The following is a 115,343-nucleotide window of genomic DNA, read 5'->3' on the forward strand; positions in this document are numbered from 1 at the left end:
CCAATTATATTTGTCTTTACAATGGCATTTGAAACAACACATTTTTCGATTAAGAAATAGAAAAATTCACCAGTAAAGAAAATAAGCTTTCTTTTTAAATCTTTTGTAAACCCCCTAAGCTGGCAAACACAATCAATTCTCATACTTTTAATCGGCGCAATCAGCATTAAATCCAATAAGTAAAGCTGTTGAAATTAATTATTTGGACAGATTATATTATCTTTGCACCCGAATAAACTTTATTGAGATTAAGATGAATGCGTTAGAACTTAGTGAACAAGAAATCATTAGAAGGAATTCCCTTAAAGAAATGCAGTCTATGGGTATCAACCCGTTTCCTGCGGCACAATATCATGTAAACAGCTTTTCTTCAGATATTCTGAAAGATTTCGATCCTGAAAAGAAGAACCTTCAAGAGGTTTGTATAGCAGGTAGAATCATGAGCAGAAGAATTATGGGTAAAGCTTCCTTTCTTGAACTTCAGGATTCGAAGGGAAGAATACAGGTTTACATTACAAGAGATGATATCTGCCCGGGCGAGGATAAAACCCTTTACAACACAGTATTCAAAAAACTGACTGACATTGGTGATTTTATTGGAATTAAGGGTTACGTATTTGTTACTCAGGTAGGTGAAACTTCGGTTCATGCAACCGAAATGACAATTCTTTCAAAATCTATTCGTCCGCTTCCTATTGTTAAGGAAAAAGATGGAAAAGTTTACGATGCTTTCAGCGATCCTGAAATGCGTTACCGTCAGCGGTATGTTGATTTGGTAGTAAACCCGGCTGTTAAAGATGTTTTCCTGAAAAGAACGAAAATCATCAACTCGATGCGCGAACTTTTCAACAGCAAGGATTATTTAGAGGTGGAAACACCAATCTTACAGGCTATTCCCGGTGGTGCTTCTGCCCGTCCGTTCGAAACACATCACAATGCATTGGATATTCCTCTTTACATGCGTATTGCCAACGAACTTTATCTGAAAAGATTGATCGTTGGGGGATTCGACGGAGTTTATGAGTTTGCGAAAGATTTTCGTAACGAAGGAATGGATCGTACTCACAATCCGGAATTTACAGTAATGGAAATCTATGTTGCCTATAAGGATTACAACTGGATGATGGACTTTACTGAAGAAATGATTGAAAAAATTGCGATGGATCTTCATGGCAAAACCAAATTGACTGTTGGCGATAAGGAGATTGATTTCAAGCGTCCTTTCAAACGTATTTCAATGATTGATTCCATTCTTGAGTTTACAGGAATTGACATCAATGGAATGGATGATATACAACTTCGCGAGGTTTGTAAAAAACTGAATATCGAAGTGGATGAAACCATGGGAAAAGGAAAATTAATCGATGAAATTTTTGGTGAGAAATGCGAAGGAAATTACATTCAGCCAACTTTCATTACCGATTATCCTGTTGAAATGTCTCCTCTTTGTAAAAAACACAGAGACAATCCGGAATTAACCGAGCGTTTCGAGTTAATGGTGAATGGAAAAGAGCTTTGTAATGCTTATTCGGAGTTAAATGATCCTATTGATCAGTTGGAGCGTTTTCAGGAACAAAACAAATTAAGTGAAAAGGGTGATGATGAAGCCATGTTTATTGATATGGACTTTGTTCGTGCTCTTGAATATGGTATGCCTCCTACATCTGGAATGGGAATTGGTATTGATCGGTTAACCATGTTGATGACCAACTCACAATCAATTCAGGATGTATTGTTCTTCCCGCAGATGAGACCTGAGAAGAAAGCTGCAGTTGACAGTGATGACAAATTTGTTGCATTAGGGATTGCTCCTGAATGGATGCCAATAATTCGTAAAGCAGGATTCCAAACTGTCAGCGCTTTAAAGGAAGAGAAGTCAACAAAACTTCATCAGGATATTTGTGGCTGGAATAAAAAGCTAAAAATGGGATTAAAAAACCCAAGTCAGGAAGAAGTAGCAGAGTGGTTGTCTTAATTCCTGCTTTAAAATATTTTCATATCGGAGGTCGGGAATTTCTCCCTTCCTCCGATATTTAGTAAATTAGAGATCTGATCGTTACAGAAATAATTCTCTAACAACAGCAGACTTATCAATAAATTCATGAACAAATCATCAAAAATTGCCATAATTGGTGGTGGTAGCTGGGCTACAGCTATTGCTAAAATCTTTATGGAAAATGTAGCAGAAATTAACTGGTACATGCGCAATCCGGATACCATTGACCAATTTAAGGAATTAGGTCATAACCCACGCTACATTACCGGTGCGGAATTTGACATCGACAAAATCAATTTTTCGCATAATATTGACGAAATCGTAACAAATTCTGACATCATTGTTTTTGCGATACCATCCGCATTCTTGAAGAATGCACTTAAAAATCTTACGGTTAGCCTTGAAGATAAATTTGTTGTATCAGCAATTAAAGGTATTGTTCCCGATGAAAATATGATTATTGGTGAATTCTTTAATGAAAAATACAATGTGCCAATTGACAACATCGGTATAATTTCCGGACCATGCCATGCGGAAGAAGTTGCATTGGAACGATTATCATATTTAACGATTGCCTCTCAGAATACAAAAAAAGCAAGAGTTTTGGCTCTAAAAATGGAATGTGCATACATTAAAACAACCATTTCCGATGATATATACGGAACTGAATATTCTGCTGTTCTAAAAAATGTTATTGCCATCGCTTCAGGTATTTGTCACGGACTTCGTTATGGCGATAATTTTCAAGCCGTGCTGATATCAAACGCAATTCAGGAAATTAAACGATTTGTAGATACGGTTCATCCCATCACAAGAGATATTAAAAGTTCAGCTTATTTAGGCGATTTATTGGTTACCTGTTATTCTCAATTTAGTAGAAACAGAACTTTTGGAACCATGATTGGGAAAGGATATTCTGTAAAATTTGCTCAGTTAGAGATGCATATGATTGCCGAAGGATATTATGCGGTTAGTTGTATCAAAGAAATTAATGATAAATACAAGGTTCACATGCCAATTACCATGGCTGTTTATAATATTCTGTACGAAAAAATATCTCCTGCTATGGAAATCAAATTATTAACAGAAGATTTACGTTAAAGTTATTTTTCAATTGTAAATTTGTACTTTGAAAAACTTTTCATTTTACAAAAGTAAAAGTATCGCATTGCATGAATGCAGAATAGGAGTGATTGCAAAAGCATTCATCAATTATTTTAGTTTGAAATACATTTAATTAATTATACACATTAAACCCATTTCTGTCTTTCGCTCTGAGGGGGTATCGGTTCTGACAGATCTGGATTTTACAACTTAATTTGAAAATAATGGAACACATCAAGTTGAGCTTTGAAAAATCTTTAAACTTCGTAAGTAAGGAAGAGATTTTCAAATTTAAAGAAGAGAGTCAAAAACATTTAACTGCTCTTCAAAAAGGAACCGGTAAGGGAAATGACTATGTTGGATGGGTAGATTTACCTTCTCAGATTACTGAAGAAGAGCTAAATGATATCGAAGCAACCGCTTTATCTTTGAAAGATAAAGTAGAAGTATTGGTAGTTATTGGTATTGGAGGATCGTACCTGGGTGCAAAAGCTGTTAACGATGCTTTGGCTCATAGTTTCGATCAACTGAATATCGGTAACGAAAATCCGCTTGTATTGTATGCCGGACAAAATATCAGCGAGGACTATCTGTTCGAGTTAATGGACATTTTAAAAGACCTTGAATTTGGTATTTGTGTAATATCTAAATCGGGAACAACTACCGAACCTGCTATTGCCTTTCGTTTGTTAAAAGAACTTTTGGAAGAAAATGTTGGCAAAGAAGAATCTCGTGAAAGAATTATCGCTATTACAGATGCATCAAAAGGAGCTCTTAGAACTCTTGCTGTTCAGGAAGGCTACAAAACATTTGTAATTCCTGATGATGTTGGTGGTCGTTTTTCGGTTTTAACTCCTGTTGGATTGCTTCCTATTGCGGTTGCAGGTCACGACATCAAGGAATTGGTAAAAGGCGCTAAATCGATGCAGGAATATTCAATAGCAACGGCATTCGAAGAAAATCCTGCTTTGCTATACGCAGCGGCCAGAAATGCTCTCTACGCAAAAGGCAAAGGAATTGAAATTTTAGCCAATTACAATCCAAAACTGCACAATGTAGCCGAATGGTGGAAGCAACTTTACGGTGAAAGTGAAGGAAAAGAAAACAAAGGTATCTTCCCTGCAAGTGTTGATTTCACAAGTGATTTACACTCAATGGGACAATACATTCAGGAAGGACAACGTAATATTTTCGAAACTGTTATTTCAATTGCTAAACCCAACCATACTGTAATTATTCCTGAAGATAAAGACAATCTTGACGGTTTGAACTTTTTGGCTGGAAGACGCATTGACGCGGTGAATAAAATGGCAGAATTAGGCACCCAATTGGCTCATGTTGATGGCGGTGTTCCAAATCTAAGAATTGAAATGCCTCAGTTGAATGAATTCTACTTAGGTGAATTGCTTTATTTCTTTGAAATTGCCTGTGGTGTAAGCGGTTATATTTTGGATGTAAACCCATTTGACCAACCCGGTGTTGAAGCATACAAAAGCAACATGTTTGCTTTGCTTGAAAAACCAGGTTTCGAGGAAGAAACTAAAAAAATCAAAGAGAAATTGTAGTCTCAATTTCAATACTATTAAAAAAAGATCAGCTTTAGAGTTGATCTTTTTTTATTTCCTCACTTTGCAGCTCTTCTGCTAAACTCTTTTTTGTATTCCTTCGAATCCGTATTTTTTTCCCCGCAAACTGCCCCAAAAAGAAAGCACTCACCATAATTGGATAGGTGTATAACTGAAAGCCCAAACCAAACAAATGCCGAAACAGGATTACAAATGGAATGGGTGCATGAATACAGACAAACCACATTACTGAGAATTTTTTAAATCCTTGCCTGATAAATCCAAATGGGACATTCAAAATAAAAGTTGAGAGAGCTGCAAAAAGTAAATTTAGTTCCATGCAAACGAATATAATTATAATATCTAATAAAACGGGGCGTAATCTCCTTAATAAAAACAAACTTATTTATTTACATTTGCCACAATTAAAAATGCCCTGAACGATGCAGTACTCATCTAAACTGAAAGGAAGCTTGTTGGCTCTATTGGCAACCATCAGTTTTTCGAACATATATATTTTCAGCAAACTGGCGATGAAAGATGTCAATCTTGCCTCTTTTGGACTGTTGTGGTTTGCCTTTGCCCTGCTGTACAATTATCTGTACTATTATTTTTTTACTGACAGAAAAAAAATAAACTCATTATCAAAAAAATCAAAATTTATTTTAATTCTAATCGGATGTTCTGAGGTAATATCAATGTCTGCATTCTTTCTCTCAATAAAACTGACTGAAAATCCTGCAATAGTCTCATTCCTTGCAAATACCAGCCCTATATTTGTAATTTTCATTGGATTTGTTTTTCTGAAAATAAGATACAATTTCATAGCTGTAATCGGAATTGTAGTTACTCTTAGCGGCGTTGTTCTAATCAATTATAACAACACTGTTTCTGATTTGGGAAGTTTTGTAACACCGGCAAGTATTGCAGCGCTTGTTTTTGCACTATTTTACGGAGTAAGCCTGGTGCTTGCCCGATCTGAGATTAAAACAATTCCTTCTACGATGATTACGGTTTGCCGATCATCGTTTCTGTTTCTGGGATTTGCATTGTATAACCTCTTCATCTTCGAAGTGCCGCACTACACGACTGACTCACTGCTTTACATCAGTATCGGATCCATTTTTGGGCCGTTTTTGGGTGTAACCCTTACGTTCGCCTCCTTAAAATTTATCGATGCGTCAATCACTACCTTAATTTGTACATCAAGAAGTTTCTTTATTGTTATAGGAGCCTTTCTTTTTATGGATCTCTTGCCTGACAACTATCAATTATTAGGTGGGATTTTTATCATTTTGGGAATTGTACTAATCACGATTGGTGATATCCGACAGAAATCGACTTAATTCAGAACCCTTTTTACCTCGGTTAAAAAATCATCTTTAGTAATTGGCATTGTAATATAACCATGGCATCCGGCTTCAATACAACGCTCTTCTTCCCCTTTTATAGTATAAGCTGTCTGAGCAATCACTTTTGTATCCTGATTTCCGTTTTTTATTAAAGCCAAACAATCTTTCGTCGATTTACTATAAATGTTCATATCAAGAATAAGCAAATCAGGCGTTAATTCATTCAACATGTTTATCATGATATTCTCATTTGAAGCATGAGAAATAGTAACATCTTCACCATCAAATAATTTTTGCAAATAAAGAAATGAGTTATAATCTTCCTCTGCAATTAATACCGATTTTCGGCCAATAGACTCCGCCCGCATCACAACTTGTGAATCATCAGCACCAATCGTTTCATTTTTAGAATAAGGTAGTGTAAAATAAAAAGTACTGCCTTTTCCAACTACCGATTCGAACCTGATTTCACCTCCCAGAAGCTCAACAAGTCCTTTTGAAATGCTTAAACCTAATCCTGTTCCATCAGTAAACTGCTCTTCATCTCCTTGTCTGAAACGTTCAAAAATGATATCATGTCTGTTTTTAGGTATTCCGCAGCCTTCATCTTTCACATATACTTCAATTACTGTCTGCGACAAATATTCTTTAAAATTATACCCAACTTCCACCTTACCCACTTCTGAAAATTTGATTGCATTATTAAGCAAATTATCCAGAATTTGATGAAACCGATTAGAATCTGTAAAAACAGAAAGTCTTTCATACTCTTCCGGCAAATTCAAAACCAACTCGATATTGGGTTTGCTTTCTAATAACACTCCCCTTTTAACCACCTCTATACCACTTACAAATAATTCGTGCAAATTGGTTTCCATTCTATGTACCGCCACCTGATCCAATTCCAATTTAGAGATATCAACAATATCATCAATAAGCTGCAACAGTCTATTCCCTGAATTTTGAATAATATTTATATACTGGGATTTTTCAGCATCATCCAATTCTGAATCAACAAGCAATTCTGAAAATCCCATAATTGCATTCATTGGAGTACGTATCTCATGACTCATATTAGCAAGAAAAATCGATTTCAACTTATCACTTTCCTCAGCCTTTTCTTTCGCCTTTAACAGCTCTCTTTCAGCCAGCTTTATATCCGTAATATCTCTTGAAACACCTAGTACTCCAATTAGCTTTCCTTCTACATCGTGCATTGGAGTTTTAATCGTCTCAGTTAAAAGTCTGTTTCCACTGGTAGCTGAAACAGCCCAATTGGTAAAGCGAACGCTTTTCGCACTATTTAAAACCTCCAAATCTTTTTCCCAGTAAAAATCAGCAATCTCCCGCGGATAAAAATCATAATCTGATTTGCCAATAAGAGCATTTCCCTTTAACCCATTAAATTTTTCGAAGTTCCTATTGCAAGACAGATATATTCCCTTTGGATCTTTTAACCAAATCATTTCAGGAACAGTTTCTATCAGTATTTTTAAATGAGCTCTTTCATTTTCAACCAACGCCATGGCATTCTTACGCAAAGAAATATCACGAACCATAGCCCAAAATCCTTTGGGCTTACCTTTTTCGTCCTTCAACAAATAGATACGCAGTTCAACAGGAATCAAACTTCCACCTTTTCTTATACACTCCTTTTCATATACTCTGGAACTTCCGGATACGAGAACCTCTTCTTCCATTATCTTCTGCTCAAATTCAAGCCACTTTAAAGGGGTTAAATCATGACAATTCATATGCAGCAACTCGTCAGAGGAGTAACCAAGCATTTCTTTGAATGCTGTGTTAAATTCGATCACATTGGCATCCATATCCAAAACAACAAATGCATCGTTCATGCTTTCATACAAACGCGAATACTTTTCCTTTGTTCTGCTTAACGCGATTTTATTAGCCCTGTTTTGTAATTGTCGGTTCATGAATAATCCCAGCAACATATTGCCCAGTGGATAAATAGTTAGCAAGGGCCAGGAAATTTGCAGCAAAGTTGGCATCGTTTTTTCTGAAGGCAAAAATACAGAGCAACTAATCATCGCCAAATGAACGGCGACTCCTAAAAGTAAATATTTCAACCAATAAGATTTAACACCTATTTTAGTCCATATTTGTTTCCATAAAATACCTATCACACCAGAACTGATTATAACAGCAATTCCCATAAACATTCCTTCCCCACCTAAAATAAACCGATAGGTGCCTGTAATTAGAATTGCAATAATGGTAGGAATTACGCCAAAAAATAACCCGGAAATGGAAAGAATAACCGAACGCGTATCAAAAACGACTCCAGTTGCCATTTCCCAGGAAGAAAGCATAAGAACAACACCAATAGCACCTACAATTCCACCTGCTAATAATTGCTCCCATATGGATTTAAGACCAGTTCTTCTCACCCACAAATAATCATACAACATGCTAAACGACAGCAATATTGCAGTATTCTGTATTAAACTTAGAAACATGGAATTATTCATAAATAAAGTAGTAGTAATTTCCTATTGTGGTTATACTCTAAATAAGAGTGTTTTATCTCTTATTTACAAAAAATGTATACTTCATTTTCTAAATAAAGTTTTGTTTTCATTCATGTTTTATAATAAAAAAAAGAGCAGATTAAATCTACTCTTTTACAATAAAAAATAAAATTACTTCACTATTTAAGCCATTTCCTTATTCAAATGATGCTTTTCAGTAAACTGATTTATTACATGAGATAATTTTGGATACCCAATCTCTTCCAAATCATAATAAACCCGCGTTGTAGGTTTTTTAATATTGATAATCCGGTTTAAATCTATTGGAGTACCAATAATAACAGAGTCGCAATCGCTGCTGTTAATGGTAGTTTCCAAATCCTTAAGCTGTTGATCGGAATAGCCCATCGCAGGTAAAATATTACCAATGTTTGGATAAATTTCGTAGGTTTCTTTCAACTTGCCTGCAAGAAAAGGTCGGGCATCAATCTCTTCGGCAGCGCCAAATTTACGTGCAGCAATTGTGCCTGCGCCAATCTTCATTTCACCATGAGTTAAAGTCGGTCCGTCTTCTACTATTAAAACACGTTTGCCACGAATCAACTCAGGATGATCAACGGTGATTGGTGAAGCTCCATCAATTACAATGGCGTTTGGATTTGCCGATGCAATATTTTCGCGGACTGTTTGAATTCCTTCCGGAGCGGCTGAATCCATTTTATTAATAACAACAACATCAGCCAACCGAAGATTAACTTCTCCCGGATAGTAATTCATTTCGGCTCCCGGACGATGAGGATCCGCAACTGTAATTGTTAAATCTGGTTTGTAAAAAGAGAAATCATTATTACCTCCATCCCACAAAATAACATCACATCCATCCGGATCTTCCTCTGCCGCACGAACAATCGCCTCATAATCAACTCCGGCGTAAATTATATTTCCACGAGTAACATGTGGTTCATATTCTTCCATTTCCTCAACAGTACAATTGTGTTTTTTCAAGTCATCAACTGTTGCAAAACGTTGTACTTTTTGAGCAACCAAATCCCCATAAGGCATTGGGTGACGTATTGCAATCACCTTTAATCCTTTATTCATTAATTCTTCAATAACCTTTCTGGACGTCTGTGATTTACCACAACCGGTTCTTGTTGCAACCACAGCTATAACAGGCTTATGACTTTTTATCATAGTATCCCCAGGTCCCAATAACTTAAAGTTAGATCCTGCCGCATTAACAACCGCACTAACGTTCATTACTTTTTTATACGGAACATCCGAATAAGAAAAGACACAATCATCTACACAATGTTCTTTAATCAATTTAACCAAATCCTCTTCTGCATAAATTGGAATTCCCTCCGGATACAATTCTCCGGCCAATTCGGCAGGATATTTTCTTCCATCAATATCAGGAATTTGAGCTGCAGTAAATGCAACTACATTGTACTCCGAGTTGTCTCTAAAGTAAGTGTTGAAATTGTGAAAATCACGACCTGCAGCACCAATAATAATGACATTCTTTTTAGCCATAACTTCTGTTTCTTAAGTTAAAATTAATATTAGGTATGAATACTTAAAATTAAAACTTTAAAGGATTTTTTCTAATTTTAACGACTTTAAGTTATAGATTTTGAGCCTGTTGCTTAACACGAGCAAAAAAATTGACTTTGTCACAAAACTGTCATAACTTATTTAGTTTTTCCGTTGTTATAAAACTTTTAAACTTCCATATTGTCAATACCCAAACACTTTCCCTTAAAAAAAGAAAATACAAAATTGAATCGAAATTATTATTTATTGCTTATTTTCGGGAAACAAGACTGATGAAACATGAATTTTTTAGCACACCAATACCTTTCAGGTGATTCGGAAAAAGTGAAGATTGGGAACTTTATTGGTGATTACATTAAGGGTAATAAATACAAGGATTATCATCCCGAAATTCAAAAAGGCATTCTCCTGCATCGAAATATTGATCACTTCACTGATCATCATCCAATTGTTTTACAAAGTTCAAACAGACTTAAAAATGGATATAAAAGATACTCAGGAGTTATTGTCGATATGATATATGACCATTTTTTAGCAAAAAAATGGAATAAATATCATACTCAGCCCATTTCAAGCTTTGTCAGCAAATCACATGAAATATTAGTGAAGAACTATTTGATTCTTCCTCAGAAAGTAAAACTGTTTCTTCCCTTCTTAATTCAAAGCAGAAGATTAGAAAGCTATTCAACAATTGACGGTTTACAAACTGCATTAAAAATCATGTCACGCAGAACCAGTTTGCCCGATCAGACCGATTATGCAATAAAAACACTCCTCGATCAATATGATGATATTGAAACTGAATTTGACTGCTTCATGAGTGCTCTCATTAGCTATGTCAGCAATGAACATCAAATTATCGTAGCAACTCCATACGATTGGCATCTAAACGAAGAAAAACGAATAACAAAATTGTAAACGCCCACAAGGAAGATCCACCATAACTAAAAAACGGCAAAGGAATTCCTATAACCGGAGCAAGGCCAATTGTCATACCAACATTTATTGCCATATGAAAAAACAATATACAAGCTACTCCATATCCATATATCCGACTAAAAGGAGATCGTTGCCTTTCGGACAAAAACAACAAACGGATTATTAATATCAGTAAAAGGAATAAAACTGCAGCAGAACCAATAAATCCCCATTCTTCGCCTACTGTACAGAAAATAAAATCGGTACTTTGTTCGGGAACAAATTTAAATTTCGTTTGTGTTCCATTCAAAAATCCTTTTCCTGAAAATCCTCCGGATCCAATTGCAATTTTTGATTGAGCCACATTATATCCTGCACCGGAAGGATCTGACTCAATTCCCAACAAGTCGTTTATGCGTTCCTGCTGATGAGATTCCAAAACATTTTCAAACAAATAACTCACCGAAAATGTGAGAAACAAGCTGCCAACAGCAATCAACAAAACCCAAACGACATTCTTAAGTCGTTCTCTATAAATATAATATAAGAAGGGTACAATATTTAAACTTACTGATAGTACTAATATCATATAGGTGGAAACATCCAATTGCAAAGCTTTAACTACACCCCAAACCAAACCAAAACCGATAAATAATGCTGACAGACCAATTATTATTTGTTTGAACCGAAGCCCCATAAACTTCAGACATACAAAAGAAAATCCTAAAATCATCAGAAGCACATATAACTTGGCTAAAAGAAGTGTTACTATAAATAATACGGCAGATAAAAAACCAACAAATAAAACAACACCTGAAAGTCCTTCCCTGTATAACACCAATATGAAAACCACATATACCAAAGCCGATCCGGCGTCTCGCTGCAGAATTATTAAAACAGCCGGAGTAAATAAAATAACTCCTGCTACAACCAAAGACTTAAATTTGTGTATTTTAAAATTAAACTGGCTTATGTATCGTGAAATGGCCAGACAAGTTGCAAATTTTGCAAACTCTGCAGGTTGTAAACGAATTCCGCCAATCTCAAACCATGATCGGGCACCGTTGACTTCCCTTCCAAATATTAGTACGGCAACAAGTAGGAAAATCATGACCAGATAGGTGGGATAAGCGAATGCGGAGAAAAATTTACCTTCTATAATCAGAATAACCATCGCAAGGAAGAAAGCTGCCCCTATCCACATTAATTGTTTTCCATATCTCTGACTAATATCAAAAATACTTTGATGTTCTTCGTTGTATACTGCGGCGTAAATATTTATCCATCCAAGAAAAACAAGCAGAACATATATAAAAATTGTCCACCAATCCAGATTCTTTATTAAACTTACCTTTCTTGTCATCCCAACGTTAATATTTATTCAACAACTCCTGTACTGGGTGTTGCTGCCTGATTAATTAAATCAGCATCAAGCATCCTCTTTTCCAGCCATTTTTTGTTTTCAGAAATCTCCCCTTTTAGATATTTCTCGATCATTAAACCTGAAATTGGGGCTGCATATCTACTTCCCCACACTCCATTTTCAACATAAACAACAATAGCAATCTTCGGATTTTCTCTTGGTGCAAATGCAACAAAAACAGAATGATCTGCTTCGTCAGAATTCTGAACTGTTCCTGTTTTACCACACACACGAATATCTTTAATCGCTGCCAATGCTCCGGTACTTCCCTCACCTCCTGTAACTACCATTTCCATACCATCAATTACAGGTGTAAAATTAGAAGAGTCTACACTGGTATAATGTTTTTCCAGATACTTTTTCCCAAAAGCCCCATCCTCACCAACAGCCTTTACGATATGAGGAATATAATAATAGCCTCTATTGGCAATTGCAGCTACCATATTTGCCATCTGCATTGGTGTTATCTGCAGTTCACCCTGTCCTATAGCCAGGGAAATTGCATTTAAGGCTCTCCAATTCTTACGATACTTATTCTGATAATATTCATTTGTGGGAATAGAACCTGTTTTTTCATTCGGTAAATCAATGCCAAGTTCACTTCCGAAACCAAAAGAAGTGACATCCTTTCTCCATGCAGTATACCCGTCCTGAACAGAACCAAACTTAGGACTTTCCAAAATGTAACGAAATACATTTGCAAAATAAGCATTACAGGATTGCTGAATTGCATGACGCAAATCCAAAGGAGATGCATGAGAATGACATCCCATCGTAAAATTACCAACATGATAACCGCTGTGACATTCAAATCTTGCAGCAGGGCTAATTACGTTTTCCTGAAGAGCCACCAATGCATTTACCAATTTAAATATTGACCCTGGAGGATACAACGCTTGCATTGTTCGGTCAAACAAAGGCTTCAATGAGTCATTTTGAACCATCATCTGATAATTCTTATTCATTGCACGCCCAACAAACATTTCAGGATCATATCCCGGACTGGATACTTTTGCTAAAATTTCACCAGTATGGGGTTCAATCGCAACAATTCCGCCTTTTTTATTTTGCATCAACAACTCACCGTATTGCTGTAAATCTATATCTAAACTCGTGTGCAAATTTTTACCTGAAACTGCTTTTTCATCGAATTTCCCATTCCGAAATGATCCTTTTATTCGATTAAAAACGTCAACCCAATAAATCTTTACTCCCTTTTCGCCGCGAAGCTCTTTTTCATATGTTCTTTCTATACCACTTTTCCCAATATAGTCTCCTTGTCTAAAATACGGATCACTTTTAATCTCCTGGTTGGTTACTTCTCTAAGATATCCTAATGCATGAGCTGCACTTTTTAATGGATATTTCCGCAATGTTCTCGTCTGAACAAAGAAACCGGGAAATTTATATAACTTCTCCTGCAAAACAGCATATCTTTCAGACGACAACTGTTTTAAAAAAATAGATGCCTTTCGATAAGAATAATGCTTTGCCTTAGCAATCCCTTCAATTAATTCTAATTTTTCAATTCCCAATAGTTGGCAAAAATCTGTCGTGTCAAAAACTTCCAATTGTCTGGGAATCAACATCAGATCGTAAGCGGCCTGATTGTACACCAACAATCTTCCATTCCTATCATAAATCAATCCCCTTGCCGGATATTGTGTTACCTGCCTTTGAGAATTATTCTCAGCAGATAATTTATAGGTGTCATCAATTATTTGAAGGTTAAATAAACGGATAATGAAAATTAGAACAACCAGAATGAATATTCCGCCAATAATGTATTTTCGGTTTGAGAAATTATTCATTTTATATTATTAATTGATCTATTTTTTAAACAGTAAGAATTGAGATGTAATGAGTAAGCTTAAAGTAAAGAATGTACTAAGAATGATCCTGGTTATGGTTTCACTTAGATTGGAAAAAGAAAATACTTCTATAAAAAACAAAAAGCTATGATGAGCAATGACTAATATCAAGCAATACTTAAAGAACCATCCAAATCCATAATGAAGAATACTCGGCGTTGTTCCTTGTTCATAACCATCTCTTACAGACAAATAATTTAATATGTATGGACGCAAGTACGCCATAAAGACACTGGCGGATGCGTGCATACCAAGAGTATTGGAAAAAACATCAACACTTAATCCCAAAAAAAACGACAAAACCAACAAAAGCCAGTTTGGAGTCTCAAATGGAAGTAATAAGATGAATAAGATATACATATAAGGATTTAAAAAACCACTTATTTGAATATTATTTAATATGGCAACCTGAATAAATACAAGAACCACAAATCTTATTATGTTTTTTACGATTTGATTCATTCGACCACCTCCTTTTCAAGTTCCAAGCGTTCAGTTTTCATCAAATCACCAATAACTTTCACGTATGACAAACTTTTAAAATCATTGGAAAAGGCGATTACCAATTCATGAAAATTACCTCCTGAGCTTGGCAAAATTTCCTGTACTGTACCCAGCAATATTCCCTCTGGAAAAATTGATGAATAACCACTGGTAACAATTGTATCTCCTGTCTGAATTAATACATGTATCGGAACTTCATACAAACGCGCTGATTTATAATCCCTTCCATCCCAGGAAAGGGAACCAAAATAATTGTTCTTCTTAATTTTAGCCGAAACACTTATTCGGCTATTCAATAAAGAAATTACGGTTGAAAAATTATTTGAAACACTTTTTACAACACCAACAACACCATGATCTGTAACTACAGCCATCTCTGGCTGAATGCCATTTAACCTGCCTTTATTCAAAGTAATATAATTCAGTTGTTTATTAACAGAATTATTAATGATTTTGGCGGTTCGATAAAGGTATTGCTGTTGATATAAGGAATCATTATAGAGAACAGACGAATCGACTGACATCTTGTATGATTCAGCCAGAATATTTTTCAATCGGGTATTTTCTTTATTTAATTCTTCGTTTGTTTCAGCCAAAGCCAAATAATCGGTTGTTGATGAAACTTTTTCATAAAGACTTCCGGTAAGGGCGTTACTCGAATTCAGGTACTCTGTCTTTTGATAGTTATTGTAACTGACTAACAATAACATGCAAAAAATTTCAATTACAACAAAAATGATCGTAAAATGAAATCTTACGATAAAATGTAATAAATTCTTCATTCAAAAAATCAAATCCCTGTTAAACCAAAATAAGTTTCGTTCCTGATTATCTCATCAGAAACGAAAACTTATCTACATTTTTTAATGCAATTCCAGTACCACGTGCAACTGCCCTTAATGGATCTTCCGCAATGTGAAATGGAATATTTATTTTATCTGTTAATCGCTTATCTAATCCACGAAGCAATGCACCACCACCGGCAAGGTAAATTCCTCTATTTACAATATCAGCGTATAATTCCGGAGGTGTTTGCTCCAATGCACTTAAAATTGCGATTTCAATTTTCGAGATTGATTTCTCCAGACAATGAGCAATTTCCTGATAAGATACAGGCACTTCAATTGGAAGTGCTGTCATCTGATTTGGTCCTTGCACCCGGAAATCATTTGGTGGCTCTTCCAACTCAGACAATGCAGATCCAACCTGAATTTTTATTTCCTCAGCAGTTCTTTCACCAATTTTTATATTGTGCTGATGACGCATATACTCCTGTATATCAGAAGTCAAATCATCACCTGCAATACGAATCGATTTATTCGTTACAATTCCACCCAATGAGATCACTGCAATTTCAGTTGTTCCTCCTCCTATATCTACTACCATATTTCCTTCAGGCGCTTCAACATCAATACCGATACCGATAGCTGCCGCCATTGGCTCATAAATCATGTATACATCACGTCCTCCGGCATGCTCAGAAGAATCACGTACCGCTCTCATTTCAACTTCCGTACTTCCCGAAGGAATACAAATCACCATGCGTAATGATGGTGGAAACAGACGAGGTTTTTTGTTGATCATTTTGATCATCCCGCGAATCATTTGCTCTGCAGCATTAAAGTCAGCAATTACGCCATCTCTAAGCGGACGAATCGTTTTTAGGTTTCCGTGGGTTTTGCCCTGCATCTGGCGAGCCTTTTCGCCAATCGCAACCATTTTTTCGGTGCGACGATCAATAGCTACAATTGATGGTTCATCAACTACAATCTTATCATTACAGATAATAATCGTATTTGCTGTCCCTAAGTCAATCGCGATCTCCTGAGTTAAAAATGAAAAAAATCCCATATGGTAGTATAAATCTCTGTTATCTTATTTTAATGCTTAAAATGTCTCATTCCTGTAAATACCATAGCAATTCCAAATTTGTTAGCTGCCTCAATAGAATCCTTATCTCTTATCGAACCTCCTGGTTGAATAATTGCAGTAATTCCTGCAGCGTGAGCGGCTTCTACGCAATCTGAGAATGGGAAAAATGCATCAGAAGCTAAAACACTTCCTGCAATTCGATCCGCCCCCTGACGAATGGCATTCTCCAAGGCCCAAATACGACTTACCTGTCCCGGGCCAACACCACATGTAGTTTTATTTTTTGCTATGGCAATTCCATTTGATTTTGCATGTTTCACCGTTTTCCATGCAAACATCAAATCCTCCATTTCACTTTCCGATGGCTCTCTTTCGGTAACTACTTCTAATTTTTCACCAATTAATTCCTTATCCATTTCCTGAATTAAGAAACCTCCTAAAACAGTTTTCCCTTTAAATGAGGAATAATCTGATTTTAAAATTTCCGGCAATTCCAATAATCTTAAATTCTTCTTCGCTGTTAATACTTCCAAAGCTTCTTTACTAAATGATGGAGCAACAATTACTTCCAGAAAAATCCCACTCATAATTTCTGCCGTTGCCTTATCAATTTCACGATTTGAAGCCACTATTCCACCAAAAATTGAAACCGGATCAGCATCATAAGCTTTCTGAAAAGCTTCTGAAATTGTTTTGGCACTACCAATTCCACATGGATTAGCATGCTTAGCTGCAACAATTGTAGGCTCTTCAAATTCTTTTAAGGTTTCCAAAGCTCCATCTGTATCTCCAATATTGTTGTAAGATAGTTCTTTACCATGGATTTTCTTAGCTGCAGTTAAAGTTCCTTCAGTTTCCTGAATTTGACTGTAAAAAGTTGCATTCTGATGAGGGTTCTCTCCATAACGAAGATCTTGCTTCTTTTCGTATGTAATCGTTAATGTTTTAGGAGATGTAATTTTCAGTCTTTTATTAAAATACCCTGAAATTAAGGCATCGTAATGAGCAGTATGTTCAAAAACCTTTGCTGTTAAATATTCTTTTGTTTCAAGACTTGTATCGTTGTCTGATTTTAATTCTTCAATTACTTTTGAATAATCCTCAGGATCGGTAATAACAGTAACAAATTTGTAATTCTTTGCTGCCGCTCTCAACATTGTCGGACCACCTATATCAATATTTTCAATAATTTCCTCGTGACCAGCCTCAGGATTTAAAATTGTTTCTTTGAATGGATACAAATTACAAACAACGATATCAATAGGCTCAATCCCTAGCTTATTCATTTGAGCGATGTGGGCTTCGTTATCACGAATTGCTAAAATTCCACCTTCAACATTTGGATGCAACGTTTTTACCCGTCCATCAAAACATTCAGGAAATTTAGTAAGATCTGAAATGTCCATTACAGGAATTCCTTCGGCCTTAAATTTAGCAGAAGTTCCACCTGTAGAGATGATTTCCCATCCTAAACCGGTTAATTCTCTAGCAAATTCAACAACATTTGTTTTATCAAACACACTAATCAGCGCTCTCTTCATAATTCTCTTATTTGGATAATTTTATAAAATGGCGTAAATTTTATTTTCTCTCGAAAAATAAAACCGGCTCAAACAAGACTGTAAATACTTTAATAGCAGATACTTATCCAGCCTTAAAAAACCTCATGCAAAGTTAAGAAAAACCTAAAAAAAAACACCGTCTAAAAAAGATTTTTATTGAACTTTTTCATTGAATCATAATATCAAGTAACTTTTAATACAAGGATCTATTTTTTTATACTTGAAATTTCCATTCTAATAAAATTACTCCCAAAAAGCAGAACTAAATAAAGCTTAAAAAATAGGCTCCAATTGATAGATAAATAAAAAGACCTACGATATCATTCAAGGTAGTTACAAAGGGACCTGTTGCCAAAGCAGGGTCAATTTTCATTTTATGCAGAGTTAATGGAATTAGTGTACCAAATATTGATGCAAAAATAATAACTGAGAACAAAGCAACCGACACACTTATTGTTAAGCTAAAAGAATGCCCTACCAGAAATAAGTTAACAATGAAAACCAAGCCCGAACAAATTATACCATTTACGAATGCACCCATCAGCTCTCTTAACAACCGACTGATTGTACTTTCAAAACCCAATGAATTACTTGCCAACCCCTGCACAATAATCGCCGCCGATTGAACACCAACATTTCCTCCCATTGCAGTAATCAACGGAATAAAAAATGCCATAGCTGTATAGTTTCCCAAATCACCTTCGTGTCTTGATATTACAAAGGCACTTATAAGTCCCCCCATTAAACCAATTAGCAACCACGGAAGACGCGCTCTTGTTTGAATCCAAACCGAGTCACTAGACTCAACATCTTCGGTAAGACCAGATGCCATCTGGTAATCTTTCTCAGCCTCATCACGAATCACATCTACAACATCATCAATAGTAATGCGTCCCATTAATCGTCCGATACTATCGATAACCGGTATTGCTACAAGGTCATACTTCTCCATAATCCGGGCCACTTCCTCATCCGGCTCATCGGTATGCACCGACATAACATCCGGCTGATAAATATTACTGATTTTTGCCGATGTCGGACTCAAAATCATAATCTTTAAGGAAAGAGTGCCCTTTAAAATACCATCATCATCAACAACATACACATAGTAAATCTCATCAATATCTTCAGCTTGGCGGCTTAATTCTCTCAAACAGGTCAGAACGGTCCAATTCTCATTAACCATCACCAACTCTTTCGCCATCAATCCTCCGGCAGTATCTTCATCGTAATGAAGTAAATCTACAATGTCGCCGGCTTGTTCAATATCTCCAATATGGGAGAGGATCTCCTCTTGCTGTTCTTCCGACATACCACCAATCACATCAGCGGCATCATCAGAATCCATCCTGTGAATAAACTGCTTTGCAATAACTTCAATAGGAAGAACTTTTAAAAACCGATCCCGGTCATCTTCTTCCAATTCAGCTAAAACGTCTGCTGCCGTATCAATATCGAGAAGCAAATACAGAAACTTAGCCTCCTCGGTATTTAGCTCATCATATATTTCGGCAATATCAGCAGGATGCAATCCATCCATCATACCAATTGCCCCGGCCTCATCCTTCTCTTCGATAATTCTTTTTAACTGATCGATGTACTCGCGAGTCAATTCAAATTGCATATCAATGTATTTTAGTTGTGATTTTATTCTCTTAATTCCGTGTTTATTAATTCTTCAATTTTATTGGTCAAATAAACAAACTGATCTACTGACAATTGCTCTGGCCTTTGCGCCATAAGTTCATCATCTAGCTTGTAATCGCCCAATACCGATTTTAAAGAATTTCGCAAGGTTTTCCGGCGCTGATTGAATCCGGATTTAACGACTCGGAAGAATAGTTTTTCATCACAAGCCAATCTGTCGGTAGTATTCCTTTCCATACGAATTACCGCAGATTTAACTTTTGGAGGTGGGTCGAATACCGTTTCACTAACAGTAAACAAATATTCTATATTATAAAAAGCCTGCATAAGCACACTTAAGATACCGTATGTTTTATTTCCAGGAACAGCTGCCATTCTTTCGGCAACTTCTTTCTGAATCATTCCTACTACTTCAGGGATTTGATCTCTATAATCCAAAACCTTAAAGAATATTTGAGAGGAAATATTGTAAGGAAAGTTCCCAATTACAGCAAAAGGCTCCGAAAATAGTCGTGATAAATCATATTTTAGAAAATCCTCTCCAATTATTCGTCCTGATAATTCCGGAAAATTTTCATTTAAATAAGCTACGGATTCTCTATCTATCTCAACAACATGAGTTTCAAACCCCTCTTCTTTAAGTAAATATTGAGTCAAGACTCCCATTCCCGGACCAACCTCAAGCACCTTCGAAACACCATCAGCCTTCAAACTTGCCACTATTTTTTTGGCAATATTCAAATCTTTTAAGAAATGCTGCCCTAAACTCTTTTTTGCCCTAACGTATCCCATATCCATCCAATTAATCCCTTTTATTTCAGCATCTCAAATTAACAAAAATTAAAAACAGCAGCTTTTCAAAGGAGATTTCAAACATTTACTTATTTTTGTAGCTGATTAATCGCCCGGCAAATTTAGGACTTAATAATAGAAACACAGCTTATACTTGCTTAAAATTTAACCTCAGTTAGTTTTTTCTATAAAATCCTAACTCTAAAATTATCAATTTTGAAGAAAAATCTCATACATATCATAAAATTTCTAATCTTCTTTTCAATTAGCTGTTTCTTATTTTGGTACGTTTATAGAGGTCAAAATACTTCTGAGCTAATTTTCACTTTAAAAAATGAAGTCAATTATTACTGGATTCTTCTTTCACTGTTTTTTGGTCTGCTAAGTCACATCAGCAGAACCATTCGATGGAACATGCTCATTGAATCCTTAGGGAAAAAACCCAGAACAATCAATACTTTTCTTGCGGTTATGGTTGGTTACTTTGCAAATCTTGCACTTCCAAGAATGGGCGAAATTTCAAGATGTGGCTTAATCAGCAAGTACGAGAACATTTCATTTTCCAAATTAATAGGCACAGTAGTTCTTGAAAGAGTACTGGATATAATCATGCTAATCATTTTTCTGTTAATCGCATTGTCAACACAGTTTTCGGTTATCTCTCATTTCTTCTCAAATAATCCTGAAGTCAGCAGCAAGCTCTCAAATGTATTTGCATCCGCAAACACCATATATGTAATTGCAGCTGTTTCAATCCTAATCTGGATTTTAAGAAAAAAATTTAAAAACACAGTTGTTTTTAAGAAGATTGATCAAACTCTTTCCAATTTTATGGCTGGCTTTCGTGCCATTAAGAAACTGGATAACAAATGGTCGTTTGTCTTCCATACTGTCTTTATTTGGATCATGTATTATTTGATGACGTATATCTGTTTCTTCAGTTTCGGATTTACATCAAATCTTCCCGCGATTGCCGGACTGACCGTTTTCGTAATGGGTAGTTTTGGAATGGTTGCTCCAGTTCAAGGAGGAATTGGTGCCTGGCATTTTATGGTGATCGGAACTCTTCTGATTTACCTTCCTGAAGTTGCCAACATCGAAACCATGTCGAAAAGCTTTGCTCTTGTTGTGCACGGTGCACAAACAGCTATGATTATCATACTAGGTGCAGCCTCAGTAATTGCTCTCCCAATAGCAAACCGAAAGCAAGTTAAATTAATAAAGTCCAAAATTTGAGATGAAAATCGATTTTACCATTTTTGAAGTTAACGATCTTCATTCAAAAAGAGAATTCATTGAACTTCCGGTACGACTTTATCAGAAAATGAAAAACTGGATTCGGCCTCTGGATTCGGACATTGAGAAGGTTTTTGATCCGAAACAAAACAAAATGTTTACTCATGGGGAGTGTATCCGCTGGATTCTTCAGGACCATAACAAACAAACCATAGGCAGAATTGCAGCTTTTATAGACCATAAAACAAAAGATTTAAACGAGCAGCCAACAGGAGGACTGGGCTTTTTCGAATGCATTAACAATAAAGACGCAGCCTTCGCTCTATTTGACACTTGCAAAAATTGGCTGAAAGACAAACAAATTGAAGCCATGGATGGACCAATTAATTTTGGAGAAAGACATCAATGGTGGGGACTTCATGTTGACGGAGATCACAAACCTGTTTATTGTATGTCTTACCATTTTAAATACTATCAGAATTTTTTCGACTCTTACGGATTCCAAATCTACTTTAAACAATATACTTACCGAACTAAGTTTGCAGTCGAAAGCTTAAGTGAAATTATAAAATGGAAAGCTAAAAGACTTCTAAACAACAATGAATACCAGATAATCCATTTCAACAAAAAAGACTCAGACAAACTCATAAAGGATTTTGTACACGTATACAACGAAGCCTGGGTGAAGGAGATACCTGGCATTGAAGGTATTTCCGAACAACAAACTCAAGACCTGTTCAAGACCTTAAAACCAATCATGCATGAAAAATTGATGTGGTTTGCCTATCACAAAAAAGAACCCATTGGCTTTTTCATAATGATTCCGGACTTAAATGAACTTCTGCAGCATATAAATGGTAAAATGAACCTTTATGCAAAGCTTCGCTTCATCTACTACAAGCACCTGCAAAAAAACAAAAATGCATTGGGTCTAATATTCGGAGTGGTTCCTGAGTTTCAAAAGCGTGGTATCGAGGCCGCAATGATTTACGAATTCTCCAAATCGGGTTTTGATTCCAACTTTCCATTTTTAAATTTAGAAATGAATTGGATTGGTGATTTCAATCCAAGAATGAGCCATTTGATGGAGCACATTGGTGCAAAAATCTACAAAACTCATTATACTTACCGAAAACTATTCGATGAAACAAAAGAATTTAAACGTTCTGTAATTATAAAATAAAAAAGCTGCTCGACTTTGAGCAGCTTTTACTTTATTTTACCTAGAATAATTTACAATCCATTTTCAGAATGATACAATATCCGCATTAAGCGAATGTCATCTTCCGAAAAATCTTCTTCTCCCAATTCTTCAAGAGCCACTTCAATACTATCGGTCTCGGCTTCGTCAAAATACTCCAGGATTTCCTCCTGACGATCCTCATCAATCGTCTCATCCACATAATAATTCAGACTCAGTTTCGTTCCCGAATAAACAATAGCCTCCATCTCACTAAGCAGATCAGAAAATGCCATTCCCTTAGCTTCGGCAATATCTTCCAAATCCATTTTCCGGTCTACGCTCTGAATAATATAAACCTTAAATTTAGATTTGTCAACTACAGAGCGAACAACCATATCTTGCGGTCTTTCGATATCATTCTCATCAACATGCTTGCCAATTAAACTAACAAACTCCTTTCCAAACCGCTTTGCCTTACCAGCTCCTACCCCTTGTATATGAGATAGTTCTTCAATATTTACCGGATAATGAATAGCCATTTCTTCCAGAGAAGGATCCTGAAAAACCACATATGGAGGCACCTCTTTTTTCTTAGCAACCTGCCTTCTTAAATCTTTCAACATTGACAACAATGCAGTATCGACAGTTGCCGTGCTGGCCGCTTTTGTTGCTTCCAAATCGACACCTTCAAAATCATGATCATCGGTAAGCATAAAAGGCACCGGATTTTTCAGGAATTTACGCCCTTCGGGTTTAAGTTTAATCACCCCATACTGCTCAATATCCTTTTCAATTAAAGAATGAACCAACGCTCTTCGAAAAACCATATTCCAAAAATGCTGATCCCTATCTTTACCGCAACCAAACATCTCCAACTCATCATGCTTATATGATTTAATCGAAGAATTCATTTCTCCGGTAAGTATATTAACCAAATGATCTATTTTAAAACGCTCCTTAACCAGCTTAACCAGTTTCAATGCTTTAATAACAAATTCTTCTCCCTGAAATTCTTTCTTAGGATGCAAACAATTATCACAATTACCACAATTTGCATCAATATAATTCTCCCCAAAATAATGAAGTAAAATTGTTCGGCGACAAATAGCCGATTCTGCAAACGAAACTGTTTCCAACAAAAGCTGTCTGCCTATTTCCTGTTCTGCTACAGGTTTTCCCTGCATGAATTTCTCAAGCTTTTGAATATCCTTATAGCTGTAAAAAGTCAGACATCGCCCTTCTCCCCCATCCCGGCCGGCTCTTCCTGTTTCCTGATAATAGCCTTCTAAACTCTTTGGTATATCGTAATGAATTACAAACCGAACATCCGGCTTATCAATACCCATTCCAAAAGCAATTGTAGCAACCACAACATCCACATCCTCCATCAAAAATTTATCCTGATTTCCGGAACGTGTTGAAGAATCCATTCCTGCATGATAAGGAACTGCTTTAATTCCATTAACCTGAAGCGTTTCGGCCAGTTCCTCAACCTTTTTCCGGCTTAAACAATATATAATTCCTGATTTCCCCGGATTTGCCCGGATAAACTTAATGATCTCTTTAGTCGCATTTACTTTTGGAAGAACTTCGTAATATAAATTAGGCCGGTTAAATGATGATTTAAAAACCAAAGCATCCAACATTCCTAAATTCTTTTGAATATCATGCTGCACTTTTGGTGTTGCTGTTGCAGTAAGTGCAATTATCGGAGCCGAACCAATTTCATTAACTATTGAACGAATCTTCCTGTATTCAGGTCTGAAATCGTGCCCCCATTCAGAAATGCAATGCGCTTCATCAACAGCGTAAAAAGAAATTTTCACCTGCTTAAGAAACTCAATATTACTTTCTTTTGTTAACGATTCCGGAGCTACATATAAAAGCTTGGTTCTGCCTTCCAGAACATCTTCTTTTACTTTTAAGGTAGCTGATTTGGAGAGTGACGAATTCAAAAAATGAGCTACGCCATCATCTTCACCAAAATTTCTCATTGCATCAACCTGATTTTTCATCAGAGCGATCAATGGGGATATAACAATTGCTGTACCCTCCAACATTAATGAAGGCAATTGATAACACAATGACTTTCCCCCACCCGTGGGCATCAACACAAATGTGTCGTTACCACTTAAGATATTTTGAATTACCGGTTCTTGATTTCCCTTAAAATTCTCGAATCCAAAATACTTCTTTAAATTAGTTGATAATTCAAAGTTTTTTCCCATGTTTCCTATTGATATGCTTTTTTCCCAAAAATATATGCGGTCGGCTAAATTAACATTTTACTTAGCAACCTAAAATTTTTAAATGGTAATTTTCACATCACCATTCATTCCCGTATTACAAATTTCGATACTTTTGTATTTTAAATTTAGATAAACACTTGTACAATTCAAAACAAAAACTGCAATTAACAGATTTTAACTAATTATTAAAGTTTCATTTATCTGAGTTTAATTAGCTTTGTACATAAAATAAAAACAAGAAGATTTGAAGCCTACATACGATATTAAGCAAATTGCAATAAAAACAATTGCAGAAGAAGAAAAAACCGTTGGTCAACTAAAAGAGTACATTGATGGAGATTTTGTTAATACTGTTGAATTGATCTTAAAAAGTAAAGGTCGGGTTGTAATTACGGGAATTGGTAAAAGCGCCAACATTGCCAACAAAATTGTGGCAACCCTAAATTCAACAGGTACCCCAGCCTTGTTCATGCATGCGGCCGACGCTATTCATGGGGATTTAGGAATGATCCTTCCTGATGACATTATTATTTGTATTTCGAAAAGTGGAAGTACACCGGAAATCAAAGTTTTAGTGCCACTCATCAAAAATATGGGAAATACGTTAATTGCGATGGTTTCCGGATTGGATTCTTTTCTTGCAAAAGAATCGGACTATGTTTTAAAAGCCGTTGTCGAAAAAGAAGCCGATCCAAACAATTTAGCCCCAACAAATTCGACTACTGCTCAGCTTGTTATTGGAGATGCTTTAGCAGTTTCCTTATTGGAATGCAGACAATTCACCAGTCAGGATTTTGCAAAATATCACCCGGGAGGAGCTCTCGGAAAAAAATTATATTTACGGGTTAGTGATCTTTACAAAATTAATCTGGCTCCCAAAGTATCCGAAAAAGAAAATATTCGTCCGATTATCCTTGAAATTTCCTCAAAAAGAATGGGGGCTACTGCCGTTGTTGATAAAGAGAATAAACTTGTTGGAATAATCACTGACGGTGACCTTCGTAGAATGCTTGAACAAAATGAAGATGTAAGTAAATTAACTGCCCGCGATATTATGTCTCCAAAACCGAAGACTATTGATCCGGATTCACTTGCAATTAAGGCTTTCCAACTAATGGAAGACAACAACATCACTCAGCTTGCAGTTGTCGAAAATGAAAAATATGTAGGAATGGTTCATCTGCATGACATCTTAAAAGAAGGAATTGTATAACTTGTCGCAATTTGTAAATCAATACGTATGTCGGATAAAGAAGCAACAAATGAAGAAAACCAGATGAGTTTTCTTGAACATCTGGAAGAACTAAGATGGCACTTAATGAGATCGGTTATTGCCGTTATGGTTTTCGCGATAGCTGCTTTTATCTTTTATGATTTCATATTTAATGTATTGATTCTTGCGCCAAAAAACCCTGAATTCTTTACAAACAGAATGTTTTTCAAACTATCCGAGTATACAGGAGTTGAATCTCTGAAAATTAACACCCATCCATTTCAGGTTATAAATATTAACATGGCCGGGCAATTTGCAACACACATAAGTGTTTCCTTAGTGATCGGTATAATTGCCAGTTTCCCATACATATTTTACGAATTCTGGAGCTTTTTAAAACCAGCTCTATACGATAATGAAAAGAAGCATGCAAGAGGATCTATTTTTTACACTTCATTTTTATTCGCTCTTGGAGTTCTCTTTGGCTACTACCTTATAACTCCACTATCAGTCCATTTTCTAGGATCTTACAGCATAAGTAATCAGGTTCTGAATCAAATAAACCTAACATCCTACATCTCATCTATTACTTCAATTGTTTTGGCAAGTGGTGTAATATTTGAACTGCCCGTTCTTATTTTCTTTTTAAGTAAAATAGGTTTGGTATCCCCTGAATTTTTAAAAAAATACAGAAAACACTCTGTGGTTTTAATTTTAATTCTTTCAGCAATCATCACTCCTCCGGATATCTTTAGTCAGATACTGGTTTGTTTACCATTGATGTTGCTTTACGAAATAGGTATTAAAATCTCGAAGCGGGTTCAAAAAAACCAACAAGCAAATTTGGGTTAAACAATTACACAGTTTATTTGTATTTTCACATGACTAAAGTCTGGGTTATTTTTTATCCGGACTATCACTATTGTATATTTATGAATCAGATTCTAAAAAAAGGATTTTTACTCTTTACTATTCTTATTATTTCAGGCTTAACCTGCTCTAGTTTTGCACAAACTACAAAAATAAGAGGCCGAATAATTGATTCGGAAACTAAAGAACCGCTTCCGTTTGTAAATATTGCATTCAAGGGAACTACCATTGGTACAACTTCGGATTTTGATGGACAGTATTTTCTTGAAACAAGAACACCATCAGATTTATTGTACATCTCTTTTGTAGGTTATAAAGAACAGGTATTTGAAATTCAAAAAGCCAGCTTTCAAACTATCAATGTCGAATTAAAATCAGAAACATTCGACTTGGCAGAAATTGTTGTTACTCCCGGAGAGAATCCTGCACATGTACTTCTCCGTAAAATTATCGCAAAAAAAGAAGCCAATAATCCTTCCCGGTTTGATTCGTACCAATACGAATCCTACACCAAAATGGAAATGGATTTGAACAATATCAAAGACAGTTTTAAGAATAAAAAAATCATGCGGCAATTCCAGTTTGTTTTTGATTACATTGACACCTCTGTAATAACCGGAAAACCTTATTTACCTGTTTTTATTACCGAATCTCTTTCGGACTATCATTTTCAGAAAAAGCCAAGAGTGGAAAGGGAAATTATAAAGGCATCGCAAATGTCTGGTATAAACGACAACGCCAGTCTGGCACAATTTACAGGTCAGCTTCATCAAAATGTAAATATTTACGACAACTTTATTGATCTTTTCAATATGGGTTTTGTAAGTCCTATTGCAGATGGCGGACTTCGCTATTACAAATATTACTTAACAGACAGTGCATTCAGGGAAGGCAGCTGGTGCTATCACATGTCATTTAAGCCTAAAAGAAAACAGGAACCAACTTTTGTAGGAGATTTTTGGGTAGCCGACACCACATTTGCCATACAAAACATGCAGATGCGTATCGCAAAAGATGTGAACCTTAATTGGGTTAAAGATTTGGTTAGCAACAATGAATTTCAGAAACTAAACGACAGTACCTGGTTCTTAAAAAAGCAAAATCTTTTTGTTGATTTTATGATAACAGAAAAAGATTCAACCAAACAAATGGGCTTTTTTGGCAGAAAATCAATTTCCTACAAAAATATTAAACTAAATGAACCAATAAAGGAGGAAATAATTAAGCTCGACAATAATGTTATTGTTGAAGAAACAGCCTTAAAACAGCCCAAAGAGTATTGGGACAATGCCCGTCCGTATCAATTATCAGAAAGAGAATCAGGCATTTACGCTATGGTTGATTCGATTCAAAACGTACCCTTATACAAAAATATAATTGATATTATCCAAACATTTGTTACAGGCTATTACGTGAAAGGGAACTTTGAATATGGCCCGTATTATAAACTTTACAGCTTCAACGAAATTGAAGGAAACAGATTCATGTTTGGCGGGAGAACTTCGAATCAATTCAGCACCAAGATAATGTTTAACGGTCATTTAGCCTACGGTGATAAAGACAATAAATTCAAATATGGATTGGGTTTTCTTTACATGATCAATAAGCTCCCAAGAGAAACTTTCGGAGTACAATACAAACATGATATTCAGCAATTAGGAAAAAGTCCAAATGCATTTACCGAAGGGAATATTCTATCCTCTATTTTGAAAAGAAACCCAAACAATAAACTCACGATGGTTAATCAACTGGAAACTCATTATGAGAAAGAATGGTTTCAGGGATTTTCGAACACTTTAAAATTTCGCTATCGTGACATTAATCCAACCCAGTATGTTCCATTTAATGCTCCTGATGTAAGCGGAGGAATACCTGTTCCTGGAATAACATCTTCGGAAATTGAGCTAAGAACCAGGTTTACCAAAAATGAAAGAGTAATAATGGGTGAATTCGAAAGAGTTCATCTGGGTGGACCATTCCCAATATTCAATCTTTACCTTACTATGGGCATGAAAGATGTTTTGGGTGCCGATCACAATTATAAAAAAATTGATTTAAGCATCGAACACACCATAGAATTACCTCCCTTGGGAAATCTGTACTACTTGGTTACTGCAGGGAAATTATTCGGAAAAGTTCCTTACCCACTCCTTCATTTGCACGAAGGAAACGAGACTTACGCTTTTGATCCGTATGCATTTAACATGATGAACTATTACGAATTCACAAGTGATCAATACGTTAGTTTATTCGTTGAACATCACTTTAACGGACTCATTTTAAACAGAATCCCATTATTCAGGAAATTAAAATGGAGAACTGTTGTATCGGGAAAAGGACTAATTGGCAGCTTAAGTGACAAGAACAATGGCTCATTAAACAATACTGAAGCTGAAATGATTTTCCCTAATGGACTTTCGGATGTAAGCAAACCCTACTTTGAAGCAAGTGTTGGAATTGAAAACATATTTAAGTTTATCCGAATTGATGCTATGTGGCGGCTAAATCATTTGGAAGACAATCCATATCAGGATTTTGAAAATTTTGGTATCCGGGCGATGTTCCAATTTACTTTTTAATAATCAGAAGAAATTACTGACCGGCTTTGAACTTATATACAAAGTTTAATTCTCACAGATCTTTTCTATATTTGCACCATTCCGATCCTTAAATATATTGAACAACGATGATTTTAAGAGCTGAAAATTTAATAAAAAGATACAAAACCAGAACTGTTGTTAAAGGTGTTTCTGTTGAAGTTAAACAAGGTGAAATTGTTGGTTTACTTGGACCTAATGGTGCCGGAAAAACCACTTCATTTTACATGATTGTTGGGCTGATTCAGCCAAACGGTGGAAGAATCTTTTTAGACGACCGCGAAATTACAAATGAACCTGTTTATAAAAGAGCGCAATTAGGTGTTGGATATTTGGCTCAGGAAGCCTCTGTGTTTCGAAAGCTAAGTGTGGAGGACAATATCAGAGCTGTACTTGAAATGTCTGATTTCTCAAAAGAATACCAGAAAGAACGATTGGAAGAAATGCTGAATGAGTTTAGCCTGCAGAAAATCAGAAAAAGTCTTGGTATTCAACTATCGGGTGGCGAAAGAAGAAGAACCGAAATTGCAAGAGCTTTATCGATCAAACCAAAATTTATTCTTTTAGATGAACCGTTTGCAGGTGTCGACCCAATAGCGGTTGAAGATATCCAAGACATTGTTCGACACTTAAAAGATAAAAACATTGGAATCCTAATTACCGATCACAACGTACAGGAAACTCTTTCCATTACTGAAAGAGCCTATCTTTTATTCGAAGGTAATATCCTTAAATCAGGAACTGCTGAAGAACTAGCAGCAGATGAAGATGTAAGAAGAGTTTATTTAGGGAAGAACTTTGAGCTTCGAAGAACTGCAAAATAGCTCATTTTCAAGAGAATTGAATTGAATCCGTATTCGATCAAAATTCAGACTTACTATATTACTCAAAAAAACTTCGTTTTTTTTTCTGGCAGGTATTGCAAATTATAAAAAACAGCTCTATATTTGCACCGCAATTAACCCGCGGATGTGGCGTAATTGGTAGCCGCGCTAGACTTAGGATCTAGTGCCGAGAGGCGTGGGGGTTCGAGTCCCTTCATCCGCACAATAAAAAGAATAACCTTAAACCGCCCGTACTTCCGATACTGATATGTGTCGATCGTGAGGCGGTTTTTTTTCAATTAAAGAGGTTTTATCTATAATAGCTAAAAAATGAACATTACAAAAACCAATATTGATGATTTAAATGCTGTAATCAAATTACAGATTGTTCAAGAAGATTACGAAACCCGAGTAAACAATGTGTTGAAAGACTATCGTAAAAAAGCAAATATCAATGGTTTCCGTGCAGGTAAAGTACCTATGGGTGTGATAAAAAAAATGTACGGAACTCCTGTTTTAGCTGATGAAATTAATAAAATTCTTAGCGATGAGCTAATGAAGTATATTCGTGAAAATGATTTAAATATCATGGGCGAACCTCTTGCAAATGAAACTGAGCAAAAGGAAATCAACTGGGAAAAAGACACTGAATTCGAATTCTCTTTTGATATTGCTTTAACTCCTGAATATACACTTAACCTAAGCAAGAAAGATAAAATCGACTTCTTCAAAATTATTGTGGACGAGAAAATGATTCAGAGCGGTGTTGATATGCACTCCCGTCGTTTCGGATCGAACAATGCTGCTGAAGTTGTTGAAGAAAAAGAACTTTTGAAAGGTAACTACGCTCAGGTTGATGCTGACGGAAAACTAATTGAAGAAGGAATTGTCAGCGAAAATGTTGCCATGTCTTTAGAATACATGAAAGACGAAGACGCTAAAAAGAAATTCATAGGAGCTAAAAAAGATGATGTAGTAGTTTTCAATCCTGCGAAAGCTTTTGAAAACAAATCAGACATCGCTTCTATGCTAAACATTTCGAAAGAAGAAGCTGAAACATTAGACTCTGATTTCCAATTTACAATTACCGAAATCACCAAATTTGTTAATGCTGAATTGAATCAGGAATTATTTGACAAAGTATTTGGCGAAGGAACTGTATATTCAGAGGAAGAATTCAAGAATAAAATTAAAGAAGATATCGAAAAACAATTGGTTAACGACAGTGACTACAAATTCCTGATCGATGCCAAAGCTAAATTGGTGAAAAAAGCAAAAATTGAACTTCCTGAAGTATTCCTGAAACGTTGGATTGTTTCTACAAACAAGGATATGACCGTAGAGCAGGTTGATACTGATTTTGCAAATTATGCTGACGAATTCAAATGGCAATTGATCAAAAACAGATTAATTCAGGAAAATGATCTGAAAGTTAGTCAGGAAGAAGTTATGGAATTTGCTAAAAAACAAGCATTAATGCAATTCCAGCAATACGGAATGATGGATGTACCTGAAGAGTACCTAAACAACTACGCTCAGCAAATGATGCAAAATCAAGACGAGCAAAGAAAAATTTATGAACGTAAAGCTGATGATAAAGTTGTTGAATACATCAAAGGAGCCGTTAAACTGGACGAAAAAGAGATATCTACTGAGGATTTCAACAAGCTGTTTGAATAAGTCGGTACACCTTAATAAGACATTAAACCACGCTTTAAAAAAGCGTGGTTTTCTTTTTGTCTTATAAAATACAGATTTTGTTAAGCCATTCTTTTCAAATGGGGAAAATTTAACTAATTTAGGTCTACGAAATATAAAATCACTTCGCTATGATACCAAAAGATGAATTCAATAAATTTGCTACAAAGCACATGGGCATAAGCAGCCTAAACTTAGATAGATACACTTCAATCCACAACAGCTACATCTCTCCTACTATTATTGAGGAAAGACAACTAAATGTTGCGTCAATGGATGTGTTCTCCCGTCTTATGATGGATCGGATTATCTTCCTTGGTATTCCAATTGATGATTATGTAGCCAATATTATCATGGCACAATTGCTGTTTTTAGAATCAACAGACCCATCAAAGGATATCCAGATCTATTTCAACACTCCCGGAGGTTCGGTGCATGCAGGTTTAGGAATTTACGATACCATGCAGTACATCAAGTGTGATGTTGCTACCATTTGTACGGGAATGGCCGCTTCGATGGGTGCTGTTTTATTAACTGCAGGAACAAAAGGAAAACGGTCTGCACTTAAACACTCACGTGTAATGATTCACCAACCAATGGGTGGTGCTCAAGGTCAGGCTTCGGATATCGAAATTACTGCACGCGAAATTTTAAAATTGAAAAAAGAACTTTATACTATTATTGCTGATCATTCTGGAAATACTTACGAAAAAGTTGAGAAAAACTCTGATCGTGATTATTGGATGACAGCCGCTGAAGCAAAGGAGTACGGAATGATTGACGAAGTGCTTATCCGTGAGCAATAGTTAACTAAATAGAAATCAGAATAACAAAATGCAGAGTTAAGCGTAAAATTCTTAACTTTGCATTTTTAGTATAACAAATAAGAAATATGGATAAATGCTCGTTTTGTGGAAGAGAAAAGAAGGATACAAATCTTCTAATTGCCGGAATCAGCGGTCATATTTGCGATAGCTGTATCGAACAGGCCTACGCTATTGTGCAGGAAGAATTGAAGAATCGTACTGATATCAACCTAAAAGAGATTCAATTATTAAAACCAACAGAAATAAAGACATTTCTTGACCAGTATGTAATTGGACAAGATAATGCAAAAAAATATCTTGCGGTTGCGGTATATAATCATTACAAGAGATTACTTCAGGAGAGAGATGACGAAGATATTGAGATTGAAAAATCGAATATTATTCTTGTTGGAGAAACTGGAACAGGTAAAACCCTATTAGCCAGAACAATTGCCAAAATGCTTCATGTGCCATTCACTATTGTTGATGCCACAGTACTAACCGAAGCTGGTTATGTTGGTGAGGATATTGAATCGATCTTAACAAGGCTTCTTCAGGCATCAGATTATGATGTTGCTGCAGCTGAAAAAGGAATTGTGTTTATTGATGAAATAGATAAAATTGCCAGAAAAAGCGATAATCCTTCCATTACCCGAGATGTGTCAGGTGAAGGTGTTCAGCAAGGATTACTCAAATTACTGGAAGGATCGGTTGTTAATGTTCCGCCACAAGGAGGAAGAAAACATCCTGATCAAAAAATGATACCGGTAAATACCAAAAACGTTCTGTTTATATGTGGTGGTGCATTTGATGGTATTCAAAGAAAAATTGCTCAACGATTAAATACTCAGATTGTTGGATTCAATGCCAACAAAGAAAAAGAACAGATTGATCAGGATAATTTATTGCAATATATTGCCCCACAGGATTTGAAATCATTCGGTTTAATTCCTGAGATTATTGGTCGTTTACCTGTTCTTACCTACTTAGAACCTTTGGACAGAAGAGCATTGAGAAACATTCTGACAGAGCCTAAAAATGCAATTTTAAAACAATACACCAAGCTATTTAAAATTGACGATATCGAATTAACATTTGAAAACAATGCATTGGAATATATTGTAGATAAAGCATTGGAATTTAAACTTGGAGCCCGTGGATTAAGATCCATTTGCGAAGCCATCATGATTGATGCCATGTTTGAATTACCAACAAGCGGTCAGAAGAAAATTGATATTGACAGAAAGTACGCAAGTGAGAAACTTGAAAAAATAAACCTCAAGCGTTTAAAAGTCGCATAGAAAAAGCCGGATAATATCCGGCTTTTTTCTTTATAATGTTATTGATATATTTGCTCCGAATGCGCTTACTGTGGCCTTTGCATCACAATCAGACTCAGACTCAGGATCTCCTCCTCCAAAATTTACTATACCATCACCAATATCACTTAATGAGAAATCGGCCTTCCCGCCTATAATGTTCTTGCACGAATAAGCGTAGATTAAGTCACTACTACTTTCCAGATCAAACAATACTCCATCAGGAGTTTCCCCCGAAAGACTCGTTGTAAATTTAAAAACATCATCAATATAAGCAGGCGAACCTGCTTCGCTCTTAAGAAAAGTGTAAACATTGTTTATACTTGCTACAGTAACTGTATAAACCGTTTCCCCGGTTCCGCTAATTAAAAATTCCGCATTTTCCATTTTCATGGAAAAATCATTTCCAGCGGTTTCTCCGGTTATCTGAAAGTCAACTGTTCCGGTTATGGAATATCCATAAGATGAAAAATCCCTTAACCGAATATCAAAAGATTTCAGATCCCCATCTTTAGGATCTACAATTACTTTTCCTTTAAACGCGGCACCATTCGAAGAACATGTTGCTGTTCCATAATCCAATACAATTGAATCAAGCACAGACGTTTCTGAATTTCGATGAACTGAAGCCTTCAGGCATTTAGCTACATTTGTTGTGATCAAATCACCTGTGAATTCCAATTTATGCATCGCTATACCATTCACATCCATTGCTAAATCGTTAAATACATTTTCTATTTGCAGAGTAAGCTCGGCAGGAACAGAGAACACATCAAGAATAATATCTTCAGGATCTGATCCTGTTGAACATGAATTCACCAATAAAACACAAAAGGATAATGCTAAACCTGAAATAAAACGCCTCATATATACTGCTATTTTCTAATGTAATCGATAAATGAATAAGGGACTTCGTTTTTTTCATCCGGAAGACAATCCTCTCTGTTGACAGATTTCCATTCTTTTAAATCCAAAACCGAAAAAAAAGTATCTCCTTCAAAATCCTTATGAACTTTTGTGTAATATATCTTATTAGCCTTAGCCAAAGCTTCTTTATAAATAGTTCCTCCGCCAATAATAAAAACTTCCTCCTGATCCGAAAATTTTTCCAAAGCCTCCTCTAAGGAATTAACAACAACACATCCTTCTGCCACATAATCCGCTTGACCGGTTATAATTACAGAAGTTCTGTTTGGCAATGGCTTACCTATTGATTCGAAAGTTTTTCTCCCCATAATAATGGTATGGCCTGTGGTTAAAGCTTTAAACCTTTTTAAATCGGCAGATAGCTTCCAGATTAACTGATTATCTTTTCCGATTACCTGATTTCGGGAAACGGCAACAATAATTGATACATTCATAATGTTTAGTTTTAAATGGAAATTGCTCCTTTAATATGAGGATGTGGATCGTAGTTTTCCAAACTAAAATCCTCAAATTTAAAATCGAATATACTTTTAACCTCAGGATTTATTTTAAGTACCGGAAGTTCTTTCGGTTCTCTCGACAATTGCAACTTTACCTGATCCATATGATTCATGTAAATATGTGCATCACCCAAGGTATGTATAAACTCACCTGGTTCCAAATCACACACCTGAGCCATCATCATTGTTAAAATAGCATAGGAAGCGATATTAAACGGAACTCCCAAAAATATATCGGCACTGCGCTGGTACAACTGACAGGAAAGTTTGCCATTGGCTACATAAAACTGAAACAGTGCATGACAGGGAGGCAAAGCCATATTTTCAATATCTGCCGGATTCCATGCACTTACAATTAACCTTCTTGAATCAGGATTGTTTTTAATATCATGCACCACTTGCGTGATCTGATCTATTGATTCTCCATTGCTTTTTGGCCACGATCTCCACTGGTACCCGTAAACATGCCCCAAGTCGCCATTTTCATCAGCCCACTCATTCCAAATTCTAACGCCATTGTCCTGAAGATATTTCACATTGGTATCTCCATCTAAAAACCAAAGCAATTCGTGAATTATAGATTTTAGGTGAAGTTTCTTAGTGGTTAAAAGAGGAAATCCTTTGGATAAATCAAAGCGCATTTGATGACCAAAAACACTTACGGTTCCCGTTCCGGTTCTGTCTTCTTTCTTATTCCCTTCTTCGAGAACTCTTTCTAATAAGTGAAGATATTGTTGCATAACTAATTGTCAAAATTTAATTTTTAAAGATAAAACTATTTAACGACTTCCTTATAAATAGTTCGAAACGATATAACCACACCACAATAATTCCTAAAAATAAACGAGGAATAATCAACCAGCCCAAAGGCACACCAATAGCTGCAAATAATAGCGGGTCTTCTAATTGTGAATGGGATACAGCAATGTGATGATTTAATAAATCAGCTTCCGATTTTGTCATTTGTCCCTTTTCAACTTGTTCTATCATAATGGCCGAACCATATGCCAAACCCAAAGTATTGGCCACAATCCAAGAAAACGAGGTGGAATCGGGCAGTCCCATTATTGACTGTAAAGGAGCCAACATTCGTGACAGCCATTTTATAACTCCAAAAACTTCCAGAATTCGCTGCAAGATCATCAACAAGGTAATCAAAATTATCACTTTTAAACTTAATACCAACGAAGACAAAAGCCAAGCTGTAAACATTGAATTAAAAGTTTCCTGCTGCACAAAAAGGTTGCTGTGAACCTGAAATGAATCTGCCGGCAAAGCCCAATTTAAAAATAATCCAAGAACAAAACTTCCTGTCAATCTTAGAATTATCATTCGAAACATCGACGATCCTGTTTTTTTTAGAACCGCTGTTTCAATTATAAAACCGTGTGCCACCAAACACATTGCGGCTAAAATTGTAACCACCCGCCCCTCCATCTCCAAACTGGTAATTACAGCAATCGCCGTATAAATATTCGTAAAAATACTGGTTAGTAAAACAAATGCCGATTCTCCCGGCAAGCCCATATACTCGAATACAGGCTGCAAATAACCCGAAACCAAAGCCAATATTCCTGTGTAGTTGAGCAACAACACACCAAAGGAAACCGGAATCATGATACTCAAAAGCCACTTAGATGTGGAATAGGCTTTTGGAATAGATTCCCTGACAGCTGCAATGATTTTAGCTTTCGTCGACAGGGTTTTATCATGAACTGAACTTTCCTGAATCATTTATATTCAACTTGAGTGAAGTACAAAAATACTTTTTTCAATCAATTTACAGGTCATCTCCAACACATACATTTACCAAATTAGTTCGCTAAAAAATAAGACCGCTCTATCTAGAATGTTTTCATATCACTTGTAATTGTCATAAAAAGACAATGCCGGTATTTTAAGAATCTATTTTTTTAGTTAGTTTTGACACTTCTGATTTTCAAAAGAGTAAAGATTTCAATCTTTATCAGCAAATCCTCGGGCGAATTTCAAATGAGACTACGAAAACAACCAATAACTAGTAAGACATAGCAAATACTAACCTATTTTTTAAAAACATCGTTATGGGTATAAAAAATCGTCTGATATTAATGAACTTCCTTCAATTTTTTGTTTGGGGAGCATGGTTAATAACTATTGGTGGTTATTGGTTTCAAAACAAAGGCTGGTCAGGAACTGAATTTGGCGCTATTTTCTCAACAATGGGCATTGCATCCCTGTTTATGCCTGCTATTGCGGGAATTATTGCCGACCGTTGGGTTAATGCCGAAAAACTTCTTGGAATCTTCCACATTTGCGGGGCAATAATACTTACTCTTTTACCCCAGGCAAACACTCCTGCATCTATGTTTTGGCTGATGCTAATTAATATGTTTTTTTACATGCCAACTATTTCCTTGTCAATTACAGTTGCCTATTCGGCATTAAACAAATCGAATATGGATGTAGTTAAGGAATATCCACCCATAAGAGTTTTTGGAACTGTTGGTTTTATTATTGCCATGTGGACTGTTAGTTTGCTTAAAATTGAAACTTCAGCATTACAATTCTACGTAGCTGCCCTTGCCTCTCTTTGTCTTGGTTTCTATGCATTTTCTTTACCGAAATGTAATATCAACAAAGAACCACGGGACAAATCCATTGTCAATTCGTTAGGACTAAATGCTTTTCGGTTATTCAAAAATCCTAAAATGGCAATGTTCTTCATTTTCTCGATGTTGCTGGGTGCTTCTCTTCAACTTACCAATGCCTATGGAGATACATTCTTGCACGATTTTGCAAAAATAGATGCATACAAAGAACTAATTGCTGTAAAATATCCAGCTATCATCATGTCGATTTCTCAGATATCTGAAACCCTTTTCATTCTGGCCATTCCTTTCTTTCTAAAGAGATTTGGAATAAAAAAAGTCATGCTAATAAGTATGATTGCATGGGTTCTTCGATTCGGACTATTTGCTTTTGGTGATCCATCAGGTGGATTATGGATGATAATTCTTTCTTGTATTGTATATGGAATGGCTTTTGATTTCTTCAATATCTCCGGTTCACTATTCGTTGAAACCTCGAGCGATTCAAGCATGCGTGCAAGTGCTCAGGGATTATTTATGATGATGACCAATGGATTTGGTGCCATTTTGGGAAGTTGGTCAAGTGGTCTCATTATCGATACATTCTTTAAAGGCGAGGGAGATCTTTTTAATTGGGAAGGGATTTGGAGTACATTTGCAATCTATTCCCTAGTTGTTGCTATTTTCTTTGCAATTCTGTTTAAACACAAGCACGATCCAAAACAACTTGCCGGATTTAACCACTAAACAAGTTTACATACAACAAAAATGGCAAGTTTTCACTTGCCATTTTTTATAATCAAAAAATACTTTGTATTTTCTTTTAAACTGATTCTCCCCGACGATCAATTTCATCACGAATCAGTGAAGCTCGTTCGTAGTCTTCATCACGAACTGCATCCTCAAGCATCCCTCTAAGCTGTGCAATAGAATATTCGGTAAATTGACTCCTCTTCTCGGGCTTAGGTACTTCTGGGTCTGTTTGTCCGGCAATCATCGGATCTTCAGATTCTCCCTCAAGACTTAATACGATTCCTGCTTTCTCAATTATTTCTTCTGTTGTGAATATTGGACACCTAAAACGCAGAGCAATGGCAACAGCATCTGATGTGCGGGAATCTATCCGAATACGACTAAGCCCTTTTTCGCAGATTAACTCTGAATAAAAAATTCCCTCTTCCAACCGATAAATATTAACCTCAACAACATTCACTGCAAAAGCTTCAGCGAAACTTTTAAAAAGATCATGAGTTAATGGACGCGGAGGCTCTAATTCCTCCAATTGAATAGCAATTGACTGAGCCTCAACACCACCTATAATGATAGGAATCCTTCGGTCTCCATCTTCTTCAGACAATACAAGTGCGTAGGCTCCTGTTTGCGTCTGACTGTACGACAATCCTAAAACGTTAAGTTTTATTTTACCCATAAAAACTCCTCTTTTTTTCACCAAACAATAAACAAATATAAGAATTGTTTTTAAATCACTATTAACAATAAACTGAGCTTATTTCTCTTATTTGCCAATACTTGCTGATTTACTTCCGTTTACAAAAACAAATTGTCTGCAAACTGCTAAATAAGCAACTTCTGATTCATTTTCATCAATCGTAAATATATCATACATTGATTTTCCATACCTTATCTTATGAAGATACATATTATAGCCAAAGAAATCCAAAACTAGCCATGGAAACTTATCCACTTGATTTTATTTTTGTGAAATCAATTGAAATAAGATCCAAATCGAAAAAAAAAGAATCAAAATGATTCATTTACAGGAGTAAAACTTTGTTTATCAATTATTCTTTTTTATTTTTGCAATCCGAAATAAAATTCTTTGGGGGTTCACCAAGAGGTATATTTAATGTTTAAAATGACCCACCCTCAGGAACAAACCGTAAAATTAGAAATAATGTACGTAATTGTAGAAATCGCTGGTCAGCAATTTAAAGTTGAAAAAGACCAAAAGATTTTTGTTCACAGACTATCTGCTGAAGAAGGTGGACAAGTAGAGTTCCCTAAAGTACTTTTAGTGGATAACGATGGTGAGATAGTAGTTGGTGCTCCAACTGTTGAAGGAGCTAAAGTAACTGCTAAAGTTTTATCTCACATGAGAGGTGACAAGGTAAAAGTATTCAAAAAGAAAAGAAGAAAAGGATACAGAAAACTGAACGGACACCGTCAGGACCTTTCACAAATTCAAATTGAAGAAATTGTTGCTTAATCCTTAAAAATATAACAAAATGGCACATAAAAAAGGAGCCGGTAGTTCTAGAAACGGTAGAGAATCGGAAAGTAAGCGATTAGGAGTTAAGATTTTTGGCGGGCAATTGGCTAAAGCTGGAAGCATTCTTATTCGTCAAAGAGGAACAAAACACAACCCAGGTGAAAATGTAGGTATTGGCAGAGATCATACTCTTTTTGCTCTTATTCCTGGAACAGTGGTTTTTAAAAAGAAAAGAGATAATAAATCTTACGTTTCTATTGAACCTTTAGCTGAATAGATTATTTAGCTTTAAAATATTTAAATCTCCTGCTTTATTTCGTATAAAGACAGGAGATTTTTTTATTTTTATAACCTGAAAGTTATAGATATAATCATTAACAAAAGATACTGATGTTAAGCCTCAAATACCTACAGGAAAATAAGGAAGAAGCCATTAAGGCTTTAAAAATCAAGAATTTCGATGCAACAGAAATCATCGGGAGAATTATCATTCTTGACGAAAAAAGAAAAGAAAGCCAAGTAAAATTAGATGCAACATTGGCAGAAATGAACGGTTTATCGAAAGAAATCGGAATGCTTTTTAAAAGTGGAAAAGCTGATGAGGCGAATGCTGCAAAAGAAAAAACCGGAGAATTGAAGGATTCTATTGCCGAATTAACTGCGATTCAGAACAGTACAGTTCAGGAATTAAATGATTTGTTGCTTCAAATCCCGAATACACCGCATTCATCTGTTCCTGCAGGTAAAGGTGAAACTGAAAATGTTATTGAAAAAACGTGTGGAACTATTCCAAAACTGCACGCCGATGCAATTCCTCACTGGGAATTAGCTAAGAAATATAATATTATTGATTTTGAATTGGGAAATAAAATTACCGGGGCTGGTTTCCCTTTATACAGAGGCAAAGGTGCAATTCTTCAGAGAGCATTAATCAATTTCTTTTTGGATGAAAACCGCAAAGCCGGTTACGAAGAAGTAATTCCTCCATTGGTTGTTAATGAAGCTTCAGGATACGGAACCGGACAATTGCCTGACAAAGAAGGGCAAATGTATCACGTAACTGAGGATAACCTGTATTTAATACCTACAGCTGAAGTTCCGGTAACAAACATTTACCGCGATGTTATTTTAAAAGAAGAAGATTTTCCGGTAAAAAATACCGCTTATTCTGCTTGTTTTAGAAGAGAAGCCGGATCGTACGGAAAAGATGTACGTGGTTTAAATCGTCTTCACCAGTTCGATAAAGTAGAAATTGTACAATTACAGCATCCTGATAAATCATATGAAGCTCTTGAAGGAATGGTAGCCCACGTTGAGGGTCTTATCCTGAAATTGGAACTTCCTTACCGCCTGCTTCGTTTATGTGGTGGTGACACCAGCTTTACTGCGGCTCTTACCTTCGATTTCGAAGTATTTTCTGCAGCTCAGGACAAATGGCTTGAAGTAAGTTCCGTTTCTAATTTTGAAGCTTACCAATCGAATCGTTTAAAATTACGATACAAAGGTAAGGATATGAAAAAACCTGAACTGGCACATACTTTGAACGGAAGCGCACTGGCATTGCCTAGAATTGTGGCCGCCTTGCTTGAAAACAACCAAACTCCTGAAGGAATCCGAATTCCAAAAGCATTGGTTCCTTACACTGGATTTGAGCTAATCGACTAAAAGATATTTACTTAATTTTATGGCCCGGTTCGAAACAACCGGGCTTTTTTTATATTTTTGAGTAGAGTATCATCTTTAAAAAACTGGTTTTGAAAAAATTCATAGTAAGCTTTCTTATTCTGATTTCCTTCTTAGGATCTGAATACAGCTATTCACAAAACAACATTCAAACAGAAAGTCAACTGGCTTTTAACTACTTTCGTGATAAAGAATACAGACCGGCATCTTCCCTATTCTTTAACCTGCATAAAATTACACGGTCAAGAACTTATTTCAACTACTATATTGATTGCTTAATTCAACTTGAGGATTATCAGGAAGCAGAGAAATCAATTAAAAAAGAAATTAAAAAAAATCCGGACGACCGAAGCTTTTTAATTGACCTGGGATTTGTTTATAAAACGGCAGGAGAAAATGATCAAAGTCTGGCTCAATACAATCAGGTTTTAAAAGACTTGATTCCTGTCAGAAGTGAAATCACTAGTATTGCTAACACTTTCGTAAGAAAACGCGAATATGAATTCGCCGTTAAAACATACGAAATTGGCAGAAAACTTCTCAATCAGGAGCATCTCTTTCACATGGAACTGGCAACTATTTTCCTATCTCAGAGAGATTTTGAAAAGATGGTTTCGGAATACCTGCTGGCACTTTCAGTTGATCCAACACAAATAAAAACTGTAGAAAACCATTTGCAATCCGCACTCCTTCAGGATATCAATTCAAGTTTGGATCCCATTCTCAAAAATCAATTGCTGCAAAAAATACAAACTGAAACTGAAAACCTCAGCCTTAAGGAATTGCTGCAATGGTATTTTATGCAGAAAAAACAATTTCAGGCTGCTTTCACACAAGCTAGATCGATAGATTTAATTGGAAAAGAAGATGGTTCCCGCCTGCTATCCTTAGCAAGCGCTGCAAGAACAAATGATGATTTTAAAACTGCTCTTGAATGTTATCAACATGTAGTTGATAAAGGATCTTCATCGCCCAATTATTTAAATGCACGCGTTGGTGATTTGGAAACCCGTTATCTTCTGCTTCAAAAACAAAATTCAACTTCAAAATCTGATTGGCTTGAGCTTTCCGGACGATATAAAAAATTCTTTTCGGAAGAAAATACTGCCTTGCAGAACAGTTCTGTTCTAATACAATACGCACACATCAATTCATTCTTTTTGAATCAAACGGCAGAATCAACCGAACTATTAGAAAAAGCATTGGCAAGTTCAGGACTTAGCCAACAAAACAGATCGGAATTAAAACTTGAACTGGCAGACATCAAGTTATTTACCAACGAAAAATGGGATGCAATTCTACTGTATTCACAAATCGAAAAATCAAACAAAAACAACACGATCGGCTTCGAAGCAAAATTCAAAAAAGCCAAAGTGTCTTACTTTATGGGCGAATTAAAATGGGCCAAAGCTCAGCTGGACGCACTAAAAGGAAGTACTTCGAAACTAATAGCCAACGATGCAATTTTCCTATCGCAATTGATTAGTGACAATACTACTTTAGATACAAGCTACACAGCTATGAAAATCTATGCTGAAGCAGAATTCCTGATGTATCAGCGAAAAGATTCTTTAGCCCTTCTTAAGCTGGATGAATTGCTTAAAAATCATCCGGGACATTCACTAACTGATGAAGTTTATTTTTTGAAATATGAGATTTTCATCAAAGCAAATAAAACAGAACAAGCACTTTTGGCCTTGTCCAAAATTATAGAAGAACATCCATACGAAACTCTTGCGCCAAAGGCATTGTTCACACAAGGAGAACTGCTTCAGAAGTTAAACGAAACAGAAAAAGCCATGGAGAACTACAAAAATATTGTGACTGAATATTCTGACAGCATATACTCTGTTGAAGCCCGAAAAAAATTAAATGATTTAAGAAAGTGAAATTTAAATACCTTTGCAAAAACTAAAGACAACAATCAATGATTATATACAATACCAGCTATTTGATCGAAAATTCTATGGAGAAAGAGTTTTGTGAATGGATGAAAATAAAATTTATCCCTTTACTTAAAGAAACGGGAACTTTTTCCGCCAATTATTTTTGCAAAGTAATGGTTGCAACAGAAAATGAAGGTTTGACCTATTCACTTCAACTTCTGTTCAAAAGCAAAGAATTATTCACTAAGTATCACTGTAGTTTCGAGCCAAGAGCCAAAGCTGTTTTCGAAGCAAAATACAGAAGTCAGGTAATGAGTTTTTCATCCTTGCTGGAAGAAGCATAATTTCCAAGACTTTGGATACGCAAAAGAAAGCATACATTTACGCCCTGTCAGCAATCTTTTGCTGGTCAACAGTAGCCACAGCATTTAAAATTGCATTACACGGAATGGATTTTCTTCATCTTCTGCTAATCTCTTCGGGAATAGCCGTGCTTTTTTTGGGCTGTTTACTTTTATTCACATCTCAATTACAAAAAACTTTTTCAGGAAGCACAAAAGATTATATTCGATCGGCAGGATTGGGCTTTTTAAATCCATTTCTATACTATTTGGTGCTTTTAAAAGCTTACTCAATACTGCCTGCTCAATTTGCTTTGAGCCTGAACTACATTTGGCCAATTACCTTGGTACTTCTTTCGATCCCTTTATTAAAACATAAAATTGGATGGAAGAGTATCTCATGCATATTGGTAAGTTTTTCGGGCGTTGTGATTATTGCTAACAAAGGTTCATTCACATCCATTCAAACCCCAAATACCTTTGGAGTACTATTAGCTCTTTCCAGCTCCGTATTTTGGGCTCTGTTCTGGTTATTTAATGTTCGCGATTTAAGAGAAGAAAAGGGTAAACTATTTTTGAACATGGCTTTTGGCTTTCTTTATATCCTGATATCTATCATCCTGTTTTCTGAATTTCGCATGCCTGACAACAAAAGTATTTTAGCTGCTGTATATATCGGTGTCGTAGAATGTGGAATTGCAGCTGTATTCTGGTTAAAAGCATTAAAAATGACAAGTTCAACAGATAAAATAAGCAATCTGGTTTTTTTAAGTCCGTTTGTTTCCTTGCTGTTTGTTCATCTTATTATCGGAGAATCTATCTATCTTAGTACTCTTGCAGGACTGGTCCTAATCATTTTGGGTATTGTACTGCAAAAATTTATTCGAAAAACCAATTCAATTGAGTAACGACAGAATAATAATGGGAATCGATCCCGGCACCAATCTAATGGGCTACGGACTAATAAGAATTGCAGACAAAAAACCGCAAATCCTGGTTTCCGGTGTCTTGGATCTCAAAAAAATTTCTGATCCCTACATTAAACTTCAGAAAATTTTCCAACGTACACTGCAGGTAATTGATGAGTACAAACCCGATGAATTAGCTATTGAATCACAGTTTTTTGGAAAAAACATTCAATCAATGCTTAAATTAGGCCGGGCTCAAGGTGTTGCAATTTCAGCAGCATTGCATCGCAATATTCCCATTTTTGAGTACGCACCAAAAAAAATTAAACTTGCGATTACCGGAACCGGACTGGCTTCGAAAGAACAACTGGCAACCGTTCTTCAACGTTTTTTTAATCTGAAGGAATTCCCACAAAATTCAGATGAAACGGATGCCATTGCAATAGCAATGTGTCATTTTTTTCAGAGCAATGCCATTGCATCTGCAGGTAAACCAAAATCCTGGGCTGATTTTGTTAAGAAAAATCCGGACAGGGTCAAATAATTTTTAATTGAATCACAAAAAAAGCCACTTAAAAAGTGGCTGATATCTCTATTGGAAGAATTGATTCTATTTAAAAATTCTCTCTAATTTTTGCGGCAATTTCGGCCAGCTTATCCGATGCTATTTCCAACTTTGGATTCGCAAAGTTTAAATCTCCAACATTATTTATCGGCACCAGATGAATGTGGGTATGCGGAACCTCTATACCAATAACAGCAATTCCAATTCTTTTGCATACAATGGTATTCTCAATTGCCTTTGCTACGCGTTTGGCAAAAAGATTTAGTCCTGCTAAAACATCATCATCCAAATCAAAAATATAGTCAACCTCCTGCTTTGGTATTACCAAAGTGTGACCTAATGCCAAAGGACTGATATCCAAAAAAGCAAAATAGTTCTCATCTTCAGCTATTTTGTGGCAAGGAATTTCGCCATTTACTATTTTTGTGAAAATTGAAGCCATATCCGTGTGTTTCTGATTTTTACCCGTTGTAATTATAACGAAATATCTATAATTTCAAATGGAATTAAACCATTTGGAACCTGAATTTCAACAACATCACCAATAACCTTACCTATTAAACCTTTGGCAATTGGTGTATTGATTGATAGTTTCCCTTTCTTAAAATCAGCCTCCGTTTCGGATACTAAAGTATAAGCCATTACAGCACCATTTTTTTGATTCTTAATGGTAACCTTAGTCATCATCTGAACCTTTGACGTGTCAATTTTAGTCTCATCAATTACCCGGCTGTTTGCCAGAATACTTCTTAATTGTGAAATTTTGGCTTCCAATAAACCCTGAGCTTCTTTTGCAGCATCGTACTCGGCATTTTCCGACAAGTCTCCTTTGTCGATTGCTTCTCCAATTTGTTTGGAAATATTAGGACGTTCGATCGTCTCAAGATGTTCCACTTCTGCTCTTAGTTTTTTTAGTCCTTCGGCTGTTACATATGAATAACCAGACATAATTCCCTCCTATTTAAATTCTTATAATTCTAATCTATTTGATCGACAACGATCTAAAAAACAAAAAGAATTTCGATTTTTCGAAACTCTTCCGGATGCAAATATACAAATTTAGTATAAATGAACCCTTTCCTGCATGAAATAACAGGAATCAATAAAAGTATACTTTATTTTTTGCTTTAGGTGTACCTTCTATCTAAAATCTCTTTGTAAATAATGGCTTGGCGCCAATCGATTTCTTCTTCCTGATCTTCTTCCAACTCATTCTCATCCTTACTCTCACTATAGATTGATTTTAAATCAGCAAAAACAGGATTCTTTTTCTCTTCTCGGTCCTCCGCCTTCATATTCTGCAATCTTGTATATTCTTCCATCACTGATTCCACAGGTTCGGGAGTTTTGTCTTCTACGGGCTGAACGTAAGGTTTGGGTATTTCATTGCCCAACAAGCTCTCAAAAAGTGATTCGAATCCACCCTGAATTTCAGGCTCCGACCGTTGAAGAATTTCCTCATCATCGGGAGGCTGAACAGCTGCCGGCTTCTTTTTTTTGAGAGCACCAACAATAACAAAGAGTGCCACGATAACATAGTATAATATATTCCCCCAATGATCGTCCATACTGATACTGTTAAAATTAATTTAAAAGCTTAATTTTGCGAATGCCTGCACTAATAACGGCAACCATTACGTTATATAAAGAGTAAAACCAACTGCAATGAGTCACAATAAATCAAATTTACCACTTTTTTTCCTTTTCTGTTTGATAAACATCACTTTTTGTTCCTGCAGTAAAGATACGAATGTTGATGAAATCATCCCCTATGTTCCAGTTAACGGAACAATATATCTTAATTTTTACAGCGAACTAAATTCTGTTGGCAATGCCCTTTACTTTGATGAAATAGACGCATCTGTCGGATATAACGGGCATGGATTTATTGTAGTAAGAACAAGCACCTCTGAATTTTCTGTATTTGATGCAACCTGCACCCATGATAAAGATTCAGAAGAACATCTGAAAATTGAAGGTTCCTACGCAGAATGTCCTGTTTGCGGAAGTAAATTTAGTTTGTTGACCGGTGGATGGCCTTTTAATGATTCAGAGGCTAAGTACAAATTAAAAGAGTATAGAAATACTTACTACTCCGGTAACAACACTCTAAAAGTCCGCAATTAAATTAATTCCAAAACAATAGTTCCCTAACCTAAGGAACTAATTTTCACAGGTTAAAAATAAGAAATTCAGGATACAATCAAAATATAATAAAGTTTACTTTTTAAAAAAGTAATTCCATAAAGTCTTGTTTCACTTTACAATAATGCATAATTTGATAGGAAATTCACCTAATTAAATTAATCTCTATCCTATGAAAAAAGCATTATTACTACTAGTGTTCGGGGTACTACTAACTCCTTTCGCAAGTTTTGCCAGTGAAGCAGACCTGGTTGTTCCCGATTTAAGACAGAGCATTTTTGACGGACTTGGTGGCATAAATGGCTGGAACTTGTTATTTTATGGCATTGTAGTTATCGTTCTGGGTTTATTCTTCGGAATGATTCAATTTAATAGAATTAAAAATCTTCCTGTACATCATTCAATGGCTAAGGTTTCCAACATTATTTACGAAACCTGTAAAACATACCTTTTGCAGCAAGGTAAATTTCTAATTATTTTATTTCTTATAATTGGTACTGCTATCTCCTACTATTTTATTGGTTTAGCTCACGTATCCATTCCAAAAACTATGCTTATTCTGCTTTGGACTGTACTGGGAATATTAGGATCGTATGGAGTTGCCTGGTTTGGAATCAGGATAAATACTTACGCAAACAGCCGCACATCATTTGCAGCACTTAAGAAAAAGCCTTTTGATGTAATGTCCATTCCGTTGCAGGCAGGTATGAGTGTTGGTCTTCTTTTAATTTGCATTGAGCTAATCATGATGATTGCTATTTTGCTGTTTATACCCGGTGATAGTGCCGGTGCTTGTTTCGTAGGTTTTGCTATTGGCGAATCATTAGCAGCTTCGGCTCTGCGGATTGCCGGTGGTATTTTCACCAAGATTGCCGACATTGGTGCCGATTTAATGAAAATTGTATTCAAAATTGGTGAAGATGACCCACGTAATCCTGGAGTTATTGCCGATTGTACCGGTGATAATGCTGGTGATAGTGTTGGACCAACTGCTGATGGATTTGAGACTTATGGCGTTACCGGTGTTGCACTGATTACTTTCATTATTTTGATGTTTGGTGAAACCGGATTAATGCCAAACGTTGGTTTTGCATCAACTCTTATTGTCTGGATTTTCGCTATGCGCGTTCTGATGATTTTTACTTCGGTATTCGCTTATTTGGTAAATCAAGCCATTGCAAAAGCAAGGTACAGTCAAGCTGATCGTTTTAATTTTGAAGCTCCATTGACTTCTTTGGTTTGGATTACTTCGATTATTTCAATTGTTGTAACTTATGTAGTCAGCGACATCCTAATATCAGATCTGCCTGAAGGATTGTGGTGGAAACTTTCAACAATAATATCCTGCGGAACACTTGCCGCTGCGGTTATTCCGGAATTAACCAAAGCATTTACCAGTTCTAGTTCCCGTCATGTTCAGGAAGTGGTTACTGCTTCCCGGGAAGGTGGTGCATCCTTAACGATTCTTTCGGGAATGGTAGCCGGTAATTTCTCTGCTTTTTGGAAAGGTATGGTAATGATGGCTTTGATGGCAACTGCATTTTACACCGTTCAAGACATTGCCATATTTGGCGATTATCCTGGAATTTTTGCTTTTGGATTGGTGGCTTTTGGTTTCTTGGGAATGGGACCCGTTACCATTGCTGTTGACAGTTATGGCCCTGTAACCGATAATGCTCAATCGGTTTTTGAACTATCTCAGATAGAAAAGATTCCAAACATTAAAGAAGAAATTCTTAATGATTTTGGTTTTGAACCTAATTTTGTAAGTGGCAAACACAATTTAGAAGAGAATGACTCTGCCGGAAATACCTTTAAAGCTACGGCCAAACCCGTATTAATTGGTACTGCAGTTATTGGTGCAACAACAATGATTTTTGCAATTATCCTTTTGCTTAAGGGAACTATTCTCTCGAATGGTGAATCATTGCTGCAAATTCAATTGACCGATCCATCTGTTATTCTTGGTTTGATTACCGGTGGGGCTGTAATTTTCTGGTTCTCGGGCGCATCCATGCAGGCTGTTACTACCGGAGCTTATCGTGCAGTTGAATACATCAAAAGGAATATTGATTTGGACAAGACAGAAGCCGACATTGAAGATTCAAAAAATGTTGTGAGAATTTGCACTCAGTATGCACAAACAGGAATGTGGAACATTTTTGCCGTAATTTTATGCCTGACACTGGCATTTGCCTTCTTTAGTCCGAACTTCTTTGTAGCCTATCTGATTTCCATTGCCATTTTTGGTTTGTTTCAGGCCATGTATATGGCCAACGCAGGCGGTGCGTGGGATAATGCTAAAAAAGTGGTTGAAGTTGATTTAAAGGAGAAAAACACACCATTACACGATGCTACAATTATTGGTGATACTGTTGGTGATCCATACAAAGACACATCATCGGTAGCCCTGAACCCGATCATCAAGTTTTCTACTTTATTTGGACTATTGGCTGCCGAAATTGCCATTGAACTGATTGTTCAATCAGATAAAACAGGAAACATAAATTACGCCCCTTACATTGGAGCTGTTTTCTTAGTAATTGGTTTGTTCTTTGTGTACCGTTCATTTTATGGAATGAGAATTCCCGCAAAGGAAGTAAACACTTCCACTCCTCAGACAAAACATAAGGAAACACAAATGGGAAGTAATCATCAGAATCAGATAAAAATGGACGTAGCCGGCAAAACAAGTAACTAACTGTTGCATTTAAATACAAAACCCCGGAGAATTTCTTCGGGGTTGTTTTTTTAGCTGTGTTACTTATTTATCCCAACAGACTTATCACTTCCAATTTATCCTTCGCCAACTGAGCTTTCAACTCATCAAGCGAAGTAAAAAACTGCTCGTTACGAATGCGCTGATAAAAATGAATCGTAATATTTTTGAAGTAGATATCCTGATTAAAATCCAATATATGAACTTCGATAGACCGGTTATCCAACTGATTATTTACGGTTGGGCGAACACCAATATTCAGCATTCCCAAATACCGTTTATCATCCACATCAACTTTTACGGCATAAACGCCGTCTTTTGGAACCAGCTTATAGCTTTCCTGAGGATCAATGTTTGCGGTTGGAAATCCAATGGTGTGTCCTAATTTTTTTCCGTTAACAACATCTCCTTTAATAAAAAACCGATAACCCAAATATTTATTTGCCATTTGAATATCACCATCAGCAATGGCATTCCTTATTTTTGTAGAGCTAACATTTATAGCATCCATATTCAGGACATCCTGACGCTCTATTTTAAAGTTTAACTGATCGGCAAAAACCTTTAAATCTTCATATTTCCCTTCCCGGTTGTGCCCAAAACGATGATCGTAGCCAACCACCAGATATTTCATTCCCAGTTGTTTCACCAAAATCTTTTCGACAAACTCAATGTAAGTTAATTTGGAAAATTCTTTTGTAAATGGATAAACAACTAAATGATCGATACCCGCAGCTTCGAGCAACACCTTTTTTTCTTCCAAAGTATTGATTAAACGCAAGCCATTGTCCTCTGTATTTAAAACGAGTCGCGGGTGAGGATAAAAAGTGAATATTACAGTTTCTCCTTTTACTTTTTGAGCCAATTCCTGCAAGCGGCGAATCACTTTTCGATGCCCAAGGTGCACCCCATCGAAGGTACCTATAGTTACAACTGGATTAATTGCGGAAAAATCTTTTAAATCCGTATATATTTTCATGTGCCGGCAAAATTATTCTATCAAAGCATTCTCTTTCGTCTCCACCTCTCCCCCAGCTTTTCGAGCCATACAATTGAGAATTCATCTTTATTTCTTGATGCAAAAATATGAAAATTTAAGGAACAAACTCAGCCTTAAGGTAAGCGAATTCTATTTCATGCGAATGTTTGAAATAAAAGGATTCGTCTGCAAGAGATATATGAGACATGTTTTTTACGAGGAACAAATTAAATCCGGGAAGGGAATAATAATGATTAAACAGGAAATTATTAGTAAATTTCCCGCTTAGTTTCCGAATAGAATTATGAAATAATTAAATTCATTTCCTTTTTCTATGGTAATATTATGAGGATCACTTACTAAATAAGCGGCTGTAAATATTCATTCGGATAAAAATCGAAAAAACTGTTTAATGTAACCAACGAAAACCAATCATATGAAAAAATTATTATTAGCCCTTCCGATACTTTTATTCTGGGCTTGTAGTCAAAAAGACCTAGTTAAAGTAGAAGGTAAAATTGATCATGCAGATGGTAAAGTATTGTATTTTGACAGACTGAATACTACTGGTGTTGAAGTTTTGGACTCAACTACATTGGATGAAGAAGGTCGATTTAAATTTAAAGTGGAAAATACCCAACCCGAATTTTATCTGCTGCGCCTTTCGAATGGAAAATTAATTACCCTGCTTGCCGAAGCCAACGAGAGCATTCTTGTTTACAGCAAAAGTGAAAATATGGGAAAAAATTACATTGTTGAAGGCTCCAAAGGCTCTAAATTAGTTAAGGAGTTAAACGATAAACTGAATGAGACCAAGGATCAGCTTGCATCGATTCGTAAAGAACTGGAAGAGAAAAAGACTGATCCGAACTACTCCAGCATTTCGCAAAACTTATTGGCAGATTACGTGAAAGCTCTTCAAAGCCAAAGAGAATTTTCAATTAATTTCATCATGAAAAATGCCACCTCTTTATCGAGCTATATGGCTTTGTATCAAAAATTAGATGACAAGACTTTTACCTTAAACGAAAACGACGACATCAAATTTGTTAAAATCGTTGCTTCATCGATGAAAGCCTTGTATCCTGAACATGATTACACCAAAGCAATTTTAAGTAATCTTGCCGATCTTGAAAAACGTATGGTCAACCTTAAAATGTCTAAGCTGATTGAAGAAAAAGGAAGTAGTTTTCCTGATATTACTCTTCCTAATGCAAAAGGAAAAGAAGTTACCCTTAGCTCTTTACAAGGTAAATTTATTGTTTTAAGTTTTTGGGCGTCTCAAGATGCCAATTCGCGCAAACAGAATGCAAACTTGAAGAAGATATACGATAAATTCAACAAAAAAGGACTGGAAATTTATCAGGTTTCTGTTGATCAGAATGAAAAACTATGGACTAAAGCCATTCAAGAAGATCAGTTAAACTGGACTAATGTCTGCGATTTAAAAAACGGAAGTGCTATGGCAACCAGACTATACAATATTCAATCAATACCATCGAACTACCTGTTGGATCAGAAAGGTGAGATTGTTGGTAAAAATCTTTTTGGTTTGGCTCTTGAAGAAAAAATTGCCGAATACGTGAAGTAGATTTACACAAAACCTCATTCACCAACCCCTTCGCTTTAAAAGGGGAAGGGGAGAAAAAAATGACAATTACAAACCATTTGTCTTAGACAGAAATGATCGAAAACAAAAAAATATACTTTGCATCGGATGTACATTTAGGAGCTCCTGCTTTACGAAACAACCGCGAGCGCGAAAAATTGTTTGTGCGATGGCTCGATCAGGTGAAGGATGATGCAGAAACCATCTATCTGATGGGAGATATTTTTGATTTTTGGTTTGAGTACAAACGTGCTGTGCCAAGAGGTTTTACTCGTGTACTGGGTAAGATTGCTGAAATTACTGATTCTGGAATTCCTGTGCATTTCTTTACCGGCAACCACGACATTTGGGTGTTCGACTACTTACCAACCGAAATTGGTGTGATTGTACATCGGGATATCGTAAAAACCGAAATTAAAGGGAAAAAGTTTTTTCTTGGGCATGGTGATGGATTGGGCCCCTTCGACAAGAATTACAAACTACTGAAGAAGATATTTACCAGTCGTTTTTTGCAATGGTCCTTTGCCCGTATCCATCCCAATTTATCAATTTGGCTGGCTCATAAATGGTCGGGGCACAGCAGACTTAGAGATGGAAAAGTTGAGGCCGACAGCTTTAGAGGCATAGATAAAGAATGGTTGATTCTGTTTGCCAAAGATGAATTGAAAAAGGAGCATTTCGACTACTTTGTTTTTGGACACCGGCACTGGCCATCTAATGTCGATTTAAACGGTAAAAGCCGATACATCAACACCGGCGATTGGGTAACTCATTTTACCTATGCTGTATTCGATGGAGAAAAAATGGAGCTTAAGGAATACTACAAACCTAAAATTAACCACTAAGAGCACAACATACTTTGTGGTTAAAAAAATAACATTCTCCACTTCACCTCAAAAACCAATGTAAAAACGCAGCATGCTGCGTTACTACAAAAAAAAATACAAAATGGAAATAGTATACATCGCAATCGGAATAGTCTGTGGATTGGTTATTGCCTGGTTTATCTACCGCAGAAAAGCAGGACAACAGTCGGCTTTGCATCGGGAAGAGCTGCTGAAACAGGAAAACGCTTTTATCAACGAAAAGAGTGAGCTTTCGCACAAACTTTCGGTTTTGGAAGAACGGGCCAATAATCTGCAAAAGGAGAAAACAGAAGTAAACGAGGCGATGAATCTGGAGCGTCAGAAGAATGAGAATTTGACCCGCTCTGTTTCCATATCCGCCACCGAGCGAAAGAATTTGGAAGAACGATTGACAACTCAAAAACAAGAGTTGGAAGAACTTCAGAAGAAATTCACTACTGAATTTGAAAATATTGCCACCAAAATACTAAAGGAAAACACCAAAGAATTTACTTCTTCGAATCAGAAAAACATGAGTGACATCATGAGTCCGATTAAGGAAAAACTGATGTCGTTTGAAAAAAAGGTGGAGGAAACCTACGATCGGGAACTGCGTGATAAGATCAGCCTAAAGGAAGAGGTGAAAAAGCTTTACGATCTTAACTCCAAAATTAGTGATGAAGCCAACAACCTGACCAAAGCCTTAAAGGGGGATGTGAAGAAACAGGGAAATTGGGGTGAAGTGGTTCTGGAGCGAATATTGGAGCGGTCGGGCTTAACCAAAGGTCAGGAATACGACCGCGAAGTGGTGATGCAAAACAGTGATGGGCAAACCATTCGTCCGGATGTAATCATTCATTTACCAGAAGAGAAACACGTAATTGTTGATTCGAAAGTATCGCTGATTGCTTACGAACGGTTTGTAAATTCAATTGGTGATGTGGATGCCGAAAAGTTCCAAAAGGAACATATTGTTTCGATGAAAGCTCACGTAAAAGAATTGGCCGAGAAACATTACCAAAGCTCTGCGGCAATAAACTCGCCTGACTTTGTTCTCATGTTTATGCCGATTGAATCATCCTTTGCGATGGCAGTGCAATACGATCAGGAGCTTTTTAATTATGCGTGGGACAACAAAATTGTGATTGTGAGTCCATCAACTTTGCTGGCAACCTTGCGTACCATTGCTTCGATCTGGAAACAGGAACAGCAAAACCGAAATGTATTGGAAATTGCCAAGCAAGGCGGTTTGCTTTACGACAAATTAGTTGGTTTTGTTGAGGATATGATCAATTTAGGCAGACAAATGGACACTTCAAAAAAGACTTATGCTACGGCAATGAATAAGTTAACCGAAGGAAGTGGTAACCTTATTCGAAGAGCGGAGAACATTCGTGAGTTAGGTGCCAAAGTAAAAAAGAAACTGCCTCAATCTTTAATCGATAGAATTAACGATACGGAAGCAATTGCAGAATAATTACAAAACATATCTATACTAAAAAAGGTCACGACATATCGTGACCTTTTTGTTTGCAGCAAAATATTATTGTTCCAGAAAGGATGTATAGTGTCGCTAAACTTAAAATCGGTTATCCGAACTGTCAGGGATTATTTCATTTGCTAATTATAATCAATACAAATAGACAATTGATCTATATTAAAAAAAACTTCTATTAACATTAATCCAATTTTATTTTGATAAATTCGCAAGGATTTACGTAAGATTGAATTTTTGCATCAATAAATAACAAGATTAAACTCTAAATAAACCAAGTATGAATCATTTAAAATACCTCTTGCCAATTCTTTTGTTTTCTTCTTTTCAGCTTAGTGCTCAGGATAGAATTGTAAAAACCAATCAGGATACCATTGTATGCAAGGTTAAGGAAGTTTTAACCGATGAAGTAAAATACATCATCCCCGAAACCTCAAATGACATTCTGTTTGGAATCGATAAAAACGACATTCTTAAAATTATATTGGAAAACGGGAAAGAGCTGAGCTTTTCTCATTCTCTTTACGGAAAGGAAACCTATGAAAATCAGAAAAAACACGCCATCAAAGTAGATTTTCTGGCTCCATTAACCGGAAACACCACATTATCATATGAAAAACTAATCCGACCTTCAAGAAGCTGGGAAGTGAGTTTGGGAATAATTGGTTTGGGTGTTGATAATGACGATGAGAATCCCCGAGGTGCTTTTGCGAAGTTTGGGATGAAATTTATAAAGAGTCCTGATTTTTATTTGAAAGGCATGCGTTATGCTCATGTTTTAAAAGGAACATATGTGAAACCTGAGATTGCCTTCTCTATCTATTCTCGTGAGTATGGTTATGATTATTATTACAATGGTTATTGGGGCAATGGTGAGGACAGAGAATCGAATTGGGCTGCGGCTTTCAATATTATTGTAGGAAAGCAATATGTTTTTAATGACATTTTTCTTTTGGATATGTATTTCGGTTTGGGCTATGGATTTAGTAAGGATAATGACTACGAATCCTATCATTATGGTTTTTCGGGTGCCAATTCGGATACTCCACTGACTATAACGGCTGGTCTTAAAATTGGTGTTTTGTTGAAATAAAAAAAACTTCAATAATATTTAGGTAGGGTTGCGACAGGTCGTGACCCTTTTTTTATTCATGAACAAGAGATAAACATGCTAAAAGCCCTACAATAGTTGACTTGTTTTGCAACAGGAGGGTGTTTTTGCCAACAGGAAACCCAAACTAAGCAACAGGAGCAACATTTTACCAACAGGAGACTCAAATCGAGCTACAGGAGTATTGAAGCATCCATCAGGCGTTCAAATTTTACATCAGGAATACCAAAACTTCTATCAGTAATATCAATTTGCCCGACAGGCATATGAAATTCTTGTTTTTGCATACCCATACTACCAAAGTCGGTTGTGACACTGCGAATATCACTCCCTTTTTGCGCTAATAATAATGCCTTATAAAATAATCAAGATGATTTTTTTGTTTAGGGATTATTGTTTTGTAGATTCATGGGCGGAAAGTGCATTGATGTGCTTTAAACTTTTAAGTTAGCGGTAACCTTCATAAATTTTAGAAAAATGATACACGAAAGTTATTATTGGAAAAAGGAATTATATAAAAGTTTTGAAACTGTTGCCAAATTTAGACAATTGAAAAAACCGTCAGAATTGTCATTTGTTAAAATTGAAAAAGCTCTTATGATTGGAGCATACATTATCAGGAAACTTGATGAAGCTCAAAAGCTACCACCTGATTTCCTGAAAAGAAAAGCATCATTAATGTATTTTAAAAGCCAAGATAAAATAGTTGATCATATGAATTGGCATAAAATTGAGAAGCATTATAAGGTTGATCAACTTACCTTAATTGAAAAAGATTGGAGATTTATAATTAATCAAATTATCCATAGTTTTTCATTAATATATTCATTCGATGATTTTGAGAAATTAGATGGCTTTTACATTAATTCTGACAAGACAAAAAAGCAAGCAATTTTTTTACTTCCTCTAATGGAAGTATTAACAATGTTTTTAACTATTTCTGAAGGAGATATCGTTAAGTGTAGTTCTTCAAGAGAAATTTTGGGCAAGGATCAAAATGGAAAAACTATGTATGGAGAAATGAAACTAAAAGAAGCACTATACTCATATCCAATTAGATTAGACATAAATGAAACTATAGAGGCAACTTTAAAAGGGAATATTTATTTGAGAAATGAAAAAGAATGGGCTTAAATAAATGCCCAATGGTATACCGTTAAAAAAGCTAAATTATCATGGACGATGATACACAGTTTGAAAGTTTAGTTCAATTAATCCCGACGAGTCGGGATCAGTAATACCCTTAAAAGCATCCCCATAAAAAAAAGGTCACGACGTGTCGTGACCCTACGGATTATATATTTTTCAAGGCCTCGCCAATCAAGCCTTTTAATTTTTCGATATTTTCAATTCCTACCGATAAACGAATAACGCCCGGCAAGGGATATTTTGCGCCCCAAACAGGTTCTACTGGTAATAAAATGGTATCTACTTCGCCCAATGTTGGAACCAATGGAATTGTATCTTCCAAAGCAGCTACAAAGCGATTGCATTTCTCTCTTTTGTCCTCATCGGAAGATCCTTTGATATCGAAAGTTAACATGCCGCCAAAACCTTTATCGCCAAACAAAGCCACAGCCTCTTTTCGGGTAGGATGAGATTCCAGTCCTGGATATAAAACCTCTCCTATTTTTGGGTGATTTTCTAAATATTCAGCCAACTCCATTGCATTGTCGCAATGCTTTTGAAAGCGCAATTCGAAACTTTTTACCTGCGTTCCCAATCGGTAAGCATCATCCGGACTTAAGAAATGACCTGCCCATTTTCGGTATTCAATGGCTTCCTTCATCAACTCCTCATCGTTGCCACAAATAACTCCTGCGGTAATGTTTCCATGTCCGCTCAGGTATTTTGTTGCTGAATGAATCACCAGATCGGCTCCATCTAAAAGTGGTTTCCACAGGTAAGGTGTTCCAAATGTATTGTCTACAATTATCTTGGCATTGTATTGCTTCGCCAGTTCCATGATGCGTTTTACATCGGCAACAATCAACATGGGATTCGAAACGGCTTCGAAATACAAAAACTCAGGTTGAATTTCTGCCAGCATGCGCTCCAATTCCACGAAATCGTACAAACCTTCTTTCGCATAAAAGCGGTGTACATCTAAATTACGGCGCTTGATCAACACCGTATCGATGAATGAATTGGTTCCGCCGTAAATCTCATGAAAGAACAACCAGGGACGGGTTGCTGCTCCTTTCTGAAAAACTGATACTGCAACATCAATGGCCGCCATTCCTGTTTCCACCAACAATGCCCAATTGCATCCTTCCAATTCCATAATTTGTTTCTCAACAGCTACCACAGTCGGGTTGCGATATCGGGAATAGATGTAATCATCCGGTTCGTGCGCATGATTCAATTCGGCAGCAAAAGCTTCTTTGGTTCGCTTCGAATTTTGCAGATTAAAGCCAGCTTCGCGGTAAAGCGGCGTATGCGATGCGTTGATTTCTTTTTTCTTCATTGTATTGTGGTTTGACGTATGTTATTTTCTAACTACCCCTAAATCCCCTAAAGGGGACTTTCCCTGTTGGGTAACATTTTTTTAAGCCCCTTCAGGGGTTTGGGGTAATAAAACTTTAAAAACAGCCCTCTCCCTGTCGGGAGCTCCCCTTAAAAAGGGAGAAATATAAATGCAATTTTCACCTTTACAAGTCTGCCTATTTAAAAAATCTTTTCCTCTTGAGGGAAAATGCCGACAGGCGAAAGGGTGTTATTCTTCTAATCGACTCTGACGAGGTCTAAAGACGCTGTCAGGTCTCGTAATTTAGAATTCGTAATTCTTTCTCTGGCGTTATCACATCCGATTCGTGGTAAAATTCTGCTCTGTCAATTATTTCTCCTGCAAAAATGATGATCAAAGAAATTGGTAAAATCATCTCGATTTCAAGATCCAATAAAATATAGGGCAGCAATAAACAAAGAATTCTGATTAATGAAAGAATAGGAAAATACCTGATTCCCATTTTCTTTAGTGCCACTTTTCGCCACATATATAAACTTCCTTTTGCAAGGATAATTAATTCAACTAGAATTGAAACTTCTTGTAACCAAGCAAATAATAGGACAGCTGTTAAAGTAACCATTCCCGAATGCAATACGAGTCCATCTCTTCGCTTCAGAAATTTGTAGACCATATCTACCGAAATCAGACTAAAAATTCCAAAAGCCATGGCCACATAACCAATCATCTGATTTTCGGTGATGATTTGCAGGCCGGTTAATCCCAAAAAGGTAGAAAAAGAAAATATTTCACGGCTCAGCCACGATCCTTTTAGATTGAGAATGAACCGCCACATGCGTAATTTCTTGCCAATGTGCAGGGATGTTAATGCAATTGCCAGTACTGAGACAATCGCAAAAGGAATCAATGACATTTCAGCTTTTCCAGACAAATGAGCCGCCTGCCAACTTACCAATCCGGCAACAGCCAAAGTAAAAAGTACCAAAGTCCATTCTTTATCGAGTGAAACTTTCGATTCCTCTTTTGGCAGATAGCTTTCCAATTTTTCTGTACTAATTTCCACCGCATCTAAATTTTCGATGGCTGGTGTTGTATGCTCTTCGCGCAAGGGAACCATCTGAATGGATGGTTTGATACCGATATTGACAAAACCCGGGGTGATATGATCTTCTTCAGTTATTTCTTTTTGTCCGAATTCCAAGGCGCCCACCGGACAAGCCTCTACGCAGGCCGGACGTTTCCCCTCAGAGATTCGATCGACACAAAAATTGCATTTCTCAACAATTTTGGTGCTTTTATTAAATTTTGGTGCGTCGTACGGACAAGCCCAGGTGCAGTATTTACAGCCAATGCAAGCTTCGGCATGATGAATGATTGCTCCGGTTTTTTCATCGCGGCTGTAAGCCAGCGCCGGACAATTTTTCATGCAGGGAGCCTCTTCGCAATGATTGCAGGCCAATGAAAAATGAAAGACCGGTAAGCTGGGATGCCTCAATTTGTTATGACAGTTTACCTCGCGCCAATTCACCTGCAAGCTGGTGCCGTTTTCGATGCTGCAACCCGCAACACAAGCCATACAGCCAACACATTTATTCGTGTTAAATATGAATGCATTTTTATTCACGTTCCTTTAAAATTAGTTCTTAAAGTTAACAATTATCCTCCAGCCGGATGGGCTCTTACTTTTCTCCTTAGATGAGAAAAGTAAGCAAAAGAATCAAGCCTCCCGGATGCTGTTCGCCATTCCATTGCAACAGACTAAGCCGAATCGCGCCCGATCGGCAAATCCCGCGATAACTCCACTAGATTACTGATAATCTTCTCTTTTTAAGCTTTGATATATTATCAATATTGTCCTATTATTTTTTTGTATTGGGCTATCCGCCCAAGCCCGACTTCATTTTTGGCTTGATCCAAAAAAACGGAAGCAAAAAAAATCAAGGCTACATTTAAATAATCCCCTTTAAAGAAATCATGCACATAATACCATCTAAATGAATAAAGTAAAAGCTATTCTCTAAAACGTTTAGGGCGCAATTGATTTCAAACTTATAATTTGTTCTATTATTAATTACTAATTCTTAATTCTCTTAATATCTACCCAAGTATTGTGAAAGGCCGTTCCGTGTCCAATATCTGTTTCTTTTCCTGTGGTGAACAGGTTCGGAGCCGCACCATTTATGACCCAATGTCCGTTGGTGAGCACCACATTGCCTTGCCGCAAACCCAAATCGAATTGCACTCTTACTTCCGATTTTCCCTGGTGATTGTAAATCTCAACCTTTTCCCTGTTTGCAATTCCTTTTGCTTCGGCATCCAGCGGATGAACGTACAAATAAGCTTCCGGTTCGAATTGTTTGATGACCTCTAAATTTCCAAACTGAGAATGAATTCTGTTTTTGGAATTGGGTGAAATCAACTGCAAGGGAAATTCATTTTGAATGGGCAATGGCACATAGTCTGGCAGTGGATCGATTCCCCAAAGCTCCTTGGCTCGTTCGCTGTACAATTCTATTTTACCCGATGGAGTCGGAAACTGATGATCTGCAAAGGGAATCGCCTCGAAAGAATTGGCCAATTGCGGTCCTTTTTTCAAAGCTTCCAAGCTAAGCTCTGGAAATTCTTTTAAGAATCCATTCAAATATTCTTCAATGGCTTCATCGGTTGGTTCCGGGATGTTTTTGCTGATTGCCGCCTCATCCATGCCCAAACGTTTGGCCAGCAGATAATAGATTTCTGTTTCGGGCTTCACCTCTCCGGCTGGTTCCAGTACTTTTTGTTTCAATTGTACATACGGATTCCAATACGAACCAATGATATCCGATTGCTCGAACATGTTCTTGGCTGGCAAAATAAGATCAGCCTCGTAGGCCGTATCGGTCATGAATTGCTCTACCACCACACGAAAATCCGCTTTGCGAAAAGCCTTGCGAATGGAATTGGTATCCGGGTTTTGCGACAAAGGATTTCCTCTCTCTACCCAAATGAATTTCACTTCCGGATCTTTAATAGTTAATAAATCTTCACCCAATTTGGCTACCGATATTTTTCTGCGGAAACTTGGATGCTCACAACCTGGAAAGTATGATTCCGGTTCTTTTACATCGTCGAACACATAGCTTTGCAGATTGGCGTAATGCCAACATCCACCTTTTTGGCCAATGTTTCCTGTTATCACCGAAAGTGCCAATAAACAGCGGGTTGTCTGACCGCCGTTTTCGTATCGCTGCAAGCCATAACCCGGAATCAAAGTCATGGGTTTAATCGTTCCGATTTGTTTGGCCAAGTTGCGAATGGCATCTTCGGAAATCCGGCAAATCTGCGATACCTTTTCTATGGTGTAGGCTTCTACCCGCTCTTTGAACGGCTCGAAACCCAATACATTATTCTCTATAAATTCATGATCGATCCAATCATTTTTGATGATTTCCCGCGCCAATCCCAATGCCAATGCCGCATCTGTTCCCGATTTTACCTGAAACAAAGAGTTTGCCCGTTCGGTAGATGGTGTTCTTCTGGGATCGATGACTACAAATTTCGCCCCCTTTTCCTGAGCTTTTTCGATAGGAATCATCTCCTGAATGTTTGTCTCGGCAGGATTTTTGCCCCACAAAACAATCAGTTTGGCGTGTTCCAAATCCCAGGGTGCATTGTGTTTGTTGGCTCCCATTGTCAATCGGGCAGCTTCCAATCCGGCAGGCCAGCACAGATTGCCATAAGTGGTTGTCGCTCCTCCGAATAGTTTCCAGAAGTTGGAACTCACGCCATTCAACAATCCCGACATACCACTCGATGCAAAATACAGGACGGAATGAGGACCGAAATTCTCTTTGCAATGAGTCAGTTTTTCAGCAATGGTATCCAAAGCTTCCTCCCAGGAAATGCGTTCGTATTTTCCTTCTGCCACCCGCTTTTGCGGATATAAAATCCGGCTTTTGGAATTGGCTCGTTCCACATAAGCCAAACCTTTAATGCAAGGTCCCTCGGGGGTTGCCCGATTTTCGGTATGGGGTTCAATGCCTGTGACTGTATTGTTTTCTACCCGAACTTTTATGCTGCAGGTGCTGTAGCAATTTCGCGGACAGGCAGAGGATATTAACTTCATGAGAGTGGATCGTTAAATTTGGCGAAAAATTACTCAAAAAATTGATGACGTACAGCGATTGCACCCAATTAAATACAATCTCACAATGAAAACGGACATGCCATAACGGACACGACATGTCGTGTCCCTACGCGATGCATTCAATAAAATAATGCAACAAATTGAACCTGATACTTTTTTGTCGCGGAACATTATTCCTCCTCCTATCAACCAATCTAACGCGACGGATTTCCGTTACCGAAACCATCCCGAGGCGTTGCCCTGGGCTATTTTATATATGCCCTTCAGGCAATTCAATTATTATTTTGTCGAAAAACGTAGGGGCATGACATGTCATGACCATGTTAATTCATCATTCAAATTCAATCGTATAAACCAATCATATCGACAAACAAAACGGACACGACATGGCGATGTCCCTGCGCAATGCATTCAATAAAATAATGCAACAAATTGAACCTGATACTTTTTTGTCGCGGAACATTATTCCTCCTCCTATCAACCAATCTAACGCGACGGATTTCCGTTACCGAAACCATCCCGGGGCGTTGTCCCGGACTGAATTATTTATGCCTTTCAGGCAATTCAATTATTATTTTGTCGAAAAACGTAGGGTCATGACATGTCATGACCATGTTAATTCATCATTCAAATTCAATCGTATAAACCAATCATATCGACAAACAAAACGGACACGACATGTCGTGTCCGTACGCAATGCATTCAAATTATATTAGGCCTCAACCAACATTTCTGCTTTCACAATCCCGGCCAATCGCTCTACTCCGGCAATTGCTTTTTCGTTGTTCACATAGGAGAAATTCAAACGAATGGTATTTTTTCCACCTCCGTCGCAATAAAACACATTTCCGGTGACAAAGGCTACCTTCTTCTCAATGGCTTTGTGAAAAAGATCCAAAGCATCCATGTGCTCAGGAAGAGTAATGAACAGGAACATGCCTCCTTCCGGACGCGTCCACTTCACCCCTTCAGGCATGTGCTTTTCCAACTGCTCCAGCATTACATCTCTGCGCTGATGATACAGATCGATGGTTTTTTGCAGGTTGGTTTCGAACAAACCCGATTTCATGTAGCCAATGGCAATTTTCTGTACGAAAGTTGGTGTACACAAATCTGCCGATTGCTTGGCAATCACAATTTTCTCGTTGACATCTTTTGGTCCCAAAACCCATCCAATACGGAATCCCGGTGCAAAAATCTTCGAGAAAGTACCTAAAGTGAGTACATGATTATCATTGTCCAATTCATACATCATGCGCTGAGGTTTTCCCTCGAAACGAACTTCGCGGTACGGACAATCCTCTACTATCAGTACATCGTATTTGTGTGCCAAAGCAATGATCTCCAAACGGCGCGATTCAGGCATGGTAATTCCTGTTGGATTTTGGAAATCAGGAATTACATAAATAAACTTTGGTTTGATGCCCTGCTGCTTTAGTTCTTCCAGTTTGGCTTCCAAAAGTTCGGCACTCATGCCGTGCTCATCCATTGGCACACCTGCCATTTTTGCTCCATAAGCCTGAAAGGCACCAATCCCGCCCAAGTAAGAAGGCAAACCACAGATCACAACATCGCCCTGGTTCACAAAAACTTTCCCAACCAAATCCAGTCCTTGCTGCGATCCGGTGGTAATAATCATATTATCCAAAGAACATTTTACACCTTCATCCTGATACTTCTTTAAAAGCAATTCTCTTAGCTCAGTAACACCTTCGGTAGCATCGTACTGCAATACGGCCGCTCCTTCTTCGCGTAACATAGTCGAAACAATGCTGTCAAGCGCATCAACAGGAAAAGATTCTGCTGCCGGCAATCCGCCTGCAAAAGAGATAATTTCCGGATTTTGTGTCAATTTCAAAATCTCACGAATGGCTGATCGCTTGTTGTTATTGCTGATTTGAGAAAATGTTCCTTTTAAATCGCTGATCATTTCTTTTAATTATTAATTACTAATTGATAATTATTAATTGTAAATCTATTACTGAGAGTCTCACTTTAAGTGAAGCTCTCAGGTTTTCCTTATTTACCCCTAAATCCCCTAAAGGGGACTTTTCGCTTCGATTAAAGTTCTCAGCAACATTGAGGTAAGCCCCTTTAGGGGTTTGGGGTATTATAAAAACACCCCTCTCCCTGTCGGGATCTCCCCTCAAGAAGGGAGAATTTCAAATTTTTAAACCTTATTCCAGTTCTGGAATCTTTTTACTGAGAGTCTCACTTTAAGTGAAGCTCTCAGGTTTTCCTTATTTACCTCTAAATCCCCTAAAGGGGACTTTTCGCTTCGATTAAAGTTCTCTGCAACATTGAGGTAAGCCCCTTTAGGGGTTTGGGGTATTATAAAAACACCCCTCTGTCCTTCGTCCCAAATTTCGGGATCCCTGAAAGGAAAAAAAATCACCTCATCTTGAATTGTAATCTGAACTTGCAACAAAAAAGTGGACAAAGAGTTAAGTCATGCCGCCATTTTATGTTTGTTTAATAGTTTTCCATATTCTATTGGTGAATGAACTTGCAACAAAAAAGTGGACAAAGAGTTAAGTCATGCAGCCATTTTATGTTTGTTTAATAGTTTTCCATATTCTATTGGTGAAAGATAATTTAAAGAAGAATGCCTTCTTTAAGAGGGTATCCGAAAATTTCAATTCCAGTGTCATTCTGATCCCGATGAATCGGGACGAAACATGACCATTTAAAGCTTCGTTAACTTTTTTGTTTGTTGTTGTGTGTTGTGATTTTTTGTGAAAATCCGTATTCGTTTCCTGTTAAAATACTTTGTAAATGTATGGTTTGCAGGAAATATTTACCAGCACAGAGAATAAATACAGTAAACTGATCTACGCAAACAGAATATGGAAGAATTTATATCTTTGCATCAGGCATTATAATGATATTAGTAGATAAATTTTCTTCTCATGGATAAACTGGACAAAACCGATCGTAAAATTTTACAGCTGCTGCAGCAGGATTGCCGCATCACCACCAAAGAACTTTCGGAGAAATTGCACCTAAGCAACACGCCTGTGTACGAAAGGGTTAAAAAGCTGGAACGAAGCGGCATTATTAAAGGGTATGTGGCTCGGCTCGACCCCGATAAAATAGACCGGAGCATGATGGTTTTCATCTCTATTCTGCTAACCAAGCACACCAGTGATGTGGTGGATAAATTTGAGGCGGAAGTTTTGGCACTGCCCGAGGTGATGGAGTTTTATTACACCTCGGGAAATTACGATGCCTTGCTTAAACTGATGGTGAAAGACATGAAGGCTTTCCAGTTTTTTATTCAGGAGAAACTATCGAAATTTGAACACATCAGCCGTTTCAACAGCACTTTCGTGATTTCATCGGCCGATAAACTGGGCTACGATTTGTAGGGTTTGTTCCCTCTTTCTCTAAAATCCTTTGGTTGAAACCAAAGGCAAAGAATGAATAATCATTGCATAGGATGGGAATCGATTGTCCCCTGCTTTAGCTGAAGCAATTAAAAAAGCATTTCAAAATAATTGAGTTAAGACACCACATAAAAACAAAGACAATGAAAAAAACCACATCATCATGTGGTTTTTCATCGCATCTTCCTTTTTAAACGGTTTGCCATTCAATTGCTCCCTGCAGTATTAATAAAAGCAAATAACAACAAAATTTAATGGTGAAAGGAATTGGGAGCTTATTAATCACCTTTGTTCTTAACAGGCACAACAATTCAGGAGCTACTTCCTTTATAGCTTCTTTGCTTGGTTTGTCACAAAAGGCTTCAATTTTTGGGTGATCCTTAAAATGGGGTTTCAGCTCTTTGAGTAACCAAAAAGAAATGTTTCTGATTTTATCACGTACATTTTCAAATTTAACAGGCAGAACGATGTGAGGAATCTTCATGAGCTGCTGATATTCCTGCTCTCTGCTCATTCGTCCCAAATCAAAACTATCCATATTATCCGGCATTACCCCCAAAGTAAAAGCAGATGATCCAAGCTTTGGCTGTAATAAGTTTTCAGGAAAAATAGCATTAAAAGATGGGGTAATAAGAGATTCTTCTTCCACCGGAAACAAACTGTCTTCGGAAGAGATTTGTGCGAATTCATTGACCAATTCGGTCTCCAGTTCGTCCAATGACAAATTCTGATAATCAATGTCTTTTTCTTTCATTGTTTGTATGTTTTTTTGATAAACAAGAAGTTACAACAAATCTGCCAACAACGCAATAATCAAATTTAAAACCTCCTGCAAATGGAATTGCCATTGCCTGCAACAATCCCCGGATTAAAACCCGGGGCAATGAATGGGTTATTTCAACCAACATTTGTTCACGAAAACCGTAGGTGCACGACATGTCGCGACCTTTTATTTTCAGGTGTCCCTGATTTTCAAATTCAATAAAATAATTGTTTGATGATGACAACAATTTGCGGACTATTTGGAAATTATTGATTGGGATTCGGTGAATGTCATTAAAACGAACACGCCATGACGATGTCCCTGCCATGCACAATACAACATAAATCCAAACAAATAATTGGTTCACGGAAACCGCAGGGGCACGACATGGCGCGGCCTTTTATTTTCAGGTGTCCCTGATTTTCAAATTCAATAAAATAATTGTTTGATGACGGCAACAATTTGTGGATTGTTTGGAAATTATTGATTGGGATTCGGTGAATGGTCATTTAAACGGATACGCCATGGTGATGTCCCTGCCATGCACAATACAACAAATCCACACAAATAATTGGTTCACGGAAACCGTAGGGGCACGACATGTCGCGGCCTTTTATTTTCAGGTGTTCCTGATTTTCAAATTCAATAAAATAATTGTTTGATGATGACAACAATTTGCGGAATGGTTGGGAATAATTGATGGTGTAAATAACGGCTGCAAACAACAAATGCACACACATACAAAAAACGGACACGCCATGGCGATGTCCCTGCCATGCACAATAAAACGTAAACCCACACAATTAATTTGTTCACGGAAACCGTAGGGGCACGACATGTCGCGGCCTTTTGTTTTCAGGTGTTACTGATTTTCAAATTCAATAAACAATTGTTTGATGATGACAACAATTTGCAGATTGTTTGGAAATAATTGATTGGGATTCGGTGAATGGTCATTAAAACGGACACGCCATGGCGATGTCCCTGCCATGCACAATACAACAAATCCACACAAATAATTGGTTCACGGAAACCGTAGGGGCACGACATGTCGTCGCCGTTTGTTTTCAGGTGTCCCTGATTTTCAAATTCAATAAAATAATTGTTTGATGATGACAACAATTTGCGGACTATTTGGAAATTATTGATTGGGATTCGGTGAATGGTCATTAAAACGGACACGCCATGGCGATGTCCCTGCCATGCACAATAAAACGTAAACCCACACAATTAATTGGTTCACGGAAACCGTAGGGGCACGACATGTCGTGGCCGTTTGTTTTCAGGCGCCCGTATTTTCAAAATTCTAAAATAATTGTTTGATGATGACAACAATTTGCGGACTATTTGGAAATTATTGATTGGAATTCGGTGAATGTCATTTAAACGGCCACGCCATGGCGATGTCCCTGCCATGCACAATACAACAAATCCACACAAATAATTGGTTCACGAAAACCGTAGGGGCACGACACGTGGTGGCCGTTTGTTTTCAGGTGTCCCTGATTTTCAAATTCAATAAAATAGTTGGTTGATGATGACAATAATTTGCGGATTGTTTGGAAATAATTGATGGTGTAAATAACGGTTGCAAACAACAAATGCACACACACATACAAAAAACGGACACGCCATGGCAATGTCCCTGCCATGCACAATACAACATAAATCCTCACAAATAATTGGTTCACGAAAACCGTAGGGGCACGACATGTCGCGGCCTTTTATTTTCAGATGTTCCTGATTTTCAAATTCAATAAAATAATTGTTTGATGATGACAATAATTTGCGGATTGTTTGGAAATAGTTGATGGTATAAATAACGGCTGCAAACAACAAATGCACACACATAAAAAAAACGGACACGCCATGGCGATGTCCCTACCGCGCAATACAACATAAATCCACACAAATAATTGGTCACGAAAACCGTAGGGGCACGACATGTTGTGGCCTTTTATTTTCAGTTGTTCCTGATTCTCAAATTCAATAAAATAATTGTTTGATGATGACAATAATTTGCGGATTGTTTGGAAATAATTGATGGTATAAATAACGGCTGCAAACAACAAATGCACACACATAAAAAAAACGGACACGCCATGGCAATGTCCCTGCCATGCACAATACAGCATAAATCCACACAAATAATTGGCTCACGAAAACCGCAGGGGCACGACATGTCGCGGCCTTTTATTTTCAGGTGTTCCTGATTTTCAAATTCAATAAAATAGTTGGTTGATGATGACAATAATTTGCGGATTGTTTGGAAATTATTGATTGGGATTCGGTGCGATGTCCCTACGATGCACAATAAAACGTAACCCCACACAAATAATTGGTTCACGAAAACCGTAGGGGCACGACATGTCGTGGCCGTTTGTTTTCAGGCGCCCGTATTTTCAAAATTCAATAAAATTGTTGTTTGATGATGGCAACAATTTGCGGACTATTTGGAAATTATTGATTGGGATTCGGTGAATGGTCATTTAAACGGACACGCCATGGCGATGTCCCTGCCATGCACAATACAGCATAAATCCACACAAATAATTGGTTCACGAAAACCGCAGGGGCACAACATGTCACGGCCTTTTATTTTCGGGTGTCCCTGATTTTCAAATTCAATAAAATAATTGTTTGATGATGACAACAAATTGTTTGATGATGACAACAATTTGCGGACTATTTGGAAATTATTGATTGGGATTCGGTGAATGGTCATTTAAACGGACACGCCATGGCGATGTTCCTGCCATGCACAATACAACAAATCCACACAAATAATTGGTTCACGGAAACCGTAGGGGCACGACATGTCGCGGCCTTTTATTTTCAGGTGTTCCTGATTTTCAAATTCAATAAAATAATTGTTTGATGATGACAACAATTTGCGGAATGGTTGGGAATAATTGATGGTGTAAATAACGGCTGCAAACAACAAATGCACACACATACAAAAAACGGACACGCCATGGCGATGTCCCTGCCTCGCAATACATACAATATTCATTTTAGAAAACTTTGGGCTAAACACAACACAAACGGAATGCGCCAACAAATAAAATTGCATTGTTTACAAAAACCCCGGGTTGAAACCCGGGGCAATGGATGGAAAAGGAAAACCCCGCTTGGGGCGGGGCTTATGTACAAAATTTTAAATTATTCTATTTCTTTTTCAAATACAAGCATTTTAATATTTACAACTTGATCTCTCGCACCAAATAAACCTTCAAGACACCCAGGTTTTTGCGATGATGATATTGTATCAATGCTTGATAATCTCCAACCTCCCTCTGCTGCTTTATTAATTAAAGATTGATAGGTATCAACAGCCAAACCATGTTCTCCATTCCCTTGTTTTCCTGTCGCAATTATAGTAGGAACTGGAATACATTTGTAAGTGTAATTTTTCATTTTATTTAATTTAGATTTATGGATAATCAATTCCTCCATATGGAGGCTTACATTTTCTGAGCCTTTTAATCCCCTTCTTTAATCCATCCTTCACACCAAATTTGTTTAAACTAATAATCATATATTCCGAACAAGAAGGTTCGAAACGACATGATTCCCTGATCCTTTTTGGAGCGGTATTTTGATAAAGTCGGATAAATGCAATAAATATTGATTTCATCTAATTTAAAAATGGAGTAATATTTGAACTTATCTTTTTAGATGTTCCAAAAACACCACAACAATCCTCAGCCAATCTGCAATCATTACAACAATCTAAATATTTCGTCTTCCAATCAGATATTGACTTTGCAGAATGCTTCCATAAGTTAGGAGGTAAGAGACAAAGAGGGATATTGTATATGGATGTATTTATTCCAAAATTGAATAAATATTCAAGTGCTGAGTTTAAGTCTTCGATATATTCTTTAGGATCTATCCATACTAGTTCTGAATTAATCGTGGCATTACCAATATCTTCTAAGCCCATAAAAGCAACATGGTCTACAAACGGTAGATTTTTATAAATAAAATGCGCTAATTCAATCAGTCGAGAATGATTCAATTTTGAGACTACAATTCGAATTTCAATCTTCTGATGCAATGCTGCAAGGTTGTATATTCCCTTTATTGTTTGGTTGAAAGCATTTTTTGATTGAACAATGTAATCATGTTGAGCTGAATAATCAGAATACAAAGGAATTCCAAATATTAAATTCCCATTCATACATTTTATGAATTTATCACAGAATTTAGTAGAATTAAATGCCCTGCCATTGGTTAATGTATGTATGATTGTATTGGGAAGTTTCGTAGAAATTTGTTCATAAAGTTGAAAAAGTCTATCACCTAATAGAGTAGGTTCTCCTCCTGTAACACCAAGTATTTCACAATCATCGGGGATAAGATCAACCAATTGGCTGTTGATTTTAAATTGAGCATCTAAATCATTAACCTTTTTTGGTGGTTGAGAACACATTATACATTTATGATTGCAAGTCTCAGTAATGAATAAAACATTATCTGATGAATTAGGAGAGTATAATATCCGAAGATGACCATTTCTAGAAATACTTACAATATCTCCATCTTGAAGATCAATATTATCATCTTCTGAGATGAATATTGCCATTTCAGTTACTTGTTCTCTTAGTGCTTCAAAGTTATCTCTTCGACAAATAACACATGTGTAATTTTCTAAATCTATTAATTGTTGTCCTTCATAAACAAGAAATCCTTCGGAACTTAAGTTTGTTATGCACCTGCCAATTTTATCATCACTAATATTTAGTGATTCTCCTTTGTACTGTAGCTTTTTCATTAATTATCCTTTTTAGAAATCCAACTCTGAAATATTTGAAAGACCTCTTCATCCTGATACATAAGTTCAAAGAGATAATCAATGATGCTCATATTCTTATTGCAAAAATCTGAAGTTGGTCTAAACCCTTCTAAATCCCCCTGAGTAGAGTAATTTCGTACTGAATCTGTACCACAGTAAATTTGATAGCAACAATCCGAACAGCCTGCTAGAGCTTCATTCGCCCAATGTTTAGCAATATCCACAACCTTTTCGCTATAGAATATTGATGAGTAATCATCCTTCACATGTCCAAGGCGAAAATAATAATCACCTTTTTCAGCTAGCATTCTTGATTCATCAGATGCATAGACATGCCCGTCGTAATTATAAACAATAACTCCATTAATAATACCTGCTGGAGATTGTAGGTCTACAAATCCAGTTGTAAATGGAGTAAGTATTTTTTTGAGAATTATGCCAGCATATTCCTCCACAAAAAATATTCCTCGTTTATTTAATTCAATAATATAATCCAGCCCTCTTTTATAGAACTGAATAAATTCGTCCATACTGTAATTTGCTATAGAATCTGTTAAAGCCTCACCGTATGGATTTATTGATCGAAAGAATATGCTGGAAAAACCATTTTCGATGTATGTATCAATTATCTCTTCTGGATTATTTAGGGATAGTTTAGTTGTTGTCATTAGTGCTGAAACTCTATCTTCACCTAGTATTTCTTTAGCCCTTTTCATATGATTGATAGTTGTTTGATAACTATCATTTTTCTGAAATATCCTATTCCCATTGTGTATTAATTCCGGGCCATCTAAAGAAGTTGATAGAAGAATACTATTAGCTAACATATACTCTAGAATTTCATCTGTCAACAAAGTACTGTTGGAGCAAAGCACATATGATATATTCTTAGTATGAGTTTCATTTAATGTTTTTGCTTGTTCTACTGCATACTTCAATTTTTCAAATATTAGTAAGGGTTCGCCACCTTGGAATTCCATTGTAATATTCCTCGCTGGTGTTTGAAACATCTTTCCAATACTATAATCTAAATTTTCATAACTAATGTCATGACTGTCCGGTGTTCTCGATTCAACACTTGAAACCTGACAATATTTGCAAGCATGATTGCATCTTAAGGTGAGTACAAAAATGTGTAAGGCAGTGAATTCGTCTAAGAAGGATTTTTTTGTTCGATATTTAGTAGCCAAAATATCTAATAAAGGAGGGTACTGTTTTTCAGAGATAAAATAATTTGATACTAGATCAGGATATATATCATCATCAACTGTAATTTCTCGTTTAACAACCCGCTCTGCAGTTCCTCTTTCAACGATTAAAAAATCACCTGCGAAATTTACCAGTAACTCCTGATCCGACAAAAATGATTTAAAATTAAAAGGCAATAAGTAATACTTACTCTCCTTATTTCTAAATTCTGAAAATGGCTGTAAGGTGTTAATCATTTGCATTATCTAGAATTTGAGTAATTAATTTATCATTAATATCTATACCATGAGAAAATGCTTTGACTAATAAAATATCTTTAATAGATCTGGTTTCTTCTTGAATCATTTCCCGTGTCTTATAATCATTAAGATCTTGATAGAACTTTGATTCAATTTGATCAATTTCGCCGTCAATAAAATGATCTTCCTTTTTCTGGATATCTACTATAAAATCATCATTGCTTTTTGAAACAGAGACTAAATACTTATTGCACAACCAATAAATACATTTAGAAATAATACTCTCAGTGTAATAATCCCCACTAGCTTTAATTTGAAAACTAGTTTGCGAAATTTCGTTACTCATCATTTTATTCTTTTAAAAGTTTAAGAACAGTTTGTGAACCTACAATCCCATCAACGGGTAAATTGTTAAGTCTTTGGAATTCTTTAACGGCCGTAATTGCATCTTCATCATAAATTTGTGAACCTTCAACAACTGTTAGATTATCTTCTCTTATTAGATACTTCTTCTTTAAAAGAATATTTATCAATTGGGTAACATCAGAGCCATACATTTGGGGCTTAATTACTCTATCTCCAAGTTGAAGGTTTGTAACTATTGGAGTTTTGTAAATTGAACTAGATTTTTTAGTTGTTGTTGAAGTATTATTATTCGTAGTAGAAGTGCTGGTAGTTCTCGGTGTATATGTACCTGATGAACTAGAACCTGATCCACTAGAACTTGAATAATGTGAACTATGGGATCTATGAGAACTATGGGATCTATGCGAGCTATGTGATCTGTGCGAAAATGATTCCCAACCATCCTCTGTAGGTGTTAATATTAATTTTTTTGACAACTCCTTAATATTATAATCGTCGGAAGAGATATTATCATCCGATCCCTCTAGAATTAAGTTTTCAGGTTCAATTCCTTTGGCTGAAAATGAAGTAATTGTTAGTAAGGAACCTAAAGATCCTAGTAGTAACTTTTTAAGATACTTTGAATATTCTTGTTTCATATTAGTAGTTATTTTTAGTAGTTAATTTTTCAAAATTCATTTCTATGCCATCCCAAAAACTCCTGCCCCGGCAATCCCCTGCCAGGCAAAATCATCTCATGCCCTTCGAGTTTACCGAAGTGGGTTTGGTAGTATGTTTTGGTGCAGTGTTCTTTTAGGTTTTTGGAGAGGATCATTCGGTAATCCTCATCGAAACTAATCAGGTGTTGGTCGAAAGCCTTGTCGTATAGGGCAGAAAGGCAAATGCCATTTTCGGGGTTTAATCTTTCCTTTTCGTTTTCGGCCCAAGGTAAAATGTGGCTGGCTATAAGCAGTTGTGGCAAGTCGATACCCGTAACTGCACATTTGCTGTGGTAATTGGTGAGTATCATCTTACGGAAAAAGTTTTGGTTCACCCTTGTTTTCACGTATCGTTCGCGGGTTTCGCCAAGCAAATTGCCTAGTTCGGGAAGTTGTTCCTGATATTTATTTTCGATGCTGCGGCCTTCGAATTGTGCAAGAATTCGTTCGCTTTCAAATATCAGTGCTTCCCTGTCATTCTGGAACTCTACAAAAATATCTTCTGTTGCTTTCCCTGCATTTGCATGTCCCTTTTTTCCGTTGCTTTTTACAACAGGATCGAGGCTGGCTAAATTCGAAAGTTTAAAACTAACTGCGCCGGGAGTCCTGCCAATGCGTTCGGCCAGTTGAATAATCTCAGGATTTGTTTGGGTAATCTTTCGATATTCGGTTTGCAGGTAAAGGTTAAAGGCAAGAACCAATTCTTCTCTTGTCCAGTTCGGGTTTCGCATTTAAATTGAGTTAGGTTGTTAGGTTATGTAAAAATAGAAAAATTATTATAAGAAGAACTAAACAATCACTATCAATTCGTTTTCAAGCGCTACCGAATATTCTAATAAACTTAAAGCACACACTATGCCTAACTATTTCATGGCGAGTAAGTACGACAAAAGGGCATTAAGCCTCTCCTCCACCCTTTTCGGTTTTAGTTCGCACTCCCAAATGGTAATTGTGCGCCAGCCCAAAGTGTGGAGTTCTGTTTTGGCTTTCTGGTCGCGGTTTTGGGTGTTGGTGATTTTTTGCAGCCACCACTCGGTTCGTGTTTTGGGCAAAACGAAGTAGCTGCAGTTTTGGTGGCCGTGCCAAAAGCATCCGTTTACAAAAATTGCAGTTTTGTATTTGGGCAGCACAATATCCGGCTTGCCCGGCAGATTTTTTGCATGCAGGCGGTAGCGAAATCCGTTGGCAAACAAAAACTTTCGTACCACCAACTCGGGTTTGGTATCCTTCCCTTTTATTCGGGACATGTTGTAAGATCGTGTTTCTTTGGAATGCGTGTCGGTCATAAAATTCTTATTGGCCCCATCGCAATTTACAAAAATCCTGTCATCTGGTGGTAAATGTGTGTTGCTTGTGAGCACAGCTTTTTATTTCCTCCTCCGCACTTTCTTACTTGCCGTTTTCGGTTTATCTGTTTAAGGAATCAGTTTCGGATTGTCGGGTACCGCACAAGTATAAACTTAGGGCGGAACACTTTAGACTTTCTTGATAACAATTCAAACTTAAAAACAATGAAACATAAATGGATTATCACAATAAAAACGACCATATGAAACAACATAATTTATTGAACCTGAAGTAAAAACAGCTTTTAATAGAAAACTACCGCATTACCAAACCTGCTTTTGAATTCTTCAGGATTAATTTTGAGAAACATTTAAACATCCTTGCAAAATATCCTTTAAAAATGTGAACAAAGAAACTTTTCATTCTTAAATCGATGATTATTTATGAAAATAAATTATTTATAAATAAAAACAATATGATTACTTTCTTTTTATTTTAGGGCGTTTCACCTGCCACTGCACTTATAAACTTAATTATTTAATTCCTATCTCTTGCTTTTCATGTCAAGATAGAGTAATTTTCATACTGTTTATTTTAAAATTTAAAAAATAATTGATATGACGCAATCAAGATCGTATTATGGCACAGATGCCAATTTTATCAGTTTCTCGGGTCCGAGAATTAAACTAATCGAAGAAAAACACAATGATTTTATCAGTTTTTCGCCCATTTTTACTCCTGAGGGGCTGGCCGACCTGAAGGCTGTTTACGATGAAGCCTGCAACATCACTTCCGATAATGCTTATGTAGACATACAGGCAAAGGCAACCGAAAATGTAAAGCTCGATCTGGATGCTTGCTGTAAATTTTTTCAGCGATGCAAATTCGATATCCAAATGGCATTTCCCAACGATAAAAAAATGTGGGATCAGTTTGGCTTTAACGACTACGAAGAGGCTCGAAAAAGCGGAAAGAACATGTATATGTTTTTAACCGATCTTCATATGGTTTCGGTCCGTAATGCGGAACCCTTACTAAAATTAGGATGGACAGATGAAAGCTTTAGTAAGATATTGGCTCACCGCGACAGCCTTAAGGCGAATATGATTTTGCAATCGGACTGTATTATGGATCGTAGCCGTGCAACTGAAAACCGCATGTTGAAATTGAACAATTTGCACGAAAAAATGGCTGTTTACTTTAAAGCGGCGCGCATTTTATACGAAGACAACGAGGAAACTTTAAAATGGTTCAAGTTTCCTGCTGCCAGCAACAGCAAACCAAACGAAGGAACTAAAGATGAACAGGAAATAATAGTGGCAGAAAACTAAAAATCATTTTTTCCAATCAATAAACATCTCATCTCTCATCCTCCAGACCTTTGTGTTTGGGGGATTTTTTTTGTAGGGGCACGACATGTTGTGTCCGTCTGTTTTCAGGTGTTCCTATTTTCAAATTCAATAAAATATTGCGTAGATGATTATAACAATTTGTGGAATGGCAGGGAATAATTGATGGTGTAAATAACGGCTGCAAACAACAAATGAACACACATACAAAAAACGGACACGCCATGGCGATGTCCCTACCATGCACAATAATTTCAAATTCAATAAAATATTTGGTTGATGATTACAACAATTTGTGGGAATGGTTGGGAATAATTGATGGTGTAAATAACGGCTGCAAACAACAAATGAACACACATACAAAAAACGGACACGCCATGGCGATGTCCCTACGATGTACAATAATTTCAAATTCAATAAAATATTTGGTTGATGATTACAACAATTTGTGGGAATGGTTGGGAATAATTGATGGTGTAAATAACGGCTGCAAACAACAAACGCACACACATACAAAAAACGGACACGCCATGGCAATGTCCCTACGATGTACAATAATTTCAAATTCAATAAAATATTTGGTTGTTGATTACAACAATTTGTGGGAATGGCAGGGAATAATTGATGGTGTAAATAACGGCTGCAAACAACAAACGCACACACATACAAAAAACGGACACGCCATGGCAATGTCCCTACGATGTACAATAATTTCAAATTCAATAAAATATTTGGTTGTTGATTATAACAATTTGTGGGAATGGTTGGGAATAATTGATGGTGTAAATAACGGCTGCAAACAACAAATGAACACACATACAAAAAACGGACACGCCATGGCGATGTCCCTACGATGCACAATAATTTCAAATTCAATAAAATAATTGTTTGATGATGACAACAATTTGCGGAATGGTTGGGAATAATTGATGGTGTAAATAACGGCTGCAAACAACAAATGAACACACATACAAAAAACGGACACGCCATGGCGATGTCCCTACGATGTACAATAATTTCAAATTCAATAAAATATTTGGTTGATGATTACAACAATTTGTGGGAATGGTTGGGAATAATTGATGGTATAAATAACGGCTGCAAACAACAAATGAACACACATACAAAAAACGGACACGCCATGGCGATGTCCCTACGATGCACAATAATTTCAAATTCAATAAAATGTTTGATTGTTGATTACAACAATTTGTGGGAATGGTTGGGAATAATTGATGGTATAAATAACGGCTGCAAACAACAAATGAACACACATACAAAAAACGGACACGCCATGGCGATGTCCCTACCATGCACAATAATTTCAAATTCAATAAAATATTTGGTTGATGATTACAACAATTTGTGGGAATGGTTGGGAATAATTGATGGTGTAAATAACGGCTGCAAACAACAAATACACACACATACAAAAAACGGACACGCCATGGCGATGTCCCTACGATGCACAATAATTTCAAATTCAATAAAATAATTGTTTGATGATGACAACAATTTGCGGAATGGTTGGGAATAATTGATGGTGTAAATAACGGCTGCAAACAACAAATGCACACACATAAAAAAAACGGACACGCCATGGCGATGTCCCTACGATGTACAATAATTTCAAATTCAATAAAATGTTTGATTGTTGATTACAACAATTTGCGGAATGGTTGGGAATAATTGATGGTGTAAATAACGGCTGCAAACAACAAATGAACACACATACAAAAAACGGACACGCCATGGCGATGTCCCTACGATGTACAATAATTTCAAATTCAATAAAATGTTTGATTGTTGATTACAACAATTTGCGGAATGGTTGGGAATAATTGATGGTGTAAATAACGGCTGCAAACAACAAATGAACACACATACAAAAAACGGACACGCCATGGCGATGTCCCTACGGATGAAATTTGTCATCATTCCAATTGGCAGGGTTATTTTCAATGTATGCTGAAATTCGTTCAAAGGATTCGTCGGTGCGGATAATGTGATCGTGAAAACGGACTTGCCATCCAAAATGATCATGATAATTGGCCCTGCACCATCGGGTTAATGTGGATTTTAATTGGCCCAAAATTGCAGATAAAGAACCGGGAATTGTTTTGCCGAATTGATTCAATTGCACAACATGATCCAGTTCGGGCACGCCATTTTTAAATTCATTGGTGACATCGGTATCCATTGCCTGAACGGACACGACATGTCGTGTCCCTACGATTCCCACTATGATGTGGATATGGTTGGGCATAACGATGAATTTACCCAATTCAACAAATGGAAAATGATTGCTAATTTCTTGTATAAATGCATTTGCCTGTTTTCCAATATCATTCGGGCGCATAACATCGTTAACTATTTCGCCAAAATAGCATTCGTGGTTTTTTGTACAAATAGTTACAAAATACCATCCATCACTGCTGTAATCATGATTTTGTTTTCTGATTATTTTCCTGTTTCGCATACACGTCGTTCATAAAAAACAGGAAATTACAATATTATATTAAACAATACAATTTAATTGATTGTAAAACGGTAGGGTCACGACATGTCGTGACTTCTGTATTGAATACAATAAACGGACACGACATGTCGTGTCCCTACGGGTTTATAATGGGCTGGCGAATGATTGTTTTTAGGTTTTCGGGGGAGGTTCTTCGGGGATCATTCAGGTAAATTTCGCGGTGTTTTCCGTGTCGTTCAAAGCCATTACCGGCAATGTATTGGTGCAGTTCCTCTATGCTTGGAGCCTCATCGGCATAAGAACCTATGTGCATGATCTGCGCAGACAGGCCGTCGCAGAAATCGACCAATTCGATGTTGTCCAAATTGGGCAGTTCCTTCTTTTTGCTGACCTCATGGCGGGCAGCCTCCACAATTTCTTTGGTGATGAAATTGGGCTGCATAATCATGGCCGACCATTTCCATTCGTCAATCCTGTCTCTCGAAAATTCGTTCATATCATCCATCCACCACAAACATTCCAGAGGCATTACTCCATAATCCACATCTTTGCTTTCCCGTATTGCGAATTTAATTTTGTACGACAAAGCATACAAAGCCTCAATTGCGTTCTGATAATCTTTAGATGTATTTGGATTTCCTTGTCCGATGCATTGCAGGTACTTAAATTCCGGAACTTCAACTATCGAAATACTGCCTTTCCTCTCGGAATAAAATGGCTTGTATTTTTTCTTAAGATCGATTTTCTTCATATGAATTATTTTAGCTAAAGAGTGCTTTCCCTTTTCGAAATGCTCTTGATTTACCAAGTTAGAAAATGTGAGGGAATGTGTTGATATGTTTTTCTGAAAAATAAAGATCACCATTCTATTTTGTCGAATTTTCACTGAATTAAACTGATGAGCGGACACGACATGTCGTGCCCCTACGGTCTCCATTCCGATTTCAGTACCGACATAACCAACTTGTCGTGATATCCCCCATTTCGAAAGGCCGCTTCCCTGTATCGCCCCTCCAAAATAAAACCGACCCGTTCGTATGCTTTTACTCCGGCAATATTGGGTACTGAAACGGTCAGCATAATGCGGTTCAAACCCAGTTCTTCAAAACCCATTTTCACAATCTTTTGGGTGACTTGCGTACCAATTCCTTTTCCCCAATAGCTTTTATCGCCTATAAAAATGAAATATTCTCCTGACTTGTTGATATTTGAAATGCCGCTGATGCCTGCATAACCAACAAAAACACCATCTACAAAAATACCGTGATTGCTGTTCCTGCTATCGTTTATTGCTTGTGCATACCAATCTTCAATCTGTTGGTCGGTTTTTATCGCCTGAAATACCGATAAGGAATAAATGATGGCTTCCTCATCTCGGATCCATTTGTAGAATGAAAGGAGGTTTTCGGGGGTGAGTGGTTTTAGTGTGATCATCTTGCAGATTTAAATGTATTGTAAAAGGTAGAGTCAAGATATAAAAAAAACTCCCTTTCGGTTGAAACAAAAAGGGAGCTTTCAGGTATTGATATCTTTTTTAGAATCCCTGGCTTGCAGCAACAATAACTGCAACAATCATTCCGATTGGGTATAAGGCAAGCATCACAATTGTGAAAATTCCCATAAACTTGTAGTGCGATTTCATGTATTTCATCGACTCGGTAAGGCTTTGCTTGCTCTTACCTGCAAGTGCAAGCTTTGCATTATTTGCAAATTGCAGCAAATAATAGATTGGAAAGAAGTATACTCCCGCCAGTACCAAATATAACAATCCGATTCCTCCGATAGGAAATGGCAGTATACTTGCCATTGATCCGGCCATGGCAAACACTGCAAATGATCCCAACACCATAAATCCCATAAAAATAAAACCAACAATGGCTAAAAACTTCGCCCACTTAGCGGTTTCGCGTAAATATACTTCTGCCTGAGTTTCCAACAACAACTCATTTTTAATTTCTGTTCCTTGTGTTTCTAAATTCTCCATGAATCAATAATTAGTTTTATGATTTTTGTAATGAGCGCTAAGTTATTATTTATTTAAAAATCTAAAAATTAAAATTCAAACTTTACTTGTTCCTACTGTTTATTTTAAGAATCCGTTAGATTTTAGTAATCAGCAACTAGTTTGATTTACATCTTGCTTATTTTCAATATTTTTACCAACATTACTTTGTTCGTAAAACACACTAAAAATCAAACACTTACAAAAACCTAACAAAGCATTGCATGTAAGAGTCTTCGAAAAATGCATGCTATTAATTAATCAGTAAAGCACTACCACCTCACGGTAAACACGGTCTCTCCTACTTTCGAACGGCAAAGCAGACTGCCGCCATGGGCACGCATAATTTGGCGGGAATAACTCAAGCCAATGCCCGATCCGTTCTCTTTTGTGGTGAAAAAAGGAATGAAAATTTCATCTGCAATTTCTTCCGAAATACCATGACCATTGTCTGATACTCTGATCTCTGTGATTTCGCCCTTTTGAATGGAAGTTACAGCAATAGCTGCAGTAGAATCGGTTCCGGCAGGCTGTCCGTTGAAAGCTTCTGCCGCATTTTTCACCAGATTAATAATTACCTGAACCATCATCTGTTCATCAGCCGTAAACCGAAAACTTTTAACGGGTGGTGTCAATTTTAAATTTCCCGAAAAACTCTCTTTTATGGGCGACAACAGAATATTTAAACGATCGAAAAAAGAGTGCGCATCGATGATGGCTAATTTAGGTTCCGGTGCCTTTGACAACACCCGATACGATTGTACAAACCGAATCAATGCTTCGCTCATCTCGGTAATCACGCCCAAACCGTTAATGGTTTTTTCTACATGAATATCTTCAGATACATCCGTTATGGCGCCCAATTTCTGTTCCCATATTCTTTTCAGGGATTGAGAAATGGAAGTAACCGGAGCCAATGAATTCATTATTTCGTGACTCAGCACTCTAATCAGTTTTACCCAGGCATCAATTTCCTTTCGTTCCAGCTCTCCCCGGATATCCTGTAAAGTTATTAGCTTCACTTCTTCATTCTCCAGACGAATTACCGAACATCTCGAAATCACCTGTATCCGTTCTTTTTTTAAGATGAGATCCAATACTTTTTTCTGGCGGTTTTTTAGTTCTGTAAGACCTGATGTAAATTTTGAATCGACCTGATCGAGTTGCTTAATGTGTGTGAAAGTCTTTAAACTGAGTAATTCCAAGGCCGCCGAATTCACATCAGTAACGTAACCATCTTCGGCAAGTACCACAACTCCGGTTGCAATATTCTGAAGAATTTCTCCAAAATATTTCTCCTTAATTTTGCTTTTCACCTGCACTTGCTGCAAAATGCCGTTCAGCTCGTTCAAACTTTGATGCAGTTCGTTAATAATGGCATTGCCTGTTTTAATGGGGAAACGCAAAGTGGTATCTTCATTTTTAATGGACTGAACAAAGTAGTTCATCTCCTTGTGCGTTTTGTTCAAAAAACGCACAAATTGAAATACCAAAACAATTTCGGCGCAGAGAATTGGCAACGCGAAATAATAGGATGCCTGCGAAAGAAAACAACCAATCAGCACTGCGAAAAAAATCACAAAACCAAGCCGTACGAATAAAGCTGAATTGTAGTGTCTATAAGCCATACTTCTTAATTTTATTGTAAAGGGTTTGTCGTGTTACTCCTAATTGTGCCGATACAGCAGAAAGATTCCCCATTTGCTTTTCGATTGCGCCCAAAATCAACTGTTTCTCCATATCTTCCAATGTGCCGCCAAAGGCTTCAGCAGCCGAGAATTCATCCATTTTAAAAACAAAATCTTTTGCACTAATTAAATGTGTATCGCTAAGAATTACAGCTTTTTCGATGGCATGCTGCAATTCACGAACATTACCGGGCCAACGGTAAGTTTGTAATTTCGCGATGGCTTCCGGTGCAATAACAAGTCCGTTCTTATTGTATTTTTCAGCGTAAAGCTTCACAAAAAACTGCACCAATTCGGGAATGTCAGCAATACGGTCGCGCAAGGACGGCAATTCAATTTGTATGGTGTTGATCCGGTAAAGCAAATCTTCCCGAAAACGTCCTTCGCCAATCATTTTAACCAGATTACAGTTGGTCGCACAAACCAATCGTACATCAATATCAACAGGCAAATTTTCGCCCAGTCGGGTCAATGTCCTGTTCTGCAGCACCGATAACAATTTCGCCTGCATTGGCAAGCTTAAATTTCCAATTTCGTCGAGAAAGAGCGTGCCTTGGTTGGCCGCTTCAATTTTCCCCATTCTATCCATTCCGGCATCGGTAAATGCTCCTTTTTTGTGACCAAACAATTCACTCTCAAACAAATTTTCGGCTATGGATCCCATATCAACGGTAACCATCACATTCTGACTTCGGTTCGACAGGCGATGAATCTCCCGGGCAACCAATTCCTTTCCGGTTCCGTTTTCTCCTGTAATCAAGATATTCGCATTGGTCATGGCCACTTTTCGAACCACATCCATTACTTTTTCCCAAGCCGGCGAACTTCCAATAATGTGATTTTTATTTTTGTTAATCTCAGCAATGAATTCATTTTCCTTTAGGCGAAGATTCTTTACCTCTTTTCTGGAATGGCTTAATTTCCAAGCCATCTCGATAGTTGTCAGCATCTTCTCATTCTCCCAAGGTTTCAGAACAAAATCGACAGCTCCCGAACGCACTGCTTTCACAGCCAACTCTACATCTCCATAGGCAGTAATCATTACCACACTCAATCCCGAATTGTATTCTAAAATTTGGTTCAACCAATAAATTCCTTCGTTTCCGGTATTAATTCCGGCTTTAAAATTCATATCCAAAAGCACAACATCGTAGTTGTCACTTTTCAATTCTGAAAGCAAAGCATTTGGGCTCGACAAACATTTTACTTTTTTACAGCTTCCGGTTAGTAACAAATCCAAAGCGCTTAAAATGCTTTTATTGTCATCAACAATTAAAATTTTGGCTTCTTTCATATTTTTTTGAGTAACAAGTCATTAGTACAAAGTATTTAGAAATAACACAGATTATTCAGTTGTATTATACCCAATTAAAATTTCCTGCATTAAATACCCCAAACTTTTCCTGAATGATAGCAGATCTAAAATGAGAAACTTATTTACTTTTCAGGTCTAAAGTAGATAGGTTTTCAAAAAATTAGACAATCGTTGTCTAATTTTTTTACACTCCAATTTAGCAGTCACAACACAAACATCTATTAATATGTAACTTACAAGCCTTGGCACAGGATTGGATAAACAAAGCATAAATAACAGATTATTATTCTGATAAATTTAAAGAACAGCTTAAACATGTCAATGGATCGTAAAATTGAAGTAAAGAAAGGTTTTAAAACCAAACATATTTATATCCTGCTTGGAGTCCTTTTTCTTGGCTTGTTAGTGTGGATGCTGCTGAGTAGTTCTACCTCTACCTATCGTACCGAACTCGATAAACTCACCATAACAGAAGTTTCGCAGGCAGAATTTAAAGATTACATTTCGATTATCGGAACGGTTGAACCCAAAACAACCATTTATCTGGATGTTGAGGAAGGTGGAAAAGTGATCGAAAAATTAATTGATGAAGGTGAATTGGTAAAAAAAGGCGATGTTATTCTCAGACTGATTAACAACGATCTTAAATTGCAGATTCTCAATACCGAATCGTCACTTGCCTATCAGGCCAATGAGCTGCGCAATACTTTGATTAATATGGAACAGCAGAAAATCAGCAACAAACAGCAAATTCTTAGTATCGACAGTGATATCATCCGGCAAAAAAGACAATACGAACAGAACCAACTTTTATTCGAAAAGGGATTTATTTCGAAAGAAGTCTACTTAAGATCGAAGGAAGATTATGACCTTTCCCTGCAAGACCGACAGTTAAGATATCAAAGAATGGTTCAGGACTCCATTTTTCGGGAGAATCAGAAAACACAAATGAACAGCAGTCTGAATAACATGAAACAAAACCTCGAAATGGTTCGGGAGCGCCTGGAGAATTTGAACATTAAAGCTCCGGCTGATGGTCAGCTGGGAAGTTTGGATATTGAAATCGGTCAATCGATTAACCGGGGCGAAAGAATAGGTCAGCTTCATATTCTGAACAATTTTAAAGTGCTTGCCGAGGTCGACGAACATTATATTGACCGTGTCCGCCGCGATTTAAGTGCTTCGCTGCATCGAAACGATCAGGAGTTTATTTTGAAAACTAAAAAAGTATATCCGGAAGTTCGCGATGGCCGTTTTAAGGTGGATCTGATTTTTGATGGAAAGTCGCCGGAGAATCTGCGCACCGGACAAACCTATCACATAAAACTGGAATTGGGACAAGCCGTTGAAGCTACACTGCTGTCCCGTGGGGGATTCTTCCAAAGCACCGGCGGACAATGGGTATTTGTTTTGGATGAATCGGGGCGGTTTGCCACCAAACGAAACATCAAAATCGGCAGACAAAATTCTCAATATTTCGAGGTATTGGAAGGATTGCAGACAGGTGAGAAAGTGATTACATCAAGTTACGATACCTTCGGAGATAATGAACGGATTGATTTTAAATAATGTTCATGTACTGAACTTAAAAATTCGAATTAGTAAATTACACATGAAAATAAATTCTAAAATATATAGCTATGATTAACACAGTAAACCTAAGTAAGGTATTTAGAACCGATGAGATTGAAACCTTGGCTCTTAACAATGTAAATCTGAAAATCAACAAAGGCGAATTTGTTGCCATTATGGGTCCATCGGGTTGCGGTAAATCTACCCTGATGAATATTCTGGGTTTGCTCGATAATCCTTCGGAAGGACAATACACGTTTGATAGTACCGAGGTATCGGGTTTAAAAGAAGGTCAGCGCACCGATTTGCGAAAAGGCAACATTGGTTTTGTATTTCAGAGTTTCAACCTGATTGATGAGTTGAATGTATTCGAAAATGTTGAAATGCCATTGGTTTATCAGCGAATCAGCAGTAAAACCAGAAAAGAGATGGTGAACAAAGTTCTGGATCGAATGAACATGAGTCATCGTGCACAACACTATCCTCAACAGCTGTCCGGTGGTCAGCAGCAACGTGTTGCCATAGCCCGGGCGGTGGTTTCTAACCCAGGATTAATACTTGCTGATGAGCCAACAGGTAATCTGGACTCAAAAAACGGACAGGAAGTGATGGAGCTGCTTACCGAACTAAATCGCGAAGGAACAACAATCATCATGGTAACTCACTCCATTCAAGATGCCGGCTACGCTCACCGAATCATCAATCTGTTTGATGGAAAAGTTGTTATGGAAGAGAGTTTGGTTGAAGAGCGCTTTGTAGCTTCTGAAATTTCACATACAAAACTGAATTAAGCTGGTGGATTTTTACCTTAGCAGGGATCATCGCCCTAGGAATTGCTCTGCTTACCGTTTCGTTTCAATCGTGGCGGGCGGCAACAAGAAATCCGGTGGAGAGTTTGAGATATGAGTAAGAATAAGAAGTCTAATTAATAAATATCAACTTTAATGAATTTACACAATATCAAGATATCATTTAAAAATTTGCTTAAAAACAAGCTTGTAACAAGTATCAATATTATTGGTCTTGCTATGGGCATTAGTATTAGCATGTTGACCTTTTCCTACGTGCATAAGGAGCAAACAATAGATGAGTTTATTCCTGATGTAAATGATGTTTATGTATTAACAACACACGATGTTCCAGATGTCTCATCAAGAATGGTTGAATATGTCAATCAGAATATTCCTGAGATTTCGTGTATCACCTTTGCTCATTTTGAATGGTCACCACAGGTTTTTGTAAAGTACAATCAGGTCGATTTTAAAATTGAGAAGCTTTTGGTGACAGACTCAATGTTTTTTCAAGTTTTTCAATTGGAATCGGTTTATGGGAATCCAGCAATAGCCTTAGCTGACAAAAATAAGATTGTTTTAACGCAATCACTTTCACAAAAAATATTTGGCAATGAAAATCCTGTGGGTAAAGAACTTATGTATAACGCGACCAATTTACAAAATGAATTGATTGAGGTCGGTGCTGTAATCAAAGATCTACCACACAATTCTTCATGGGTATTTGATGCTGTTTTATCCGTAGAAACTAATCGCAAAATAGGCTGGTATGATAATTCAATGAAAAATTGGGGCTCTCAGAATTATGCATCTTTTTTCAGGCTAACTGACAAAGTTCCTTATTCTGTTGCAAAAGAAAAGTTAGCTAATATTTCTCTGGAAAATATGCCGGAATACTATAAAGAAAGAGCCTTATTTAGCCTTTTCCCTTTCACTAAGGCATACACGGATATGCCAGATCTTGATTTATTGAAACATGGAAATCCTTTAAGTATTATTCTCATTCAAATAATTGGATTTCTAATACTCCTACTTGCCTGTATCAATTACGTTAATCTGGTGACAGCCCAAAAACTAAAGCGAATTAAAAATATTGGCATATTAAAAACCTTGGGTAGTAAAAAGGCTAAAATCATTGAATTAATCCTAACGGAATCTTTTCTTATTCTTGCCACTACAAGCATTATTTCGATTATTCTGATTCATTTTTCTCTTGATGGCTTAAACTATTTAACTCAATCAAATTTCACTTTTCGAGATGTATTCTCACAAAATAATCTGTTTCTATTCTTTTTAATACTAGTATTTACTATTTGTATTACAGGCCTTATTCCTGGTTTTATTCTAAGTAAATACCAAACAACTTTACTTTTAAAAAATTCAGTAAATCCCAATAAAAAGGACTATTTGAGAAATATATTACTTGTCTTTCAATTTACAATCTCAATTGTTCTTATTGCCAGCATCCTTTTTATAACCAAACAAAACAACTTACTAAATAATTTAGACCCTGGATTTAAAAAGGAAAATATTGTTTTTACAACGACTAATGCAGAGCTACGACAGAATATTCATGCTTTTAAAAATGAAATAAAAAATATTCCTGGAATTAAAGAGATAAGCTTTTCATCAGGACTACTAGGATATAATCAACAAAATTGGGGTTTAGATTTATTAAATAAAGGTGATACACAAGAGGTTGGTGTTGCAAACTTTTTTGTCAGCCCAAACTTTTTCAAATTCTTTGGAATTGATTTGATTCAAGGAACTCAATTTAACGATCATTCGAATGATGCCAAAGATTGGATTCTTAACGAAACTGCTTTTAAAAAATTCAATATCGACAAATTAGAGGATGTTCGATTTGATATGGGCAAGCCTAATACTGGTAGAGTAATTGGTGAAGCTCAAGATTTTAATTTCGAATCGATGCATGTTCCTATCAGACCAGTCGGTTTTATGTGTTCGGGTGATGTTGATGAGGTTGCCTATTTTAAAATGATAACTACGAAAGGGAATGCTTTTGATCAAAGTATTAATTCACTTGAAAGCATATGGAAAAAACTATCCCCCAATTTCCCTTTAGAAATCAAATTTATGAATACATCATGGGAATCTTTGTATAAAAAAGAAAAGCAGTTTCAGCAAATACTTACATTTTCAACAATCATTTCTCTGCTTCTGTCTTGTCTTGGCATTATTAGTCTTTCCATATTTGTTTTAGAGACTCGCACCAAGGAGATTGGAATTCGTAAAATCAATGGTGCAAAAACCTTTGAAATAATAACAATGCTAAACAAAGATTTCATCAAATGGATAATCATCGCCTTTGTGATCGCCTGCCCCATTGCCTGGTATGCCATGCACAAATGGCTCGAAAATTTTGCCTACAAAACAGAATTAAGCTGGTGGATTTTTGCCTTGGCAGGGATCATCGCCCTAGGAATTGCTCTGCTTACCGTTTCGTTTCAATCGTGGCGGGCGGCAACAAGAAATCCGGTGGAGAGTTTGAGGTACGAGTAAACAAAATTGTGAAATCACTCTCTTAAAAGTAAAATGGAACAAGCTGAATAACTCAACTATTTATAAAACGAATCATGAATCTTCCTTTAAATCTAACATTAGCAATCCGAAATATTTTCAAGAAAAAAACACAATCTATAATTAGCATTTTAGGATTGGGTATAGGTGTAGGCTGTGTTTTTCTTTTGATGTTACTTTATATTCATGAGAGTTCCTTTAACGACTACATTCCCAACAAGCACCTACTAAACAGAGTTTTGCAAGGCAATGATTGCAGAACTTCATTCCCTTTGGCAAGCACAATTAAAGATGAAATTCCTTTAGTAGATAATTTTTTTAGGTACTATCAAACTGCCGATGTCGAACTAAAAAATTCCCAGAATGAAATAGTACAGGATCATCAATTTGCTTTTTCAGATGCTACAATATTTGATTGCCTTGGTATCAGATTCATACAAGGAAAACCAGCCCTGTCAAAATCGGAAGTTTGTATTTCTCAAACTACTGCCAAAAAATATTTTAACAGTCTCGATGTATGCGATCGCATTCTAAAAATAAAGCTGAATAATCAATTTATATCCTTACAAATTACAGGCGTTTATAAGAACTTACCCACCAATTCAACTTTCAACCCCAATTTCATAGCTGATATTGACTTAACAGGAGAGATTCTCAATCACAACCAACAAATGTTCGGGCATTATGGACAGGAAAACGAAGATTTTAAAGATTGGAATCACTTTCCGTTCCAAAGCTATCTGCTCCTAAATCCGCAAGCAAATACAGAGACGATCGTTCGCAACATCCAAAGTTATAAAGAACGTACAAATCACGAGAAACGGAAAACAATGGATTATAAATTGCAGGCAATTACCGATATCTATTTAAATTCAAGTGATATTAACGGAGATACATTTACTCCTGCCGGAAATTCTAAAGAACTAAGCTATTTTTTAGCTATTGCCGTGTTTATTTTACTCATTGCGATTGTCAATTATATATTTTTAACCAAAGCAAAAATTACTGCTCGCTTAAAAGAATTGGGAACTCAAAAAGCATTGGGAGCATCCAATATTTCCATACGCAAACAAATAATTCTCGAATCAAATTTGATTTCCTTTATTAGCCTACTACCTGCTTTTCTGATTGTAATTTTAGGCATTCCTTTTCTGAATGCGACTCTCGACAGAAATTTAAGTTTTGAATTGTTCTCGATATGGCAGGTGTGGTGTTTACTAATTTTAATTATTTTACTTACCGGTTCTGTTGCTGGAATTGCAATTGGACTAAATATCTCAAGAGTTTCAACAGTTCTATTACTTCTGGGTAAGGTTTCCCAAAGACCAAAAATCAAATCTTGGAACAACTCCTTCCTAAGTCTGCATTTTGCCATATTTATGGTATTGGTTGTTGGTGTTCTAACAGTAAAAAAACAGCTCCATTATGCCCAAACGAATTCTCAAAACATCAATCCGAAAAATATCATTATCTGTGAATTAAACTCCCCGGAATTAAGTAGTCAATTTGATGTTATCCAAACCGAAGTGGAAAAACTGCCCGGAGTTTTACATTCTGCAGGCTCTTCCTTTATTCCTCCCTTCAACAGTTTTCTTCCAGTTAATTTACAATACGAGAATGAACGAATTCAATTTGACGGATTGATTATGGGTGAAGGCATGATAGAACTTCTGGAACTTAAAATTATAGACGGAGAAAGTTTTGGAAGCTTCCAAACCGATCGTACGGAAATGATTTTTAACGAGTCGGCAGCCAAGCAATTTAATTTAAAAGCAGGAGAAATCTTTAATGGATTCTATGTAAAAGGAATCGCAAAAGATTTTAACGCTCATTCTTTCCGAAGAATGATTCAGCCCATGGTTATTCTTCAGCAAGATCCTAAAAAAATGAATCTGTTTGCCATCAAAACAAATGGGAAAAATGATACTGAAATTACGCAGTTCATTCAAAAACTATTTAAAGAGATTTCTCCTGATAAAATGGTAAAAGTCTATTCTCTTTCCGACCAGATTACCGAGTTCTACAAAACTGAACAACAACAAGCCAAACTAATCAGTGCCTTCTCCTTCCTTGCTATTGCACTATCGATAATGGGCTTGCTAGGAATGGTACTCAATACATTATCAAGAAAAACCAAAGAAATAGGAATCCGCAAAGTTAACGGAGCCAAAACCTACGAAATCATAGGCATGCTTAATAAAGACTTTCTTAAATGGGTAGTCATCGCCTTTGTATTGGCCTGCCCCATTGCCTGGTATGCCATGCACAAATGGCTCGAAAACTTTGCCTACAAAACAGATATCTCTTGGTGGATTTTTGCTTTAGCGGGACTTATTGTCGTTGTTATTGCATTGCTTACGGTTTCGTTTCAATCGTGGCGGGCGGCAACAAGAAATCCGGTGGAGAGTTTGAGGTATGAGTAAACGAATCAAAAGATTGAGAGTAGAATCATCATAAAAACTTAAAATCATGATAAAGAATTATTTTAAGATCGCCTTAGCAAATCTTGCTAAAAGTAAAGCTTATTCTTTAATCAGCATATCTAGCCTTACTTTGGGGTTAGCAGTTAGTATTTTGCTTTTAATTTATGTTTTGGATGAATTGAGCTTTGATCGTTATCATGATAAAGCCGATCACATCTACAGATTGTGTCAGGAGCAACACCCATATCAATCGCCTCAAACAGCAAATTACTTGGATGATAATCTTCCAGAAATAAAATCTCATGCTAGAATTTTGCATCGTCCGAATGAAATTATTCAGTATAAAGAACTCCGCTTTAAAGAAAGCAAGGTAGCCTATGTAGATCCGGCATTATTTAGAATTTTTTCCTTTAAATTCTCAACGGGAAACCCAGATAAAGTATTAGATAAACCAGCTAGCATTGTGATCTCCAATAAAATTGCACAGAAGTATTTTGGCAATTCAAACCCCATTGGCCAAATATTAAGATTAAATAATGAATATGATTATACAATTACTGGAGTAATCGAGGAATTACCTCATAATTCTCATTTCCGATATGAAATTTTTGTAACACTGGCCGATGCCAACACTGTTTATGGTGTTGAATCTATGAATAGTTGGGGCTGGCAGAATTTTCTGGTCTATTTTGAGATGCAGGATGAATTTTCAAAACCTGATGTTGAAGCTAAAATTAGTCAGACACTTAGAAAAGCTCAAAATACAGATCCTGATAGTCCATTAACAAAATATACGATACAGCCATTAAAAGATATACACCTTTATTCTTCCCATTTTCTAGGTGATATTCAACAACAAAACAGTATCACCTATATCTTGATATTTTCAACAATCGGCCTTTTAATTTTATTGATTGCCTGCTTTAATTATATCAACTTGCTAACGGCTAATGCCACAACACGCATAACTGAAATTGGAATTAGGAAAACTTTTGGCGCTAGCAGAAATCAATTGGCAATGCAATTCATTTCTGAATCAATTGTGGTGTTTTTAACATCATTAATTCTGGCACTTATAATAGTTAAGATTAGTTTACCGATTTTCAATTCTCTTTCCGGAAAAGAGCTGCTTTTTTCAACACTATTCAATATAAATATAAGCTTAGGTATTCTTGGAATCATGTTGATTGTAACAATTTTAGCTGGATGCTATCCCGCTTTCGTCCTTTCCTCTTACAATCCGACAAAAATACTAAAGGCATCAAAAACTAGTAGCCGTTCTAAATTTCAATTCAAAACAATTCTTGTGGGCGCGCAATTCACCATTGTTATTGCTCTAATAGCTTCTGCGATTATCATGTCTCGCCAAATCAATTTACTTCAACAAAAAGAATTGGGATTCGATAAGGAAGCTGTCCTTTTATCAGTAGTTGATTTTGGCAATGAAGAAAAATACAATACACTTAAAGAAGCACTGCTCAATCAGAGTTTTGTAAGCAGTGTTTCTTCGGCTAGTCGGGTTCCTTCAGGCTCTCTCAATAATATAGGTGGAATTTTACTGGAGGGTGGAACCGAAAATATTGCAATTGCATATGTTCATGTCAACTTCGATTACTTTGAAACACTAGGCATAAATGCAAGGCAAGGTCGATTATTTTCCAATCAATTTAAAACGGATAAAACCGAAGCGGTGATTTTAAACGAAGCTGCTGTTAAACGAATAGGGATAAATGGTGATCCGATCGGCCAATCGCTTAAATGCAATTGGCCACGATCCAAAAGAAAGATTGTGGGTGTTATCAATGATATTAATTTCGAATCACTCTATGATAGAATAAAACCAGTAATTTTCGTAATTATGCCAGATGAGTGCTCTGAGCTTATGATTAAAATAAAACCTTCGTCTGCCGCAAGTTCAATACATTCCATAACCCAAATTTGTCAGAAATTTTATCCCGATCAGGTATTTGATTTTCGTTTTTTAGATGCAAGCTTGGAGCAACTCTATCAAAAAGATAAAAAGACTTTTCAACTTCTGGGCTATTTTTCAGCTCTGGCAATTCTACTTGCCTGCATGGGATTATTAGGTATGGCATCCTTTATTTTAACAAGTCGCATCAAAGAAATAGGAATCCGAAAAGTAAACGGAGCCAAAACTATTGAGATAATGAGTATGCTAAACAAAGATTTCATAAAATGGGTAGCAATTGCTTTTGTAATAGCCTGTCCAATTGCTTGGTATGCCATCGACAAATGGCTCGAAAACTTTGCCTACAAAACAGATATCTCTTGGTGGATTTTTGCTTTAGCGGGACTTATTGTCGTTGTTATTGCATTGCTTACGGTTTCGTTTCAATCGTGGCGGGCTGCTACGAGGAATCCGGTGGAGAGTTTGAGGTATGAATAAATCTAAAACAAAAATATGCTTTGGTATCATTTAAAATTATCGGTTTTACGATTACTTAAGAACAGAGCCTTTTCTGTGACCAATATTCTTGGTCTCAGTTTTGGCATCGCTTCCTTCTTTGTCCTGTTCATTCATGTGCAAAACGAACGCAGCTACGACAGGCATATTACGGATTATCAGGATATCTACAGAGTAGCATCAACCCCTTCGCATGTAGAAGATCCTTGGGCCAGAAGTTTAGGATTTGTTAAGGAAGCCTCAGCAAACTTTCCGGAAGTAGAATGCACAGCACAATTTTCACATTGTCAGTCGGGAACCATTAAAGTAAACGAACAAAGTGTATCGCAAAAAGACATTTTATCGGTCGACACCAATTTTATGAACTTATTCGGAATTGAAAGTTTGATTGGCAATTTGTCTGATATTACAAAACCCAATGTTGCCTTCATTTCTGAACGATTTGCTGAAAAACATTTTAAAGACAAAAACCCAATTGGTGAATACATTGATGTTGAGGGCTTGCAATACAGAAGAGATCTTGGGAAATATGAAATTGTTGGTATCGTTAAAAACACACCCATCAAAACTCATTTTAACTGCGAGATCCTGATTTCTCAAAAAGGTTCGCTCGATGCTGCCTATGCCTCCTTATCCGAAAGAAAAACTCAATGGGTTTACAACTATCTAAAATTAAAAAAAGGAGTTTCACCTTCGCTTGTTGAAGAGAAACTCCTGAACAAATTCAATAATTCGAGCTTAAGACAAACCCGCGGCCCAAAAGACTATGAATTCAGTCTCACAAAACTTTCCGACATTCACTTAAAATCCAATTTCAGATTTGAATTGAAAGAGAGCAATACAAAAATCAATATCAATTTATTCACTGCAGTTGCCATTATTATTCTGCTGGTATCCTTAATCAACTTTGTTAGTTTAATCACAGTTAACCTTTTTAAAAGATCAAAAGAATTTGGATTAAAAACATCCGTTGGTGCTCACAAAAAACATTTGCTCACACAAGTTCTTATTGAAGTACTTCTGCTTTGTTCGTTGTCAATTGTAATCGCTCTGATTTTAATTGAGGCGCTAACACCTTACATTAATAACTTCTATGAAATTCAATTCGATATTTTCTATTCCGAACCGATCATTTATCTGGCAACATTAACTGTTCTGATATTCAGTGGAATTCTAAGCATCCTTTTTGTGCGCTTTTTTATTTTAAAAAACAATTCAACCAGCGATATCATTAAAGGTCATACATCTTTAACCGGCAGGCGTATTTTACAACCATTAATGATCTTTCAAATCCTGATTGTAATTGTGCTCATTTCATCTGCTGTTTTGGTCAACAAACAAATTTCCTACCTGCTGAATAAACCGCTTGGCTTTACAAAAGACAATATTATTGTCCTCAACATGAAAGATTTTTCGAAAGACCCCAATGTGTTTGCCAATGAATTAAGAAAAAACCCTTCCATCGAATCAATTGGATTTACAATGCAGCATTTTGGATATCCCACACAAACCTTATCGCTTGATGGTTTTGGGATTGAAGGAACCGCTGAAATGTCGATGGCTAATTATGATTTTTTGAAAACCATGAAGATTCCATTTGTTCACAGCTACATCAACACTTCATTGGATACCATTGAAGGAATGGTTATCAACAAGCATTTGTTTAACAGATTGATGGAAAAACACAAAACTCTTGAGGAACTGAATTTATTTCGATCCGGAATACCTTTGAACTCAGATCAGAGAAGAGTTGATATTATTGGCGTTGCAGAAGATTTTAATTACAGTTCTGCACACAATCAAATTGGCGACTATGTTTTCCTTATCGATGAATCCCGAAACAGAGCAAGGTTTATGCATGTTCGCATGTCTCCTGGAAATATAAGAAGCGCCATGAACAGCATTCAGGAAGAATGGCAAAAACATTACCCCAACCAAAAAATGGACTACTTTTTTATGGATGATAAAATTGCACAGCAATACAAATCGGAGAACATCCTGAGACGGATATTGATGAGTTTCTCTGTTCTTGGAATCATCATCGGCATACTCGGAATTAGTGCTCTCTCCTATTTTACCTCCGAACAACGCACCAAAGAAATAGGTATCCGTAAAGCAAATGGTGCGAAAACTCACGAAATAATTACAATGCTAAACAAAGGATTTGCAAAATGGGTAGCCATCGCCTTTGTGTTGGCCTGCCCAATTGCCTGGTATGCCATGAACAAATGGCTCGAAAACTTTGCCTACAAAACCGAACTTAGCTGGTGGATTTTTGCCTTGGCAGGACTCATTGCTTTGGGAATTGCCCAATTTACCGTTTCCATTCAATCGTGGCGGGCAGCAACGAGGAATCCGGTTGAGAGTTTACGATACGAATAAATCTAATAATCTGTTCACGAAAACCGTAGGGACATGCCATGGCGTGTCCTTTTTCGAAAAAACCAATTACCAAAAAACACCCCAACCCCCTAAAGGGGCTTTAAAAAATCCTCTGCCTAAAGCCAGAGGTAAAGCATTAATTTTCAGATGATGCGAACTCATCAGCTGTCCCCTGTATTTGGCAATCACTATTTATTTTTCAGTTTATACCAGGTAATATCATCTCCCTGAAACTTAAATTTATCTTCCAGCTGAAAGCCAAGCTTGTCCAGCACCCGTTGCGATTTCAGATTGCCAAGTAAAGTCATGCTGTAAATTTCGGGAATTTTAAGCTCGGTAAAAGCATAGTTAACAGCCGCTTTTGTTGCTTCGGTAATATATCCTTTGCCCCAATACTTGCGCAGCAGTCGAAATTTCAGATTGTAAAAATCACTGTGCCCGTTCTGGTTTTCCTTTTCAAATTTAAAGCCGGTCCAGCCAATAAAATTCCCCGATTCCTTTTCAACAATTGCCCAACGGCCAATGCCAATTCTTTTATACTGATCCCGAATCGATTCAATCATCTTTTTACTCTCGTTGATATTCCGAATGGGTTTTCGTCCTAAAAATTTATAAACCTCAGCATCCGAATCCATCTCGAACATGCTTTCGGCATCGGCCGGCAGTATTTCCCGTAGATACAATCTTTCTGTTTCACACAATATTTTCATTCTTACCTCTCCTTTGTTCGTTAAAATCTCAATCTTTTTAATCTCGCACATATCTGCCAATTGTGCAAGTTTTTACACAAATAGATTCTTATTTAGACCAAAATATAATATTCAGATACGTTTCAATTAACATTTCGTACTCAACCTAATGCACAAAGTTCACGGAGTTCCACAGAGATTCCTATTTAGAGCTTTAAATTCAAAAAATAAACCATTTACCAAATCATGAATTTTGAGACAAAATTTTTCTTTCCTTCCTCTGTTTACCTCTGTAGTTCCTTTTTCAAACACTCACAAAACACAAAGAGTCTAAATAAATATCAGCCACCTCATTATTATATTCACCATAAACTAAACACAAAAAAAACGACAGTTCTTTCGAACCATCGCTTCATATCGTTTTATAATTTGTAATTAATTCCCGATAGCCCGGTATCGTAATTATGAATTGATTTAAACGTGTTTTAGAATATCTTCCAAATTCTCAAATTTGGTTTTGTAATCGTTCATCGAACGAATAATTACCTCTTTGGCCTCATCAACACCATAAATATGTGTAATTTCGGCTTCGCTGTCCAAACCCGGCATATCCTTGTAAGTCAAAAAATAATGTTTCAAACGGCCCACAACCACATCCGAACAATCCGAAATATCAGTATAAGCACCATAAGTAGCATCATTCATCAAAACAGCAATAATCTTATCATCAGCCTCATTTCCGTCAATCATTCGAAAACCACCAATCGGACGAACCTCTGCAATAATATCACCGTGCGATATCACTTTTTCGGTCAGCACACAAATATCCAAAGGATCCGAATCACCCTGAACATTTTCCTTACCCGATTTTTCGCTGCAATATTCCCCTACCGATTTACCACAATATGTCTGAGGTAAAAATCCGTACAAAGCAGGAACAACATTCGAATATTTCTGAGGACGGTCAATCTTCAGGTAACCACTCGTTTTGTCTACTTCATATTTAACCGTATCCGTCGGAACCATTTCAATAAATGCCATCACCGAATCCGGCGCATTGTCTCCAACATCCAGCCCATGCCAAGGATGAGACTTGTAACGCAATCCCATTAATCTTGCGATAGGATCATTCAATTTGTTTCCCATAGTAAGTATTTCTTTTTAAGCTTCGTTTTTTAGCACAACGACTCTATTATCTAGGTAAAACAAATGTAAGAAAACAATATAAAAAACAACCTAATCGTCTTTTTCTTTTCCGTTAAATCTGATAATTGAGTGATTTCCGCCATGTAAATGTGGGGCTTACCTCCTTTCAGTCGGCCGGGCTTTTCGCTCCAAGTCCTCGCCATCCCACCCACCGGCCAAACCTTTACTGCGGGCTTTCCGCTGCAATCCCTAAGCCATCCTGCCCCAAATTTCCATTTACATTGTTTTTATTGCATCCACAATTCATATCATCAAACAATTACAAATCTATTTGGTAACGCCGTAGGGATACAACATGTCGTATCCGAAACACATTCAACCCAATCCCAAATCATAAACCACGAAAAAAAGGTCACGCCATGGCGTGACCCTACAAACATTCAATCAAAACACATTGGTTCTAAACAATTACAAATCTATTCGGCAATGCCGTAGGGATACGACATGGCGTATCCACAATGCAGATCATCGCATTCAAATAACATTAAAAACAAAACAGTCACGCCATGGCATGACCCTACAAATACCAATCAAAACACATTGGTTCTAAACAATTACAAATCTATTCGGCAATGCCGTAGGGATACGACATGGCGTATCCACAATTCAGGTCGATTTCTTAAAAACTCCATTCCCATTTGCAGGAGACTGGTTTGAACGCCTCAAAGTGCATTCCCGCGTGGTGGTAATGTACTCCGAAGTCCCTAAACTGCATTCCCAAATTTGGGAGTCCACTTTGGAGCATCCGGTAGTGTGTTCCCAAATTTGGGAACACGGTCAGGAGGCTTCCGGATAAACAGCCCTTTTGCGGGAAGCTGCTTTGAGAGCTTCCGAGCCTGTTCCCAAAAAAAGGAGCGTAGTTTGAATCACTCAAACTGCGCTCCTCTCTGTGGGCATGCATTTCTGCCAGCGAAAACTTAATTTACCCTTTTTACAATGCTTCAGCCTCGTTAACAACTTCCTCAGCCACCTTTTTCTTTCCACCCGATGGTTTTGGAAACAGACGATTGGCGTGATTCTTTCCAAATAACTTCACGGCATCCAGATAATTAAATTCGTACTGTTTACGCAATGCAGCCTGAGCCAGTTTCTCCCCGGCAAAAGCAGTATTCTCATCCGAAACAGCCACCTGATGCGCAGCTATCGCCTGCCGCGATGCATCAATTGCTGCACTTAAAATTTCAACATAGCTAAGCAAAGCGTGTCCTTCGCCCAACGATTGCAACCGAACCAATAACTGACCGGCTTTTTCAATTTCCTTGCTAAAAGAAGCATCGGTAATGTTCGATGGCGGCCCATCAGGGAATAAAACCTGATATACCGATCGGCCCGGAGTACTTCTATCGTATTGTTTGGCACTATCCGCCAAATTTTTAATGCTGTCGTCTAAAACACCATCATTTAACACAATAGCATCGTAGGCAGAATAGCGCAGCTTTACTTTTTCAGAACGAACATCAACTTTACTTTGCAGGTTTTCAATTTTAGGCTGTATGTTTCGAACCAAACTTTCGGCCCCCTTGGTTTGCTGACACAAACGCACGTGCCGTTCGCTATAACTAATGTGCGATTCGGAGGACATCTTGTCTCTTAATAATGTTGCCATAATTTAAATACTTAAAGATTATTTTATTACAATTCAATTGTTAACTATATCATCTAATTAAACAACCGATCTCTGCCCTGCCCCCTCAAAACAACACTCTTTCTGCAACGCATCATCCACTACTCCATCAATCGCTTTATATATTTTTTTATGATCGGATCAGTAAATGTAAAAACAATATATATGATAAGCAATTTGTTTTACAGATAAATTATGCGGTAAAATAGATTTTACCACCAACAAAAAAGCACACGCCATGGCATGCCCCTACAAACATTCAATCAAAACACATTCGTTCAAAACAATTACCAATCTATTCGGCAATGCCGTAGGGATACGACATGTCGTATCCGCAATTCAGATCATCGCATTCAACGCAATCCGAAATCATAAACCACAAAAAAGGTCACGCCATGGCATGACCCTACAATCAATAATTAAATGCAAAATATCCCGAAGGCATTACCTATTTATAAAAAAATGATTGTGTGAATATCGTACGACTCCTTCGGAGTCGAATCATCTGGGCTTATTTTCTTGCTATAAATAGATGAATCCAAAGGATTCAATCCTCCAATTTGAGTTTGGGTTTTAGCAAGTCCCCTTCAGGGGATTTAGGGGTTAATACATGAAAAGGTCACGCCATGGCATGACCCTACAAATATTCCTAATTCTTAATTCATAATTTTTAATTCATAATTACCCCCTATCCTCCCCAGCCATCACGATCCAAACTGCGGTACTGAATGGCTTCGGCTAAATGATCGGTTTCGATGGCTTCAGAGCCTTCCAAGTCGGCAATGGTGCGCGAAACTTTTAAAATTCGATCGTAAGCACGAGCGGATAAACCAACTTTTTCCATAGCGGTTTTTAGCAATTGGTTGCCGGCCTCGTTTGGCTGACAGTGTTTCCGCAGCAATTTCGAACTCATCTGTGCATTGCAATGAACGCCATCGTGCTCAGCAAATCGTTTCTCCTGAACCTGTCTGGCTTTTTCAACCCGCAGCCGAACCAATTCACTCTTTTCCGACAAGCGCTGATCGGATATTTTGTCGAACGAAACGGGAACCACCTCAATGTGAATATCAATACGATCTAAAAGCGGACCGCTAATTTTACTCAGGTATTTTTGCACCATTCCCGGCCCGCACAGGCAATCTTTATCGGGGTGGTTGTAGTAGCCGCACGGACAAGGATTCATGGAAGCAATCAGCATGGTGCTGGCAGGATATTCAATGGTACATTTAGCTCGTGATATGGTAATGGTTCTATCCTCCAAAGGTTGCCGCATCACCTCCAGCACGGTTCGTCTGAATTCGGGCAGCTCATCTAAAAACAGCACGCCATTGTGCGCCAAACTTATTTCGCCGGGTTGCGGAAATGTACCGCCGCCAACCAAAGCTACATCAGAGATTGTGTGGTGCGGCGATCGAAACGGCCTTTGTGTCATCAGGGCACTGTTTTTTTCCAAAGTTCCGGCCACCGAGTGTATTTTTGTTGTTTCCAATGCTTCCTGCAGTGTTAAGGGAGGCAAAATTCCTGAAATTCGTTTGGCCAGCATGGTTTTCCCTGCTCCCGGAGGCCCAATCATAATGATATTGTGTCCGCCGGCGGCGGCAATCTCCAAAGCACGTTTCACATTCTCCTGTCCTTTTACATCGGCAAAATCGTGAGGGAAATTATTTAAGTGCGCGTAAAATTCAGCCCGGGTGTCCACTTCGGTAGGTGGAATTTCCAAATCACCTTTCAAAAATTCAATCACTTCCTTAATCGTATCGGCGCCAATTATTTTCAGCTTGTTAACAACAGCAGCTTCGCGTGCATTTGCTTTTGGCAAAATCAAACCTTCAAAACCTTCTTCGCGGGCCTGAATGGCCATAGGCAATACACCTTTAATGGGAACCAAACTGCCATCGAGCGATAATTCGCCCATAATAAGATATTTGTCAAGCACTTCGCAGTTAATTTGCTCGGTTGCTGTCAGTATTCCTATTGCCAAAGGCAAATCGTAAGCCGATCCTTCTTTTCGGATATCGGCGGGAGCCATATTAATAATGATCTTTTTACCGGGAATTTTGTAGCCAACTTCACGCAGGGCAGAATCTATTCGCTGCTGACTTTCCTTCACCGCATTATCGGGCAATCCCACCAAGGAAAAACGCACTCCGGGAAAAACATTTACTTCTATTGTTATTGTTGTGGCATGAATGCCATATACTGCACTTCCGTAGGTTTTAACAAGCATATTTATAAGTTTTACCAATAAACAAAATCAACCCGTGAATGTAACAATAATACATCAACCAACCAAAACATAATCCAAATTATAAAACATTAAGATATCCCTGCTGTTTTGACACAAAAAAAAGGATGCCGCTACGACATCCTCTTGCTACACTTTTTTATCTGTGAAAAAAACTTCATTTCTCACATCTAATATCTACAATGCTTATTTCATTTTTGCTTCGATGTATTGAATCAGGCAATGAATTACTTTGATGTGTATTTCCTGCACCCTATCGGAATACTTTTCCCAAGGCACCCGAATTTCAACATCGCAAAGGGCAGCCATTTCACCTCCCGTTTTCCCGGTTAAACCAACAACAATCAGTCCTTTTTCTTTGGCTGCCTTTACTGCATTAATAATATTCGCTGAATTTCCCGAAGTACTGATTCCTAAAAATACATCTCCGTTTTGCCCCATTCCTTCCACATATCTCGAGAAAATATAATCGAAACCATAATCGTTTGCCACACAAGTAATATGACTGGCATCTGAAATGGCTACGGCCGGCATCGAGGGTCTGTCTCCTCGAAAACGACCTGTTAATTCCTCGGCAAAATGCATGGCATCGCACATCGAACCACCATTACCGCAGGAAATAATCTTTCCGCCGTTTTTTATGGATTTTGCCATTGCGTCACCTGCCGCTTCAATGGCTGAAAAATTAGCCTCATCGGCAATAAATTCATTCAAAACTTTTTGTGCATCCAAAAAGCTTTCTTTTATATCATTTATAATCATCTTGTTCAAATTTTATTCAAAAGTATAAAAAAAAGAGCAATGAGATTTACGAGATAAGGAGTCAGATTCATTCAACACTCAAGTTTTATATTATTTTAAGATTTCCCCAGCCATTTGACCGTTTGGCTTTTCAAGTTCTTTCCAGACTTTTTTAGTAAGTTTATGTTCTCAAACCCTAATCTCTTTCTTTCATGAGTATTACAAAAGACCGCCTTTATGAAATCATATTTGAGGCAGACACCAAACCGGGGAAAATATTCGATATTTCGCTGCTTATTGTTATTATTTTAAGCATCCTTTTAGTTGTTTTAGAAAGTGTGCCTTCCATCGAAAGAGATTATCACGATGTATTGAAACTTTCGGAATGGTTGATTACAGCAATCTTCTCTTTAGAATACATTCTAAGAATATGGATCGTTCAAAAACCCAAAGCCTATATCTTTAGTTTTTACGGCATTATCGATTTACTCTCGGTTCTACCATCCTACTTAGGCCTTGTAGTAGCTGGCACTCACGGGTTCATGGTAATCAGAGCTTTACGCTTGCTTCGGATTTTCCGGATTTTAAAACTCAACAGATATATTAAAGAGGGAGCTATTATTGTTCGAGCGCTTCGACAAAGCAGAATAAAAATATCCGTCTTTCTTTTTGCTGTTCTAACCATGGTCATCATCATCGGAACCATCATGTATTTGATTGAAGGCAGCAAAAACGGGTTCACCAGCATTCCCCGCGGCATTTATTGGGCAGTTGTTACGCTTACTACCGTTGGTTACGGCGATATTTCCCCGGCAACATCTCTTGGTCAGTTTTTTGCCAGCTTCGTAATGATTATTGGTTATGCCATAATCGCCGTTCCAACAGGAATCGTAACTGTTGAACTGAGCAAACAAAGTTCAAAAGCTGCATCTACTCAGGTTTGTCCAAATTGCTTGGCCGACAATCATACAGAAGATGCTCTGTACTGCAATCAGTGTGGTGAAAAGCTTAACCAGACCCGGTTCTTACAAAAGAAATAATTTTAAAACCCTACAAGCAAATATTGTTTTTTTTAGGATATATTAACTCATGGATGTGCAATTGGAGGAAAAATAAATTCAGAAAAAATCGATATATTTGTATGTCTTTTTAGACGAAAAGTATTGCTTGTATTGAATCTTTTGCTTTGGATGGGCAATTTTCCAAATTGAACAGCAGAAGCATTCAAATTATACCTACAACATTACACTTTTAACTGGTATAAAACATTTTATCATGGGATTTACAAGTTTTTTTAAAAAACCTCAATACAAAAGATTTAATATTCAACCCAGATATTGGGATCCTGCAAAAGAAGCAAGAGAAGACAGAGAAAAAAGGATACGAGGAGAACTGGGTTTGAAGGATGAAAATGAACCATACATCCCCAACATAAAAGGACGAATGAAAAGTGAACTGCGTCATGGTCACTTCGATTCTAATGGCTCTAGAAACAAATCGAACATTAGATTGTTAATTATCTTTGTCTTGCTTGCACTGGCAACTTACATTTACCTTTATGGATGGAATGGAGTCATTTAAATTTCTCCTTTTCTAAAATTTATTTTTGTCTCTTTTTCAGAATTTCTGAAATCAGACAATTTAAATTTCACCCAACACGTTACTAGAAAGTTAAACTTTAGAAGTAGAAATTTATATGTCGGATTTGATACAGATTCTGCCTGACAATGTAGCCAATCAAATTGCTGCAGGTGAGGTAGTTCAAAGACCAGCTTCAGTTGTAAAAGAGCTTGTGGAGAATGCCATTGATGCTGGAGGTAACTCTATAAAAATCAACTTAAAAGATGCTGGAAGAACATTAATTCAGGTAATTGATAATGGATGTGGTATGTCCGTTACCGATGCGCGTCTTGCTTTTGAACGGCATGCAACTTCTAAAATCCGAAAAGCGAAAGATCTGTTTGCCATTCGAACCATGGGTTTTCGGGGCGAAGCACTTGCCTCTATTGCGGCAATTGCCAATGTTGAATTAAAAACCAAACGAACCGAAGACGAATTAGGGACTCACATTGTTATTAGTGGTTCCGAAGCAATTTCTCAGGAAGTTTCGGCTTGCAGCGATGGAAGTAATTTCATTGTTAAAAACCTCTTTTTTAATGTTCCAGCCCGTCGAAAATTCTTAAAGGCCAATTCTACCGAACTTCGCAATATCATTACCGAATTTCATCGAATCGTGCTTTCACATCCCGAAATTGCCTTTCAACTTCTTCACAACGACACAGAAATATACAACCTGCCTGCCAGTCATATCCGCCAACGAATTATCAATGTTTTTGGCAAAGGTATGAACCAAAGGTTAATCAGTATAAATACCAGCACAAGCATTGTTAAATTGACTGGTTTTATCGGGAAACCGAAAAATGCCAAACGAAATTTAGGGGAACAATTCTTTTTTGTGAACAACCGCTACATGCGGCACCCTTATTTTCACAAAGCAATTATGCAGGCTTACGATAAAATACTGCCGCCTGAAACCATACCGCCTTACTTTATCTTTTTTGAAGTCGATCCACAGATTATTGATATCAATATTCATCCGACCAAAACAGAAATTAAGTTTGAAGACGAAAGAGCAATCTATCAAATTATTCAGGCATCTATCCGGGAGGCTTTGGGTAAATTTAATATTGTGCCTTCCATCGATTTTGATGAAGACAACAGTTTGGAGATTCCTGTAGCCGACAGCAATGCCGATATTGAGGCTCCAATGATTAAGGTGAATCCTGAATTCAACCCTTTCGAAGCAGATTTGAACTACAACCCTTTTGATGGAGAAAAAAGCTACAATCCTTTTGACGAGGAACGAAGATCTTTTGAATCGAACCAATTCTATCAGGAATTTAAAGCGAAAACACCTCCTCAGCAAAGTGGAGGTACCAGAAAGCCAGTACCCGAAAAATGGGAGACTCTATACGAAGAACCTTCTAAAAGAGAGTCGGATGAGAAATTAAATCAGGCGAAAATTGATCGGGAAAATATTCCGGATTATTTTCAGCCACAAAAACCGCCGGAAGAATTTGTGCAAAAGAAACTGCATCCGCAGGAACAAATTCAGAAAGCAAAGAATTTTTTTCAGCTAAAAAACAAATACATATTAACACCCATTCGCTCTGGCTTGATGATCATCGATCAGCGTAAAGCACATGAGCGCATTTTATTTGAAAAATTCATCAATTCGTTGGAAAATCATCAAGGAATTGCTCAGCAAACTTTATTCCCGCAAACTATAGAACTTAATGCTTCGGATTACACTCTTTTACAGGTAATTATTGAAGATGTAAGAGCCTTGGGATTTGACATCAGGGAATTTGGGAAGAAAACCTTTGTGATTAACGGAACTCCGGCTGATATACACAATTGCGAGCCAAAAGAATTGGTTGAAAACCTGCTGGCGAACTACAAGTCGAACCAAATGGATGTGAAACTAAAAATTCGCGAAAATCTGGCAAAAGCTTTGGCAAAAGCATCGGCTTTAAATTATGGAAAAACCCTCTCGAATGAGGAAATGAGTTCAATAATCGATCAACTTTTTGCCTGTTCAACTCCTAATTTCACCCCCGATGGAAAAGCAATTATTTCGGTTCTTGAATCTCAGGAATTGGAAAGCAGATTTAAATAGGGTGACAATCTGTCTTAGATTTGTTAATCACACGCACAAATTATAAATTGGTCTGACTATTGTTAGCTAAAAGGAAATATTAAAATAAATTCGAATGAGTCAATTCAGATCTTCACTATTAAATCTCCCTCCGGTTGTAAAAAACCTGATAATTATAAATGTGCTAGTCCTGCTCGGAACCATGGTAATCGGCGACCGGTTTGGCTTTAGTATGGATAATCTTTTTGCTTTGCACCAGCCGGCATCAGAATATTTCAGACCACATCAGTTCATTACGCATATGTTTATGCATGGAGGAATAGGTCATTTATTTTTTAATATGTTTGCCCTGTTCATGTTTGGCCGTGTGCTGGAACAAGTTTGGGGATCAAAACGTTTTTTACTGTACTACATGATAACAGGACTTGGTGCGGCTGCACTTCACACATTTGTAGGATGGCTTGACTATTCCTCAATGAAAGCTGCTGCAAATGCTTTTGCAAATACTCCAACGCCTGATTTAATGCTGCAGTTTATTCGTGAGCACATGGGGCCGGTTAAGCCTTGGGTTACCGATTTTGTAAACAGCTGGGCTGAGCATCCCAATAATGCCTTTGATACTCAAAAGGCCATTGCCATGGTAAACCAAATGATTACTGAAAACATTAATGTTCCCACAATTGGTGCTTCAGGAGCGGTATTCGGAATTCTGCTGGCTTTTGGTATGCTGTTCCCAAACACTGAGCTGATGCTTTTATTCCCTCCTATTCCAATCAAAGCAAAGTATTTTGTAATTGGTTACGGTGCTGTTGAATTATTTATGGGCTTTCGACATGTAAGTGGTGATAACGTTGCCCATTTCGCTCACTTAGGCGGCATGTTATTTGGATTTATCCTGATAAAGTATTGGCAGAAGAATTCAAACCGATTTTATTAATAGTTAAATGATTGATATTTCATGAGCATGAATTTCAACAATCCATATCAGTCTTATTCCCACCAAAGTATTTGGGACGGAATTAAAGACTCATTCAAAGAAGGAAGTAATTTAACAAGACTGATCTACGTCAACTTTGGTGTTTTTCTGATTGTTAAAATTGTAGGCGTACTTACCTTTCTTTTTAATCTGGAACCTTCGCAAGTTCCATTCCTTGTGCACTGGTTATCGGTACCTGCCGAAACCAATGCATTACTAAGCAGACCCTGGACAGTGTTTACCTACATGTTTTTGCATGAAGGATTTCTGCACATACTAATGAATATGCTTTGGTTATTCTGGTTTGGAAGAATTTTCCTAAGCTATCTTGATCAGAAAAAACTGGTAAGCATTTATTTGATTGGCGGTTTAACCGGTGCTGCAACCTATATATTTGCCTATAATCTCTTTCCTGTTTTCGAAAGTGTTCGATTTGGATCGTATGCTCTTGGAGCTTCGGCTTCGGTTATGGCGGTTGTTTTTGCTACGGTAATTTATACGCCAAACCATGTTGTTCATCTCATGTTTATTGGCCCCGTTAAAATTAAGCACATCGCCTTATTTTTTATTGCTACAGATATACTGAGCATTCCAATGGGTAATGCAGGTGGTCATATTGCTCATTTAGGCGGTGCTTTTTATGGCTGGTTGTTCATTAATCAGCTTCGTAAGGGTAAAGATATTTCGTCTGGATTTAATTCACTTATGGATTCGTTTTTTGGTCTTTTTAAGAAAAGAAAAATGAAAGTAAGTTATAAGAACACCCAGAAAATGGACGATAAAGAGTACAACAAAGCAAAAAAACAACATCAGGAACACTTAGATGCTATATTGGAGAAAATTGCAAAATCAGGATACGACAGTCTAAGTAAAGAAGAAAAAGAAATCCTTTTTAAATCCAGTAACCGAAAGTAATAACTTGAAGAACTTTCTGCACAAATCACTTGTTATTTTTAGTCTGATATTTTCAGGCTCACTTTTGATTTCCTATCTGGCAGCTTACATTAACCCCGACAACTTTTGGCCGCCAGCCTTTTGGGGATTGGCCTATCCTTATCTGCTGGCTATTAATATTTTATTTTCTATTTATTGGATGGTCAGAAGGCGCTGGAGTTTTTTAATTCCTCTTTTGGTCATTCTAATTGGTTATCAGTCTTTTTCCAACTTCATCCAATTTAACTTCTCCGGCAAATCTAAAAATGATGAGAATGCCATTAAAGTTTTAAGTTACAATGTGCGCTCCTTTGATATTTACAAATGGACAAAAGATCCCAAAACACCATCAAATATCATACAACTCTCTAAAGATCTTGGAGCTGGAATTATTTGTTTTCAAGAATTCAGAACTACAAAATCAGGTTTGCTCTCGATTAGTAATTTAAAAAAAGAATTGAACGCGAAAAATTCAATCAGAAGCAAGCATGGAACTGGTGTCGCAATCTTCTCCCGATATCCAATTATCCACCATGGAGAAATTAATTTTGAGAAGGGAAATTTATGCAGCGCTGTTTTTGCAGATTTACAAATTGGGAAAAAAATACTTCGTGTTTATAATCTTCACTTGGAGTCGAACCGTTTTGCAGGTAAAAATTACGAATTCATCAACAAAAAAGAGTTCAAAGCTGATGAGCAGGAATTAAACGAACTTAAAGACATTTCCTTCCGGTTGCGTTATGCATTTATCCGCAGAGCCAAACAAGCCCAAATAATTCGGGCACATATCGATAAATCGCCTCATCCTACAATTGTTTGCGGCGATTTTAACGACACACCTCAATCTTTTACCTATAAAACTTTGAGTGATCAGTTTAGCGACTGTTTTAAAGACAAAGGCAGTGGAATCAGCACAACTTATGCAGGAGATTTTCCATCGTTCAGGATTGATTATATTCTTCATGATGAGCATACAATCTGCAGCGAGTATCAGAGAATCAAAAAACAATACTCCGATCATTTTCCTATTCTATCCAAACTCTCCTTTGTTAAAGAATAAGCTTTTTATTTCATAATAATCTGGAATTCTCGCTGAGAAACGTTGATATTGTGATCCTGCGTTTGGTATTTTGCAACAATATTCAATGTGGTATCAAGTCCTGCAGCACGATTGTAAGGAATTTCGAACCGTGCCAACCCGCCTTTTGCATAAAGAGGCTTGGCTGCAAATGGAATGTATTTGTCTTCCATTAAATCGGTAATGTAGAAAATCACATTCTTAGAGTAATTACTTAGTGACAATGTTAAAACCACAACATCTTCCTTCACAAATTTCTGAATTTCGATACCTGGAAAACCAGTCCGCAAACTTCCATCCTGCCTGTATTCTTTCAAACCAATACCAGGCTGGCCTTTCATATAAGGAGTTTCAGCCCAGATATTACCATTGGAATAGTATTTCTTCTGCACACCATTCTTTTCATCTTTGTGATAGGGAGTAAGACTATACAATTTGCCGTTTTTATGGAATTTTTTGGCAATGCCGCTCTTCTGGTCATCAACATACATGATTTCATCACTCAACTCGCCTGAAGGATAATAAATTTTACAGACGCCATGCCGCACACCATTTCGAAAAGTAATTTCGGCAGTTAATCTGTTCGCATCATCATACTGCTTAACAACTCCATTTTCCACATAAGGTTCCTTCGAACTTACCGATTTCCCTCTCTTTTGCTCGCAGGCAAACAGCAAAACCAATCCGAATAGGCAAATCCAATTTTTCATTTAGGGAGTTCTCTGCGTGTTAGAAATTATTGAGTGTTTCATAAAAATACTGCAAAGGTATGGAAGATGAAAATTATTCATCAACAAATAAACAGTAAATAAATGGAAGGTAAGTCTTTGGTCAAATTTAGTAATGAGGAATGCCAGCTTTACATTATTTTTTTTCTTTTCAGTAAATAAGCCTTAAGAATGGTATGAAATTCTTTGCGGATGTCTGCTTCAACATAATCAATCGCAAATTGTCCGCACAAAATCTCTAATTCTGTAAAGAACTCTTTCTGCTTTTGACTGTATAAATTTCTAATATCCGAAGGATTTAATTTTATGCTTTCTCCTGTTTCCAAATCAATAAACTGACTGGGGTGATTTGCAAAATTAAACTCATTTTCGAATTCTTTATCCCGAATAGAAAAAAGTAAAACCTCGTGTTTGTTAAAGCGTAAATGCTGTAACGATTCCAAAATCTCCTTAGGCGTTTCATCCCCCATAAAATCAGAAAAAACAATTACGAGTGAACGCTTATGCAATCCTTCGGCAAGCTTGTGTAATGTATCCGAAATTTTGGTTTCCCGATTTTTATCAATTCCTTCTTTGTTATAGAGTTTGCCTAAATGAGCATACAGCAAATGTGCATGAGTATTAGAAAGTTTTGCCGGAGTTAGAATATCTATTTTATCGGAGAAGGTACACAAGCCAACTGCGTCTCGTTGTTTTCGCAATAAGTGAACCAAAGCGGCCGCACAAAGTACCGAAAATCCCAATTTGGTTTGGTGTTTTTGCTGATAAGGAAACAGCATTGAAGAAGAGGTGTCTACAACAATATGAGCCCTAAGGTTCGTTTCTTCCTCAAATTGTTTTACAAACAGCTTATCGCTTCGTGCGTATAGCTTCCAATCGATGTGTTTGGTTGACTCTCCTTTATTGTAAAGTCGGTGTTCAGCAAACTCTACCGAAAATCCATGATACGGACTTCGGTGCAAACCAATTAAAAATCCTTCAACAATCTGCTTGGCCAAAAGCTCCAGATTATCAAATTCTTCGAATTGTATCAGGTCTGAGAGTTGCTTCAAAAAAATCTATTTTGAATGTGAACAAAGAAAAAAAAGGCATAGAAAGAATCTCTCTATGCCCAAATATTTTGCAATCAACACTTACAATAAAGCGTCAATTTTTTCAGCAAGACTTGATTTTGGAACAGCACCAACTTGTTTGTCCACAATTTCACCACCTTTAAAGAAAAGAATAGTAGGAATATTACGAATTCCAAATTTTGCAGAAGTAGCAGGACTACTGTCAACATCCATTTTTGTAACTACAACTTTACCGTCGTAATCATTAGAAAGTTCGTCTACAATTGGGCCAACCATTCTACAAGGGCCACACCATTCGGCCCAGAAATCAACCAATACAGGCTTATCTGATTTCAACACAACCTCTTCGAAATTAGCATCGTTTACTGCAATTGTCATGGTAATCTATTTTTAATTGTTTTGAATTTTATTATTTACCCGTGCAAGTTAATTAATTTTGAATTCAATATCAGAATTATTTTTAAAATATTCGATCAATTCATTGGAAAGGTTTACCCTACAAGTTCTTGAGAACATTTTCACCCTCACATTTCTATCATCAGTGATCACAAAATTCACCTTCAAATTCCCCTTGTTCCCCTCCATACAACTTGCCATTTCGGTTACTAATTCATCTGAGAGACTGCTTACCGGAATCTCAATGGTAACCTCTTTCACCCGCTTCTCCATTACCTCGGAAAGCAGGTTTATTCCTTTAACTTTAAACTCCAATTCGGTAGAACCTCGTGGCCAGGACCGGGTTTGTACCCTCCCGTTTATAAATACCGATAAACCTTCAATAAAATAATTGCTGTATTCCACAAAATCTTTAGCAAAGAAAGCCATTTCAAACGAGCCTGTGAAATCTTCAATGTTAACAATTGCAAAAGGATTGCCGTTTTTTGTAGTTCCCCGACGAATGGCAGTTACCATTCCTGCAATATTTACATCCTTATCCTTAAAATTTACAATATCCGCTGACAACTGTGTTAAAGATGCATTACAGAAGGAATCGATTTCCAATCTGTAATCATCAAGTGGATGAGCGGACAGGTAAATTCCAATTAACTCTTTCTCCTTATTCAAGCGCTCCAGCTTATTCCACTCTGCACATTCAGGAATTTTTGGCGGTGTAACCACATAATCTTCTACATCGCCGAATAAAGTTTGCTGCGAATTGTCTTTTTCTGCCTGAAGTTTGTTTCCATACTTCACCAAATATTCCATAAAGGTAACATCGGTTTCATCTGGATGAAAGTATTGACTCCGCTTTAATCCGAAGCTATCGAAACCTCCCGACATGGCAAGATTTTCAAGAGTTCTCTTATTTACCGATCTTAAGTTTACCCGCTCTATAAAATCAAAAATATTTTTGAACGGGCCATTTTTTCTTTCTTTAATAATATCATCAACAGCTTGCTCTCCAACTCCTTTCACCCCAGCCATACCAAAACGAATTGCGCCTTCTTTGTTTACCGTAAACCGGGCATAGGATTCATTCACATCAGGTCCTAACACAGGCATTCCCATTCGCCTGCACTCATCCATAAAAATAGTCACTTTCGTGATATCAGATAAGTTACGGCTAAGCACCGCAGCCATAAATTCAGCTGGATAATGCGCCTTTAGGAAACCCGTTTGATAAGCGATATAAGCATAACAAACCGAGTGAGACTTATTAAAAGCATATTTTGCAAATGCCTCCCAATCGGACCAAATTTTTTCAATCAGTTTATCTGCCTTAACGTTATCGCCGCCAACGCCTTCCATAAATTTAGGATTGTCATGACATCCATTAATAAACTCTACCTTCAGCTTATCCATCATGGCAATCTGTTTTTTACCCATCGCCTTACGCAAAGTATCCGACATGCCTCGGGTAAATCCACCCAAAGCGCGGGATTGAAGCATCACCTGTTCCTGATAAACCGTAATTCCATACGTATCCTTCAGGTAATCCTCCATAATTGGATGATCGTAAGCAATCTCCTCTTCCCCGTTTTTCCTTCGGGTAAACGAAGGAATGTATTCCATTGGTCCCGGACGATATAAAGCATTCATCGCAACCAAATCTTCAAAACGGTTCGGTTTTAGAGCCCGAAGGTGTTTCTTCATTCCCGGAGACTCGAACTGAAATATAGCCGTAGTTTCTCCCCGGCTAAACATCTGGAAAGTCTCTTCATTCTCAAGATCTACATTGTTGATATCAACATCAATACCCTTAGACAGCTTTACATTGGCCAGTACTTCTTTAATTATAGATAATGTTTTTAGTCCAAGGAAGTCCATCTTTAGCAGACCAATATCTTCCACAAAACGACCATCGTACTGCGTTGTCAACAGATCTTCTCCTTTGGTAGGCATAACCGGCAAGTGCTCGTCCAGAGGATTTTTTCCAATCAAAATACCGCAGGCATGCACTCCGGTTTGTCGTACCGATCCCTCCAGGGACTCGGCAAATTTGATTGTTTGGGCGATGAGCGGATTCGGAGAATCTTTTTCATCCAAAAGAGCAGGCTCTTCTGCGTATGCTTTTTTAAAGCTCATCTTGGGTGCTTCGGGCACCAGTTTGGTCAGGCGGATGGCTTCTGCTAATTCTAAACCCAATACACGCGCTACATCCTTAATAGAACTTTTGGTAGCCATTGTACCAAAGGTGCAGATATGAGCTACTTTATCGTGTCCATATTTATCCGTTACATAATCCAACACTTCCTGTCGACCATCGTCATCAAAGTCAATATCCACATCGGGCATCGAGATACGATCGGGATTTAGGAAACGCTCGAACAGCAAATCATATTTTATGGGATCAACATCAGTAATACCAATGCTGTAAGCTACCACAGCACCGGCGGCCGAACCACGTCCCGGACCTACGATCACACCGTTATTTTTTGCCCAATTAATAAAATCCTGTGTTATCAGGAAATATCCGGGGAAA

Annotated in this window: 98 protein-coding genes and 1 tRNA gene (1 of these 99 only partly in view); 46 read left to right on the forward strand and 53 right to left on the reverse strand. The window is 37.1% G+C overall.

What is annotated here, in order from left to right:
• Positions 1-253 precede the first annotated feature (253 nt).
• The 3 genes from lysS (at position 254) to ACHZAX_RS17400 (ending at position 4,665) form a co-directional block, all read left to right on the forward strand.
• Positions 254-1,975 (forward strand): lysine--tRNA ligase, encoded by a 1,722-nt coding sequence (lysS, locus tag ACHZAX_RS17390; protein ID WP_320019982.1) that lies wholly within the window; start codon positions 254-256, stop codon positions 1,973-1,975.
• A gap of 126 nt (positions 1,976-2,101) precedes the next feature.
• Complete coding sequence (locus tag ACHZAX_RS17395) at positions 2,102-3,097, forward strand: NAD(P)H-dependent glycerol-3-phosphate dehydrogenase (RefSeq protein WP_320019983.1); 996 nt, start codon at positions 2,102-2,104, stop codon at positions 3,095-3,097.
• Positions 3,098-3,324: 227 nt separating this feature from the next.
• Positions 3,325-4,665 carry a glucose-6-phosphate isomerase gene (locus ACHZAX_RS17400; protein WP_320019984.1) on the forward strand — a complete coding sequence of 447 codons (1,341 nt, stop codon included), beginning with the start codon at positions 3,325-3,327 and terminating at the stop codon, positions 4,663-4,665.
• Positions 4,666-4,699: 34 nt separating this feature from the next.
• On the opposite strand, the gene ACHZAX_RS17405 is transcribed toward ACHZAX_RS17400, so the two are convergent.
• Positions 4,700-5,005 (reverse strand): hypothetical protein, encoded by a 306-nt coding sequence (locus ACHZAX_RS17405; RefSeq protein ID WP_180327345.1) that lies wholly within the window; start codon positions 5,003-5,005, stop codon positions 4,700-4,702.
• Between the two features lie 103 nt (positions 5,006-5,108).
• On the opposite strand from ACHZAX_RS17405, the gene ACHZAX_RS17410 reads away from it, so the two are divergent.
• Positions 5,109-6,011 carry a DMT family transporter gene (locus ACHZAX_RS17410; RefSeq protein WP_320019985.1) on the forward strand — a complete coding sequence of 301 codons (903 nt, stop codon included), beginning with the start codon at positions 5,109-5,111 and terminating at the stop codon, positions 6,009-6,011.
• Here ACHZAX_RS17410 and ACHZAX_RS17415 read toward each other — a convergent pair.
• The gene (locus ACHZAX_RS17415; RefSeq protein ID WP_320019986.1) at positions 6,008-8,509 is read right to left on the reverse strand and encodes a PAS domain S-box protein; all 2,502 of its coding nucleotides are present in this window, start codon (positions 8,507-8,509) and stop codon (positions 6,008-6,010) included. The genes ACHZAX_RS17410 and ACHZAX_RS17415 overlap by 4 nt on opposite strands.
• Before the next feature lie 183 nt (positions 8,510-8,692).
• Positions 8,693-10,045, reverse strand: a complete 1,353-nt coding sequence (locus ACHZAX_RS17420; RefSeq protein WP_101310735.1) for a cyclic 2,3-diphosphoglycerate synthase — start codon at positions 10,043-10,045, stop codon at positions 8,693-8,695.
• Between the two features lie 300 nt (positions 10,046-10,345).
• Between ACHZAX_RS17420 and ACHZAX_RS17425 the strand changes: the two genes are divergently transcribed.
• Positions 10,346-10,984: an acyl carrier protein phosphodiesterase gene (locus ACHZAX_RS17425; RefSeq protein ID WP_320019987.1), complete on the forward strand. Its 639-nt coding sequence runs from the start codon at positions 10,346-10,348 to the stop codon at positions 10,982-10,984.
• On the opposite strand, the gene rodA is transcribed toward ACHZAX_RS17425, so the two are convergent.
• From rodA to rsmA, 8 genes are all read right to left on the reverse strand, one after another.
• Positions 10,923-12,347: a rod shape-determining protein RodA gene (rodA, locus tag ACHZAX_RS17430; RefSeq protein ID WP_101310737.1), complete on the reverse strand. Its 1,425-nt coding sequence runs from the start codon at positions 12,345-12,347 to the stop codon at positions 10,923-10,925. The genes ACHZAX_RS17425 and rodA overlap by 62 nt on opposite strands.
• 14 nt (positions 12,348-12,361) lie before the next feature.
• The gene (mrdA, locus tag ACHZAX_RS17435) at positions 12,362-14,218 is read right to left on the reverse strand and encodes a penicillin-binding protein 2 (RefSeq protein ID WP_320019988.1); all 1,857 of its coding nucleotides are present in this window, start codon (positions 14,216-14,218) and stop codon (positions 12,362-12,364) included.
• 18 nt (positions 14,219-14,236) lie between these two features.
• Positions 14,237-14,740, reverse strand: coding sequence for a rod shape-determining protein MreD (mreD, locus tag ACHZAX_RS17440; RefSeq protein WP_156195651.1), 504 nt, complete (start codon positions 14,738-14,740; stop codon positions 14,237-14,239).
• Entirely contained in the window at positions 14,737-15,564 is an 828-nt protein-coding gene (gene mreC / locus ACHZAX_RS17445) for a rod shape-determining protein MreC (RefSeq protein WP_101310740.1), read from the reverse strand. The genes mreD and mreC overlap by 4 nt, the downstream gene beginning before the upstream one ends.
• A 46-nt stretch (positions 15,565-15,610) precedes the next feature.
• Positions 15,611-16,633: a rod shape-determining protein gene (locus ACHZAX_RS17450; protein WP_101259803.1), complete on the reverse strand. Its 1,023-nt coding sequence runs from the start codon at positions 16,631-16,633 to the stop codon at positions 15,611-15,613.
• A gap of 29 nt (positions 16,634-16,662) precedes the next feature.
• Entirely contained in the window at positions 16,663-18,195 is a 1,533-nt protein-coding gene (purH, locus tag ACHZAX_RS17455) for a bifunctional phosphoribosylaminoimidazolecarboxamide formyltransferase/IMP cyclohydrolase (protein WP_180327346.1), read from the reverse strand.
• Positions 18,196-18,478: 283 nt separating this feature from the next.
• Positions 18,479-19,840: a magnesium transporter gene (gene mgtE, locus ACHZAX_RS17460; protein WP_101310742.1), complete on the reverse strand. Its 1,362-nt coding sequence runs from the start codon at positions 19,838-19,840 to the stop codon at positions 18,479-18,481.
• 23 nt (positions 19,841-19,863) lie between these two features.
• Positions 19,864-20,655, reverse strand: a complete 792-nt coding sequence (rsmA, locus tag ACHZAX_RS17465; protein WP_101310775.1) for a 16S rRNA (adenine(1518)-N(6)/adenine(1519)-N(6))-dimethyltransferase RsmA — start codon at positions 20,653-20,655, stop codon at positions 19,864-19,866.
• 216 nt (positions 20,656-20,871) lie between these two features.
• Here rsmA and ACHZAX_RS17470 point away from each other — a divergent pair, with 216 nt between their 5' ends.
• A complete protein-coding gene (locus ACHZAX_RS17470; protein WP_320019989.1) occupies positions 20,872-21,891 on the forward strand; it encodes a lysylphosphatidylglycerol synthase transmembrane domain-containing protein in 1,020 nt (339 codons plus the stop codon).
• A 1-nt stretch (position 21,892) separates the two neighbouring features.
• Positions 21,893-23,074, forward strand: coding sequence for a hypothetical protein (locus tag ACHZAX_RS17475; protein WP_101310744.1), 1,182 nt, complete (start codon positions 21,893-21,895; stop codon positions 23,072-23,074).
• 50 nt (positions 23,075-23,124) lie between these two features.
• Here ACHZAX_RS17475 and recQ read toward each other — a convergent pair whose 3' ends face one another.
• A complete protein-coding gene (gene recQ, locus ACHZAX_RS17480) occupies positions 23,125-25,302 on the reverse strand; it encodes a DNA helicase RecQ (RefSeq protein WP_101310745.1) in 2,178 nt (725 codons plus the stop codon).
• Positions 25,303-25,567: 265 nt separating this feature from the next.
• Here recQ and ACHZAX_RS17485 point away from each other — a divergent pair, with 265 nt between their 5' ends.
• The 8 genes from ACHZAX_RS17485 to clpX all read left to right on the forward strand — a co-directional run bounded on the left by ACHZAX_RS17485 (position 25,568) and on the right by clpX (position 34,632).
• On the forward strand, positions 25,568-26,536 hold the full coding sequence (locus tag ACHZAX_RS17485; protein ID WP_101310746.1) for a KpsF/GutQ family sugar-phosphate isomerase: 969 nt from the start codon (positions 25,568-25,570) through the stop codon (positions 26,534-26,536).
• A gap of 27 nt (positions 26,537-26,563) precedes the next feature.
• Positions 26,564-27,388 (forward strand): twin-arginine translocase subunit TatC, encoded by an 825-nt coding sequence (gene tatC, locus ACHZAX_RS17490; RefSeq protein WP_101310747.1) that lies wholly within the window; start codon positions 26,564-26,566, stop codon positions 27,386-27,388.
• An 80-nt stretch (positions 27,389-27,468) separates the two neighbouring features.
• A complete protein-coding gene (locus ACHZAX_RS17495; protein WP_320019990.1) occupies positions 27,469-29,985 on the forward strand; it encodes a DUF5686 and carboxypeptidase-like regulatory domain-containing protein in 2,517 nt (838 codons plus the stop codon).
• Positions 29,986-30,092: 107 nt separating this feature from the next.
• Positions 30,093-30,827 (forward strand): LPS export ABC transporter ATP-binding protein, encoded by a 735-nt coding sequence (gene lptB, locus ACHZAX_RS17500; protein WP_101310749.1) that lies wholly within the window; start codon positions 30,093-30,095, stop codon positions 30,825-30,827.
• 141 nt (positions 30,828-30,968) lie between these two features.
• Positions 30,969-31,050 (forward strand) — tRNA-Leu (locus ACHZAX_RS17505).
• 107 nt (positions 31,051-31,157) lie between these two features.
• Positions 31,158-32,507: a trigger factor gene (gene tig, locus ACHZAX_RS17510; protein WP_320019991.1), complete on the forward strand. Its 1,350-nt coding sequence runs from the start codon at positions 31,158-31,160 to the stop codon at positions 32,505-32,507.
• Between the two features lie 149 nt (positions 32,508-32,656).
• On the forward strand, positions 32,657-33,331 hold the full coding sequence (clpP, locus tag ACHZAX_RS17515; RefSeq protein WP_101310751.1) for an ATP-dependent Clp endopeptidase proteolytic subunit ClpP: 675 nt from the start codon (positions 32,657-32,659) through the stop codon (positions 33,329-33,331).
• A gap of 86 nt (positions 33,332-33,417) precedes the next feature.
• Positions 33,418-34,632 (forward strand): ATP-dependent Clp protease ATP-binding subunit ClpX, encoded by a 1,215-nt coding sequence (gene clpX / locus ACHZAX_RS17520; protein WP_101310752.1) that lies wholly within the window; start codon positions 33,418-33,420, stop codon positions 34,630-34,632.
• 30 nt (positions 34,633-34,662) lie between these two features.
• On the opposite strand, the gene ACHZAX_RS17525 is transcribed toward clpX, so the two are convergent.
• From ACHZAX_RS17525 to ACHZAX_RS17540, 4 genes are read right to left on the reverse strand one after another with little or no spacing between them, the layout of a single operon-like run.
• Positions 34,663-35,517, reverse strand: a complete 855-nt coding sequence (locus tag ACHZAX_RS17525) for a hypothetical protein (RefSeq protein WP_320019992.1) — start codon at positions 35,515-35,517, stop codon at positions 34,663-34,665.
• 8 nt (positions 35,518-35,525) lie between these two features.
• The gene (locus tag ACHZAX_RS17530; protein WP_320019993.1) at positions 35,526-36,011 is read right to left on the reverse strand and encodes a dihydrofolate reductase; all 486 of its coding nucleotides are present in this window, start codon (positions 36,009-36,011) and stop codon (positions 35,526-35,528) included.
• Between the two features lie 11 nt (positions 36,012-36,022).
• Positions 36,023-36,817: a thymidylate synthase gene (locus ACHZAX_RS17535; RefSeq protein ID WP_101310755.1), complete on the reverse strand. Its 795-nt coding sequence runs from the start codon at positions 36,815-36,817 to the stop codon at positions 36,023-36,025.
• A 16-nt stretch (positions 36,818-36,833) separates the two neighbouring features.
• Entirely contained in the window at positions 36,834-37,811 is a 978-nt protein-coding gene (locus tag ACHZAX_RS17540) for a nucleoside recognition domain-containing protein (protein ID WP_320019994.1), read from the reverse strand.
• Between the two features lie 329 nt (positions 37,812-38,140).
• Here ACHZAX_RS17540 and ACHZAX_RS17545 point away from each other — a divergent pair, with 329 nt between their 5' ends.
• The gene (locus ACHZAX_RS17545; RefSeq protein ID WP_101310757.1) at positions 38,141-39,394 is read left to right on the forward strand and encodes a nucleoside permease; all 1,254 of its coding nucleotides are present in this window, start codon (positions 38,141-38,143) and stop codon (positions 39,392-39,394) included.
• A gap of 76 nt (positions 39,395-39,470) precedes the next feature.
• Here ACHZAX_RS17545 and ACHZAX_RS17550 read toward each other — a convergent pair whose 3' ends face one another.
• A complete protein-coding gene (locus ACHZAX_RS17550) occupies positions 39,471-40,076 on the reverse strand; it encodes a bifunctional nuclease family protein (RefSeq protein WP_101310758.1) in 606 nt (201 codons plus the stop codon).
• Between the two features lie 87 nt (positions 40,077-40,163).
• The gene (locus ACHZAX_RS17555) at positions 40,164-40,352 is read right to left on the reverse strand and encodes a hypothetical protein (protein ID WP_320019995.1); all 189 of its coding nucleotides are present in this window, start codon (positions 40,350-40,352) and stop codon (positions 40,164-40,166) included.
• A gap of 210 nt (positions 40,353-40,562) precedes the next feature.
• On the opposite strand from ACHZAX_RS17555, the gene rplU reads away from it, so the two are divergent.
• The 7 genes from rplU to ruvC all read left to right on the forward strand — a co-directional run bounded on the left by rplU (position 40,563) and on the right by ruvC (position 46,239).
• Complete coding sequence (gene rplU / locus ACHZAX_RS17560; RefSeq protein WP_101310776.1) at positions 40,563-40,874, forward strand: 50S ribosomal protein L21; 312 nt, start codon at positions 40,563-40,565, stop codon at positions 40,872-40,874.
• Positions 40,875-40,893: 19 nt separating this feature from the next.
• Entirely contained in the window at positions 40,894-41,154 is a 261-nt protein-coding gene (gene rpmA, locus ACHZAX_RS17565) for a 50S ribosomal protein L27 (RefSeq protein ID WP_101310759.1), read from the forward strand.
• Positions 41,155-41,267: 113 nt separating this feature from the next.
• Positions 41,268-42,542 (forward strand): serine--tRNA ligase, encoded by a 1,275-nt coding sequence (serS, locus tag ACHZAX_RS17570; RefSeq protein ID WP_101310760.1) that lies wholly within the window; start codon positions 41,268-41,270, stop codon positions 42,540-42,542.
• An 89-nt stretch (positions 42,543-42,631) separates the two neighbouring features.
• Entirely contained in the window at positions 42,632-44,449 is a 1,818-nt protein-coding gene (locus ACHZAX_RS17575) for a tetratricopeptide repeat protein (protein WP_320019996.1), read from the forward strand.
• A 38-nt stretch (positions 44,450-44,487) separates the two neighbouring features.
• A complete protein-coding gene (locus tag ACHZAX_RS17580) occupies positions 44,488-44,790 on the forward strand; it encodes a DUF4286 family protein (RefSeq protein WP_320019997.1) in 303 nt (100 codons plus the stop codon).
• 11 nt (positions 44,791-44,801) lie between these two features.
• Positions 44,802-45,695 carry a DMT family transporter gene (locus ACHZAX_RS17585; RefSeq protein WP_124992600.1) on the forward strand — a complete coding sequence of 298 codons (894 nt, stop codon included), beginning with the start codon at positions 44,802-44,804 and terminating at the stop codon, positions 45,693-45,695.
• Positions 45,688-46,239, forward strand: a complete 552-nt coding sequence (ruvC, locus tag ACHZAX_RS17590; RefSeq protein ID WP_245870393.1) for a crossover junction endodeoxyribonuclease RuvC — start codon at positions 45,688-45,690, stop codon at positions 46,237-46,239. Before ACHZAX_RS17585 ends, ruvC begins: the two co-directional genes overlap by 8 nt.
• A gap of 70 nt (positions 46,240-46,309) precedes the next feature.
• Here ruvC and ACHZAX_RS17595 read toward each other — a convergent pair whose 3' ends face one another.
• From ACHZAX_RS17595 to ACHZAX_RS17605, 3 genes are all read right to left on the reverse strand, one after another.
• Positions 46,310-46,702 carry an HIT family protein gene (locus tag ACHZAX_RS17595; RefSeq protein ID WP_101310765.1) on the reverse strand — a complete coding sequence of 131 codons (393 nt, stop codon included), beginning with the start codon at positions 46,700-46,702 and terminating at the stop codon, positions 46,310-46,312.
• 32 nt (positions 46,703-46,734) lie between these two features.
• Positions 46,735-47,208: a transcription elongation factor GreA gene (greA, locus tag ACHZAX_RS17600; RefSeq protein ID WP_101310766.1), complete on the reverse strand. Its 474-nt coding sequence runs from the start codon at positions 47,206-47,208 to the stop codon at positions 46,735-46,737.
• A 179-nt stretch (positions 47,209-47,387) separates the two neighbouring features.
• Positions 47,388-47,828, reverse strand: a complete 441-nt coding sequence (locus tag ACHZAX_RS17605; RefSeq protein ID WP_101310767.1) for a hypothetical protein — start codon at positions 47,826-47,828, stop codon at positions 47,388-47,390.
• A 97-nt stretch (positions 47,829-47,925) separates the two neighbouring features.
• Here ACHZAX_RS17605 and ACHZAX_RS17610 point away from each other — a divergent pair, with 97 nt between their 5' ends.
• Both ACHZAX_RS17610 and ACHZAX_RS17615 read left to right on the forward strand, forming a co-directional pair.
• The gene (locus tag ACHZAX_RS17610) at positions 47,926-48,387 is read left to right on the forward strand and encodes a Rieske (2Fe-2S) protein (protein ID WP_320019998.1); all 462 of its coding nucleotides are present in this window, start codon (positions 47,926-47,928) and stop codon (positions 48,385-48,387) included.
• 190 nt (positions 48,388-48,577) lie between these two features.
• A complete protein-coding gene (locus ACHZAX_RS17615) occupies positions 48,578-51,106 on the forward strand; it encodes a sodium-translocating pyrophosphatase (RefSeq protein ID WP_320019999.1) in 2,529 nt (842 codons plus the stop codon).
• A 67-nt stretch (positions 51,107-51,173) separates the two neighbouring features.
• Here ACHZAX_RS17615 and ACHZAX_RS17620 read toward each other — a convergent pair whose 3' ends face one another.
• A complete protein-coding gene (locus tag ACHZAX_RS17620) occupies positions 51,174-52,103 on the reverse strand; it encodes a bifunctional riboflavin kinase/FAD synthetase (protein ID WP_320020000.1) in 930 nt (309 codons plus the stop codon).
• A 436-nt stretch (positions 52,104-52,539) separates the two neighbouring features.
• On the opposite strand from ACHZAX_RS17620, the gene ACHZAX_RS17625 reads away from it, so the two are divergent.
• From ACHZAX_RS17625 to ACHZAX_RS17645, 5 genes are all read left to right on the forward strand, one after another.
• Positions 52,540-53,694 (forward strand): TlpA disulfide reductase family protein, encoded by a 1,155-nt coding sequence (locus ACHZAX_RS17625; protein ID WP_320020001.1) that lies wholly within the window; start codon positions 52,540-52,542, stop codon positions 53,692-53,694.
• Between the two features lie 92 nt (positions 53,695-53,786).
• Positions 53,787-54,557 carry a UDP-2,3-diacylglucosamine diphosphatase gene (locus tag ACHZAX_RS17630; protein WP_320020002.1) on the forward strand — a complete coding sequence of 257 codons (771 nt, stop codon included), beginning with the start codon at positions 53,787-53,789 and terminating at the stop codon, positions 54,555-54,557.
• Between the two features lie 103 nt (positions 54,558-54,660).
• Positions 54,661-56,034, forward strand: a complete 1,374-nt coding sequence (locus tag ACHZAX_RS17635) for a DNA recombination protein RmuC (RefSeq protein ID WP_320020003.1) — start codon at positions 54,661-54,663, stop codon at positions 56,032-56,034.
• 298 nt (positions 56,035-56,332) lie between these two features.
• On the forward strand, positions 56,333-57,145 hold the full coding sequence (locus ACHZAX_RS17640; RefSeq protein ID WP_320020004.1) for a hypothetical protein: 813 nt from the start codon (positions 56,333-56,335) through the stop codon (positions 57,143-57,145).
• Positions 57,146-57,640: 495 nt separating this feature from the next.
• On the forward strand, positions 57,641-58,297 hold the full coding sequence (locus tag ACHZAX_RS17645) for a hypothetical protein (protein WP_320020005.1): 657 nt from the start codon (positions 57,641-57,643) through the stop codon (positions 58,295-58,297).
• Between the two features lie 160 nt (positions 58,298-58,457).
• On the opposite strand, the gene ACHZAX_RS17650 is transcribed toward ACHZAX_RS17645, so the two are convergent.
• The 4 genes from ACHZAX_RS17650 to ACHZAX_RS17665 all read right to left on the reverse strand — a co-directional run bounded on the left by ACHZAX_RS17650 (position 58,458) and on the right by ACHZAX_RS17665 (position 65,686).
• The gene (locus ACHZAX_RS17650) at positions 58,458-59,630 is read right to left on the reverse strand and encodes a trans-sulfuration enzyme family protein (RefSeq protein ID WP_245870458.1); all 1,173 of its coding nucleotides are present in this window, start codon (positions 59,628-59,630) and stop codon (positions 58,458-58,460) included.
• Between the two features lie 289 nt (positions 59,631-59,919).
• Positions 59,920-61,254, reverse strand: coding sequence for a 4Fe-4S dicluster domain-containing protein (locus tag ACHZAX_RS17655; RefSeq protein WP_320020006.1), 1,335 nt, complete (start codon positions 61,252-61,254; stop codon positions 59,920-59,922).
• Positions 61,255-61,704: 450 nt separating this feature from the next.
• Positions 61,705-63,735, reverse strand: a complete 2,031-nt coding sequence (locus ACHZAX_RS17660) for a molybdopterin-containing oxidoreductase family protein (protein ID WP_320020007.1) — start codon at positions 63,733-63,735, stop codon at positions 61,705-61,707.
• Between the two features lie 733 nt (positions 63,736-64,468).
• On the reverse strand, positions 64,469-65,686 hold the full coding sequence (locus tag ACHZAX_RS17665) for an aminotransferase-like domain-containing protein (protein ID WP_320020008.1): 1,218 nt from the start codon (positions 65,684-65,686) through the stop codon (positions 64,469-64,471).
• A 979-nt stretch (positions 65,687-66,665) separates the two neighbouring features.
• Here ACHZAX_RS17665 and ACHZAX_RS17670 point away from each other — a divergent pair.
• On the forward strand, positions 66,666-67,124 hold the full coding sequence (locus ACHZAX_RS17670) for an Lrp/AsnC family transcriptional regulator (RefSeq protein WP_320020009.1): 459 nt from the start codon (positions 66,666-66,668) through the stop codon (positions 67,122-67,124).
• A gap of 208 nt (positions 67,125-67,332) precedes the next feature.
• On the opposite strand, the gene ACHZAX_RS17675 is transcribed toward ACHZAX_RS17670, so the two are convergent.
• The 12 genes from ACHZAX_RS17675 to ACHZAX_RS17730 form a co-directional block, all read right to left on the reverse strand.
• Positions 67,333-67,896, reverse strand: coding sequence for a hypothetical protein (locus ACHZAX_RS17675; RefSeq protein ID WP_320020010.1), 564 nt, complete (start codon positions 67,894-67,896; stop codon positions 67,333-67,335).
• Positions 67,877-68,233 carry a hypothetical protein gene (locus ACHZAX_RS17680; RefSeq protein ID WP_320020011.1) on the reverse strand — a complete coding sequence of 119 codons (357 nt, stop codon included), beginning with the start codon at positions 68,231-68,233 and terminating at the stop codon, positions 67,877-67,879. Before ACHZAX_RS17680 ends, ACHZAX_RS17675 begins: the two co-directional genes overlap by 20 nt.
• 1,054 nt (positions 68,234-69,287) lie before the next feature.
• Positions 69,288-69,557 carry a hypothetical protein gene (locus ACHZAX_RS17685; RefSeq protein WP_320020012.1) on the reverse strand — a complete coding sequence of 90 codons (270 nt, stop codon included), beginning with the start codon at positions 69,555-69,557 and terminating at the stop codon, positions 69,288-69,290.
• Between the two features lie 1,073 nt (positions 69,558-70,630).
• Positions 70,631-70,918 carry a hypothetical protein gene (locus ACHZAX_RS17690; protein WP_320020013.1) on the reverse strand — a complete coding sequence of 96 codons (288 nt, stop codon included), beginning with the start codon at positions 70,916-70,918 and terminating at the stop codon, positions 70,631-70,633.
• Positions 70,919-71,067: 149 nt separating this feature from the next.
• Positions 71,068-71,361 (reverse strand): DUF4177 domain-containing protein, encoded by a 294-nt coding sequence (locus ACHZAX_RS17695; RefSeq protein WP_320020014.1) that lies wholly within the window; start codon positions 71,359-71,361, stop codon positions 71,068-71,070.
• Positions 71,339-71,542, reverse strand: a complete 204-nt coding sequence (yidD, locus tag ACHZAX_RS17700) for a membrane protein insertion efficiency factor YidD (protein ID WP_394698292.1) — start codon at positions 71,540-71,542, stop codon at positions 71,339-71,341. The genes ACHZAX_RS17695 and yidD overlap by 23 nt, the downstream gene beginning before the upstream one ends.
• Positions 71,543-72,682, reverse strand: coding sequence for a His-Xaa-Ser system radical SAM maturase HxsC (hxsC, locus tag ACHZAX_RS17705; RefSeq protein WP_320020015.1), 1,140 nt, complete (start codon positions 72,680-72,682; stop codon positions 71,543-71,545). It lies immediately after the preceding gene.
• On the reverse strand, positions 72,682-74,154 hold the full coding sequence (gene hxsB / locus ACHZAX_RS17710; protein ID WP_320020016.1) for a His-Xaa-Ser system radical SAM maturase HxsB: 1,473 nt from the start codon (positions 74,152-74,154) through the stop codon (positions 72,682-72,684). Before hxsB ends, hxsC begins: the two co-directional genes overlap by 1 nt.
• A complete protein-coding gene (gene hxsD, locus ACHZAX_RS17715; protein WP_320020017.1) occupies positions 74,141-74,497 on the reverse strand; it encodes a His-Xaa-Ser system protein HxsD in 357 nt (118 codons plus the stop codon). Before hxsD ends, hxsB begins: the two co-directional genes overlap by 14 nt.
• A 4-nt stretch (positions 74,498-74,501) precedes the next feature.
• A complete protein-coding gene (locus ACHZAX_RS17720; protein ID WP_320020018.1) occupies positions 74,502-75,155 on the reverse strand; it encodes a peptidoglycan-binding domain-containing protein in 654 nt (217 codons plus the stop codon).
• A 29-nt stretch (positions 75,156-75,184) separates the two neighbouring features.
• Positions 75,185-75,946, reverse strand: a complete 762-nt coding sequence (locus ACHZAX_RS17725) for an HNH endonuclease (protein WP_320020019.1) — start codon at positions 75,944-75,946, stop codon at positions 75,185-75,187.
• 132 nt (positions 75,947-76,078) lie between these two features.
• On the reverse strand, positions 76,079-76,576 hold the full coding sequence (locus ACHZAX_RS17730) for a very short patch repair endonuclease (RefSeq protein WP_320020020.1): 498 nt from the start codon (positions 76,574-76,576) through the stop codon (positions 76,079-76,081).
• Between the two features lie 543 nt (positions 76,577-77,119).
• Between ACHZAX_RS17730 and ACHZAX_RS17735 the strand changes: the two genes are divergently transcribed.
• The 3 genes from ACHZAX_RS17735 (at position 77,120) to ACHZAX_RS17745 (ending at position 79,346) form a co-directional block, all read left to right on the forward strand.
• Positions 77,120-77,833, forward strand: coding sequence for a hypothetical protein (locus ACHZAX_RS17735; protein ID WP_320020021.1), 714 nt, complete (start codon positions 77,120-77,122; stop codon positions 77,831-77,833).
• 212 nt (positions 77,834-78,045) lie between these two features.
• Positions 78,046-78,735, forward strand: coding sequence for a hypothetical protein (locus tag ACHZAX_RS17740; protein WP_320020022.1), 690 nt, complete (start codon positions 78,046-78,048; stop codon positions 78,733-78,735).
• Between the two features lie 74 nt (positions 78,736-78,809).
• Positions 78,810-79,346 carry a hypothetical protein gene (locus tag ACHZAX_RS17745; RefSeq protein WP_320020023.1) on the forward strand — a complete coding sequence of 179 codons (537 nt, stop codon included), beginning with the start codon at positions 78,810-78,812 and terminating at the stop codon, positions 79,344-79,346.
• Positions 79,347-79,766: 420 nt separating this feature from the next.
• Here ACHZAX_RS17745 and ACHZAX_RS17750 read toward each other — a convergent pair whose 3' ends face one another.
• The 6 genes from ACHZAX_RS17750 to ACHZAX_RS17775 all read right to left on the reverse strand — a co-directional run bounded on the left by ACHZAX_RS17750 (position 79,767) and on the right by ACHZAX_RS17775 (position 85,314).
• Positions 79,767-80,330 (reverse strand): transposase, encoded by a 564-nt coding sequence (locus ACHZAX_RS17750; protein ID WP_320020024.1) that lies wholly within the window; start codon positions 80,328-80,330, stop codon positions 79,767-79,769.
• 136 nt (positions 80,331-80,466) lie between these two features.
• Positions 80,467-81,081: a GyrI-like domain-containing protein gene (locus ACHZAX_RS17755; protein ID WP_320020025.1), complete on the reverse strand. Its 615-nt coding sequence runs from the start codon at positions 81,079-81,081 to the stop codon at positions 80,467-80,469.
• Positions 81,082-81,254: 173 nt separating this feature from the next.
• Positions 81,255-81,764 (reverse strand): GNAT family N-acetyltransferase, encoded by a 510-nt coding sequence (locus tag ACHZAX_RS17760; RefSeq protein WP_320020026.1) that lies wholly within the window; start codon positions 81,762-81,764, stop codon positions 81,255-81,257.
• Between the two features lie 100 nt (positions 81,765-81,864).
• Positions 81,865-82,314 (reverse strand): hypothetical protein, encoded by a 450-nt coding sequence (locus ACHZAX_RS17765; RefSeq protein ID WP_320020027.1) that lies wholly within the window; start codon positions 82,312-82,314, stop codon positions 81,865-81,867.
• Positions 82,315-82,604: 290 nt separating this feature from the next.
• Positions 82,605-83,960: a sensor histidine kinase gene (locus tag ACHZAX_RS17770; RefSeq protein WP_320020028.1), complete on the reverse strand. Its 1,356-nt coding sequence runs from the start codon at positions 83,958-83,960 to the stop codon at positions 82,605-82,607.
• A complete protein-coding gene (locus tag ACHZAX_RS17775; protein ID WP_101310053.1) occupies positions 83,950-85,314 on the reverse strand; it encodes a sigma-54-dependent transcriptional regulator in 1,365 nt (454 codons plus the stop codon). The genes ACHZAX_RS17770 and ACHZAX_RS17775 overlap by 11 nt, the downstream gene beginning before the upstream one ends.
• Before the next feature lie 342 nt (positions 85,315-85,656).
• Between ACHZAX_RS17775 and ACHZAX_RS17780 the strand changes: the two genes are divergently transcribed.
• The 6 genes from ACHZAX_RS17780 to ACHZAX_RS17805 all read left to right on the forward strand — a co-directional run bounded on the left by ACHZAX_RS17780 (position 85,657) and on the right by ACHZAX_RS17805 (position 97,469).
• The gene (locus tag ACHZAX_RS17780; RefSeq protein WP_320020029.1) at positions 85,657-86,904 is read left to right on the forward strand and encodes an efflux RND transporter periplasmic adaptor subunit; all 1,248 of its coding nucleotides are present in this window, start codon (positions 85,657-85,659) and stop codon (positions 86,902-86,904) included.
• A 71-nt stretch (positions 86,905-86,975) separates the two neighbouring features.
• A complete protein-coding gene (locus tag ACHZAX_RS17785) occupies positions 86,976-87,698 on the forward strand; it encodes an ABC transporter ATP-binding protein (RefSeq protein ID WP_320020030.1) in 723 nt (240 codons plus the stop codon).
• Positions 87,699-87,851: 153 nt separating this feature from the next.
• Positions 87,852-90,221, forward strand: a complete 2,370-nt coding sequence (locus ACHZAX_RS17790; RefSeq protein WP_320020031.1) for an ABC transporter permease — start codon at positions 87,852-87,854, stop codon at positions 90,219-90,221.
• A gap of 74 nt (positions 90,222-90,295) precedes the next feature.
• Positions 90,296-92,662, forward strand: a complete 2,367-nt coding sequence (locus tag ACHZAX_RS17795; RefSeq protein ID WP_320020032.1) for an ABC transporter permease — start codon at positions 90,296-90,298, stop codon at positions 92,660-92,662.
• A gap of 46 nt (positions 92,663-92,708) precedes the next feature.
• Positions 92,709-95,069, forward strand: a complete 2,361-nt coding sequence (locus ACHZAX_RS17800) for an ABC transporter permease (RefSeq protein ID WP_320020033.1) — start codon at positions 92,709-92,711, stop codon at positions 95,067-95,069.
• 15 nt (positions 95,070-95,084) lie between these two features.
• Complete coding sequence (locus ACHZAX_RS17805; protein ID WP_320020034.1) at positions 95,085-97,469, forward strand: ABC transporter permease; 2,385 nt, start codon at positions 95,085-95,087, stop codon at positions 97,467-97,469.
• Positions 97,470-97,657: 188 nt separating this feature from the next.
• Here the strand turns inward: ACHZAX_RS17805 and ACHZAX_RS17810 are convergent, their stop codons facing one another.
• From ACHZAX_RS17810 to lpcA, 5 genes are all read right to left on the reverse strand, one after another.
• Complete coding sequence (locus ACHZAX_RS17810; protein ID WP_320020429.1) at positions 97,658-98,230, reverse strand: GNAT family N-acetyltransferase; 573 nt, start codon at positions 98,228-98,230, stop codon at positions 97,658-97,660.
• A 402-nt stretch (positions 98,231-98,632) separates the two neighbouring features.
• On the reverse strand, positions 98,633-99,304 hold the full coding sequence (locus ACHZAX_RS17815) for an inorganic pyrophosphatase (protein ID WP_101310044.1): 672 nt from the start codon (positions 99,302-99,304) through the stop codon (positions 98,633-98,635).
• 991 nt (positions 99,305-100,295) lie between these two features.
• Positions 100,296-100,970 carry a hypothetical protein gene (locus ACHZAX_RS17820; protein ID WP_320020035.1) on the reverse strand — a complete coding sequence of 225 codons (675 nt, stop codon included), beginning with the start codon at positions 100,968-100,970 and terminating at the stop codon, positions 100,296-100,298.
• Between the two features lie 706 nt (positions 100,971-101,676).
• Complete coding sequence (locus ACHZAX_RS17825; RefSeq protein WP_320020036.1) at positions 101,677-103,215, reverse strand: YifB family Mg chelatase-like AAA ATPase; 1,539 nt, start codon at positions 103,213-103,215, stop codon at positions 101,677-101,679.
• 204 nt (positions 103,216-103,419) lie between these two features.
• Positions 103,420-103,995 (reverse strand): D-sedoheptulose 7-phosphate isomerase, encoded by a 576-nt coding sequence (gene lpcA / locus ACHZAX_RS17830; protein ID WP_320020037.1) that lies wholly within the window; start codon positions 103,993-103,995, stop codon positions 103,420-103,422.
• Positions 103,996-104,186: 191 nt separating this feature from the next.
• Between lpcA and ACHZAX_RS17835 the strand changes: the two genes are divergently transcribed.
• From ACHZAX_RS17835 to ACHZAX_RS17860, 6 genes are all read left to right on the forward strand, one after another.
• Positions 104,187-105,014, forward strand: coding sequence for an ion transporter (locus ACHZAX_RS17835; protein ID WP_320020038.1), 828 nt, complete (start codon positions 104,187-104,189; stop codon positions 105,012-105,014).
• 235 nt (positions 105,015-105,249) lie between these two features.
• Entirely contained in the window at positions 105,250-105,555 is a 306-nt protein-coding gene (locus ACHZAX_RS17840) for a hypothetical protein (protein WP_101310035.1), read from the forward strand.
• A gap of 115 nt (positions 105,556-105,670) precedes the next feature.
• Positions 105,671-107,653, forward strand: coding sequence for a DNA mismatch repair endonuclease MutL (gene mutL / locus ACHZAX_RS17845; protein WP_101310034.1), 1,983 nt, complete (start codon positions 105,671-105,673; stop codon positions 107,651-107,653).
• 94 nt (positions 107,654-107,747) lie between these two features.
• The gene (locus tag ACHZAX_RS17850; protein ID WP_320020039.1) at positions 107,748-108,569 is read left to right on the forward strand and encodes a rhomboid family intramembrane serine protease; all 822 of its coding nucleotides are present in this window, start codon (positions 107,748-107,750) and stop codon (positions 108,567-108,569) included.
• A gap of 21 nt (positions 108,570-108,590) precedes the next feature.
• Positions 108,591-109,523: a rhomboid family protein gene (locus tag ACHZAX_RS17855; protein ID WP_245870353.1), complete on the forward strand. Its 933-nt coding sequence runs from the start codon at positions 108,591-108,593 to the stop codon at positions 109,521-109,523.
• A 4-nt stretch (positions 109,524-109,527) separates the two neighbouring features.
• A complete protein-coding gene (locus tag ACHZAX_RS17860) occupies positions 109,528-110,601 on the forward strand; it encodes an endonuclease/exonuclease/phosphatase family protein (RefSeq protein WP_320020040.1) in 1,074 nt (357 codons plus the stop codon).
• Between the two features lie 5 nt (positions 110,602-110,606).
• On the opposite strand, the gene ACHZAX_RS17865 is transcribed toward ACHZAX_RS17860, so the two are convergent.
• From ACHZAX_RS17865 to dnaE, 4 genes are all read right to left on the reverse strand, one after another.
• Positions 110,607-111,329 carry a toxin-antitoxin system YwqK family antitoxin gene (locus tag ACHZAX_RS17865; protein ID WP_101310030.1) on the reverse strand — a complete coding sequence of 241 codons (723 nt, stop codon included), beginning with the start codon at positions 111,327-111,329 and terminating at the stop codon, positions 110,607-110,609.
• A 149-nt stretch (positions 111,330-111,478) separates the two neighbouring features.
• Positions 111,479-112,399: a DUF58 domain-containing protein gene (locus tag ACHZAX_RS17870; protein WP_320020041.1), complete on the reverse strand. Its 921-nt coding sequence runs from the start codon at positions 112,397-112,399 to the stop codon at positions 111,479-111,481.
• An 81-nt stretch (positions 112,400-112,480) separates the two neighbouring features.
• Positions 112,481-112,798 (reverse strand): thioredoxin, encoded by a 318-nt coding sequence (gene trxA, locus ACHZAX_RS17875; protein WP_101310028.1) that lies wholly within the window; start codon positions 112,796-112,798, stop codon positions 112,481-112,483.
• Between the two features lie 48 nt (positions 112,799-112,846).
• Positions 112,847-115,343: the 3' portion of a DNA polymerase III subunit alpha gene (gene dnaE, locus ACHZAX_RS17880; protein WP_320020042.1), read on the reverse strand. It continues 1,880 nt past the right edge of the window; only the last 2,497 of its 4,377 coding nucleotides appear in the window; its start codon lies beyond the right edge, outside the window; its stop codon occupies positions 112,847-112,849.

This window comes from Labilibaculum manganireducens, assembly GCF_963665805.2.
GTDB classification, from domain to species: Bacteria; Bacteroidota; Bacteroidia; order Bacteroidales; family Marinifilaceae; genus Labilibaculum; species Labilibaculum manganireducens.

Bases quoted from the DNA above. Each gene is read 5' to 3' on its own strand.
- ACHZAX_RS17660 (WP_320020007.1), bottom strand. From the start codon at position 63,735: ATGAAGTTAATATCCTCTGCCTGTCCGCGAAATTGCTACAGCACCTGC.
- ACHZAX_RS17690 (WP_320020013.1), bottom strand. From the start codon at position 70,918: ATGAATATTGTATGTATTGCGAGGCAGGGACATCGCCATGGCGTGTCC.
- rsmA (WP_101310775.1), bottom strand. From the start codon at position 20,655: ATGGGATACGTTAGGGCAAAAAAGAGTTTAGGGCAGCATTTCTTAAAA.
- yidD (WP_394698292.1), bottom strand. From the start codon at position 71,542: ATGAAATCAATATTTATTGCATTTATCCGACTTTATCAAAATACCGCT.
- mgtE (WP_101310742.1), bottom strand. From the start codon at position 19,840: ATGCAATTTGAATTGACTCGCGAGTACATCGATCAGTTAAAAAGAATT.
- ACHZAX_RS17825 (WP_320020036.1), bottom strand. From the start codon at position 103,215: ATGCTTGTTAAAACCTACGGAAGTGCAGTATATGGCATTCATGCCACA.
- greA (WP_101310766.1), bottom strand. From the start codon at position 47,208: ATGTCTGGTTATTCATATGTAACAGCCGAAGGACTAAAAAAACTAAGA.
- ACHZAX_RS17620 (WP_320020000.1), bottom strand. From the start codon at position 52,103: ATGAAAATATATACGGATTTAAAAGATTTTTCCGCAATTAATCCAGTT.
- ACHZAX_RS17675 (WP_320020010.1), bottom strand. From the start codon at position 67,896: ATGAAAGAAAAAGACATTGATTATCAGAATTTGTCATTGGACGAACTG.
- mreC (WP_101310740.1), bottom strand. From the start codon at position 15,564: ATGAAGAATTTATTACATTTTATCGTAAGATTTCATTTTACGATCATT.
- ACHZAX_RS17605 (WP_101310767.1), bottom strand. From the start codon at position 47,828: ATGGACGATCATTGGGGGAATATATTATACTATGTTATCGTGGCACTC.
- ACHZAX_RS17720 (WP_320020018.1), bottom strand. From the start codon at position 75,155: ATGAAACAAGAATATTCAAAGTATCTTAAAAAGTTACTACTAGGATCT.
- ACHZAX_RS17790 (WP_320020031.1), top strand. From the start codon at position 87,852: ATGAATTTACACAATATCAAGATATCATTTAAAAATTTGCTTAAAAAC.
- ACHZAX_RS17450 (WP_101259803.1), bottom strand. From the start codon at position 16,633: ATGGGATTTTTTTCATTTTTAACTCAGGAGATCGCGATTGACTTAGGG.
- ACHZAX_RS17640 (WP_320020004.1), top strand. From the start codon at position 56,333: ATGAATCATTTAAAATACCTCTTGCCAATTCTTTTGTTTTCTTCTTTT.
- ACHZAX_RS17580 (WP_320019997.1), top strand. From the start codon at position 44,488: ATGATTATATACAATACCAGCTATTTGATCGAAAATTCTATGGAGAAA.
- ACHZAX_RS17740 (WP_320020022.1), top strand. From the start codon at position 78,046: ATGAACACACATACAAAAAACGGACACGCCATGGCGATGTCCCTACCA.
- mutL (WP_101310034.1), top strand. From the start codon at position 105,671: ATGTCGGATTTGATACAGATTCTGCCTGACAATGTAGCCAATCAAATT.
- ACHZAX_RS17760 (WP_320020026.1), bottom strand. From the start codon at position 81,764: ATGATCACACTAAAACCACTCACCCCCGAAAACCTCCTTTCATTCTAC.
- ACHZAX_RS17840 (WP_101310035.1), top strand. From the start codon at position 105,250: ATGGGATTTACAAGTTTTTTTAAAAAACCTCAATACAAAAGATTTAAT.
- ACHZAX_RS17595 (WP_101310765.1), bottom strand. From the start codon at position 46,702: ATGGCTTCAATTTTCACAAAAATAGTAAATGGCGAAATTCCTTGCCAC.
- lptB (WP_101310749.1), top strand. From the start codon at position 30,093: ATGATTTTAAGAGCTGAAAATTTAATAAAAAGATACAAAACCAGAACT.
- trxA (WP_101310028.1), bottom strand. From the start codon at position 112,798: ATGACAATTGCAGTAAACGATGCTAATTTCGAAGAGGTTGTGTTGAAA.
- ACHZAX_RS17665 (WP_320020008.1), bottom strand. From the start codon at position 65,686: ATGATCAGCGATTTAAAAGGAACATTTTCTCAAATCAGCAATAACAAC.
- serS (WP_101310760.1), top strand. From the start codon at position 41,268: ATGTTAAGCCTCAAATACCTACAGGAAAATAAGGAAGAAGCCATTAAG.
- ACHZAX_RS17820 (WP_320020035.1), bottom strand. From the start codon at position 100,970: ATGGCAACATTATTAAGAGACAAGATGTCCTCCGAATCGCACATTAGT.
- ACHZAX_RS17810 (WP_320020429.1), bottom strand. From the start codon at position 98,230: ATGTGCGAGATTAAAAAGATTGAGATTTTAACGAACAAAGGAGAGGTA.
- ACHZAX_RS17855 (WP_245870353.1), top strand. From the start codon at position 108,591: ATGAGCATGAATTTCAACAATCCATATCAGTCTTATTCCCACCAAAGT.
- ACHZAX_RS17775 (WP_101310053.1), bottom strand. From the start codon at position 85,314: ATGAAAGAAGCCAAAATTTTAATTGTTGATGACAATAAAAGCATTTTA.
- ACHZAX_RS17645 (WP_320020005.1), top strand. From the start codon at position 57,641: ATGATACACGAAAGTTATTATTGGAAAAAGGAATTATATAAAAGTTTT.
- ACHZAX_RS17415 (WP_320019986.1), bottom strand. From the start codon at position 8,509: ATGAATAATTCCATGTTTCTAAGTTTAATACAGAATACTGCAATATTG.
- ACHZAX_RS17785 (WP_320020030.1), top strand. From the start codon at position 86,976: ATGATTAACACAGTAAACCTAAGTAAGGTATTTAGAACCGATGAGATT.
- ACHZAX_RS17625 (WP_320020001.1), top strand. From the start codon at position 52,540: ATGAAAAAATTATTATTAGCCCTTCCGATACTTTTATTCTGGGCTTGT.
- ACHZAX_RS17745 (WP_320020023.1), top strand. From the start codon at position 78,810: ATGAACACACATACAAAAAACGGACACGCCATGGCGATGTCCCTACGA.
- mreD (WP_156195651.1), bottom strand. From the start codon at position 14,740: ATGAATCAAATCGTAAAAAACATAATAAGATTTGTGGTTCTTGTATTT.
- hxsB (WP_320020016.1), bottom strand. From the start codon at position 74,154: ATGCAAATGATTAACACCTTACAGCCATTTTCAGAATTTAGAAATAAG.
- ACHZAX_RS17535 (WP_101310755.1), bottom strand. From the start codon at position 36,817: ATGCAACAATATCTTCACTTATTAGAAAGAGTTCTCGAAGAAGGGAAT.
- ACHZAX_RS17850 (WP_320020039.1), top strand. From the start codon at position 107,748: ATGAGTCAATTCAGATCTTCACTATTAAATCTCCCTCCGGTTGTAAAA.
- ACHZAX_RS17755 (WP_320020025.1), bottom strand. From the start codon at position 81,081: ATGAAGAAAATCGATCTTAAGAAAAAATACAAGCCATTTTATTCCGAG.
- ACHZAX_RS17780 (WP_320020029.1), top strand. From the start codon at position 85,657: ATGGATCGTAAAATTGAAGTAAAGAAAGGTTTTAAAACCAAACATATT.
- tig (WP_320019991.1), top strand. From the start codon at position 31,158: ATGAACATTACAAAAACCAATATTGATGATTTAAATGCTGTAATCAAA.
- ACHZAX_RS17550 (WP_101310758.1), bottom strand. From the start codon at position 40,076: ATGGGTAAAATAAAACTTAACGTTTTAGGATTGTCGTACAGTCAGACG.
- ACHZAX_RS17650 (WP_245870458.1), bottom strand. From the start codon at position 59,630: ATGAAGAAAAAAGAAATCAACGCATCGCATACGCCGCTTTACCGCGAA.
- ACHZAX_RS17635 (WP_320020003.1), top strand. From the start codon at position 54,661: ATGGAAATAGTATACATCGCAATCGGAATAGTCTGTGGATTGGTTATT.
- ACHZAX_RS17725 (WP_320020019.1), bottom strand. From the start codon at position 75,946: ATGCGAAACCCGAACTGGACAAGAGAAGAATTGGTTCTTGCCTTTAAC.
- ACHZAX_RS17530 (WP_320019993.1), bottom strand. From the start codon at position 36,011: ATGAATGTATCAATTATTGTTGCCGTTTCCCGAAATCAGGTAATCGGA.
- ACHZAX_RS17540 (WP_320019994.1), bottom strand. From the start codon at position 37,811: ATGATTCAGGAAAGTTCAGTTCATGATAAAACCCTGTCGACGAAAGCT.
- ACHZAX_RS17735 (WP_320020021.1), top strand. From the start codon at position 77,120: ATGACGCAATCAAGATCGTATTATGGCACAGATGCCAATTTTATCAGT.
- ACHZAX_RS17630 (WP_320020002.1), top strand. From the start codon at position 53,787: ATGATCGAAAACAAAAAAATATACTTTGCATCGGATGTACATTTAGGA.
- clpX (WP_101310752.1), top strand. From the start codon at position 33,418: ATGGATAAATGCTCGTTTTGTGGAAGAGAAAAGAAGGATACAAATCTT.
- recQ (WP_101310745.1), bottom strand. From the start codon at position 25,302: ATGGGAAAAAACTTTGAATTATCAACTAATTTAAAGAAGTATTTTGGA.
- ACHZAX_RS17750 (WP_320020024.1), bottom strand. From the start codon at position 80,330: ATGCGAAACAGGAAAATAATCAGAAAACAAAATCATGATTACAGCAGT.
- ACHZAX_RS17670 (WP_320020009.1), top strand. From the start codon at position 66,666: ATGGATAAACTGGACAAAACCGATCGTAAAATTTTACAGCTGCTGCAG.
- mrdA (WP_320019988.1), bottom strand. From the start codon at position 14,218: ATGAATAATTTCTCAAACCGAAAATACATTATTGGCGGAATATTCATT.
- rpmA (WP_101310759.1), top strand. From the start codon at position 40,894: ATGGCACATAAAAAAGGAGCCGGTAGTTCTAGAAACGGTAGAGAATCG.
- ACHZAX_RS17425 (WP_320019987.1), top strand. From the start codon at position 10,346: ATGAATTTTTTAGCACACCAATACCTTTCAGGTGATTCGGAAAAAGTG.
- hxsC (WP_320020015.1), bottom strand. From the start codon at position 72,682: ATGAAAAAGCTACAGTACAAAGGAGAATCACTAAATATTAGTGATGAT.
- hxsD (WP_320020017.1), bottom strand. From the start codon at position 74,497: ATGAGTAACGAAATTTCGCAAACTAGTTTTCAAATTAAAGCTAGTGGG.
- ACHZAX_RS17400 (WP_320019984.1), top strand. From the start codon at position 3,325: ATGGAACACATCAAGTTGAGCTTTGAAAAATCTTTAAACTTCGTAAGT.
- ACHZAX_RS17800 (WP_320020033.1), top strand. From the start codon at position 92,709: ATGATAAAGAATTATTTTAAGATCGCCTTAGCAAATCTTGCTAAAAGT.
- ACHZAX_RS17615 (WP_320019999.1), top strand. From the start codon at position 48,578: ATGAAAAAAGCATTATTACTACTAGTGTTCGGGGTACTACTAACTCCT.
- ACHZAX_RS17405 (WP_180327345.1), bottom strand. From the start codon at position 5,005: ATGGAACTAAATTTACTTTTTGCAGCTCTCTCAACTTTTATTTTGAAT.
- ACHZAX_RS17395 (WP_320019983.1), top strand. From the start codon at position 2,102: ATGAACAAATCATCAAAAATTGCCATAATTGGTGGTGGTAGCTGGGCT.
- clpP (WP_101310751.1), top strand. From the start codon at position 32,657: ATGATACCAAAAGATGAATTCAATAAATTTGCTACAAAGCACATGGGC.
- ACHZAX_RS17770 (WP_320020028.1), bottom strand. From the start codon at position 83,960: ATGGCTTATAGACACTACAATTCAGCTTTATTCGTACGGCTTGGTTTT.
- ACHZAX_RS17805 (WP_320020034.1), top strand. From the start codon at position 95,085: ATGCTTTGGTATCATTTAAAATTATCGGTTTTACGATTACTTAAGAAC.
- ACHZAX_RS17475 (WP_101310744.1), top strand. From the start codon at position 21,893: ATGAAAATCGATTTTACCATTTTTGAAGTTAACGATCTTCATTCAAAA.
- ACHZAX_RS17525 (WP_320019992.1), bottom strand. From the start codon at position 35,517: ATGAGGCGTTTTATTTCAGGTTTAGCATTATCCTTTTGTGTTTTATTG.
- ACHZAX_RS17680 (WP_320020011.1), bottom strand. From the start codon at position 68,233: ATGGCAGGGACATCGTCATGGCGTGTTCGTTTTAATGACATTCACCGA.
- lpcA (WP_320020037.1), bottom strand. From the start codon at position 103,995: ATGATTATAAATGATATAAAAGAAAGCTTTTTGGATGCACAAAAAGTT.
- ACHZAX_RS17835 (WP_320020038.1), top strand. From the start codon at position 104,187: ATGAGTATTACAAAAGACCGCCTTTATGAAATCATATTTGAGGCAGAC.
- ACHZAX_RS17765 (WP_320020027.1), bottom strand. From the start codon at position 82,314: ATGGAGAATTTAGAAACACAAGGAACAGAAATTAAAAATGAGTTGTTG.
- ACHZAX_RS17795 (WP_320020032.1), top strand. From the start codon at position 90,296: ATGAATCTTCCTTTAAATCTAACATTAGCAATCCGAAATATTTTCAAG.
- ACHZAX_RS17695 (WP_320020014.1), bottom strand. From the start codon at position 71,361: ATGGAGGAATTGATTATCCATAAATCTAAATTAAATAAAATGAAAAAT.
- ACHZAX_RS17610 (WP_320019998.1), top strand. From the start codon at position 47,926: ATGAGTCACAATAAATCAAATTTACCACTTTTTTTCCTTTTCTGTTTG.
- ACHZAX_RS17495 (WP_320019990.1), top strand. From the start codon at position 27,469: ATGAATCAGATTCTAAAAAAAGGATTTTTACTCTTTACTATTCTTATT.
- tatC (WP_101310747.1), top strand. From the start codon at position 26,564: ATGTCGGATAAAGAAGCAACAAATGAAGAAAACCAGATGAGTTTTCTT.
- ACHZAX_RS17815 (WP_101310044.1), bottom strand. From the start codon at position 99,304: ATGGGAAACAAATTGAATGATCCTATCGCAAGATTAATGGGATTGCGT.
- ACHZAX_RS17865 (WP_101310030.1), bottom strand. From the start codon at position 111,329: ATGAAAAATTGGATTTGCCTATTCGGATTGGTTTTGCTGTTTGCCTGC.
- rplU (WP_101310776.1), top strand. From the start codon at position 40,563: ATGTACGTAATTGTAGAAATCGCTGGTCAGCAATTTAAAGTTGAAAAA.
- ACHZAX_RS17410 (WP_320019985.1), top strand. From the start codon at position 5,109: ATGCAGTACTCATCTAAACTGAAAGGAAGCTTGTTGGCTCTATTGGCA.
- lysS (WP_320019982.1), top strand. From the start codon at position 254: ATGAATGCGTTAGAACTTAGTGAACAAGAAATCATTAGAAGGAATTCC.
- purH (WP_180327346.1), bottom strand. From the start codon at position 18,195: ATGAAGAGAGCGCTGATTAGTGTGTTTGATAAAACAAATGTTGTTGAA.
- rodA (WP_101310737.1), bottom strand. From the start codon at position 12,347: ATGACAAGAAAGGTAAGTTTAATAAAGAATCTGGATTGGTGGACAATT.
- ACHZAX_RS17685 (WP_320020012.1), bottom strand. From the start codon at position 69,557: ATGGCAGGGACATTGCCATGGCGTGTCCGTTTTTTGTATGTGTGTGTG.
- ACHZAX_RS17545 (WP_101310757.1), top strand. From the start codon at position 38,141: ATGGGTATAAAAAATCGTCTGATATTAATGAACTTCCTTCAATTTTTT.
- ACHZAX_RS17420 (WP_101310735.1), bottom strand. From the start codon at position 10,045: ATGGCTAAAAAGAATGTCATTATTATTGGTGCTGCAGGTCGTGATTTT.